Annotated in this window: 101 protein-coding genes, 2 tRNA genes and 2 pseudogenes (2 of these 105 only partly in view); 64 read left to right on the top strand and 41 right to left on the bottom strand. The window is 72.3% G+C overall.

All coding sequences use genetic code 11. From position 1 onward, the window contains the following. The 3 genes from Sdi02f_RS17280 to Sdi02f_RS17270 all read right to left on the bottom strand — a co-directional run. Positions 1-1,272, bottom strand: partial view of a hypothetical protein gene (locus Sdi02f_RS17280; protein ID WP_174843364.1) — the 5' portion only. It extends 15 nt beyond the left edge of the window; the window shows 1,272 of its 1,287 coding nt (coding positions 1-1,272); its start codon is at positions 1,270-1,272; the stop codon falls past the left edge of the window. Positions 1,273-1,499: 227 nt separating this feature from the next. After that, a complete protein-coding gene (locus Sdi02f_RS17275; protein ID WP_030404611.1) occupies positions 1,500-2,198 on the bottom strand; it encodes an ATP-binding protein in 699 nt (232 codons plus the stop codon). Further along, the gene (locus Sdi02f_RS17270; RefSeq protein WP_108933604.1) at positions 2,195-3,127 is read right to left on the bottom strand and encodes a hypothetical protein; all 933 of its coding nucleotides are present in this window, start codon (positions 3,125-3,127) and stop codon (positions 2,195-2,197) included. The genes Sdi02f_RS17275 and Sdi02f_RS17270 overlap by 4 nt, the downstream gene beginning before the upstream one ends. Before the next feature lie 519 nt (positions 3,128-3,646). Here Sdi02f_RS17270 and Sdi02f_RS17265 point away from each other — a divergent pair. From Sdi02f_RS17265 to Sdi02f_RS17230, 8 genes and pseudogenes are all read left to right on the top strand, one after another. Beyond that, the gene (locus Sdi02f_RS17265) at positions 3,647-3,904 is read left to right on the top strand and encodes a helix-turn-helix domain-containing protein (protein ID WP_108933603.1); all 258 of its coding nucleotides are present in this window, start codon (positions 3,647-3,649) and stop codon (positions 3,902-3,904) included. 72 nt (positions 3,905-3,976) lie between these two features. Then, positions 3,977-4,333, top strand: coding sequence for a helix-turn-helix domain-containing protein (locus Sdi02f_RS17260; protein ID WP_100455331.1), 357 nt, complete (start codon positions 3,977-3,979; stop codon positions 4,331-4,333). Positions 4,334-4,384: 51 nt separating this feature from the next. After that, complete coding sequence (locus Sdi02f_RS17255) at positions 4,385-5,902, top strand: LacI family DNA-binding transcriptional regulator (protein WP_108933602.1); 1,518 nt, start codon at positions 4,385-4,387, stop codon at positions 5,900-5,902. A 137-nt stretch (positions 5,903-6,039) separates the two neighbouring features. Continuing rightward, positions 6,040-6,249 (top strand): annotated as a pseudogene (locus Sdi02f_RS37000) (histidine kinase dimerization/phosphoacceptor domain-containing protein); the annotation flags it as partial. Positions 6,250-6,582: 333 nt separating this feature from the next. Then, complete coding sequence (locus tag Sdi02f_RS17245; RefSeq protein ID WP_245962215.1) at positions 6,583-7,713, top strand: macro domain-containing protein; 1,131 nt, start codon at positions 6,583-6,585, stop codon at positions 7,711-7,713. Next, positions 7,704-8,354, top strand: a complete 651-nt coding sequence (locus tag Sdi02f_RS17240; protein ID WP_245962214.1) for a hypothetical protein — start codon at positions 7,704-7,706, stop codon at positions 8,352-8,354. The genes Sdi02f_RS17245 and Sdi02f_RS17240 overlap by 10 nt, the downstream gene beginning before the upstream one ends. A gap of 3 nt (positions 8,355-8,357) precedes the next feature. Then, on the top strand, positions 8,358-9,032 hold the full coding sequence (locus tag Sdi02f_RS17235) for an RES family NAD+ phosphorylase (RefSeq protein ID WP_108933600.1): 675 nt from the start codon (positions 8,358-8,360) through the stop codon (positions 9,030-9,032). A 1-nt stretch (position 9,033) separates the two neighbouring features. Beyond that, the gene (locus Sdi02f_RS17230; protein ID WP_245962213.1) at positions 9,034-11,907 is read left to right on the top strand and encodes a CHAT domain-containing protein; all 2,874 of its coding nucleotides are present in this window, start codon (positions 9,034-9,036) and stop codon (positions 11,905-11,907) included. A gap of 19 nt (positions 11,908-11,926) precedes the next feature. Here the strand turns inward: Sdi02f_RS17230 and Sdi02f_RS17225 are convergent, their stop codons facing one another. Further along, positions 11,927-13,789, bottom strand: coding sequence for a caspase family protein (locus Sdi02f_RS17225; protein ID WP_108933599.1), 1,863 nt, complete (start codon positions 13,787-13,789; stop codon positions 11,927-11,929). 146 nt (positions 13,790-13,935) lie between these two features. On the opposite strand from Sdi02f_RS17225, the gene Sdi02f_RS17220 reads away from it, so the two are divergent. Together Sdi02f_RS17220 and Sdi02f_RS17215 are read left to right on the top strand one after the other, a co-directional pair. After that, positions 13,936-15,012 carry a hypothetical protein gene (locus Sdi02f_RS17220; protein WP_245962212.1) on the top strand — a complete coding sequence of 359 codons (1,077 nt, stop codon included), beginning with the start codon at positions 13,936-13,938 and terminating at the stop codon, positions 15,010-15,012. A 52-nt stretch (positions 15,013-15,064) separates the two neighbouring features. Further along, positions 15,065-15,310: pseudogene (locus Sdi02f_RS17215) on the top strand (response regulator); the annotation flags it as partial. 396 nt (positions 15,311-15,706) lie between these two features. On the opposite strand, the gene Sdi02f_RS17210 reads toward Sdi02f_RS17215, so the two are convergent. The 3 genes from Sdi02f_RS17210 to Sdi02f_RS17200 form a co-directional block, all read right to left on the bottom strand. Next, positions 15,707-15,780 (bottom strand) — tRNA-Pro (locus tag Sdi02f_RS17210). Between the two features lie 34 nt (positions 15,781-15,814). After that, on the bottom strand, positions 15,815-16,600 hold the full coding sequence (locus tag Sdi02f_RS17205) for a Pr6Pr family membrane protein (protein ID WP_053666146.1): 786 nt from the start codon (positions 16,598-16,600) through the stop codon (positions 15,815-15,817). A 188-nt stretch (positions 16,601-16,788) separates the two neighbouring features. Next, complete coding sequence (locus Sdi02f_RS17200; protein ID WP_030404603.1) at positions 16,789-17,718, bottom strand: metallophosphoesterase; 930 nt, start codon at positions 17,716-17,718, stop codon at positions 16,789-16,791. 119 nt (positions 17,719-17,837) lie between these two features. Here Sdi02f_RS17200 and Sdi02f_RS17195 point away from each other — a divergent pair, with 119 nt between their 5' ends. The 4 genes from Sdi02f_RS17195 (at position 17,838) to Sdi02f_RS17175 (ending at position 22,503) form a co-directional block, all read left to right on the top strand. Next, positions 17,838-18,302 (top strand): GatB/YqeY domain-containing protein, encoded by a 465-nt coding sequence (locus Sdi02f_RS17195; protein ID WP_030404602.1) that lies wholly within the window; start codon positions 17,838-17,840, stop codon positions 18,300-18,302. A gap of 721 nt (positions 18,303-19,023) precedes the next feature. Further along, a complete protein-coding gene (locus Sdi02f_RS17185; RefSeq protein WP_030404250.1) occupies positions 19,024-21,264 on the top strand; it encodes a glycoside hydrolase domain-containing protein in 2,241 nt (746 codons plus the stop codon). Positions 21,265-21,269: 5 nt separating this feature from the next. Beyond that, positions 21,270-21,749, top strand: a complete 480-nt coding sequence (locus Sdi02f_RS17180) for a hypothetical protein (protein ID WP_031085681.1) — start codon at positions 21,270-21,272, stop codon at positions 21,747-21,749. Positions 21,750-21,753: 4 nt separating this feature from the next. After that, the gene (locus Sdi02f_RS17175) at positions 21,754-22,503 is read left to right on the top strand and encodes a hypothetical protein (protein ID WP_031085680.1); all 750 of its coding nucleotides are present in this window, start codon (positions 21,754-21,756) and stop codon (positions 22,501-22,503) included. On the opposite strand, the gene Sdi02f_RS36445 is transcribed toward Sdi02f_RS17175, so the two are convergent. From Sdi02f_RS36445 to Sdi02f_RS17160, 3 genes are all read right to left on the bottom strand, one after another. Beyond that, the gene (locus Sdi02f_RS36445; protein ID WP_234319737.1) at positions 22,494-22,754 is read right to left on the bottom strand and encodes a helix-turn-helix domain-containing protein; all 261 of its coding nucleotides are present in this window, start codon (positions 22,752-22,754) and stop codon (positions 22,494-22,496) included. The genes Sdi02f_RS17175 and Sdi02f_RS36445 overlap by 10 nt on opposite strands. A gap of 226 nt (positions 22,755-22,980) precedes the next feature. After that, complete coding sequence (locus tag Sdi02f_RS17165) at positions 22,981-23,487, bottom strand: hypothetical protein (RefSeq protein WP_030404246.1); 507 nt, start codon at positions 23,485-23,487, stop codon at positions 22,981-22,983. 211 nt (positions 23,488-23,698) lie between these two features. Continuing rightward, a complete protein-coding gene (locus tag Sdi02f_RS17160; RefSeq protein ID WP_030404245.1) occupies positions 23,699-25,957 on the bottom strand; it encodes a transglycosylase domain-containing protein in 2,259 nt (752 codons plus the stop codon). Between the two features lie 460 nt (positions 25,958-26,417). Here Sdi02f_RS17160 and wblA point away from each other — a divergent pair, with 460 nt between their 5' ends. After that, complete coding sequence (gene wblA / locus Sdi02f_RS17150; RefSeq protein WP_030404244.1) at positions 26,418-26,756, top strand: transcriptional regulator WblA; 339 nt, start codon at positions 26,418-26,420, stop codon at positions 26,754-26,756. Between the two features lie 69 nt (positions 26,757-26,825). On the opposite strand, the gene bagB is transcribed toward wblA, so the two are convergent. Further along, complete coding sequence (gene bagB / locus Sdi02f_RS17145) at positions 26,826-28,244, bottom strand: ATPase BagB (protein WP_108933598.1); 1,419 nt, start codon at positions 28,242-28,244, stop codon at positions 26,826-26,828. Then, the gene (gene bagA / locus Sdi02f_RS17140) at positions 28,241-29,218 is read right to left on the bottom strand and encodes an ATPase BagA (protein WP_030404242.1); all 978 of its coding nucleotides are present in this window, start codon (positions 29,216-29,218) and stop codon (positions 28,241-28,243) included. Before bagA ends, bagB begins: the two co-directional genes overlap by 4 nt. A 129-nt stretch (positions 29,219-29,347) precedes the next feature. Here bagA and sp36 point away from each other — a divergent pair, with 129 nt between their 5' ends. The 5 genes from sp36 (at position 29,348) to Sdi02f_RS17115 (ending at position 33,017) form a co-directional block, all read left to right on the top strand. Then, positions 29,348-29,509 carry a Sp36 family protein gene (gene sp36 / locus Sdi02f_RS17135; RefSeq protein ID WP_003975360.1) on the top strand — a complete coding sequence of 54 codons (162 nt, stop codon included), beginning with the start codon at positions 29,348-29,350 and terminating at the stop codon, positions 29,507-29,509. Beyond that, a complete protein-coding gene (locus Sdi02f_RS17130) occupies positions 29,506-29,973 on the top strand; it encodes a RidA family protein (protein WP_030404241.1) in 468 nt (155 codons plus the stop codon). Before sp36 ends, Sdi02f_RS17130 begins: the two co-directional genes overlap by 4 nt. 200 nt (positions 29,974-30,173) lie before the next feature. After that, complete coding sequence (locus tag Sdi02f_RS17125) at positions 30,174-31,202, top strand: alpha/beta fold hydrolase (RefSeq protein ID WP_108933597.1); 1,029 nt, start codon at positions 30,174-30,176, stop codon at positions 31,200-31,202. 58 nt (positions 31,203-31,260) lie between these two features. Then, positions 31,261-32,178: an NUDIX hydrolase gene (locus Sdi02f_RS17120; RefSeq protein ID WP_108933596.1), complete on the top strand. Its 918-nt coding sequence runs from the start codon at positions 31,261-31,263 to the stop codon at positions 32,176-32,178. After that, positions 32,175-33,017: an MBL fold metallo-hydrolase gene (locus Sdi02f_RS17115; RefSeq protein ID WP_030404238.1), complete on the top strand. Its 843-nt coding sequence runs from the start codon at positions 32,175-32,177 to the stop codon at positions 33,015-33,017. Before Sdi02f_RS17120 ends, Sdi02f_RS17115 begins: the two co-directional genes overlap by 4 nt. A gap of 27 nt (positions 33,018-33,044) precedes the next feature. Here Sdi02f_RS17115 and Sdi02f_RS17110 read toward each other — a convergent pair whose 3' ends face one another. After that, a complete protein-coding gene (locus tag Sdi02f_RS17110) occupies positions 33,045-33,719 on the bottom strand; it encodes a Crp/Fnr family transcriptional regulator (protein ID WP_003975365.1) in 675 nt (224 codons plus the stop codon). A 369-nt stretch (positions 33,720-34,088) separates the two neighbouring features. On the opposite strand from Sdi02f_RS17110, the gene nth reads away from it, so the two are divergent. From nth to Sdi02f_RS17090, 3 genes are read left to right on the top strand one after another with little or no spacing between them, the layout of a single operon-like run. After that, positions 34,089-35,282, top strand: a complete 1,194-nt coding sequence (gene nth / locus Sdi02f_RS35915) for an endonuclease III (RefSeq protein ID WP_245962211.1) — start codon at positions 34,089-34,091, stop codon at positions 35,280-35,282. Positions 35,283-35,334: 52 nt separating this feature from the next. Then, entirely contained in the window at positions 35,335-36,066 is a 732-nt protein-coding gene (locus Sdi02f_RS17095; protein WP_030404236.1) for an NUDIX hydrolase, read from the top strand. Between the two features lie 45 nt (positions 36,067-36,111). Beyond that, the gene (locus Sdi02f_RS17090; RefSeq protein ID WP_031085672.1) at positions 36,112-37,317 is read left to right on the top strand and encodes a MarP family serine protease; all 1,206 of its coding nucleotides are present in this window, start codon (positions 36,112-36,114) and stop codon (positions 37,315-37,317) included. 42 nt (positions 37,318-37,359) lie between these two features. Here Sdi02f_RS17090 and Sdi02f_RS17085 read toward each other — a convergent pair whose 3' ends face one another. From Sdi02f_RS17085 to Sdi02f_RS17060, 6 genes are all read right to left on the bottom strand, one after another. After that, positions 37,360-37,545, bottom strand: a complete 186-nt coding sequence (locus Sdi02f_RS17085) for a hypothetical protein (RefSeq protein ID WP_078861527.1) — start codon at positions 37,543-37,545, stop codon at positions 37,360-37,362. 149 nt (positions 37,546-37,694) lie between these two features. Continuing rightward, the gene (locus tag Sdi02f_RS17080; protein WP_053637896.1) at positions 37,695-38,663 is read right to left on the bottom strand and encodes an alpha/beta fold hydrolase; all 969 of its coding nucleotides are present in this window, start codon (positions 38,661-38,663) and stop codon (positions 37,695-37,697) included. After that, positions 38,660-39,148, bottom strand: coding sequence for a phage holin family protein (locus Sdi02f_RS17075; protein WP_030404233.1), 489 nt, complete (start codon positions 39,146-39,148; stop codon positions 38,660-38,662). Before Sdi02f_RS17075 ends, Sdi02f_RS17080 begins: the two co-directional genes overlap by 4 nt. A 64-nt stretch (positions 39,149-39,212) precedes the next feature. After that, positions 39,213-40,637: a Na+/H+ antiporter NhaA gene (gene nhaA / locus Sdi02f_RS17070; protein ID WP_030404232.1), complete on the bottom strand. Its 1,425-nt coding sequence runs from the start codon at positions 40,635-40,637 to the stop codon at positions 39,213-39,215. 177 nt (positions 40,638-40,814) lie between these two features. Continuing rightward, positions 40,815-42,770 carry an acetate--CoA ligase gene (acs, locus tag Sdi02f_RS17065; RefSeq protein WP_030404231.1) on the bottom strand — a complete coding sequence of 652 codons (1,956 nt, stop codon included), beginning with the start codon at positions 42,768-42,770 and terminating at the stop codon, positions 40,815-40,817. A gap of 262 nt (positions 42,771-43,032) precedes the next feature. Then, positions 43,033-45,651, bottom strand: coding sequence for a SulP family inorganic anion transporter (locus Sdi02f_RS17060; protein ID WP_108933595.1), 2,619 nt, complete (start codon positions 45,649-45,651; stop codon positions 43,033-43,035). Positions 45,652-45,905: 254 nt separating this feature from the next. Here Sdi02f_RS17060 and Sdi02f_RS17055 point away from each other — a divergent pair, with 254 nt between their 5' ends. Beyond that, entirely contained in the window at positions 45,906-47,201 is a 1,296-nt protein-coding gene (locus tag Sdi02f_RS17055; RefSeq protein WP_053637893.1) for a polysaccharide deacetylase family protein, read from the top strand. Between the two features lie 31 nt (positions 47,202-47,232). Here the strand turns inward: Sdi02f_RS17055 and Sdi02f_RS17050 are convergent, their stop codons facing one another. Then, positions 47,233-48,213 carry an ATP-binding protein gene (locus Sdi02f_RS17050; protein WP_030404228.1) on the bottom strand — a complete coding sequence of 327 codons (981 nt, stop codon included), beginning with the start codon at positions 48,211-48,213 and terminating at the stop codon, positions 47,233-47,235. 111 nt (positions 48,214-48,324) lie between these two features. Between Sdi02f_RS17050 and Sdi02f_RS17045 the strand changes: the two genes are divergently transcribed. After that, the gene (locus Sdi02f_RS17045; RefSeq protein WP_053637891.1) at positions 48,325-49,149 is read left to right on the top strand and encodes a Fic family protein; all 825 of its coding nucleotides are present in this window, start codon (positions 48,325-48,327) and stop codon (positions 49,147-49,149) included. 448 nt (positions 49,150-49,597) lie between these two features. Here Sdi02f_RS17045 and Sdi02f_RS17040 read toward each other — a convergent pair whose 3' ends face one another. Continuing rightward, positions 49,598-50,455: an HAD family hydrolase gene (locus Sdi02f_RS17040; RefSeq protein WP_174843361.1), complete on the bottom strand. Its 858-nt coding sequence runs from the start codon at positions 50,453-50,455 to the stop codon at positions 49,598-49,600. 714 nt (positions 50,456-51,169) lie between these two features. On the opposite strand from Sdi02f_RS17040, the gene ssd reads away from it, so the two are divergent. The 7 genes from ssd to Sdi02f_RS17005 all read left to right on the top strand — a co-directional run bounded on the left by ssd (position 51,170) and on the right by Sdi02f_RS17005 (position 57,042). Continuing rightward, positions 51,170-52,360 (top strand): septum site-determining protein Ssd, encoded by a 1,191-nt coding sequence (ssd, locus tag Sdi02f_RS17035; protein WP_108933593.1) that lies wholly within the window; start codon positions 51,170-51,172, stop codon positions 52,358-52,360. Between the two features lie 413 nt (positions 52,361-52,773). After that, positions 52,774-53,946 (top strand): TadA family conjugal transfer-associated ATPase, encoded by a 1,173-nt coding sequence (locus Sdi02f_RS17030; protein ID WP_167458212.1) that lies wholly within the window; start codon positions 52,774-52,776, stop codon positions 53,944-53,946. A gap of 35 nt (positions 53,947-53,981) precedes the next feature. Then, positions 53,982-54,953, top strand: coding sequence for a type II secretion system F family protein (locus Sdi02f_RS17025; protein ID WP_167458211.1), 972 nt, complete (start codon positions 53,982-53,984; stop codon positions 54,951-54,953). Continuing rightward, positions 54,950-55,747, top strand: a complete 798-nt coding sequence (locus tag Sdi02f_RS17020) for a type II secretion system F family protein (RefSeq protein WP_108933591.1) — start codon at positions 54,950-54,952, stop codon at positions 55,745-55,747. Before Sdi02f_RS17025 ends, Sdi02f_RS17020 begins: the two co-directional genes overlap by 4 nt. A 113-nt stretch (positions 55,748-55,860) precedes the next feature. Next, positions 55,861-56,088 (top strand): DUF4244 domain-containing protein, encoded by a 228-nt coding sequence (locus Sdi02f_RS17015; RefSeq protein ID WP_030404221.1) that lies wholly within the window; start codon positions 55,861-55,863, stop codon positions 56,086-56,088. A gap of 199 nt (positions 56,089-56,287) precedes the next feature. Continuing rightward, positions 56,288-56,632, top strand: a complete 345-nt coding sequence (locus tag Sdi02f_RS17010; protein ID WP_108933760.1) for a TadE family type IV pilus minor pilin — start codon at positions 56,288-56,290, stop codon at positions 56,630-56,632. A gap of 41 nt (positions 56,633-56,673) precedes the next feature. Further along, entirely contained in the window at positions 56,674-57,042 is a 369-nt protein-coding gene (locus tag Sdi02f_RS17005; RefSeq protein ID WP_037798497.1) for an Rv3654c family TadE-like protein, read from the top strand. Here the strand turns inward: Sdi02f_RS17005 and Sdi02f_RS17000 are convergent. Beyond that, on the bottom strand, positions 57,005-59,461 hold the full coding sequence (locus tag Sdi02f_RS17000; protein WP_037798451.1) for a DEAD/DEAH box helicase: 2,457 nt from the start codon (positions 59,459-59,461) through the stop codon (positions 57,005-57,007). The two genes, Sdi02f_RS17005 and Sdi02f_RS17000, sit on opposite strands and share 38 nt — an antisense overlap. Positions 59,462-59,543: 82 nt before the next feature. Here Sdi02f_RS17000 and bldG point away from each other — a divergent pair, with 82 nt between their 5' ends. From bldG to Sdi02f_RS16945, 11 genes are all read left to right on the top strand, one after another. Beyond that, entirely contained in the window at positions 59,544-59,885 is a 342-nt protein-coding gene (gene bldG / locus Sdi02f_RS16995; RefSeq protein WP_003975386.1) for an anti-sigma factor antagonist BldG, read from the top strand. A 108-nt stretch (positions 59,886-59,993) separates the two neighbouring features. After that, a complete protein-coding gene (locus tag Sdi02f_RS16990; RefSeq protein ID WP_030404217.1) occupies positions 59,994-60,425 on the top strand; it encodes an ATP-binding protein in 432 nt (143 codons plus the stop codon). Between the two features lie 311 nt (positions 60,426-60,736). Continuing rightward, the gene (locus Sdi02f_RS16985) at positions 60,737-63,157 is read left to right on the top strand and encodes a sodium-translocating pyrophosphatase (RefSeq protein WP_031184670.1); all 2,421 of its coding nucleotides are present in this window, start codon (positions 60,737-60,739) and stop codon (positions 63,155-63,157) included. 224 nt (positions 63,158-63,381) lie between these two features. Then, complete coding sequence (locus Sdi02f_RS16980) at positions 63,382-63,972, top strand: nucleoside/nucleotide kinase family protein (protein ID WP_030404215.1); 591 nt, start codon at positions 63,382-63,384, stop codon at positions 63,970-63,972. Positions 63,973-64,033: 61 nt separating this feature from the next. Then, complete coding sequence (locus tag Sdi02f_RS16975; protein ID WP_108933590.1) at positions 64,034-65,551, top strand: DUF7059 domain-containing protein; 1,518 nt, start codon at positions 64,034-64,036, stop codon at positions 65,549-65,551. 241 nt (positions 65,552-65,792) lie between these two features. Then, positions 65,793-65,990: a hypothetical protein gene (locus tag Sdi02f_RS16970; RefSeq protein ID WP_030404213.1), complete on the top strand. Its 198-nt coding sequence runs from the start codon at positions 65,793-65,795 to the stop codon at positions 65,988-65,990. Positions 65,991-66,257: 267 nt separating this feature from the next. Next, on the top strand, positions 66,258-69,116 hold the full coding sequence (gene topA / locus Sdi02f_RS16965) for a type I DNA topoisomerase (RefSeq protein WP_031085642.1): 2,859 nt from the start codon (positions 66,258-66,260) through the stop codon (positions 69,114-69,116). Positions 69,117-69,262: 146 nt separating this feature from the next. Then, the gene (gene tmk, locus Sdi02f_RS16960; RefSeq protein ID WP_108933589.1) at positions 69,263-72,586 is read left to right on the top strand and encodes a dTMP kinase; all 3,324 of its coding nucleotides are present in this window, start codon (positions 69,263-69,265) and stop codon (positions 72,584-72,586) included. Between the two features lie 144 nt (positions 72,587-72,730). Further along, on the top strand, positions 72,731-73,936 hold the full coding sequence (locus Sdi02f_RS16955; protein WP_108933588.1) for a DNA polymerase III subunit delta': 1,206 nt from the start codon (positions 72,731-72,733) through the stop codon (positions 73,934-73,936). A gap of 156 nt (positions 73,937-74,092) precedes the next feature. Continuing rightward, positions 74,093-75,712: an alpha/beta hydrolase gene (locus Sdi02f_RS16950; protein WP_053637887.1), complete on the top strand. Its 1,620-nt coding sequence runs from the start codon at positions 74,093-74,095 to the stop codon at positions 75,710-75,712. A 115-nt stretch (positions 75,713-75,827) separates the two neighbouring features. Beyond that, positions 75,828-75,904: transfer RNA gene (locus Sdi02f_RS16945), tRNA-Thr, on the top strand. Between the two features lie 140 nt (positions 75,905-76,044). Here the strand turns inward: Sdi02f_RS16945 and Sdi02f_RS16940 are convergent. Both Sdi02f_RS16940 and Sdi02f_RS16935 read right to left on the bottom strand, forming a co-directional pair. Beyond that, entirely contained in the window at positions 76,045-77,736 is a 1,692-nt protein-coding gene (locus tag Sdi02f_RS16940) for a bifunctional 3'-5' exonuclease/DNA polymerase (RefSeq protein ID WP_030404975.1), read from the bottom strand. Between the two features lie 49 nt (positions 77,737-77,785). Continuing rightward, positions 77,786-78,595, bottom strand: a complete 810-nt coding sequence (locus Sdi02f_RS16935) for a Clp protease N-terminal domain-containing protein (protein WP_051849690.1) — start codon at positions 78,593-78,595, stop codon at positions 77,786-77,788. 86 nt (positions 78,596-78,681) lie between these two features. Between Sdi02f_RS16935 and Sdi02f_RS16930 the strand changes: the two genes are divergently transcribed. After that, the gene (locus Sdi02f_RS16930) at positions 78,682-79,833 is read left to right on the top strand and encodes a DUF2786 domain-containing protein (RefSeq protein WP_108933587.1); all 1,152 of its coding nucleotides are present in this window, start codon (positions 78,682-78,684) and stop codon (positions 79,831-79,833) included. 16 nt (positions 79,834-79,849) lie between these two features. Here Sdi02f_RS16930 and Sdi02f_RS16925 read toward each other — a convergent pair whose 3' ends face one another. The 3 genes from Sdi02f_RS16925 to rpmB form a co-directional block, all read right to left on the bottom strand. Further along, entirely contained in the window at positions 79,850-80,422 is a 573-nt protein-coding gene (locus Sdi02f_RS16925; protein ID WP_167458189.1) for a hypothetical protein, read from the bottom strand. Positions 80,423-80,485: 63 nt separating this feature from the next. After that, positions 80,486-80,791 (bottom strand): 30S ribosomal protein S14, encoded by a 306-nt coding sequence (gene rpsN / locus Sdi02f_RS16920; protein WP_030404979.1) that lies wholly within the window; start codon positions 80,789-80,791, stop codon positions 80,486-80,488. Next, positions 80,791-81,027 (bottom strand): 50S ribosomal protein L28, encoded by a 237-nt coding sequence (gene rpmB, locus Sdi02f_RS16915; protein ID WP_030404980.1) that lies wholly within the window; start codon positions 81,025-81,027, stop codon positions 80,791-80,793. The genes rpsN and rpmB overlap by 1 nt, the downstream gene beginning before the upstream one ends. Positions 81,028-81,099: 72 nt before the next feature. On the opposite strand from rpmB, the gene rpmG reads away from it, so the two are divergent. The 4 genes from rpmG (at position 81,100) to Sdi02f_RS16895 (ending at position 83,303) form a co-directional block, all read left to right on the top strand. Then, entirely contained in the window at positions 81,100-81,264 is a 165-nt protein-coding gene (gene rpmG / locus Sdi02f_RS16910) for a 50S ribosomal protein L33 (protein ID WP_030404981.1), read from the top strand. Positions 81,265-81,270: 6 nt separating this feature from the next. Continuing rightward, complete coding sequence (locus tag Sdi02f_RS16905) at positions 81,271-81,525, top strand: type B 50S ribosomal protein L31 (RefSeq protein ID WP_030404982.1); 255 nt, start codon at positions 81,271-81,273, stop codon at positions 81,523-81,525. Beyond that, positions 81,522-82,718, top strand: coding sequence for a CobW family GTP-binding protein (locus Sdi02f_RS16900; RefSeq protein ID WP_108933585.1), 1,197 nt, complete (start codon positions 81,522-81,524; stop codon positions 82,716-82,718). Before Sdi02f_RS16905 ends, Sdi02f_RS16900 begins: the two co-directional genes overlap by 4 nt. Positions 82,719-83,084: 366 nt before the next feature. Then, positions 83,085-83,303, top strand: coding sequence for a DUF397 domain-containing protein (locus Sdi02f_RS16895; protein WP_167308010.1), 219 nt, complete (start codon positions 83,085-83,087; stop codon positions 83,301-83,303). Positions 83,304-83,328: 25 nt separating this feature from the next. Here Sdi02f_RS16895 and Sdi02f_RS16890 read toward each other — a convergent pair whose 3' ends face one another. Then, positions 83,329-83,793 carry an ATP-binding protein gene (locus Sdi02f_RS16890; RefSeq protein WP_108933584.1) on the bottom strand — a complete coding sequence of 155 codons (465 nt, stop codon included), beginning with the start codon at positions 83,791-83,793 and terminating at the stop codon, positions 83,329-83,331. Positions 83,794-84,159: 366 nt separating this feature from the next. Here Sdi02f_RS16890 and Sdi02f_RS16885 point away from each other — a divergent pair, with 366 nt between their 5' ends. The 5 genes from Sdi02f_RS16885 (at position 84,160) to Sdi02f_RS16865 (ending at position 89,059) form a co-directional block, all read left to right on the top strand. Beyond that, entirely contained in the window at positions 84,160-84,996 is an 837-nt protein-coding gene (locus tag Sdi02f_RS16885; protein ID WP_030404985.1) for a Sco1979 family transcriptional regulator, read from the top strand. A 71-nt stretch (positions 84,997-85,067) separates the two neighbouring features. After that, positions 85,068-86,528 carry an aldehyde dehydrogenase family protein gene (locus tag Sdi02f_RS16880; protein ID WP_030404986.1) on the top strand — a complete coding sequence of 487 codons (1,461 nt, stop codon included), beginning with the start codon at positions 85,068-85,070 and terminating at the stop codon, positions 86,526-86,528. Between the two features lie 62 nt (positions 86,529-86,590). After that, complete coding sequence (locus Sdi02f_RS16875) at positions 86,591-87,232, top strand: PadR family transcriptional regulator (protein ID WP_030404987.1); 642 nt, start codon at positions 86,591-86,593, stop codon at positions 87,230-87,232. Between the two features lie 94 nt (positions 87,233-87,326). Then, positions 87,327-88,268 carry an ATP-binding cassette domain-containing protein gene (locus Sdi02f_RS16870; RefSeq protein WP_167458208.1) on the top strand — a complete coding sequence of 314 codons (942 nt, stop codon included), beginning with the start codon at positions 87,327-87,329 and terminating at the stop codon, positions 88,266-88,268. 62 nt (positions 88,269-88,330) lie between these two features. Continuing rightward, positions 88,331-89,059, top strand: a complete 729-nt coding sequence (locus tag Sdi02f_RS16865) for an ABC transporter permease (protein ID WP_037798491.1) — start codon at positions 88,331-88,333, stop codon at positions 89,057-89,059. A 33-nt stretch (positions 89,060-89,092) separates the two neighbouring features. On the opposite strand, the gene Sdi02f_RS16860 is transcribed toward Sdi02f_RS16865, so the two are convergent. Both Sdi02f_RS16860 and gad read right to left on the bottom strand, forming a co-directional pair. Next, complete coding sequence (locus tag Sdi02f_RS16860) at positions 89,093-89,473, bottom strand: alpha/beta hydrolase fold domain-containing protein (RefSeq protein ID WP_281262866.1); 381 nt, start codon at positions 89,471-89,473, stop codon at positions 89,093-89,095. 242 nt (positions 89,474-89,715) lie between these two features. Then, positions 89,716-91,143 (bottom strand): glutamate decarboxylase, encoded by a 1,428-nt coding sequence (gene gad / locus Sdi02f_RS16855; RefSeq protein WP_108933582.1) that lies wholly within the window; start codon positions 91,141-91,143, stop codon positions 89,716-89,718. Positions 91,144-91,276: 133 nt separating this feature from the next. On the opposite strand from gad, the gene Sdi02f_RS16850 reads away from it, so the two are divergent. After that, positions 91,277-92,038: a MerR family transcriptional regulator gene (locus Sdi02f_RS16850; RefSeq protein WP_030404992.1), complete on the top strand. Its 762-nt coding sequence runs from the start codon at positions 91,277-91,279 to the stop codon at positions 92,036-92,038. Positions 92,039-92,059: 21 nt separating this feature from the next. On the opposite strand, the gene Sdi02f_RS16845 is transcribed toward Sdi02f_RS16850, so the two are convergent. Then, positions 92,060-92,425: a YbjQ family protein gene (locus Sdi02f_RS16845; protein WP_030404993.1), complete on the bottom strand. Its 366-nt coding sequence runs from the start codon at positions 92,423-92,425 to the stop codon at positions 92,060-92,062. 134 nt (positions 92,426-92,559) lie between these two features. Here Sdi02f_RS16845 and Sdi02f_RS16840 point away from each other — a divergent pair, with 134 nt between their 5' ends. Continuing rightward, positions 92,560-93,501 (top strand): DedA family protein, encoded by a 942-nt coding sequence (locus Sdi02f_RS16840; RefSeq protein ID WP_108933581.1) that lies wholly within the window; start codon positions 92,560-92,562, stop codon positions 93,499-93,501. Between the two features lie 7 nt (positions 93,502-93,508). Here Sdi02f_RS16840 and Sdi02f_RS16835 read toward each other — a convergent pair whose 3' ends face one another. Both Sdi02f_RS16835 and Sdi02f_RS16830 read right to left on the bottom strand, forming a co-directional pair. Beyond that, positions 93,509-95,218, bottom strand: a complete 1,710-nt coding sequence (locus tag Sdi02f_RS16835; RefSeq protein WP_030404995.1) for a threonine/serine exporter family protein — start codon at positions 95,216-95,218, stop codon at positions 93,509-93,511. 112 nt (positions 95,219-95,330) lie between these two features. Beyond that, the gene (locus Sdi02f_RS16830) at positions 95,331-95,822 is read right to left on the bottom strand and encodes an inorganic diphosphatase (protein ID WP_030404996.1); all 492 of its coding nucleotides are present in this window, start codon (positions 95,820-95,822) and stop codon (positions 95,331-95,333) included. A gap of 79 nt (positions 95,823-95,901) precedes the next feature. Here Sdi02f_RS16830 and dacB point away from each other — a divergent pair, with 79 nt between their 5' ends. The 6 genes from dacB to folE all read left to right on the top strand — a co-directional run bounded on the left by dacB (position 95,902) and on the right by folE (position 103,521). Continuing rightward, positions 95,902-97,497, top strand: coding sequence for a D-alanyl-D-alanine carboxypeptidase/D-alanyl-D-alanine endopeptidase (dacB, locus tag Sdi02f_RS16825; RefSeq protein ID WP_245962210.1), 1,596 nt, complete (start codon positions 95,902-95,904; stop codon positions 97,495-97,497). A 71-nt stretch (positions 97,498-97,568) separates the two neighbouring features. Continuing rightward, positions 97,569-98,696, top strand: coding sequence for a zinc-dependent metalloprotease (locus tag Sdi02f_RS16820; RefSeq protein ID WP_030404998.1), 1,128 nt, complete (start codon positions 97,569-97,571; stop codon positions 98,694-98,696). Positions 98,697-98,887: 191 nt separating this feature from the next. After that, positions 98,888-99,946, top strand: a complete 1,059-nt coding sequence (gene tilS / locus Sdi02f_RS16815; protein WP_030404999.1) for a tRNA lysidine(34) synthetase TilS — start codon at positions 98,888-98,890, stop codon at positions 99,944-99,946. A gap of 74 nt (positions 99,947-100,020) precedes the next feature. After that, positions 100,021-100,581 (top strand): hypoxanthine phosphoribosyltransferase, encoded by a 561-nt coding sequence (gene hpt / locus Sdi02f_RS16810; RefSeq protein ID WP_007452004.1) that lies wholly within the window; start codon positions 100,021-100,023, stop codon positions 100,579-100,581. Positions 100,582-100,774: 193 nt separating this feature from the next. Beyond that, complete coding sequence (gene ftsH, locus Sdi02f_RS16805; protein ID WP_030405000.1) at positions 100,775-102,805, top strand: ATP-dependent zinc metalloprotease FtsH; 2,031 nt, start codon at positions 100,775-100,777, stop codon at positions 102,803-102,805. A gap of 110 nt (positions 102,806-102,915) precedes the next feature. Beyond that, the gene (gene folE, locus Sdi02f_RS16800) at positions 102,916-103,521 is read left to right on the top strand and encodes a GTP cyclohydrolase I FolE (protein WP_030405001.1); all 606 of its coding nucleotides are present in this window, start codon (positions 102,916-102,918) and stop codon (positions 103,519-103,521) included. 125 nt (positions 103,522-103,646) lie between these two features. On the opposite strand, the gene Sdi02f_RS16795 is transcribed toward folE, so the two are convergent. The 6 genes from Sdi02f_RS16795 to Sdi02f_RS16765 form a co-directional block, all read right to left on the bottom strand. After that, positions 103,647-104,135 (bottom strand): DUF3180 domain-containing protein, encoded by a 489-nt coding sequence (locus Sdi02f_RS16795; RefSeq protein WP_031088272.1) that lies wholly within the window; start codon positions 104,133-104,135, stop codon positions 103,647-103,649. 61 nt (positions 104,136-104,196) lie between these two features. Next, positions 104,197-104,808, bottom strand: coding sequence for a 2-amino-4-hydroxy-6-hydroxymethyldihydropteridine diphosphokinase (folK, locus tag Sdi02f_RS16790; protein ID WP_031088273.1), 612 nt, complete (start codon positions 104,806-104,808; stop codon positions 104,197-104,199). Continuing rightward, positions 104,805-105,164, bottom strand: coding sequence for a dihydroneopterin aldolase (gene folB / locus Sdi02f_RS16785; RefSeq protein WP_030405004.1), 360 nt, complete (start codon positions 105,162-105,164; stop codon positions 104,805-104,807). The genes folK and folB overlap by 4 nt, the downstream gene beginning before the upstream one ends. A 301-nt stretch (positions 105,165-105,465) precedes the next feature. Then, positions 105,466-105,966 carry a nuclear transport factor 2 family protein gene (locus Sdi02f_RS16780; protein ID WP_031088363.1) on the bottom strand — a complete coding sequence of 167 codons (501 nt, stop codon included), beginning with the start codon at positions 105,964-105,966 and terminating at the stop codon, positions 105,466-105,468. Next, positions 105,963-106,826, bottom strand: a complete 864-nt coding sequence (folP, locus tag Sdi02f_RS16775; protein WP_030405313.1) for a dihydropteroate synthase — start codon at positions 106,824-106,826, stop codon at positions 105,963-105,965. Before folP ends, Sdi02f_RS16780 begins: the two co-directional genes overlap by 4 nt. Before the next feature lie 538 nt (positions 106,827-107,364). Beyond that, the gene (locus Sdi02f_RS16765) at positions 107,365-109,161 is read right to left on the bottom strand and encodes a phosphatidylglycerol lysyltransferase domain-containing protein (RefSeq protein WP_030404819.1); all 1,797 of its coding nucleotides are present in this window, start codon (positions 109,159-109,161) and stop codon (positions 107,365-107,367) included. Positions 109,162-109,353: 192 nt separating this feature from the next. On the opposite strand from Sdi02f_RS16765, the gene Sdi02f_RS16760 reads away from it, so the two are divergent. After that, entirely contained in the window at positions 109,354-110,487 is a 1,134-nt protein-coding gene (locus Sdi02f_RS16760) for an alpha/beta hydrolase (RefSeq protein WP_108933580.1), read from the top strand. A 138-nt stretch (positions 110,488-110,625) separates the two neighbouring features. After that, positions 110,626-111,795: a hypothetical protein gene (locus tag Sdi02f_RS16755; protein WP_167458188.1), complete on the top strand. Its 1,170-nt coding sequence runs from the start codon at positions 110,626-110,628 to the stop codon at positions 111,793-111,795. A gap of 9 nt (positions 111,796-111,804) precedes the next feature. Here Sdi02f_RS16755 and Sdi02f_RS16750 read toward each other — a convergent pair whose 3' ends face one another. Continuing rightward, positions 111,805-113,079 carry a PH domain-containing protein gene (locus Sdi02f_RS16750; RefSeq protein ID WP_108933758.1) on the bottom strand — a complete coding sequence of 425 codons (1,275 nt, stop codon included), beginning with the start codon at positions 113,077-113,079 and terminating at the stop codon, positions 111,805-111,807. A 125-nt stretch (positions 113,080-113,204) separates the two neighbouring features. Further along, positions 113,205-113,753 (bottom strand): PH domain-containing protein, encoded by a 549-nt coding sequence (locus tag Sdi02f_RS16745; RefSeq protein ID WP_167458187.1) that lies wholly within the window; start codon positions 113,751-113,753, stop codon positions 113,205-113,207. Positions 113,754-113,784: 31 nt separating this feature from the next. Here Sdi02f_RS16745 and Sdi02f_RS16740 point away from each other — a divergent pair, with 31 nt between their 5' ends. Further along, positions 113,785-114,382 carry the 5' portion of an NADH-quinone oxidoreductase subunit D gene (locus Sdi02f_RS16740; RefSeq protein ID WP_030404814.1) on the top strand. It continues 554 nt past the right edge of the window, so 598 of the gene's 1,152 nt are visible here — the first part of the coding sequence; it begins with the start codon at positions 113,785-113,787; its stop codon lies off the right edge, out of view.

The raw sequence follows: 114,382 nt of genomic DNA, 5'->3' as shown, positions 1-114,382 counted from the left end.
GCCGGCCGTGGCCTTGAGCTGGGCCTTGAACTCGCGGACGACTCGTCCGACGTCGTCGCTGAAGACGGTGTAGCCGACCGCGCGCAGGGCGGCCTCGACCCGGTCGCGTCCGACGCTGCCGGTCTCCTCGTAGATGCGGCGAGCGTGCTTGAGGATGACCTCGTCGGAGGCGCGGGCTTTGCCGGTGTGGCGCTTCTTCCGGGCAGCCGGTTTCCGCTCGCGCCTGCCCGACACGCTGCCCGCGCTGTTGCCCGTAAGCGCCGGGCTGTCTTCGGCTTCTGCCCGTACGGGCAGCCCGGGCACCAGGCGGGCAGGCTCCGAGCGGGCAGCCGGAGGCGCCTCGTCGTCACCCGGGCCTGATGGGTGTGGGCGGGCAGCGTCCTCTGTCCGAGGCAGTGGTGCCGGGCGGGCGGAGCGCGGGCGGCTGTGCCCGCCTTCAAGGTCGGGGGCCGAGGCCGGAGTCTGCCAGCGCGGAGGCAGCGTGATGGAGGCGAGGCCGAGGGCCTGCTTGCGGGTGGCGAGCTTGCGCAGCAGCAGCTCGTCCTGGAGCGGGTCGCCGTCGACGTCGGCCCGCTCCAGCGCCTCGTGCAGGCGTTCCGTCAGGCGTTGTTGCCGCCGCTTGCTGCGCCGGCGGGCGGTCACCGACTCGGCGCGCAGGATCAGGGCGACGGCTTCGCTCAGCGCGCGGTCGCGGATGAGGCGGGCGGCATCGGCGTCCTGGTCGGCGATCCCGAGCCGGGCCAGGAGGCGTTCGCGTGCCTGGCGGACGAGGACGGCGCCCAGACCGCGTGAGGCGGCGTCGGGGGCGCGGTGACGCAGCTCGATGCCCATGGCCAGGTGCCACAACATCGCGGCCATGACCGGGCCGACAAAGGCCCGCACGGTGCCACCGACCAGCCCGGACTCGGCATAGGCGGGCAGGATCTGCACTGCGGTGATGACCCAGGTGAGGGTGCCGGGCAGGCCGGGTGCCTGCTTCGGGCCGTTGAGGTTCTGCCGGGCCATCAGGGCAGTGGCGAACAGGGCCAGCTCGGCGGCGGCGAACATCGCGACACGCTCGGCGGTGCCGCCCATGTCGAGATAGTCGGCGGCGAACCGCCAGCTGGTGTCCGCGCTGTAGGCAGTGCAGCCGAGCGCAGCCACGGCCGCGACCGGCACCGCGGCGGTGCCACGCCAGCGGTTGGTGTGATGCCGGCGGCGGCGCTGCTGGCGGATCAGCCACCCGGCGAGCAGGCCGAGCAGCATGGGCGGGATGAGGAGCGCCGCGGTCATCACCGGGGAGGTGGCCCAGTCAGGGAGGAGCGGTGTGCCGCTGATTCGTATGGCGAGGGGGACGGGGCTGAGAGGAGGCAGGAGGGGGCTCCAAGGCGTCGGGGGTTGAGAGGCGAAGGGTGAATCGACGGCGCACTGAGCGCCCGCCTACGCGAGTGGCTGGCGCGGGCAGGGCTGGGGTGAGCGTGGGCGATGCGGCGGGGCCAGCCTGGAGAGGGCGCTGAGGCTCAGGCGGCGGGCGCTGTGCGTCGTCGGTCGGGGCCGTCGAGGATGACGCGCTCCGTCATCTCGGCGAGGCGGGAGGCGACGCGGTCACCGAGCGTGACGCGCAGATGCTCCATCGGAAGGTTGGTGGTGATGAGGGTGGGGAGCATGTGCTCGTACCGGTGGTTGATGAGCCGGTAGGTCAGCTCCTCGGTCCATTCGCTGGTCTTGGCCGCGCCGAGGTCGTCCAGGAACAGCAGCGGGCAGCGCGCCAGGGTCTGCAGGTCACGTTCGGCGTCGTGGCCGGCTCGGGGGCGCAGGCGCGCGTGGAAGTCGGCGGTGGTGGTCGCTTCCCAGCGCAGACGGACCCCTCGGGCGAGCAGGGTGCGGATGGCGCCGTACGCCTGGTGGGTCTTGCCGGTGCCCGTGGGGCCGGCGATCAGCAGCGACGGGCCTTCGGCGATGCCCGGCCCGCCGGGGCCGGGGCGTCCGGCGTGGGCGATCTCGTCGGCCCAGGCGGTGACCTTCGGGTGGTCGGCCAGGGCTCGGCGGTAGCGGGCGGGGATCCTGGCATCGGCGAGTTCCAGAGCGGTGACGGGCTCGGCGTGCCCGTCCTCGACTGCGGTGGTGGCGAGGTCGATGCCGCGACTGGCAAGGATGCCGTTGAGCCGGTCGGCGAGCGGGCCGACCCGGTGAGGCTCGCGGGTGAGGGTGGCGGTCAGAGGTCACCTCCGTAGGCGGCTTCGACCTCGGCGGGGTTTGTCCACGCCCTGTGGACAACCGGCACGGTGGGGGTCGCGTTCATGGCCTCGTGCACGAGGCTCGGTAGAGTGCTGGGGTGCAGGCCCTTGGCGCGGTGCCGTTCTAGGCCAGCCCGGATGTGGGCGGGGGTGATGTCCTCGCCCAGCAGCTTGCGCACCTCGCGAGCGAGATGGCCCAGGACGTCCTTGGGCGGACGGTGTGTGCAAGCGGCGGCGTACTCGGCGATGAGCTCGTTGGCCGAGACGGCGTGGGGTGCGGGGGCGCTCGCGCCCCCCGAAGGGGTATCTCCTAGATCCATGATCCTAGGTCCTAGATCCGGGCCGTGAGGCGTCACCGCTCCCTCACGGAGCCCTTCCCGCTGCCTCACGGAGGGCTCAATGAAATCGCTCTGACCTGCTGCTTCGTCATCGGTGACCGACTTCACCGCAGGCTCGCGTATTCGCCCGCAGCCCTCACCGAGTGCTCCGTGAGGCTGCGGTGCGGTCTCCGTGATGCCGACCCTCTTAGCCGGCGCGTCAGCGCCGGGCGAGGTGCCAGTCAGCGTGTCGTGGTGCGGGCAGGCGGGGAGGCGGCTCGCGCTGGGACGGTTGATCTTCTGATGCTGCCGCCAGGTGACGATGTGCAGGTAGCGCTTGTCAGCCGGACCCTTGTAGCGGCATATCAGACCGGCGTCGGCAAGCTGGGCGAGGTCCTGTTCGACGTCGCCAGGCGTGTGTTCCGGACGCAGGACCCATAGTTGTCCGGCGATGATCGCGGCGTGGTCGCGGTGGCGGCCCTGGTCGTCAGCCTGGGTGAGCAGGCCGAAGAAGGTGCGCTCGGCGGTCAGAGAGACGGCGGCCAGGGACTCGGAGACGAAGGCTTCCGGCTTGATGGTGCGGATTCGTGCCAAGGGGGCAGGTCCTCACTCGGTGGCCGGTAGGCGGGATGCCCACGGTTCACCGTCGGTCGGGGGCGGTCGGGGGCGGTCGGGCGTGAAGGGGCCTGGAATGTCTGGCCGTTGACGCGGGAGCGTTGATGGCCGCTCGTGCTGTCCGGGGTGTCGTCAACATAGCCACACCCAGGTCGCGCAAGTCCAGCCTTATCCGGCGCAATCTCTCACGGCAGAAATGCCGCTGGAAATCGAGTCGGCAAGGGCGGTGCGAAAACGGTAGGGCACGATCGGCGGTTGACCAAATAGTTGCCCTGCGTCCCGAGCCAGAAGCATCACATCGGCAAGCCGTTGACGTCCCCCGAGTGGCGAAGCTACAACACAACACCCCACGTCAGAGAGGTTCACGAAGGCTGGGACGTGTTCGAGATCCGGCCTTGCGCAGCACCCCGACCGCCTCGCTCACCGATTGAGCGCGGCGCAACATAGCCGACGATCGGCGGTTAACCAAACCGCCGAATGCACGCTACAACTGGAGCTATGGCAGCACGATCTCTGGAAATAGGACCCGCAGGATTGACGGTGGCTCGCATCATCGAAAACCTCCGAATCGAACGCGGCCTTGGGCAGCGCCAACTCGCGGCACGCTGTACCGCCTTGGGCCGCCCTATGTCCAACACGATGCTGTCCCGCATCGAACTCGCCAAGCGGCGATGCGATATCGACGACCTCGTCGCCATCGCCGCAGCCCTGCAGGTGTCACCCGCCGCCCTCTTCCAGGGGCCGGGCGCCGCCTGAGCCGCCCACGCAGCCCCTCCACGACCTCCCGACTAGGAGCCGCTCCCCTTGCACCGATCCACGCCCGCGCCCGTGCTCCACAGGCCGTCTGACGCCCATCCGCCCCGCCTCTACCACCCCGAGGAGATCGCCGACACCCTCGGATGCTCGGCCTGGTGGGTCAAGGACCGCGCGCGAAGGCGCCTGATACCGCACACCCGGGTTGGCCGCGCCTACCGCTTCACCGCCGAGCACCTCGCCGAGATCATCCGCCTCTACGAGCAGCGGCCGGCCCAGCCCGGGCAGACACCCGCACGGGCGACCGAGTCGCTCTCCGAGCCCGGTACGCAGACCGGCTCCGCGGAACGTCGCCGCCCTGTCGTTGCGCCGGCGACCCGCCTGCGGGCCCGCCCGCCGCGTCGACAGCAGCAGTACGGCACTGTCGCGTGACCCGATCCAATCTGCGGTAGCCGAGGAAAAGGAAGAGGGGGACAGCGGAACTTGGGTTTCGCGGAGAAGCGCGGAAACTACTGGCGCGGCCGGTACAAGGTCGCGCTCGGCAAGCACAACACGGTCGTCGACAACAACGGCAAGGCGATCAGGTTCGCCACCAAGGGCGAGGCCCAACGGGCAGCAGCGGAGGCGGAGAACAAATACCGACGCGGCGAATGGCGCGACCCGACCCTCGGCCTGGAGACCTTCGGCGAGTACGCGAACCGCTGGTACGAGGCCCAGGACCTGGCCGCCTCCACCATGCAGAACTACAAGCGCCACATCGAGGAGCACCTCCTCCCCGAGTTCGAGGACAAGGCGCTCGCCGGCATCCTGCGCACGGACGTCGACCTGTGGGAGAAGAAGGAGAAGGCCCTCTACGCCGCCTCCAGCGTCAAGACCTGGCGCTCGACGCTCCACCTGATCTTCGAGGACGCGATCGACGAGGGCCTGATCACGTCCAACCCGGCTGCTCGGCGGCGGGGACGGGGTAAGCGCGCCGGCCGCTCCCGAGACCGTGGTCCGGAGAAGGTGGTCACCGACGCGCTCGGCATCCTGCTGACCGCAGAGCGCGCCGCCCTGCTCTCCGGCCGTGACGACGAGTTCGCCGCCGTGGTCCTCAAGGGGTACACCGGCATGCGCTGGGGCGAGATCGTCGGCCTGGAGACCGCGTTCGTCCGCCCTGGAGCCGTCCGGGTCGAGTGGCAGCTGTACGAGCTCGACACGGGAGAGCTGGTGCGCTGCCCGCCGAAGGACGACAGCTACCGCACCATCGACTCGATGGACTGGCTGTCGGCGCTGGTGGCCAACCACATCGCCCGCACGAAGCCCAAGCCGTGCCCCTGCCACGGCAAGACCTACGTCTTCCGAGGACAGGGCGCGGCCCGCACAGGCGGCCACCAAGGCGCGAGGCTCGTCGACGTCGCCCGCCGTGCCGGCGTCTCGACCGGCACGGTGTCCAACGTCCTCAACCACCCCGAACGCGTCACCGAGGCCACGCGAGAGAAGGTCGAGCAGGCCATCGCGGACCTTCGGTTCGTCCGGGGCGGCGTCGTACCGGAGCATGCCGCCCACTGGCGCAGGAACGGTTTCGCAACCTGGCTGTTCACGCCAGCGGTCTCCGGCTGGTACCCGAAGAAGGCACCACAGGAGCCACGGCCGGTGCCCCTACTCGGCGAGCCGTGGCCCGGTGTCCCGGCACGGGGTCGGGGTGCCAGCGAACGGGCCGACGCCTGCTGGCTCCCGATAGCCAAGGGACTTACGCCCCACGGCCTCCGCCACACCCACCGGACGATCATGGAGGACCTGGGAACCGAGAAGGTGCTCATGGACGAACGCATGGGCCACATCGACGGCTCGGTCTCGGCACGCTACGCCCACGTCACCCCGGGAATGCGGCAGCGCCTCAAACTGGGGCTGACCGAGCAATGGGAGTCGGCCCTCGACGTCCGACTGGCTCTGTGCCCGACGTCGCCAGTGCGCCTGCTCGGCGATCTCCTACGCGCTCGCGCGGTCGCCCTTCGGTAGCTCTATGCTGCCCCGCAGTACGCCTGCGGGGCAGGGCCTTTGCCACTGGAAGCGGCCTTCGGCGCCTGTATCTTAGGAAGCAACTGTTGGCGAGGCACTGGACGGCTCCGGCTGGCGGCGCAGCACGCCGGCCGTCGAGGGCCCGACCGGCCTCCCGCAATTGCGAAGCCATCGTCTGCGAGATGCATGACGTACTCGCCCACCGGCTCAGGCTGCTCAGCGTCGACACGGGCGCCTTGGAGTTTCGCCGGGACGCGCCCTGCGAGGAGATCGCCCGCGCGGCCTGCGTCATCGGGAAATTCGCCCACGAGGCCCTCCAAGACCTACGGCAGACAACCGGCCGCCTGATCGTGAGGTCACGTCCGCCCTCGCCCCCGGCCAGGGCCTGATCGGCCTAACCGAACGGGCCACTCCAACCGGCGGCCGACTGGAGTACGACCTCCAGGAGGACCCAGCGGGTTCGCGGTACGGGCGTGGCTGCCCTGGAGTGAGCCGGACGCACGCCGGTGCTTCCGGCAAGGCACGCCACGGCCGCCGATCCGCGGCCGGCCAGCGACCTCGCCCCGACCGGATGACGACCAGCTGGCGCCCGGCCCGCCGGAGCCGTCGTCCAGTAGCGTGAACGATGCTGCATACGAGTGCACTTGCGGCTCAGGTCGGCTGCCCGCGACCATGGCTGCATGTCGTCCGGTGCCGCGCCCTTCGATGTCGCCTCGGTCCTTCGGGAGGTGAAGATGATCCGGGCGGAAGGACTGGTCCGGATCCGCGACCTCTCCCTCCCTCTGCTGCGCCAGGCGGCTGCCGCGCGCTCCGCGGCCGTCACCGACGCCTGGCCCGTCGAGGTCGAGAACCTCCTGCGCACGGCGCTGTCCGGCTTGGGCGGGGGAGACCTGCAGGAAGCGGCCGGACTAACGCTCGGGCTGGCCGCCGGGATGCGTGACCGGCCGGCTGCGGACCGCCGCCGGCTCGCCGCCAAGGTCTACAGCGTCAGTGTCGAGCGCTTCCGAAAGAGCCATGAGGAGATGGTCCTCGGGCAGATCGCCGAGCAGATCTGCTGGATCGCCGGGACACGCGTTGGCGGTACCGACGCCTTACACGTTCCCCTGCTCGCACCGTACTTGCAGCACCGTGCGCTGAGCGTGGGCCCTGTGTCGCTGACCCTGCACGTGCACCCCGTCGAACTCCTGCGTGACGTCGACGTGATCGTCTCGCCGCTCAACACCCACCTGAGCCTGCCCGAGATGTACAAGGCGTCCGTGCCTGCGGCGCTGCGCCGTGCGGGTGCCCTGCGCGACGCCACCGGCGACGTGATCGCCGACCCCGTCCACGATGAACTGCTTGACTGGCGTGCCGCCAAGGGCCTGCGCGGCCGTCCCGTCTTGCCCGGGACCGTGGCACCGACCGGTCCCGGCGCACTCGCGGCGGGGGGAGTTCGCCGCATCTACCACGCAGCCGTCACCGTCCCCCGGTCCGGCACGAACGACTACGACGTCACCCCGCAGGACGTCACCGCTGCCGCCGCCCGCGCGCTCGCCCTGATGGACGAGGAACGGGACGGCTTCGGACCGCCACTGCGGTCGGTCTGCTTCCCTCTGCTCGGCGCGGGCCGTGGCGGCCTGCCGCCGCAGACCAGCATCAGCGCGCTGTGGGCCGCCCTCGCGGCCGACATCGCCCAGGACCGGGACGTCCACCTGGTCGTCCGCAGGCCGTCGCTCGCCGACCTGGTCACCGACGTGCTCCGCGCGCGCCAACTGCACCGGGCGGGCAACGAGTTACCCGACCACAAGGAGACAAGGCACAGGTGCGTGTGAACCCCTTCAAGGTGCTGGCCGCGTGCGCGGCGCAGTGGAGCAGGTACCGGAGTCTGCTCGACCCCGCCGCGACACGGGTGCTCGGACAGCGGCTGGCCGAGTTGCGCACGGACGGCGGCGACCGGGACGCGGCCGCTGACCGCGCGGCACAGACCCTGCTCGACGCCCTGCCGCCCGACGCTGCTGCCGCACTGCGGGAGGACGGAGCCCAGGCACGGTTCTCGGGATCGCCCTCGGCGGTCCTGCACCAGGGGTACGGCGTGCAGGACCTGTGCATGCTCGTCCTCGACAGCAACCCGATGGTCGGCCCGGTCTACGGCCCCGTACGCGAACGCCTGCTGTCCGAACCGGCGGCGCCGTGGCACGAGGGGGGCGACCCGCTGCTGATCGTGCTCTCCGGCGACGATGGCCGCAGACGCGTCCCGCTGTTCCAGTTCGAGGCCGGGACCATGCCTTGGCAGGTCGTCCTCGACGTCAACTCCGTGCTGCGCGCCGACCTCGACCCGTGGGGCGCGGCGGACTGGTGGCTGTCCGACAGCACCTGGTGGCAGAGCACCCCGGCCTCTCTCCTCGGACAGGGCCGCGACGTCGAACTGTGCGGCGCCGCAGGCGCTCTGGTGAGCATGGACACGGGGGAGTAGCCGATGCCCAAGTATCCGCCCCCCGACACCCTCCCCGGCGAGCCGTCCCGCGTCGTGCTACGCGCCGGCACGCCCCTGTACCGGGTTCACGCCACCCACCGCGATCCGGCCGCGTACAACTCCCGTCCCTCGCATGCCTTCTACTTCGGCGGCCGCTTCGACAGCACCCCGTACGACTGCTACGGCTACCTGTACGTCGGGTTCAGCCCCGGCGCCGCCGTGTGCGAGGTGCTGATGCGCTCGCTGGCCTTCCCCGGTGATGGCAGCCCGCGGCTGCTGCCCCGGAAGGCGTTCGAGCGGCGCAGCCTGTCCTTCCTTCGGCTGGCCGACGACACGAAGGTCGTCTCCTTGATGTCCGCGTCCGACCTGGCGGCGCTCGCACAGGACCCCTGGCTCATCCACGCCGAGGGCGCCGACTACCCGCAGACCCGCGACTGGGGCCACTGGATCCGCACTCGTACCAAGCCCTGGGCGCAGGGCTTCGTCTGGCCCTCCAAACGCGATCCCGCCGACCGGGTCGCCGTTCTCTTCGATGACCGGGGCCGGGCACCGGCGCTGGAACCCACCGGCGCCCCGCCCGTCGACTTCGGCACCGAGGAGGGCGAGCGCTGGCTCAACGGCGTGCTCACGCCGTACCTGGCGCGGACCGCGCCCCGCATGCCCGGAAGGGAGTTCTGACGTGGCGTACCCGCCCTACGACCTGCATGCGCTGATGTACGAGCTGAAGGAGGCGGCCGGCGGGGGGACGGTCGACTCCCGGGACCTGAGCCGGCTGACCGCGCTCGTCCTCGACCGCCTGGGCTGTGCGACGGGCCGTGAGGCCTTCGGCCGCCTGTACGCGGACTGGCGGGAGCTGCCGAGGGGCACCGTGATGTCGGGGCTGCGGGCGGGCCATATCCTTGCCATGCTGCCGATGCTGCGGTTCGACCAGACCATCTCCGACCCGCAGAGGGAGGAGGAACTGCGACGCGAAGCAGCGGAGTTCGGGCCTGCCGAGGACAACTGGCAGGGCATGATCGCCACCATGGGCGCCTCGTCCGGGCTGCAGCACATGGACGACCCGGCCCAGATGGAGGCCGAGATCGCCCGGCTGGAGGAGGCGCGTGCCTTGCTCCCTCCCGGCAGCACGCAGCGCGAGGCCCTCGAGTACCACCACGCCGGGCTGCGTGTTCATCTCGCCCAGCTCACCGGAGGGGAGGACGACTTCGACTCGGCCGTCGAGGACCTGGCCCGGTTGTCCGACTCGTCCCTCTTCAGCGACGAGCAGCGCGTGGCCGCGGCGGGCCAGCTCGCCATGTTCCGTATCCACCAGGCCGCGCGCCGCGAGGACGAGGACGCGCTGGCCGAGCAGATCCGCGTGCTGGAGTCGGTGCTGGACCGGTTCCCGCCCGGCCACATGGACGCCCTGGGCCTCCAGGCCCATCTCGCCAACGCCAGAACAGCGCTGGAGCTTCTCCGCGCCCGCCGCACGGGACGCATGCCGAGCGCGGCCGCGCACCCCGCGCCCGCCTCGCCGGAGGAGGTGCGGCGGCAGATCGCGGCCCTGCCTCGCGACGCCCAGATCGACCGGCTCAGCGCCCTGGGCAACACCCGCGCCAATCAAGCCATGATGGCCAGGGACTATCAGGGCGCCCTGGACGCCCAGCGCATGCTGGAGGACGCCCTAGACCTGCTCGACGACCCCGACGACGTGCGCTGGATCCGCTCCGCCTTCACCCTCGGCACGAGCCACTGCAGCCTCGCCGTCCTGTCCATCGCCCCGCACCGGCACCGGTTCCACCACCTGGACCAGGGCATCTCCTGGCTCCGGCACACCTGGCGGCTGGCCGCCGGGCCGGAGCACCCGAGCTGGGGATACACCGGGTCGATCCTCGCCGACGCCCACCGGTTCCGCGGAGACGCCGCGCACTTGTACGACCCGTCGGCGATGCGCCCCAACCACGACGAGGCCCGGCGCATCGGCCTGGAGTCCCTCAAGTCGGCGGCCTGGACGGTCCTGCTGCAGTCGGGTACGGTGCACGCCGCCGAGACCGCCCGGCGCGCCGGTCAGGAGGCCGTCTCCGTGGCCCGCTGGTGCCTGGCCGACCGAGCCCACACGGACGCCGTCCGCGCCTTGGACTCCGGACGCGGACTAGCCCTGCACGCGGCGACCGTGGCCGCCACCGTGCCCGACATGCTGGCCGCGCTCGGGCAGGACGACCTTGCCCATGAGTGGCGCCAGGCGGGTGTCATGGCAGCCCCCGGGCCGGAGGGCAACCCGGTGGTCGGCGCCCCGCCGCCGCCCGGCGGACCCAACAGTCGGCTGCGCCGCCGGGTACTGCGGGCGCTGGCCGCCTCCCCGCTGCGCCGACGGCTGCTGGACGCCCCGTCGACCGAGGAGATCGCCGACGCTCTGCGCACCCTGGGCGCCACGGCGTTGGTCTACCTGGTGCCCGCCGCTGAGGAGCAGCCCGGCCTGAAGGACCAGGTCTTCTTCGGACGGCGGCCCGAGCCCGGCAGAGCACTCGTCATCACGGCCGACGGTGCCACCCGCGTCGTCGACCTGCCCCGGCTCTCCGTGTCCGCGGGCCCGTTGGCCGCCTACCGGACCGCGGGCACCCCCGGCCGCGACGCCGGCGGACCGCCCCTGCCGGACACTCCCTCCGGCTCCGCGGCTCGCCCGGACGACAGCCGCGCCGCGCTGGAACGCCTGTGCGACTGGGCGGGCGAGGCGGTGATGGAGGAACTGCTCGGTGAGCTTCCCCGCGGGTACGGCCGTGCCCCGTCCGTCGTCCTGGTCCCCATGGCCGAACTGGGGGCCGTGCCGTGGCACGCGGCACGCCTGTCCAAAGGGCGCCGCGCCTGTCAGCTCGCCGACATCTCCTATTTGCCGTCCGCCCGGCTGCTGTGCGAGTTGGCCGCACGGCCCGCCGCCGCGACCCGGCAGGTGCTCGTCATTGGCAACCCCACCCGCGACCTCCACCACGCCGGCGAGGAGGCCGAGGCGATTCACCGCACCTTCCACCCCGACGGCGAACTGCTCGGCCCCGGCGCCGCCACCCCTGCCGCCGTTACCGACTGGCTGGGCCGGCAGCGCGGCGGCCTGCTTCACCTCGCCTGCCACGGAGTGGTACGCCAGGGCGAGCGGCATAGCGCCCATCTCGCCCTGTCCGGCGGCAACCTGGCCGCCGAAGTGCTCACCGAGGGGGTGGCCCGCTACCGCCACCTGAACCTGGTGGTCCTCGCCGCCTGCCGGACCAATGTGTCCGGACACGGCTACGACGAGGCGTACAGCCTGTCCACTGCGTTCCTCGTCGCCGGCGCACGATCGGTCATCGGGTCGTTGTGGCCGGTGCCCGACGAGGCGACCTCTCTGCTGATGTACATGACCCACCACTTCATGCACCGCGACGGACTGCCGCCCGGGCAGGCGCTGCGCAGCGCCCAGTTGTGGATGCTCGACGACCTGCGCACCCCGCCGCCCGGCATGCCCGCCCACCTCAGGGCACGCGTCGGGCGGATCCGCGGCGACGACCTGACGGCCTGGGCCGGGTTCACCCACCTCGGCTGGTGAGCCGGCCCCCGGGGCCGGCTCAGGGCACCTCGGTCCGTACGCGTACCTGGGCCGTACCCCAGAGGCCCGGGCCGTGCGCAGGGCCGCCCGCGTCCCGGCCGCCCGGCGGCGCGGTCAGCCGCAGCAGCCCGTCCGCGGCGGCCCCCTGCGCGCCGCCGGTCCGCGCGCCCGAGGGCGCGACGGGGGACCACGCATCCAGGACGAACGGCGCCGTGTTGAGCTCGGTCTCCGCCACGATCACCTTCAGCCAGTCTTGGGTGAATGCCCCCGGCACCACCGTGCGCCCCGGCGGCAGGTACAGCCACACGGGCTCGCCGCGGCGGGCCCAGCCGGTACGCCCCGCGCCGACGAAGTCGCCGTCGTACAGGCTCGCGGACGAGGCGTGCCTGTCGGTCAGGTCGAGCAGCACACACCACAGGGGACGGTCGGAGTCGTTGTGGATGCCCACCATCACCTGCGGCGGCCGGTGATCGGTGGTGTAGGAGCAGACGATCTCCCCCTCGGTAGAGTGCCGCACAGTGCCCACCCCCGTCGGCTCCACCGTGATCCGCACGAGCGACGACAGCCAGGGATCCGGATTGACGAGGTCGCGCAGATGCTGCCAGCGTGCGAGGTGCGTCAGGCAGTCGGCGACGCGGTCCGCGTCGGCGGGCGACCGCACCGGCAGCGGCGGCAGGTCCCGGCCGGTCCCGCCCGACACCTGCGCCCATCCCGGGCCCGCGTCCACCCGCAGTGGCACGCTGCCCGTGCCGACCGACGGCACGGCCGTGCCGGCCGCGGCCGTCGACAGCATGGGCGCACCGGCGACGGCCGCCTCGATCAGGCGTACGACGCCGGGGTCGCCCGCGAGCGTCACGGCCGCCGGAGGGAAGGCCAGCGCCGACGGCGTCACCCCGAACACCGCGTCCCAGTCGGCGGGTCCCGGAGACCAGCCCACCGGGTCCACCAGAGCCGACTCCGCCCGGACCTCCCGGACGACTACCGCCCTCGGCGTGCCGCCGCCGTCGAGCAGCGCGAACTCCGCTCCCGCCGCGCGCAGGCCGTGTGCCTGGCCGCAGTTGACCTCCCAGCCCGCCGCCGTGTGCCGCAGCAGGAAGGGGGAGCCCGGCACCGGGTCGTCGGACAGGAAGAGCCGGTCCTCGCCGCCGCGCAGCGCGGGGTGCTGCACCGGGCTGAGTCGGCGTACGCGTTCCTCGACGAGCGCGTGCAGGCCGCCGTACGTGGCCGAGGGACCCAGCTTGCCGAGCGCCTCCAGCAGGGCGTGACTGAAGTAGCCGCGGACCTGTCCGTCGAGGACGTCCTCGTGGGCGCGCTCCTGCGGCCGACAGGCGGCGAGCAGGGTGTGCCGGCGAGGCAGCGGCCCCTGGCCCCCGCCGTCCCGTGCCCCGAGCGTCGCCCGCGAGGACCACCAGGGGCGCCAGGCCATGGCACGCACAGCGGCACCGTCCCGGGTGGCGCCGCCCGAGTGGCAGCAGTCGAGCACGGCCACCACATGCGCCCCGCGCGTGGCGATACCGTCCAGCAGCGCACCGAGTTCGGTGTCCCACAGCGGGGGGCGACCGTCGTCGAGACTGTCGTGGCACACCAGGGCCTGCGATCGGCCGGTGCCCTCCCACGGCGCGTCGGTGGGCTCCTCGCTGCCGTGGCCGCTGAACCACAGCAGCGCCGTGTCACCCGGCCCGCTGCGGCCGAGATGCCGCTCGATCCCGGCTCTCACGGCGGTCAGGGTGGCGTCGCCGTCGTGCAACCGCCGGATGTCGGACGCGACATGGCCCTGCCGTCGCAGCCATGCCTCCGCCTCCCGCACGTCGTTCACGCACCCCCGCAGCGGTGCCCCGGGATAGTCGTCGATGCCCACGAACAGGGCGTACAAGGTCCGCATGCGGAGATCCTGCCAGGGCCCACCGGGCGCGCGCGGGGCGGATCCAGGGCGGATGCCGGGCTTCTTGACGCATTCCCATGTCCAGCGAGCCGCGGAGCAGTTGACTTCTCCGGAGCAACACCAACAGCTCAGGAAAGGACAGCAGCGTGAGTTTCGGGGGACACAACCCGTACCAGCCGCCGGGGGCACCGCACGGCAACCCCTACCAGCCGCCGCCGGCGCCGAGCGGCAACCCGTACGCGACACCGCCGGGGACTCCTCCGCAGGTTCCGTACGTCCCGCCGCAGCCCAGCCCGTACGGCCCGTACCCGTACGGCCCGCGTCCGCCGCACACCTCCCTGTGGCGGCGGCTGCGCGAGGACGAGTGGCCGACCCTCGGTGAGGTGCTGCGGGGCGGGCGACAGCGCGTCCACGGTTGTGTGTGGGCACTGCTGCTGATGCCGTGCCTGTGGGGAATGACCCTTCCCCTGCTGGTGTGCTACCCGCTGGCCCGCTCGGCCCGCAGCCGGGCACGGCGGCTCTTCCCCGCGCGTGGTCACCGCCGTGTCGAGGACCCGGAGGTGGCGCGGGTGCAGAAGGCACGCGCCTGGACCGCCGCCGTCATGTCCTTCCTCATCCTGATCGCCTACGGCACGCCGGACGACATGGCCCAGGCCCAGCAGCAATACTGGACGCGGCTGATGATCACGCCGTGGCTGCTGCTGCTCAGCGCGCCCGTGGTGGTGGCGGTGCTGCTGCGCTGGGCCCCGCCGGATGCGCGCGGGGTCATGCGGCACCGCCTGCGCGCCGCCGGGCGGTCGGCGCTGTGGTACTTCGGCGCGTTCAGCCTGGTACCGGTGCTCGCCCTGGCGGGCGGCTGGACGACCGCTCGGCTCACGGAGGGGGCGTCCGTCGGCGCGGCGCAGGTCTTCCTGGCGCCCCTGCTCTTCTTCGGCGCGTTCGTCCCGATGCTCTGGGTACTGCTGTTCGTGGTGTTCGCCTCCGGGCCCGCCGTCCGCAGCGCCTTCAACACTGCGGAGGTGCACGCGGCCCTGCCCGCCCTGCTCACCGGCGTGCTCGTCTGGGAGTTCGCGGCCATCGGCCTGGTCGCGGGCGGGCCTCCGCCCGGACCGCAGGCGATCCAGCTGTTTGCTCTGCTCGGCGGCCCGGCCTCGGTGACGGCGGTGGCCTGGTGGGAGATCCACCGGCTGCGTACCCGGTACGGCGTGGTTCTGCGCGGTTGACCGGCTCGGCGGCCCGCCCCCCATGGACGGCGGCCGTGGTTTCGCAGGGTCCATGGCTGCGATCAGCGTGCTCCTCGTCGACGACGATCCGCTGGTGAGAGCCGAGCTCCCGCTGATGACGGGTGCCGCCGAGGATGTCCGGATCGCCGGGGAAGCCGGCGACGGTCACCCGGTTGAGGCGCTCGCCGACCGCACCCGCCCCGATGTCGTCTGATGGGCATCCTGATGCCGCCGGTGGACAGGCTCGCGGCCACGAAGCGACCTGCGTGGTCATCCGGACGCGCCGCAGGTCGTCATTCAAGGGAGTGGTGCGGGGCGGTGAGCTCGTCTGCGCGCTTTTCCAGCAAGCCACCCCCCCGCCAGCAGGCGCTATAGGGTACGGATCACCTACCGGCACCGGCACCGACCGCGCGTGGTGGTCATCGCCCCCCTGGCTCTGTATCTGCGTGCCACCGCCTTGCCGCATGTCGACTGGTAGCGGCCACGACTGTGCCGTGCCACCGCCCGCTGAGCTCGACGATGGGAGTAGCCGACCGTCGGGCAGCGTGTGCCGACCAGCTCCAGATTTCGAAGAGCGGTCGTCAGGGAGCCACATTCCGAAGTCGGCTCCCAAACGGCTCCCAAAATGACCTCCGGAACCACTCAAGGGCCCGACCCGCTAAGCGGATCAGGCCCCTGACCTGGTACTTCACTGTCGGGGTGGCGGGATTTGAACCCACGACCTCTTCGTCCCGAACGAAGCGCGCTACCAAGCTGCGCCACACCCCGATCGTCGCTGCTCGTCGCGGCGACGTCGTTTACTTTAGCCCACCGGTGGCCGGAGGCGAAATCCGGTTTCACGGGGGCGGCGGCCCGGACCCGGGCGGGTGTGGTCCAGGGCGACCAGGAGGACGGCCAGGGCGTACAGGGCGAGGCCCACGAGGAGGGCGTTGCCGAGGACGATCTTGTAGCCGTGCTGGTCGACGTCGAGGAAGGGGTAGAGGTAGCGCTCCTCAGAGCCGGGGGAGAGCAGCGCGCCCCGGGCCAGGGAGAAGGCGAGGTAGGCCAGGGGGTACAGGAGCCACGTGGGGGCCTGGCGCAGGTGCAGGTGGCCGGGGGCGGTGAAGAGGAGCCAGTCCAGGGCCGCGGCCACCGGCACCGCGGTGTGGAGGATGTGGGTCGCGGCGGTCTGCCAGGCCGGGCCGGCCGCGTCCGGCCCCGCGAACAGCGTCGAGGCGCCCTCGGGGAGCAGGTGCTGGACCAGGCTCGCCGCGACGACGTAGAAGAGGGCCGCTCCCGTGAGGGCGGCCGGCAAGGGGTGGTGGGCGGACCAGGCGCACCGGGCGGAGACGAGCATGACCAGGGCCAGCAGGATGCCGCTCTGGACCGTGAAGTGGCTCAGGGTCGCCGCGGGCGGGCCGTTGCCGACGAGCAGTTCGATCACCACGCCGGTCAGGGCCAGCAGCGCGGTCGCGCCGCGGAAGAGGGCGACCAGGCGACGGCGTGTCGGGATCAGCACGGCGCGGGCCGGTACGACGGAGGGTGGCAGGACGACGTGGCCCGGGATCGGGGGGAGGTCCGGGATGTCCCTGGGTATCGGCGCTGTCATGGCCTCAACGTAGGCAAGCCGGACATAGGGGGCTATGTGGGTGGGCCGTGTGGGTTACCCCACCCCACGCCCCCGCGTGGGGCTCCCCAGGAGCCCTGGCGCTCCCCACGGTTTATTCGGGCCCAGCGTGTTCCGTCCCCTGACCCAGCGGACCCCCGGACCTACCGGGCTCCCCCCGGGGAGGGCCGTCAGTCGTCGCGCCCCACCAGCGTCAGTAGCGTCGCCTCCGGGGGGCAGGCGAAGCGGAACGGGGTGTAGCGGTTCGCGCCGCAGCCGGCCGAGACGTGGAGGTAGGAGGTGCGGCCGCCGGACGTGTGCGTGGACAGGCCCTTCACACGGTCCGTGTCCAGGTCGCAGTTGGTGACCAGGGCGCCGTAGAAGGGGATGCACAGTTGGCCGCCGTGGGTGTGGCCGGCCACGATCAGGGGGTAGCCGTCCGCCGCGTACGCGTCCAGGACGCGCAGGTACGGCGCGTGCACCACTCCCATCGAGAAGTCGGCCGTGCCGGACGGACCGCCGGCCACCTCTGCGTACCGGTCCCGCTTGATGTGCGGGTCGTCCAGTCCCGTCAGCTCGACCGACACGCCCTCGATCTTGAGCGTGCCGCGGGTGTTCGTGAGGTTCTGCCAGCCCGCGGCGTCGAAACCGTCGCGCAGGTCCTCCCACGGGTTGTGGACGGCGCCCACGACAGGAGGGTTGCCGTTCAGGCCGTGGCGGCCCTGGACCTTCTCGAGCAGGTACCGGGCGGGGTTGCGGGGCCGGGGGCCGTAGTAGTCGTTGGAGCCGAAGACGTAGGCGCCCGGGAACTCCATCAGCGGGCCCAGGGCGTCCAGGACCTCGGGGACGCCCTCCGGGTCGGACAGGTTGTCGCCGGTGTTGAGCACGAGGTCGGGGCGCAGTCCGGCCAGCGAGCGCAGCCAGCGCTGCTTCTTGCGCTGACCGCCGACCATGTGAATGTCGGAGACCTGGAGCACCCGCAGGGGGCGCATCCCGGGCGGGAGAACGGGGACCGTCACCCGCCGGAGGCGGAAGGAACGGGGCTCGATCCCCGTCGCGTAGATCAGGCCGGCGGCACCAACCGCCGTGATTCCCAGGGGTACTCCGTATCGCGCGCGCATATGTCCATCGTGTCAGAAGCGGCCGGCGGGCGGCGGCGCGAGGCCGCCCGGGGGAGAGCGCGCCGGGGGCGCGTAAATCAGCGGGCGCCGGTCCTCGCGCACCTGCGACAATCAGGTCCATGACCACGCTCAAGTCGAAGCTGCACGACGACCTCAACTCCGCGATCAAGGAGCGTGACGAGCTGCGCTCCTCGACGCTCCGGCTGACGCTCGCCGCGATCACCAAGGAGGAGGTCGCGGGGAAGGAGAAGCGGGAGCTCTCCGACGACGAGGTGCAGAAGGTGATCACCCGCGAGGCGAAGAAGCGCCGTGAGGCCGCCGAGGCCTTCGCCCAGGGCGGCCGCCCCGAGCAGGCCGAGCGGGAGAAGGCGGAGGGCGAGGTGCTCGCCGCCTACCTGCCGAAGCAGCTCTCCGACGACGAGCTGAACGCGATCGTCGCGCAGGCCGTCGAGGAGGCGAAGGCGGCCGGCGCCGAGGGACCGCGGGCCATGGGCGCCGTGATGAAGATCGTGAACCCGAAGGTGGCCGGGCAGGCCGAGGGCGGCCGGGTCGCCGCCGCGGTCAAGAAGCTCCTGGCCGGCTGAGGACGCACCCCTCCACGACGGACGGCCGTTAGCTCACGGCTCACGGCTCACGGCTCACGGCGCAGGCCCCACGGCCTGCGAACCCACGGCCGATCTCCGACAGCCTCCGACAGCCTGCGACCGACAGCCGACAGCCGACAGCCGACGGCCGACAGCCGACGGCCGACAGCCGACGGCCGACAGCCGCCAGCCGTCGACCGACGGCCGGGACCGGAACCAACACCGTCCCGGCCGTCCGGGGGCGTCCTCCCGCCGAGCCGCCCACCCGCCGAGCCGCCCACCCGCCGAGCCGCCCACCCGTCGAGCCGCCCACCCGTCGAGCCGCCCACCCCCCCCCCAGCGACCGTCCCCCAACGTCCGTCCGTACGAACGAACACCGCATTTCCCCCTCGCGCAAACACCCCCTCTCCCGCGCCCCGCATGAAAAGCGCGAAAGCGCCCCCTTGCGCGCACTTCTCTTCTCCCGAAGCTTTTGCGCCAGTCTGGGCACGGCGAAATCCGGCCTTCATGGTCCCGCTCCGCCCGAGTCCTTTTCGCAGCCGTCCGGATGATCTAGGTTCCTACTGGTCAAGCGCAGCCCGCGGGCTGCTGGGGTGGGAAATGTCGTTCTCCGGGGGGAATCAGGGCATGCCCAACCCCATGAATGCCGCGGCGATGTCGACGCGGTGTGCGCCGGGCTCTTCCACCCCGCCCTCGAATTCCGGCGGCAGGAAGGGATCCCATGGCCGACGAGATGGTGCTCCGCGCCCAGAGATTCATCAACACCACATACGGGAACGGCGCCACCCTCGGAATTTCCAAACTGGAGGAGAACGGTCGCACCGGCTGGACCGTGATGTACGCCCTGACCCGGGCGCTGCAGTACGAGATGGGCATCTCGGCGCTGTCGGACAACTTCGGCCCGACCACGCTCGCCACGCTCGCCGAGAAGTACGGCAAGCTCGACGAGACCACGATCCCGTCGGCGAACTTCTGCCGGATCATCCAGTCGGCGCTCTACTGCAAGGGCTACGACGGCGGCGACATCGACGGGACCTACAACGACCGCGTCAAGGCGGCCGTGGCGAAGCTGAACGCGAACATGGGTGTCGGCGGCACCTACCCCGGCAGTTCCCTGTGGCCGAAGGTGGTCAAGGGGCTGATGAACATGGACGCGTACGTCACCGTCAACGACGGGTCGGAGACCATCCGGTCCATCCAGCAGTGGCTCAACGGCCGGTACGTGCTCCGCAAGGACTTCTACATCATTCCCTGCGACGGGCATCACTCCCGGGACGTCGCCAAGTCGATGCTCTTCGCCATCCAGTACGAGCTGGGCATGGCCGACGGCGTGGCGAACGGGGTCTTCGGCCCCGGGACCCAGAGCGGCCTGAAGAGCCACACGGTGTCCACCGGCTCCTCCGGGGTGTGGGTGCAGCTCTTCACCGGGGCGATGATCCTCAACAAACGCCCGGTGTCCTTCACGAGTTCGTACACGTCCTCGCTGGCCGCCAGTGTCAGTACCTTCCAGTCGTTCATGAAGCTGGCCGTGACCGGCCAGGGCGACTTCGGGACCTGGGCCGCCCTGCTCGTCTCCTACGGCGACCAGAGCCGGGCGGGCGAGGCGTGCGACGGCGTCACGAAGATCACGCCCGCCCGCGCCCAGGCCCTGAAGGCGGCCGGCTACAAGTACGTCGGGCGGTACCTCTACAACCCGTCCACCACGTCGCTCCCGGAGAAGGAGATCCAGCCGGGCGAGCTGGCGACCATCAAGGAGTACGGGCTGCGCTGCTTCCCCATCTACCAGACGTGGGCGCGCTCGGTCGACTACTACAGCCCCGAGCAGGGCGTCACCGACTGCATGACGGCGTCGTACAAGGCGGAGGAGCACGGGTTCAAGCCCGGCGCGCGCATCTACTTCGCCGTCGACTACGACGCGGTGGACGACGAGGTGACGTCGTACATCCTGCCGTACTTCCGCAGTGTCAGGGACGAGATGAACCGGCTGGGAAGTCCCTACAAGATCGGGGTCTACGGGCCGCGCAACGCCTGCTCCCGGATATCCGCGGCGGGCTACGCGGACGCCAGTTTCGTCTCGGACATGTCGTCCGGGTTCTCCGGCAACCTCGGGTACCCGATGCCGGAGAACTGGTCCTTCGACCAGATCGTCACCAAGACCGTCGGCTCGGGCGACGGCCAGATCGAGATCGACAACAACATCGCCTCGGGCCGCGACACCGGGCAGGGCGACTTCTATCCCACGCCCTCGGAGAAGCTCGACATCGGCTTCGACATCGATCTGCTGCCCGCCCTGCTGCAGGAGATCGAGGCGTACATGGCGAGCATCGGCAAGCCCGGCGGTGAGCGCATCTACACCCTGCGGGAGTGCCTCGAAACGATCATCAGCCACGACGCGGCGATCACGTCGGGGGCCCGCAGGTACCGGATGCGCAAGGCGCTCATCCAGACCTCGGCGTTCTGGGAGTTCTGCCACTACAGCATCAAGGACATGACCGAGGACGCCGGTGTGAACCTGTACCACACCGGGATCATCCCCGACTGGGCCAAGGACTTCCCGGTGGTCAACCGGCTGGTCGACAGCAGCACCGGCATCGCCAAGATCTCCGGCCGGACCTGCATCCTGGCGCGCAACAACTCGATCCGCGCGGGCCTGCTGGAGGGCACCCTCCTCGACGCGACCTCCGACGACGACCGCTGGGCCATGTGGCAGAAGGTCAACCAGGACAACGTGTTCAACCTGAGCACCGTGCCGCACATGCACATCTGGGGTGCCGACGGAAAGGCGGGCGACCACGCCGAGACCCCCATCCGCCGCCCCGCGCTCGACTACGACGAGACCGAGATCTACGAGGTGCTGCGCCGGTACCAGGGCTTCGGCACGGAGGCGGAGGCCCACGCGAAGGAACGCATGCCGCTCTACGCGATCTTCGAGAAGTACAACCTCGCCGTCCGCGGGCTCTGACGCACGTGGTCACGGCAGCCGATCCCTGGCAGGGGCACGACACCACCGTGCTCTTCACCGTCCTCCTCGTGGCGACGCCTTCCCTGGTCGCCCTCCTGGCGTACCTGTGCTCGCGGTTCACCGGGCGGGCCCGCCCGCGCCGCACTCCGGCCCGCGTGTGGCGGGACGTCTCCCTGGCGGCGGTCGCGGCGGGTCTCGCCGTCTACCTGTGGGGCCTGTTGGACCTGTTGTTCCTCGGGGACCAGGAGCAGGCACAGGAGTGTGAGCGGCACAAGCCCGACGGGGCGGTCCTGGTGGGCCGCAGGGGGGACTTCGTCCCGCTGCGGCTCGTCTGCGAGGTGGCGGACGGCCGTGACTACTCCGTCGTCGTCCCTGGATACGTCAATCCCACCCTCACCGTCGTGCTGGTGCTCGCGCTCCTCGGTGCCGCGGTCTCCGCGTTCCTGCACCACCGGCAGCGCACGCCGGCACAGAAGAAAGGATGAGCCGTTGCACAACTCCGGTATTCCCCGCCGCACCACCCTGCTCGCCGCCGCCGGTGTCACCGCCGCCGCGAGCCTCACCACCACCGGCCTCCTCGCCTCCCCGGCCGCCGCCGCGCCGCAGCCGGTCGGGAACGACGCGTTGAAGGAGGCGCTGCGCCGCGCGAGAGCGCGTCACCGCCGGCTGCGCACCGGCCGTCCGTCCGTCAACGGGTGGGAGATGCAGAACGCCGCCGACGCCGACGGTGCCGTCGTCACCTGCGCCGTGCCGGGCACGGGGCTGACCGTCCCGCTGCGCATGGGCGACACGGAAACCGTGCTGGTCCACGTGGTCCGCCGCTTCCACTACGAGGTGGACGCCCTGGGCGCGGGCACGGGACCCGGGGCGCTGGCGGGGTGGACGGCGCCGTCGGGGGTGCGTGACGGCGCGCGGCCCGAGTCGAACCTCGCCTCCGGTACCGCCGTCGTCATCAGGCCGGGTACCTATCCGCCGGGTGTGCGGGACGGTTTCACCGGCGCCCAGGTGCTGACGATCCGGGACATCCTCGCCGACACCGAGGGCGTCGTCCGGTGGGGCGGCGACGACCGCCGCCCGTACGAGGGGCTGTTCTACCTCGACGTACCGCCGGGCGACGCGCGGCTGGGGCGCGTCGCCGCGAAGATCCGTTCGTGGAACGAGGCACCGGGCGCGGGTGCGGGCGCGGTGCCCGACGTGTCGGAAGCCTCCCGTCGCCGCCGGGCCGAGCGCTACCGCTGACGGACCGGCCGGCTCCGCACGGGGTGCGGGAGGGCGTCCACCGCGGCGGACGCCCTCCCGGTTCGTACGGCGGACGCGCGGGGCGGAAGCAGGCCCAGTTCCTGGGCCCGTGCCCCCAGGGCCACCCGTCCGTTGGCCCGCAACTGCTCCATGAGCCGCTGGACCCTGCGCTGCACCGTGCGGTGGCCCACGCCGAGCCGCCGGGCGATCGAGGCGTCGCTGAAGCCCGCGTACAAGAGGTTCAGAATCATTCGGTCGTCGTCGCCGAGGGTGGAAAGGTCGGCACAATCTTCCGGTCTGACGGTCAAAAGAACCCCGATGTGATGTGCGGCTGTTGTGCGCGTACCATTTTAAATGATCTCTGCCGTACGGGGAAGACGAACAAATGAAGGATTGAGCGACAAAAGGGCGGAACGATGGAATTCCATCATTCCGCCCGTGGCGGCGGTGCCGTTGTCACGGCGACCGCGGGCCGGCTCAGTACCAGGGGGTGCAGCTGGCGTCGCCCGACGGGTCCTCGACGCAGGCCCGCATCATGTGGGTCGAGGGGTTGTAGTACATCGGGGTGCGCGTCCAGTAGTAGTTCGTCCCGCTCGGGATCTTGGCGGTCCAGCCCGAGGCGCCGCCCTTCTTCAGACCGAGCCGCCAGTAGCACTCGGACTGGTCCTTGGTGCAACGCTGGACGTACACGCTCCAGTTCTGCTCGTTGGAGCCGCTGATGTAGTGCAGCCGGGCCCAGCTGTACTGGTCGCCGTCGGTCTTGCCCCACCGCAGCTCGTACAGGAAGGAGCCGCCGAGGTTGTAGGGCCCGTACGGGCTGACCGGACCGGACTGCCACGTCTGGATGTTGGGGTCGTGGCCGTCGCAGCCGAAGCCGGCGCAGGCCTGGGCTCTCGCCTGAGCCGGGCCGGGAAGCATGAGGACCAGGGCGAGCGCGCTGAGCAGTGCGCCCAGCATCGCGCCGATCCGTGAACGAAGTTTCATTTCCCCTCCATGAGCGACCGCAAGGAAAGGCACCCGGTGGCGGGGCCAGACGCGACTATGTCACGGCATCGGGCGAACGGAATGGCTCTCCGATGGGCTGGCGTAATCACGTCGAATGGGTTTGGAGGTCATTTGGTCCGGAAGAAAACGGTCCCTCCCCCGTTCCGGGAAAGGGACCGTTTCGTCCTGGCCGTGCGCTGCCGGGGGAGGGTCAGTGGCGTCCGCCCGGCCCGTTGCCCCGGCCCTGGATCAGGTTGCCGCCGGGGAAGCCGCCCGGCCCGCCGTCGCCGGTGCCGCCGTCGGACAGGCCGCCGATGAAGCCGGCGTCGTCGCCGTTGTTCCCGTCGTCGGGCTTCTTCTTGTCGCGGCCCTTGTCCTTGTCCTTCTCCTTGTCCTTCTTCTCGTCCGGGATGTCGACGAGGTTGAACGAGGGGGAGTCCTTGCCCGACAGGGCGCCGGTCATGGCGTCCTTCCAGATCGGACCCGGGACCGCGCCACCGAAGACCAGGTCGTGGTACTGCCCGCCGATGGTGATGTTCTTCATCTGCACCTGCTGCGAGGCGCTGCCCACCCAGACGGCGCCCGACAGGTTCGGCGTGTAGCCGACGAACCAGGCGTTCTTGCGCTCGTCGGTCGTACCCGTCTTGCCGGCGTTGTCACGGTCGGTGAGACCGGCCGCCTTGCCGGTACCGGAGTCGACCACGCCCTGCAGCAGGGTGTTCACCGTGTCGGCGGTCTTCTCGCTCATCGCGCGCGAGCACGTCGACTTCGGCACCTCGAGCGGCTTCTGCTTGTTGCCGATCTTCTGGGTGATCGACTCGATCGCGATCGGCGTGCAGTACATGCCCCGGGAGGCGAAGGCGGCGTACGCGCTCGCCATCGTCAGCGGGGCCACACCCCTGGAGCCGAGGGAGACGGCGGGGACCTCCGGGAGCTTCTCGCCGCTGCCCTGCACCACGTGCAGCGAGTCCGTCATCTTCATGACCGGGCACAGACCGATGTCCGCCACCATCTGGACGAAGTAGGTGTTGACCGAGAGGGCCATCGCCTCCTTCAGCCGGTACGGGCCGACCTCCGACTCGCTCTCGTTGGGAACCTTCTCACCGGCCGTGTTGAGCCACGGCTTCCCGCTGCACGTCTGCACCGGCTCGGGGTAGGGCATCTCGTACGGCGACGAGTACTCCTGCGTCGGCGGGCGTCCCTCCTCCAGCGCGGCCGCCGCGACGAACGGCTTGAACGTGGAACCGGTCGGGAAGCCGTAGTTGGAGCCGCCCAGTCCGTGGTCCACCGAGTAGTTGATCTCGGTCTCGTTCTTGCCGTAGCCGTACGGCTTCGACTGGCCCATGGCGAGGACCTTGCCGGTGCCCGGCTCGACCAGCGTGCTCGCGGCGGCCACCGAGTCCGACTGGTTCACGTGGTCCTTGAGCGACTGCTGCACCGACGCCTGCGCCTGCGGGTCGAGCGTCGTGCGGATGGTCAGGCCGCCCTGGTTCCAGACCTTGGCGCGGTCCTTGCGGGTCTTGCCGAAGACCTCGTCGCTCAGGAACACCTCGCGCACGTAGTCGCAGAAGAAGCTGGCGTTCTTCACGGCCGTGATGCAGCCGTTCTTGGGCTTGCTGACCTTCAGCCCGAGCGGTGCCTTCTTCGCCTTCTCCGCCTCGGCCGGCGAGATGTCGCCGACCTGGGCCATGCGGTTCAGGACGACGTTGCGCCGCTTGGTGGCCTCGGCCTCGTCGTTGACCGGGTCGTACCGGCTGGGCGACTGGACGATGCCGGCCAGCAGGGCCGCCTCCTGGACGTTGAGGTCCTTGGCGTGCTTGGAGAAGTACCGCTGGGAGGCGGCCTCGACGCCGTAGGCCTGCTGGCCGAAGAAGGTGATGTTCAGGTAGTTCTCGAGGATCTTCTTCTTGCCCAGCTCCTCCTCGACCTGGATCGCGAGCTTCAGCTCCTGGATCTTGCGGCCGATGGTCTGCTGGGTGGCCTGGGCGACCTTCGTCGGGTCGTCGCCCGCCTCCTCCACGAAGACGTTCTTGACGTACTGCTGCGTGAGCGTGGACGCGCCCTCGGAGACCTCGCCGCTGCGCGCGTTCTTGTTGACGGCGCGCAGGACGCCCTTGAGGTCGATCGCGCCGTGCTCGTAGAACCGCGAGTCCTCGATGGCGACGATCGCCTTCTGCATGTACGGCGAGATGTCCTTGAGGTCGACCACCGTCCGGTCGCGCGAGTAGACCGTGGCGATCGTGCCGCCCTCGGCGTCGAGGATGGTGGTGCGCTGACTCAGCGGGGGAGTCTTCAGGCTGGTCGGGAGGGCGTCGAAGCTCTCCACCGAACCCTTCGCGGCCAGCCCCAGCGCGCCCACGGCGGGCAACGCGATGCCGGCCAGCACTGCTCCCGCGAGCACACTGACACCGAGGAACTTGGCGGCCTGCTGCGTTGGCGACAGACCACCGCCCGAGCGCTTCTTTGGCATGGAGGCAGCCTACGTTCTCATTCGCCGGACACGCGTATATGCCTTGGCCTAAGCTGCACTCAACTGTCACAGCAGTGAGGCCACGTATCAATACGTCCGGCGACCCCGAATCGTTCCGGATCCGCTCGATCTTTCTTCGAGGGGCCCCGCTGGGGGGCGCGTTGGTGCGTGCCGGCGTGTGCCGCGGCGTGTGGGGTGCGTGTCCGAATCCGCCTCGTGTGTCAATCGGTGTCCGTTGTGACGCACCAGAGATGACCTGAATGTCGGGATCGTCGCGCATGTCGCCAGCTCACTCCCCCGGGTGATCTGCCGCTTACCCATAGTCCGTTCGGGCCATTCAAGATTGGGCCCGAAGGGGGTGTTGCGCTGTGCCCACCTTCCGTAACGTCCTCAACTGGCGGCGGTGAATATGCCGCTGCCGCCGTGGGGGAGCCTCGATTCGGGAGAGGACGGCGCCGGTATGGGCTGGGTAACCGACTGGAGTGCGCAGGCCGCCTGCCGCACTACTGATCCGGACGAACTGTTCGTTCAGGGAGCAGCGCAGAACAGGGCCAAGGCGGTGTGCACCGGATGTCCGGTGCGGACCGAGTGCCTGGCCGACGCGCTCGACAACCGCGTCGAGTTCGGCGTGTGGGGAGGCATGACGGAACGGGAGCGCCGCGCACTGCTGCGCAGGCGGCCCACCGTGACCTCCTGGCGCCGGCTCCTGGAGACGGCGCGGACGGAGTACGAGCGAGGGGCCGGCATCGTGCCCCTCGAGGACGACGAGGTGTACGAGGACTACGCGGCCGTGGTCTGAGCCCCGCCGGGGCTCACGAGGTCCGGACCAGGCCCCGCCCGGCCGGACAGGGCCCCGTGGGGGCAGGGATCAGGCGCCCGGCTCGGGCAGCTCGGGCCGGCCGGTCGCCAGGCGTGCCCCGATGTCCCGCAGCCCCGCGAGGTCGTGCACGTCGCCGGGGAGCGCGGCCACCTCGGTGACCGCCACCTCGGGGTGACGCGCGGTGAAGCGGTCACGCGTGCGCTGCTCGCGGGCGAGCAGGTGCATGCGCTCCGCGTGCAGCCGCAGCAGTCCGGCGGCGAGCACGTCGGCGGACCGCTCGGCCGTGTCGGAAGATGCCGTGGCGGAAGCTGCCGTGTCGGCAGCCGTCGTGCCGACAGCCGCCGGTTCGAGGGCCTCGGGAGAGGTGCCGTCGGGGTCCGGGTCGCCGGGGGCGGACTCGGGCGAGGGCGAACTGCCGTGTGGATCGGGAGAGTTGGCGGGGGTGGTACGAACTCCAGCTTTCCCGCCGTCTTGATCCACAATGCGGGACTCTTCAAGATTTTCCGCGGCGGCGAGTGCCCGCTCGGCCGACAGCCGGTCGGCGCCGCTGCCGTGGACGCGGTTGAGCACCAGACCGGCGAGCGGCATGTCCTCGGCGGCCAGCCGCTGCACGAAGTAGGCGGCCTCGCGCAGCGCGTCCCGCTCCGGCGCCGCGACCACCAGGAACGCCGTCCCGGGCGCCTGGAGCAGCTTGTACGTGGCGTCCGCGCGGGTGCGGAACCCGCCGAACATCGAGTCCATCGCGGCCACGAAGGTCTGCACGTCCTTGAGGAACTGCCCGCCCAGCACCTTGCCCAGGACGCCGGTCATCATCGACATGCCGACGTTCAGGAACTTCATCCCGGCCCGGCCGCCGACCTTCGCCGGGGCCAGCAGGACGCGGATCAGCTTGCCGTCCAGGAAGGAACCCAGGCGCTTGGGCGCGTCGAGGAAGTCCAGCGCCGAGCGGGAGGGCGGGGTGTCGACGACGATGAGGTCCCACTCGTCCTTCGCCCGCAACTGCCCCAGCTTCTCCATCGCCATGTACTCCTGCGTGCCCGCGAAGCCCGCCGAGAGCGACTGGTAGAAGGGGTTGCCCAGGATCGCCGCGGCCCGGTCGGGGTCCGCGTGGGACTCGACGATCTCGTCGAAGGTCCGCTTCATGTCCAGCATCATGGCGTGCAGCTCGCCGCCCGCCGCGTCGTCGACGCCCTTCACCCGGCGCGGGGTGTTGTCGAGCGAGTCGATGCCCATGGACTGCGCGAGCCGCCGGGCCGGGTCGATGGTGAGGACGACCACCTTGCGGCCCCGCTCGGCCGCGCGCAGGCCCAGGGCCGCCGCCGTGGTCGTCTTGCCGACCCCGCCGGACCCGCAGCACACGACGATGCGGGTCTGCGGATCCTCCAGCAGGCGGTCGACGTCGAGCACACGCGCGGCCTTCAGGCGTCGCGCGCCCTCCCGCTGACGGGCCGGGTCCTTCGGACTCATGCGATCCCCTGCTTCCGCAGCTCGGTGGCCAGTTCGTACAGGCCCGCCAGGTCCATGCCCTCCGCGAGCAGCGGCAGTTCGTGCGTCGGCAGGCCCAGCTCGCCGAGGACCGCCCGCTGCTCCTGCTCCAGCGCGTACCGCTCGGCGTACTCCCCGGCCTGCGCGAGCAGCGGATCCACCAGCCGCTCGGCGTGCCCGCCGCGCCGCGCCCCGCCGAGCCCGGCCCCGGACAGAGACTTGGCCAGCGCCGTGCGCGGTGTGTCCCGTACGAGCTCCAGGTCGGTGGCGTCCAGGACCTGGGGGCGGACCATGTTGACGACGACCCGGCCCACCGGGAGCCGTGCCGTGCGCAGCTCGGCGATGCCGTCCACGGTCTCCTGGACCGGCATCTCCTCCAGCAGCGTCACCAGGTGCACGGCGGTCTCCCGCGACTTCAGCACCCGCATCACGGCCTGCGCCTGATTGTGTATCGGGCCGACCTTGGCGAGCCCGGCCACCTCGTCGTTGACGTTGAGGAAGCGCGTGATGCGGCCGGTGGGCGGGGCGTCCATGACGACGTAGTCGTAGACGAACCGTCCCTGTCTGTCCTTGCGCCGGACCGCCTCGCACGCCTTGCCGGTCAGCAGGACGTCCCTGACCCCCGGGGCGACGGTCGTCGCGAAGTCGATCGCGCCGAGCTTCTTGAGGGCCCGTCCGGCGCTGCCCAGCTTGTAGAACATCTGGAGGTAGTCCAGAAGGGCCAGTTCGGCGTCGATGGCGAGGGCGTACACCTCCCCACCCCCGGGAGCGACGGCGATCTTCCGCTCCTCATAAGGCAGCGCCTCCGTTTCGAAGAGCTGCGCGATGCCCTGGCGGCCCTCGACCTCGACGAGAAGCGCGCGCTTCCCCTCGGTGGCCAGGGCCAGCGCGAGGGCCGCGGCCACCGTGGTCTTGCCGGTACCGCCCTTGCCACTGACGACCTGGAGCCTGCTCACGTATTCGAGCGTAACCAGTCCGCGCACGGAGTACTCCGGAGGCTGTGGACAACGTCGCCGCGGCCGGCCCGCGCGGGGGCCCGGGCAGCGGTCGCGGGGGCGCCCCGGACAGCGGCTAGAGTCGGCCGCATGACCAAGTGGGAATACGCAACCGTGCCGCTGCTCGTCCATGCCACGAAGCAGATTCTGGACACCTGGGGCGAGGACGGCTGGGAGCTCGTCCAGGTCGTGCCCGGGCCGAACAACCCCGAGCAGCTCGTGGCCTACCTGAAGCGGGAGAAGCAGGCGTGAGCGCCGTGGAGGCGAAGCTCGCCGAGCTGGGCCTGACACTGCCCGAGGTCGTCCCGCCGCTGGCCGCCTACCAGCCGGCCGTGCGGTCCGGACCGTACGTCTACACCTCCGGGCAGCTCCCGATGCTGGACGGCAAGCTGCCGGTCACCGGCAAGGTGGGCGCCGAGGTCACCCCGGACGAGGCCAAGGAGCTGGCCCGCACCTGCGCGCTGAACGCCCTGGCCGCCGTGAAGTCCGTCGCCGGTGACCTGGACCGCGTCGCGCGTGTCGTCAAGGTCGTCGGCTTCGTCGCGTCGGCGGCCGACTTCACCGGCCAGCCCGGCGTGGTCAACGGCGCCAGCGAGCTGCTCGGCGCGGTCCTCGGCGACAAGGGCGTGCATGCCCGCAGCGCCGTCGGCGTGGCGGTCCTCCCGCTGGACGCGCCGGTGGAGGTCGAGATCCAGGTGGAGCTGGTCCAGCCGTAGCGGAGCCGGGCGGGTACCGGGCCGGGCGCGTGGCCTGTTGCGGACCCGTTGCCGGGCCGGCAACAAACCTCGCCCCGGCGGCCCGGGCACCGCAGGATCGGTGCCGGTGCCCCGTACGGCGCGGGAGCCGGCCCCGGCCGGCCGTCCCGGCCCGCCGCGGGGCGTACCGACCGTATGGACCGTATGCGCCAGGAGGAGCCATGCCGCAGCCGCCCGTGACCGACCAGCGGACCGACCGGCCCGACCGACCCGTGCACCGGCTGGTGGCCTCGCCCGCCGGCCGCATCCACCTCGTGGAACAGGGCAGCGGGCCGCTGGTCCTGCTCGTGCACGGCTTCCCCGAGTCCTGGTACTCCTGGCGCCACCAGTTGCCCGCGCTGGCCGCCGCCGGGTTCCGCGCCGTCGCCGTCGACGTGCGCGGCTACGGACGTTCCTCGCGGCCGGACGCCGTCGAGGCGTACCGGATGCTCGACCTGGTGGCGGACAACGTCGCCGTGGTGGAGGCCCTGGGGGAGCGCTCCGCCGTGGTCGTCGGCCACGACTGGGGCGCGAACATCGCCGCGCACTCCGCGCTGCTGCGGCCGGACGTCTTCCGCGCGGTGGGCCTGCTGAGCGTGCCGTACACCCCGCCGGGCGGCCCGCGGCCCACCGAGGCCTTCGCCCGGATGAGTGACCTGGCCGGGCCCTTCGGGGGCCAGGAGTTCTACGTCTCCTACTTCCAGGAGCCCGGCCGCGCGGAGGCGGAGATCGAGCCCGACGTACGCGGCTGGCTCGCCGGCCTCTACGCCGCCCTGTCCGCCGACACCATGCCCGGCCCCGGGGAGCCCGACCCGCACTTCGTCGCCCCCGGCGGCCGGATGCGCGACCGGTTCCCGACCGCCGGACGGCTGCCCTCCTGGCTGTCCGAGGAGGACCTGGACGTCTACGCCGGGGAGTTCGAGCGCACCGGCCTGACCGGCGCCCTCAACCGCTACCGCAACATGGACCGCGACTGGGCCGACCTGGCCGCCCACGCGGGCGCCCCGATCACCCAGCCGTCCCTGTTCCTCGGCGGCGGCCTGGACGCGTCCACGACCTGGCTGTCCGACGCGATCGAGGCGTACCCGGTCACCCTGCCCGGCCTGAGCGCCTCGCACGTCCTCGACGGCTGCGGCCACTGGCTCCAGCAGGAACGCCCCGAGGAGACGAACCGGCTGCTCACCGAGTGGCTGACCGGCCTGCCCGCCTGACGCACACCGGTCCCGGGGGCCACTCGAACATCCGCCCGTCACCGGATAGCCTCCGGCCATGGCGAATGGTCAGGCGAATGGTCAGTGGTACCCACCGGAGTGGCCGGACCGCATCCGCGCGCTGGCGGCCGGCACCCTCACCCCGGTCACCCCGAAGCGCGCGGCCACCGTCATGCTCCTGAAGGACACCGGCGCGGGCCCCTGTGTGCACATGCTGCGCCGCCGCACCTCCATGGCGTTCGCGGGCGGCGCGTACGCCTACCCGGGCGGCGGGGTCGACCCGCGCGACGACGACCGCGCCGTCGGCTGGGCGGGCCCCACGCGCGCGTGGTGGGCGGACCGGCTGGGCGTCGACGAGACGGGCGCCCAGGCGATCGTCTGCGCGGCCGTGCGGGAGACCTACGAGGAGGCCGGTGTCCTGCTCGCGGGGCCGACCGGCGACTCGGTGGTGGGCGACACGACCGGCGCCGACTGGGAGGCCGACCGGGCCGCCCTGGTCGACCGCGAGCTGTCCTTCGCGGAGTTCCTGGACCGCAGGGGTCTCGTCCTGCGCTCCGACCTGCTGGGCGCCTGGGCGCGCTGGATCACCCCGGAGTTCGAGTCCCGGCGCTACGACACGTGGTTCTTCGTGGCCGCGCTCCCGGAGGGCCAGCGCACCCGCAACGCCTCCACGGAGGCCGACCGCACGGTGTGGATCGCTCCGGCGGACGCCATCGCCGGGTACGACCGGGGCGAGCTGCTGATGATGCCGCCGACCGTCGCCACCCTGCGCGGCCTCGCGGGGTGCGGTACGGCGGCCGAGGCGCTGGCGTCGGCTCCCGGCCGCGACCTGACGCCCGTGCTGGCCCGCGCGCGGCTGTCCGGCGACGAGGTGGTGCTGTCCTGGCCGGGGCACGACGAGTTCACCAAGCGCGTCCCGGGCGCGGCACCGGCACCGGCGACGCCTTCCGACCCGACCGGGGGAGCCCCCGCATGACCGACGCAGCAGCACTGCCCGGACAGCCGCGCGGCGGTGTCCTGTCGGGACCGGCCACCGCGCGCGCGGTGAACGTCCTCGCGCCCAACGCGTCGGCGATGACCCTGGACGGCACCAACACCTGGATCCTCGCCGAGCCCGACTCCGACCTGGCCGTCGTCGTCGACCCGGGCCCGTTGGACGACGGCCACCTGCGGCGCGTCATGGACACGGCCGAGCGGGCGGGCAAGCGGGTCGCGCTGACGCTGCTGACGCACGGTCACCCGGACCACGCGGAGGGCGCCGCGCGCTTCGCCGAGCTGACGCGCACCCACGTGCGGGCCCTGGACCCGGCGCTGCGGCTGGGCGACGAGGGGCTGGCCGCCGGGGACGTGATCGGGGTGGGCGGCCTGGAGCTGAGGGTCGTACCGACACCGGGACACACGGCCGACTCGCTGTGCTTCCATCTCCCGGCCGACCGGGCGGTCCTGACGGGCGACACGATCCTGGGCCGCGGCACGACGGTGGTGGCCCATCCCGACGGCCGTCTCGGCGACTACCTGGACTCGCTGCGCAGGCTCAGGTCGCTCACGGCCGACGACGGGGTGCACACGGTGCTTCCGGGGCACGGGCCGGTCCTGGAGGACGCCCAGGGCGTCGTGGAGTACTACCTGGCCCACCGGGCCCACCGCCTCGCCCAGGTCGAGACGGCGGTGGAGGACGGCCACCGCACGCCGGGCGAGGTCGTCGCCCACGTGTACGCGGACGTCGACCGCTCGCTGTGGCCGGCGGCGGAGCTGTCGGTGCGGGCGCAACTGGAGTACCTGGGCGAGCACGGGCTCATCCAGCGGCCCGACTGACGTCCGGCGAGGGGCGTCCGCGGTGCGTCAGCGGGAGCGCTTGGCCAGCCGCTCGACGTCCAGCAGGATCACCGCGCGGGCCTCCAGGCGCAGCCAGCCGCGCTGGGCGAAGTCCGCCAGCGCCTTGTTGACCGTCTCGCGGGACGCGCCGACCAGCTGGGCCAGCTCCTCCTGCGTGAGGTCGTGCACCACGTGGATGCCTTCCTCGGACTGCACGCCGAAGCGGCGGGAGAGGTCCAGCAGGGCGCGGGCGACACGGCCGGGGACGTCCGAGAAGACCAGGTCCGACATGGCGTCGTTGGTCTTGCGCAGGCGGCGGGCGACGGCGCGCAGCAGCGCGGTGGCGACCTCGGGGCGGACGTTCAGCCAGGGCTGGAGGTCGCCGTGCCCGAGGGCGAGCAGCTTGACCTCGGTCAGCGCGGTGCCGGTGGCCGTGCGCGGGCCCGGGTCGAAGAGGGACAGCTCGCCGATCAGCTCGCTGGGGCCGACGACGGCCAGCATGTTCTCGCGCCCGTCGGGGGACGTGCGGTGGAGCTTGACCTTGCCCTCCGTGACCACGTAGAGGCGGTCTCCGGGGTCCCCCTCGTGGAACAGGGTGTCGCCGCGGGCGAGGGTCACCTCACTCATGGAGGCGCGGAGCTCCGCGGATTGCTCGTCGTCGAGCGCCGCGAAGAGCGGGTTGCGCCGCAGAACGTCGTCCACGAGTTCTCTCCTTGTCGACCGGCTCAGAGGATCTTGTTCCCCCGGTGTACCAGGGGTCCGTGGTGCCCATTTTGCCGGACAGTCCAAACAGTGTGATCTGTCACAAGGATGCCGCACCGATGTCCCGGGGTACGCGGCAGGGGTCCAATTGGGCGCCGATCTTCGAGGTCCGGGGCGGATGCGGGCGTCGGGCCGTAGGCTGGCCGGGTGTCCAAATCGCCGGTGAGAGCACAGGCTCAGGGGGCTGCGCGGGTGACGGTACGGCGCGATTCCGCTGTGGGCGAACAGGGCCCCGATGGCGGTAGGAAAGCGGCGAAAGCGACAAAGAAGGCAGTGCCTGCCAAGAGGGTGACTGCGGAGAAGGGTGCCGTGAAGAAGTCCTCCGCGAGCAAGAAGACGGCCGCGAAGACGGAGACAGCCGCGAACACCGAGACCGGCGCGAACACCGAGACCGGCGCGCGCACGGAGACGGCCGCGAACACGGGGAAGGCCGCGAGCGCGGGAGCCGGCTCGGGCGGGAAGGCCGCGGCCAGGAAGACGTCCGCCGCCAAGAAGACGTCCGCCGCCAAGAAGGCCGGCGCCGCCAAGAAGACGCCCGCCGCCACGAAGGCCGCCACGGGCCAGAGGAGCGCCGCGGGCCAGGAGACCGCCAAGAAGACCGCAGCCAAGAAGACCGCGCCCCTCAAACGGCAGGCGCCCGCCAAGAAGCCCGCCGTGGCGCCGAAGAAGGCCACCGTCGCCGTCAAGGGCGTCGCCCCGGCGAAGACCGTCACCCCGGCCTCGCCCCGCGGCGAGTCCCGCACCGCGCTGGTGCGCCGCGCCCGCCGCATCAACCGCGAGCTGGCCGAGGTCTATCCGTACGCCCACCCGGAGCTGGACTTCGAGAACCCGTTCCAGCTCGTCGTGGCGACGGTGCTGTCCGCCCAGACCACCGACCTCAGGGTCAACCAGACGACGCCCGCCCTCTTCGCGAAGTACCCCACCCCCGAGGACCTGGCCGCGGCCGTCCCCGAGGAGGTCGAGGAGATCCTGCGCCCGACCGGCTTCTTCCGGGCCAAGACCAGGTCGGTCATAGGGCTGTCCAAGGCCCTGGTGGAGGACTTCGGCGGCGAGGTCCCCGGCCGCCTCGAAGACCTGGTCAAGCTGCCCGGCGTGGGCCGCAAGACCGCCTTCGTCGTGCTCGGCAACGCCTACGGCCGGCCGGGCATCACCGTGGACACGCACTTCCAGCGCCTGGTGCGCCGCTGGCGGTGGACCGAGGAGACGGACCCGGACAAGATCGAGGCCGCCGTCGGCGCGCTCTTCCCGAAGAGCGACTGGACCGACCTCTCCCACCACGTGATCTGGCACGGCCGCCGCATCTGCCACGCCCGCAAGCCCGCCTGCGGAGCCTGCCCCATCGCCCCGCTGTGCCCGGCCTACGGCGAGGGCGAGACCGACCCGGAGAAGGCGAAGAAGCTGCTCAAGTACGAGAAGGGCGGCTTCCCGGGACAGCGGCTCAAGCCCCCGCAGGCTTACCTGGACGCGGGCGGGAAGCCGGCGCCGCCGCTGGGGGCCGGGTGACGGAACGATCTCGGAGGCGTCGGGCGTTGGAGTCTGCAGGACGGGGGTGGAGATGACACGGGTGAGCGACACGCAGGGACCCACGCGCAACCCCGCCGGGGACGCGATGCTCAGCAAGGAGGGCCTGCCGGGCTGGCTGGACCCTGTGGTGCGGGCGGTCGAGACGGTCCGGCCCACCCAGCTCAGCCGCTTCCTGCCGCCCGCCGACGGCGCCGGCCGCCAGTCCGCCGTCCTGATCCTCTTCGGCGACGGCACCCGAGAGGGCGAGGACGGCCACAGCCCCGAGCTGCTGCTCATGGAGCGGGCCGGTTCCCTGCGCTCCCATCCGGGCCAGCCCGCCTTCCCGGGCGGCGCCCTCGATCCCGAGGACGGTGATCCGCGCGGCGACGGACCGCTGCGGGCCGCCCTGCGCGAGGCCGAGGAGGAGACCGGTCTCGACCCGTCCGGCGTCCAGCTCTTCGGCGTCCTGCCCAAGCTCTACATCCCGGTGAGCGGCTTTGTCGTCACGCCGGTGCTGGCCTGGTGGCGCGAGCCCAGCCCGGTCGGTGTCGTCGACCCGGCCGAGACGGCGCGCGTCTTCAAGGTCCCCGTGTCGGATCTCACGGATCCCGCCAACCGGGTGACCACCGTGCACCCCAGCGGCCACCGAGGTCCGGCATTCCTGGTCGAATCGGCGCTCGTGTGGGGCTTCACGGCCGGCATCATCGACCGGCTGCTGCACTTCGCGGGCTGGGAGCGGCCATGGGACCGCGAGAAGCAGGTCCCGCTGGACTGGCGCGCATGACAGGGTGGCCTGCGTACCGCAGACGACAAGACGAGGCCTGAATCGGTGAACGTGCTGGACATCCTGTTGCTGCTGGCCGCCGTCTGGTTCGCGATCGTCGGCTTCCGGCAGGGCTTCGTCGTCGGCATCCTGTCGGTGATCGGCTTCCTCGGCGGCGGTCTCGTCGCCGTCTACCTGCTGCCGGTGATCTGGGACGCGCTGACCGACAACGCGGAGGTGAGCACGACCGCCGCGGTCGTCGCGGTCGTCGTCGTCATCGTGTGCGCCTCGGTCGGCCAGGCGCTGACGACCCATCTGGGCAACAAGCTGCGCCGCTACATCACGTGGTCCCCGGCCCGCGCCCTGGACGCCACCGGCGGCGCCCTGGTCAACGTCGTCGCGATGCTCCTGGTCGCCTGGCTGCTCGGCTCCGCCCTCGCGCGGACCACGATGCCGACGGTCGGCAAGGAGGTGCGGCAGTCCACGGTGCTGGCGGGCGTGCAGGAGGTCCTGCCCGCGGGCGCCGAGAACTGGTTCGACAACTTCACCTCGGTCCTCGACAAGAACGGCTTCCCGCAGGTCTTCAGCCCGTTCTCCAACGAGACCATCCCCGACACCCCGCCACCGGACCCGGTGCTGGCGAACAGCCCGGTCGCCGTCAGCGCCAAGCGCTCCATCGTCAAGGTCATGGGCACCGCCCCCGACTGCGGCAAGGTCCTGGAGGGCACCGGCTTCGTCTTCTCCGACCGCCGGGTGATGACCAACGCCCACGTCGTGGGCGGTGTCGACGAGCCCACGGTGCAGATAGGCGGCGAGGGCCGGAAGTACGACGCGACGGTCGTCCTCTACGACTGGCGGCGCGACATCGCCGTACTGGACGTGCCCGAACTGAACGCGCCCGCACTGCGGTTCACCGACGACGACGAGGAAGCGCAGCGCAACGACGGCGCGATCGTCGCGGGCTTCCCGGAGAACGGGGCGTACGACGTGCGCGCCGCCCGGGTCCGCGGGCGCATCACGGCCAACGGCCCCGACATCTACCACCGCGACACCGTCCGACGGGACGTCTACTCGCTGTACGCGACCGTCCGTCAGGGCAACTCCGGCGGCCCGCTGCTGACTCCGGAGGGCGAGGTGTACGGCGTGGTGTTCGCCAAGTCCCTCGACGACCCGGACACCGGTTACGCGCTCACGGCGGACGAGATCCGCGACGACATCAGCAAGGGCCGCTCTGCCGACCAGCAGGTGGACAGCGACCGCTGCGCCCTCTAGGTCCGCGGGCGGGTCCGGGCGCCGGTGCGGCGACGCGGAGTCTCAGGTCCGTGGATGGCGCAGGCGTACGGAGACCCAGCGGGCCCGGCGGCGCAGGATGCGCGGAATGCCCACCCGCAGGTCCGCGCCCGCGAGTTGCGGGGTGCCGCCGCGTCGGTGGGTACTGCTCGCGCCGCTCGTGGAGCGGCCGTCGCGTGCTACGTCACTGTAGTCGTGCGTCCAGCCCATACCCGGACGTGTGCCCCCGCCCCAAGGTCGATAACCGTTCCCGGAGCCCTCAATTGGCCTATGCGCCGGGCAAGTGGCCGTTCATGGGACAAGCATTCCGGTTCGGATACCGGGCGCATCCGTTCGGTGACCGATCGCTCGCACCGCGGTCACCGGTCGGGTTCGGGATCCTTCAGCCAGTTGATCAGTTCGGTCGAGAAGGCGACCGGGTCCTCTTCGTGCGGGAAGTGCCCGAGCCCGTCGAACAGCCGCCAGCGGTAGGGCGCTTCGACGTACTGCCCCGACCCGGCCGCGCTCCGCGTCCGCATCACGGGGTCCAGGGAACCGTGCAGATGCAGCGTCGGCACGCGCACCGGCCGCTTCATCCGCCGATAGAACTGGATGCCGTCCGGACGGGCCAGGGAACGCACCAGCCAGCGGTACGGCTCGACCGAGCAGTGCGCCGTGGAGGGGATGCACATGGCCCGGCGGTACGCCGCCACCGCGTCGTCGTCGAGGGGCTGCGGCCCGGACCACTCGTGGAGCAGCCGGCCCACCAGCGCGCCGTCGTCCGCGGTCAGTTGACGCTCCGGCACCCAGGGGCGCTGGAAGCCCCAGACGTAGGAGCCCGCCCGGCTCTGGCGGACGTCCCCGAGCATGGCCGAGCGCCAGCGCCGGGGGTGCGGCATCGAGGACACCGCGAGCCGCCGTACGAGCTTGGGGCGCATCGCGGCGGCCGTCCAGGCCAGGTAGCCGCCGAGGTCGTGACCGACCAGCGCGGCGTCCGGCTCGCCCAGCGAGCGGACCACGCCGGTGATGTCGAGGGCGAGCCCCGCCGGGTCGTAGCCGCGCGGGGTGCGGTCGCTGCCGCCGACGCCGCGCAGGTCCATGGCGACCGCGCGGAAACCGGCGTCGGCGAGCGCCGTCAACTGGTGGCGCCAGGTCCACCAGAACTGCGGGAAGCCGTGCAGCAGCAGCACCAGCGGCCCGTCACCCAGCTCGGCGATGTGGAAGCGGGCGCCGTTGGCCGCGACGTCGCGGTGGGTCACCTCGGGTCCGCCCGGGATGCCGAGCCGGACGACCGACGTGGGGTGCTGCGCCGAGGGGGATTGCCCCGAAGGGGTGGTGGAGCCCGTCATGAGGACGAGCGTGCCACAGCCTCGATCGCCTCGGGGGACCGGTCCGCGGGCAGTTCCGGACGCGGGTGCGGCTTGGCGTTCTGGAGCACGCCGGCCGTCTGCTTCACCGAGGCGGCCACCTTCTGCGGTCCGCGGCCCTTCTTGGCCTTCTTCGCGAAGACGATGCCGATCAGCGCGAGGAGGCCCGCGACCAGCACATTGGCCGCGAAGGACAGCAGGAAGCAGACCGCGAGGTTCCAGTGGCTCCAGGTGCGGATGCCGTAGGCCAGCGCGAAGCTCAGCATCGGCAGCGAGAACAGCAGGACCAGGCCCGCGGCGGACAGGGCGCCACCGCTGGTCACCCCGCGCTTGACGTCGGTCTTGAGCTGCGCCTTCGCCAGCGCGATCTCGTCGTGCACGAGCGCCGACATTTCGGTGGTCGCCGAGGCGAACAGCTCGCCGATGCTGCGTTCGGTGCCGACCGGGCTGCCGTCGGGTGCGCTCATCGCGGTCTCCCTCTTCTGCTGGCTCGTCTGAGTACGGTTCCGTCTTTTGTACCGTCTCGTCAGATCATGCCGGACGGTCGTCCTCCTCGCCTGCCCCGCCCGTCACTTCGGCAAGCCGCGCCGACTGCATCTCCTCGGCGATCCGGCGGTGCTCGGCGGCCTTCTTCTCGTGGACGGCGGCCATGCGCAGGTGGTACGCGGGGTCGTCCTCCTCGTAGACGTCGGGGACACCGCTGAAGTCGTCGTCGCGCTCCTCCTCCGCGACCATCCCCCGGTACTTCGCGTTCCGTACCTTCAGCAGTACCGTCGCCAGCGCCGCCGCGATCAGCGATCCGCACAGGACGGCGGCCTTGACCTCGTCGGTCATCGCCGCGTCGCCGTCGAAGGCCAACTCGCCGATGAGCAGCGAGACGGTGAACCCGATGCCGGCCAGGGTGGCCACCGCGAACACGTCCGCCCAGGCCAGGTCCTCGCTGAGCGACGCCTTGGTGAAGCGGGACGTCAGCCAGGTGCCGCCGAAGATGCCCAGCGTCTTGCCGAGGACGAGTCCGAGCACCACACCGAGGGTCTCCGGCTTGGTGAACACGTCGGCCAGAGCCCCGCCCGAGACGGCCACCCCCGCGCTGAACAGGGCGAACAGCGGCACGGCCAGACCGGCCGACAGGGGACGCACGAGGTGCTCGATGTGCTCGCCGGGGGAGTGGTCCTCGCCCTCGCGCGTGTGGCAGCGCAGCATGAGGCCCATCGCGACACCGGCGATGGTGGCGTGGATGCCGCTGTTGTACATCAGGCCCCAGATCACCAGGCCGAGCGGGACGTACACGTACCAGCCGCGTACGCCCTTGCGCAGCAGCAGCCAGAACACGACGAGGCCGGCGACCGCGCCGCCCAGCGCGGCGAAGTTCAGGGTGTCGGTGAAGAAGACCGCGATGATCAGGATCGCGAACAGGTCGTCGACGACGGCGAGCGTCAGCAGGAAGGCGCGCAGGGCGCTCGGCAGCGACGTGCCGATGACGGCGAGCACGGCGAGCGCGAAAGCGATGTCGGTGGCCGTCGGCACGGCCCAGCCGGACAGGGAACCGCCGCCGACGGTGGCGGTGACGGTGTAGACGACCGCCGGTACGGCCATGCCGCACAGCGCCGCGATCACCGGGAGCGCGGCGGCCTTGGGGTCCTTGAGGTCACCGGCGACCAGTTCGCGTTTGAGTTCGATACCGGCGACGAAGAAGAAGATCGCGAGGAGTCCGTCGGCCGCCCAGTGCGCCACCGACAGGTTGAGGCCGAGTGCCCCGGGGCCGAAGTGGAAGTGGCTGACGCTCTCGTAGCTGTCGTGCAGCGCCGGTATGTTCGCCCAGACCAGGGCGGCGATCGCGGCGAGCAGCAGCAGGACGCCGCCGACGGTTTCGGTGCGCAGCGCGTCCGCGATGTAGGTGCGCTCCGGAAGGGACAGCCGTCCGAAGGCTTTGCGGGGGGTGCGGGGCGCGGTCACGGGGAGAACCTCCGGTCGTTGGGCAGCACGGAACACGTGCCGACCAGACTTCCCGGCGCACCATGAGGATCTTGATGGGTTGCTTGTGTTCTCCCCAGCTTACCCGGGCCCCGGCGCACACACCGGGCGAGGGCACCCGGCACGTGCGCGACGCCGGGTGCCCTCGGTGGCCGTGGCTCAGTCCTCGCTGGGCGCGGCCGGGAGCTTGGACTGGATGAGGTCCATCACCGTGGAGTCCGCCAGCGTCGTGACGTCGCCGACCTGACGGTTCTCCGCGACGTCGCGCAGCAGGCGGCGCATGATCTTGCCGGAGCGGGTCTTCGGCAGCTCCGAGACCGGCAGGATCCGCTTGGGCTTGGCGATCGGGCCGAGGGTGGCACCGACGTGGTCGCGCAGCTCGGCGATCAGGCCGTCGCTCTCCGCGGTGGTGCCGCGCAGGATCACGAAGGCGACGATGGCCTGCCCGGTGGTCTCGTCCGCCGCGCCGACGACGGCCGCCTCGGCGACCGAGGGGTGGGAGACGAGGGCCGACTCGACCTCGGTGGTGGAGATGTTGTGCCCCGAGACGAGCATCACGTCGTCGACGCGGCCGAGGAGCCAGATGTCGCCGTCGTCGTCCTTCTTGGCGCCGTCGCCCGCGAAGTACTTGCCCTCGAAGCGCGACCAGTACGTGTCGATGAACCGCTGGTCGTCGCCCCAGATGGTGCGCAGCATTGACGGCCACGGCTCGGTGAGGACCAGGTAGCCGCCTCCGCCGTTGGGTACCTCGTTGGCCTCGTCGTCGACGACGGTGGCGGAGATGCCGGGCAGCGGGCGCTGGGCGGAGCCCGGCTTGGCGTGGGTGACGCCCGGCAGCGGCGTGATCATCATCGAGCCGGTCTCGGTCTGCCACCAGGTGTCGACGACCGGGGTGGCGTCCGCGCCGATGTTCTTGCGGTACCAGACCCACGCCTCGGGGTTGATCGGCTCGCCGACCGAGCCGAGGACGCGCAGGGACGACAGGTCGAACTTGGCGGGGATGTCGTCGCCCCACTTCATGAACGTCCGGATCGCGGTGGGCGCGGTGTAGAGGATCGTCACGCCGTACTTCTGCACGATCTCCCAGAACCTGCCCTGGTGCGGGGTGTCCGGGGTGCCCTCGTACATGACCTGCGTCGCGCCGTTGGCGAGCGGGCCGTAGACGATGTACGAGTGCCCGGTGACCCAGCCGACGTCGGCGGTGCACCAGAAGACGTCGGTCTCCGGCTTGAGGTCGAAGACGGCCCAGTGCGTGTACGCCGTCTGCGTGAGGTAGCCGCCGGAGGTGTGCAGGATGCCCTTGGGCTTCCCCGTCGTGCCGGACGTGTACAGGATGAACAGCGGGTGCTCGGCGTCGAACGCCTCGGGCGTGTGCTCGGGGGACTGCCCCTCGACGGCCTCGTGCCACCACTTGTCGCGGGAGTCGTCCCAGGCGACGTCCTGGCCGGTGCGGCGGACGACGAGCACGTGCTCGACGATCCCGGCGCGCTCGACGGCCTCGTCGACGGCGGGCTTGAGCGCGGACGGCTTGCCGCGCCGGTACCCGCCGTCGGCGGTGATGACGACGCGGGCGTCGGCGTCCTGGATACGGGTGGCCAGGGCGTCCGAGGAGAAGCCGCCGAAGACGACCGAGTGCGCGGCGCCGATGCGGGCGCAGGCCAGCATCGCGATCGCCGTCTCGGGGATCATCGGCATGTAGACGGCGACCCGGTCGCCCTTCCGCACGCCCAGCTCCAGCAGGGCGTTGGCGGCCTTGGAGACCTCGTCCTTGAGCTGGGCGTAGGTGATGGCGCGGCTGTCGCCCGGCTCGCCCTCGAAGTGGATGGCGACCCGGTCGCCGTGGCCGGCCTCGACGTGGCGGTCCACGCAGTTGTAGGCGACGTTCAGCGTGCCGTCCTTGAACCACTTGGCGAACGGCGGGTTCGACCAGTCGAGCGTTTCGGTCGGCTCCTTCGCCCAGGTCAGGCGACGGGCCTGCTCGGCCCAGAAGCCGAGCCTGTCAGCCTTGGCCCGTTCGTACGCCTCTGCCGTGACGTTGGCGTTCGCGGCCAGGTCGGCGGGGGGTGCGAACCTGCGTTCTTCCTTGAGCAGGTTGGCCAAGGATTCGTTGCTCACGACATCTCCCTTTCTCAGGGTTGTCCGTTGTGTCCCAGGCCACAGCTCATCAGACCCGGGGGGCCGATGACAAGGGTCGACGGGCAAATGGTTTAGACCTGTTGTGGTCGCCGCCTGCCCTGCGGTGTCTCCTCCGTGGCTTCGTGGTCCGTGGTCACCCGTACCCACGGACGCCGACGGCGCGGGGTTCAGCGTGTGTAACGCCGCTCACACCGGCCCGCGCCACGGCTCTGCCGGAATCGTCCGGACGGCGCAGTCGCTCTCAGGCGGTCAGGTCGATCTCCGGCACCAGCTCGAACACGCCCCCTTCCGCGTCCTGCGCCAGCAGGTACGACTGTGCCTCGCCGACGTCGAAGTACATGCCGTGCAGCTCCAGGTCCCCGCTCCGAAGCGCCCGGGCCACCGACGCGTGGGCGCGCAGGTGCTCCAGTTGCTGGACCACGTTGGCCAGGCACAGCTGCTCGGCCGCGTCGGCGATTCCGCGTCCGGCCAGACGGGGGCGGGGACGAGGACGGGACCCGGTGTGATCGGCGGAGCCGGAGCCGGAGCCGGAGCCGGAGCCCGCGTCCGCGTCGGCGTGTACGCGGTCCAGGCTGGGCAGCCCGTGCCGCAGCCACCGCTGGAGGGGAGTGCCCCTGCCCCCCGGCCCGGCGTGCCCGGCGCCGAGCAGGGCCTGCACGGCCCCGCACCCGGAGTGGCCGCACACCGTGAGGGACCGCACCTTCAGCACGTCCACCGCGTACTCGATCGCCGCGGCCACCGAGTCGTCGCCGCTCTCCTCGCCGGGCAACGGGACGAAGTTGCCGACGTTGCGCACGACGAAGAGGTCGCCGGGACCGCTGGAGGTGATCATCGACGTGACCACCCGCGAGTCGGCGCAGGTCAGGAAGAGCTGGGAGGGCTGCTGTCCCTCCCGCGCCAGCCGGGCCAGCTCGCGTCGCATCAGGGGCGCGGTGTTGCGGTGGAACGCGCTGATGCCACGGGCGAGTTCGCCTCCGGCCGGTCTCGCGGACCTGGCGGGCCCGTCGGGGGTGCCAGGTGTGCCAGGTGTGCCGGGTGCACCGGGTGCACCGGGTGCGCCGGGTGCGCTCGGACCGGTGGCCGGGGCGGTCGTCCCGCCGGTGGTCTTGTGGGCCGCGGTCTCGGCCGCTGCTGTGCCGGAAGCCGTGCCGGGGCCTTTGCCGACGGGCCCGCTGCGAGACCTGCCGCGGGGCCCGCCCGCGGTGGCCTGCCGGTCCGTGCCGGGTGGCGGCGCGGCCGGGGGGCGGTCGCACTGGTGGTTGCGCCACGGTGTCCAGGGTCGGCAGCGGCACCCTTCGGTCTCGGCCGGTTCGGAGATGCGGGTGCCGGGCCGACGGCCGCTGATGTCGACCGAGCCGCCCTGCGCGGTGTGCGTCTTCTGCCAGTCCTGCAGCGTCTCGTACGCCGCGTGGTCCATGAACGACCCGTCCAGCTCCACGACCGCGTCCGCTCCCTGGGGCACCTGGTGCAGGAGGCGGCTGAGCCGCGGCACGGCGAGGAACGTCAACTGGCCGCGTACATGTACGTGATGGACTCCTTCCGCTTCGTGGTGGGTGATCCGGGTGCGGGTGAGGCGGTGCAGGGCGACGCCGACGGCGACGGCGATGCCCAGGGCGACGCCCTCCAGGACGCCGAGGAACACCACGCCGCCGGTGGTGACCGCGTAGACCAGCACCTCACGGTGGCGGGTCACCGTGCGAATGTGGTTCAGCGAGACCATCTTGAGGCCGACGGCCATGACCAGGGCGGCGAGAGAGGCGAGCGGGATGAGCTCCAGGGCCGGGACCAGCAGTAGCGCGGCGATCACTACGAGAACGCCGTGCAGCATCGTGGAGTTCCGGCTGACGGCGCCCGCCGCCACGTTCGCGGAACTTCGCACCGCCACCCCGGCGACGGGCAGCCCGCCCAGCGACCCGGAGACGATGTTGGCGGCGCCCTGCCCGAGCAGTTCGCGGTCGAGGTCGGAACGCTTGACGTGGCCGGCCTGGGCGGGCCGGGCGGCGACCAGTTTGTCCACCGCGACCGCGCCGAGCAGGGACTGCACGCTGCACACCAGCGTGGTGGTGAGGACGGCGGCGACCAGGCCGAGTACCGGGCCGTCGGGCAGGGCGGCCAGGGCGTGGCTGCTCCAGGACGGCAGGTCGACCTTGGGCAGGATCAGCCCGGTGAGGGCGGCGACCGCGGTGGCGCCGGCGACGGCGATCAGGGCGGCGGGCAGTCTGCCCAGCACCTGACCGGCCCGGCCGGGGATGCGGGGCCACAGCAGCAGAAGGGTCAGGGTCAGCACGCTCACGGCCAGGTCGGCGGGGTGCAGATTCGCCAACTGGGCGGGCAACGCGACCAGGTTGTCCGGCACGGAGCTCTGCGGGGTGCCGCCGAGGACGATGTGCAGTTGGGCGACGGCGATGGTGACGCCGATGCCGGCGAGCATGCCGTGCACGATGGCCGGGCTCACCGCGAGCGCCGAGCGCGCCACGCGCAGGCAGCCCAGGCCCAGTTGGGCCAGCCCGGCGAGCACGGTGATGGCGCAGGTCGTACGCCACCCGTAGCGCTGGATGAGGTCGGCGGTGACCACGGTGAGTCCGGCGGCGGGGCCGCTGACCTGGAGCGGGCAGCCGCCGATCCGTCCGGCGACGATGCCGCCCACCGCGGCGGCGACGAGGCCGGCCTGGAGGGGCGCGCCGGTGGCCAGGGCGATGCCCAGGGAGAGGGGCAGGGCGATCAGGAAGACCGCGACCGCGGCCGAGACGTCGGCGCCCGCGACGCGGAAGCGCCGGGAACCGCCGGGCGGCGGGCTGTGTGGTGGGTGGACGTGCTTGGTCCGGGCCGAATCGGCGCGGGCGGGGACGCAGGCTGACATGTTCCCGACTCCTGAGGGTCGTTCGATTACAGCGAGTAAATAGAGAGTAATGCAGAGTAAAGAAGAGGCATAGGTTTTTACCGCGAATGGAGTAAGGCCCCGCGTATCCGAGTGAATCGGTTATTTCATCGGCTTGTCGTACTAATTCCTTCTCATTTCCGTGTCACCTTGACGGCGCTGACGCCACGGCCCGGCTCAGCACCCGACATCGCCTCGTCGGCGTTGGCCCGAGAGAAGGAAGAAGGTGGGCGGACATGGCCGCCACCCGCAGGATGGCCTCCCAGAGGATGGCCGCGCGCGCCGTGGTCGCCGCGGTCTGCGCCGCGTCACTCGCCGGTTGCGCGATCGACAGCGGCTCCGGTTCCGGGGAAGGCACGCAAGGTCCGGAGAAGGACAAGGGGAAAGCGGCACCGGCGCCGAAGAACGCGGTCCGGCTGATCGGCGACGGTTCCACCGCGTACACCGGGGCCCAGCCGCACCTGCCCCGGCCCGAACGTCTCAAGCCCGGCCAGAAGCCCCCGCAGTTCGTGGTGTTCTCGTGGGACGGCGCGGGCGAGGACAGTCAGAAGCTGTTCTCCCACTTCCGCGAAGTGGCCAAGGAGAACAACGCCAAGATGACGTTCTTCCTCAGCGGTGTGTACATGCTGCCCACCGAGAAACGGGACTTGTACAGCCCGCCCCAGCACTCCCCGGGCCGCTCCGACATCGGCTTCAACGACGAGCAGGGCATCACCGACACCGTCAAGCAGTTGCGGCTGGCGTGGCAAGAGGGCAACGAGATCGGCACCCACTTCAACGGGCACTTCTGCGGCGCCAACGGCGGGGTCGGCGAGTGGTCCGTCGAGGAGTGGAAGGAAGAGATCAGCCAGGCCAAGCAGTTCGTGAAGACCTGGAAGACCAACACCGGGATGAAGAACGCGGCGCCCCTCCCCTTCGACTACGACAAGGAGCTGATCGGCGCCCGCACCCCGTGCCTGGAGGGCCAGAAGAACTTCACGAAGGCCGCGAGCCAGATGGGCTTCCGCTACGACAGCAGCGGGGTGAACAACCAGGTCTGGCCGTCGAAGAAGGAGGGCCTGTGGGACCTGTCGATGCAGCTCGTGCCGTTCCCCGGCCACTCCTACGAGCAGCTCACCATGGACTACAACTACATGGTCAACCAGTCGGGCAGCGCCACCCAGGGCGACCCCGACAAGCGCGAGTTCTGGGGCGACCAGATGCGTGACAGCCTGCTCAAGGGCTTCGAGCGGGCCTACGACGGCAACCGGGCGCCGCTGATCATCGGCAACCACTTCGAGTCCTGGAACGGCGGCACCTACATGCGCGCCGTCGAGGAGGTCGTCGAGGCGGTGTGCAAGAAGGAGGAGGTGCGCTGCGTCTCCTTCCGGCAGCTCGCGGACTGGCTGGACGCGCAGGACCCGAAGGTGCTGAAGAAGCTGGGCACCCTCGGTGTCGGCCAGGCTCCCGAGAAGGGCTGGGCCTCCTTCCTGTCGGCCGCGCCCGCGCCGGCGCCCAAGGGAGTGCCCGGGGCACCGGCCGCCAAGCAGTAGCACCGCCCCGCCCCCGGGTGGCGCGGGGCGGTCACGCGGGGGCGGTGATCTCCTCGCCGAGCACGAAACCGGGGTCGACCTGCGCCGCCAGGTCGTCCCCGGTGCGCTCGTTGCCCCAACTGCGGGCGTTCTTCAGGTGGAAGTGGACCATCTGCTCCGTGTACCGCGCCCAGTCCCGCAACTCGTACGTCGCGTCGACGGCCGTGTGCAGCGTGCGCAGCGCCCGGTCGTTGGCCTCCTCCAGGAGGTCGAACCGGGGCGGGCGGCCCTTCTCCATGGCACGCACCCAGTCCGAGTGCCCGACGGTGACCAGCAAGTCCTCGCCGACCTGGTCGCGCAGGAAGTCGAGGTCGTCCTGGCCCTGCACCTTGTTGCCGACGACCTTCAGGGTGACGCCGAAGTCGCGCGCGTACTCCTTGTACTGGCGGTAGACGGAGACCCCCTTCCGGGTCGGCTCGGCGACGAGGAACGTGAGGTCGAAGCGGGTGAACATGCCGGAGGCGAACGAGTCCGAGCCGGCGGTCATGTCCACCACGACGTACTCGTCACGGCCGTCGACCAGGTGATTCAGGCACAGTTCCACCGCTCCGGTCTTGGAGTGGTAGCAGGCGACCCCCAGGTCGGCGTCCGTGAAGGGCCCGGTGACCATCAAACGGACGGTCCCGCCGTCGAGTTCCACCGGCCGGGCGCAGGCGTCGTAGACCGGATTGTCCTCGCGCACCCGCAGCAGGCGCGAACCCTCTCCCGGCGGCGTCGTCTTGATCATCTTCTCGGCGGAGGCGATGCGCGGGTTGGTGCCGCGCAGATGGTCCTTGATCAGCGCGAGGTGCTCGCCCAGGGCGGGCAGCGCGGCCGCCTCCGCGTCGTCGAGGCCCAGCGCGGCCCCGAGGTGCTGGTTGATGTCGGCGTCGATCGCGACGACGGGTGCGCCGGTGGCGGCGAGGTGGCGGACGAACAGGGAGGACAGGGTCGTCTTGCCGCTGCCGCCCTTCCCGACGAAAGCAATTTTCATGTTCACCAACGGTAGTGGCCTGATGGCGGTGCGTGGCGACCGGGCACGGTGCGGGGTGAAGAAGACCACTCATTCGTGGGGTGCGGTGCGGGTGTGCGTAGGGTCTTACCCATGAGTACGACAGGCGCGAACGCCGATCCGCTCGCGACCCTGGGTGCCCTGCCCGGGGTGGCCGAGTCCGTGGAGTCCGTCCGCAAGGCCGTCGACCGGGTCTACGGCCACCGGATCATGAGGCGCCGCAGCAACGAGATCACCTCCGAGGCGGCGCTGCGCGGCGCCCGGGGCTCGGCGGCGCTGTCCGGAGCGGACTGGGCCCTGGAGGAGGTGCGCCGGCGCAGCGACTTCAGCGGGGACGACGAGGCGCGCGCGGTGGGCGCCGCGCTCCGGCTCACCGCCGAGGCGGGGCAGTTGCTGTCCATCTGGCGTCAGTCGCCGCTGCGGGTGCTGGCCCGGCTGCACCTGGTGGCGGCCGCGACCCAGGCCGACGAGGTGGGGCGGCCCCGCCAGAAGAGCGAGCCGGTGGACGAACCGCTCGTCGAGCTGCCGCTGCCCGACGCCGAGGAGGCGCACGGCCGCCTGGACGGCCTGGCCGCGCTGATCACCGCGGGCGGTTCCGCGCCCGCGCTGGTGACGGCCGCAGTGGTGCACGGGGAACTCCTGGCGCTGCGCCCGTTCACCTCGCACAACGGGCTGGTCGCGCGCGCGGCCGAGCGCATCGTCCTGGTCGGCAGCGGCCTGGACCCCAAGTCGGTCTGCCCGGCCGAGGTCGGGCACGCCGAGCTGGGGCGCGCGGCCTATCTCGCGGCGCTCGACGGCTACGTCTCCGGGACTCCGGAAGGCATGGCCGCGTGGATCGCCCACTGCGGCAAGGCGGTCGCGCTGGGCGCCCGTGAGTCGACGGCCGTGTGCGAGGCACTCCAGCGCGGGGCGGCGTAGGGCACGCCGGGGCGTCCCGGTCCGCTCTCCCAGGTTTCGGCGTGCCTCGCGCGCGCGAGGCAGAAATGCGGCGGTACGAATACTCGTACCGCCGCTGGCACGACCGCCGGGTTACCAAGCGTCCTCGGTATGTGCCCATCAGGTCGGGAACTTCGCCCGTCACCTGGTGTGGCTGGCCCGTAATCGACGGGTCGACGTCGCGTGGGTGCCCGGTGTCCGTGCTCGGTCCGTGGGGCCAGATGCGTGTTTAAGGTGATCCTTTCGGATGTCCTTGGTCTCGCGGGCCGTTGAGTCCTTTGTACTCCTGGGCCCGAGCAAGCGGAAGACTTCGTCGCACTTCTTTACTTTTGCCCCATGCGCGGGTGAACGCGGGTGAAAGGGTGCAGCGGGCCGTGTCGGCCGTGTGGGCCGTGTGGGCCGTGTGGGCCGTGTGGGCCATGCGGGCCGGTCACGCGGCCGCGGACCGGCGCCGGCTCGCGTACCAGACGAGGCCTGCGGTGGCCGCCGCGGCGCCTATCGCGGCGGCGGCGACGAGCGCGGGCCGCGGGGGGGCGGAGAATCCGCCGAGCCGCTGCTTGAGCCGCACCGGCCGGTGGAAGTCGAGAATCGGCCACTCGCGCGTGAGAGCCTCCCGGCGCAGCGCCCGGTCGGGGTTGACCGCGTGCGGACGGCCGACGGCCTCCAGCATCGGCAGGTCGGTCGCCGAGTCGCTGTAGGCGTAGCAGCGGGCCAGGTCGTATCCCTCGGAGGCGGCCAGTTCCCGGATCGCCTCCGCCTTGGTCGGGCCGTACGCGTAGTACTCCACCTCTCCGGTGAAGCAGCCGTCGTCACCCACGACCATGCGGGTCGCCACCACGCGGTCCGCGCCGAGCAGTTCACCGATCGGCTCGACGACCTCGGCGCCCGACGTGGACACGATCACGACGTCGCGGCCGGCCGTGTGGTGCTCCTCGATGAGGGAGGCCGCCTCGTCGTAGATGATCGGGTCGATCAGGTCGTGCAGGGTCTCGGCGACCAGTTCCTTGACCAACTGGACGTTCCACCCGCGGCACAGCGCGGAGAGGTACTCCCGCATCCGTTCCATCTGGTCGTGGTCGGCTCCGCCGGCGAGGAAGACGAACTGGGCATATGCGGTACGCAACACAGCCCTGCGGTTGATCAGCCCGCCTTGGTAGAACGACTTGCTGAACGTGAGCGTGCTCGACTTCGCAATGACCGTCTTGTCCAGGTCGAAGAAGGCTGCCGTGCGGGGCATGGAGTGGCGCGCGGAGTGCGGCAAGGAGTGGTTTTCCACAAGCCCGAGCATAGGCGCAGCCCATTCGGCGTAAGGTGGGGCGCGTGGGTTTGCCTGAGAAGGCTCTCGGGTACACCATGGAAGTCACGGATCGTTCGCGACCGTGCTAACCCGGTCCGACTCCTCCCCCCCCCCGAGTCGGCCGTGGAGACGACCCCCGCTCTCCCCCCCGGCGGGGGTCGTCGCATGTCCGGGTGGGTTTTTTCGTTCTTCCCCTGATCCGGGCCCAGTGCCGTTGCGCGCGGGGCCTGGGTCTTGTCGCGGAGACGTTTGGCTACCGAGTGTAGTTGTCGGACTCCTCTGCGGGACTCGTACGCGGGATGGAACGGGGAGAGGCGCGGCTCACCGGTTCGAGTGAGTCGATATTCACAGCCATCGAGTTGTCCACAGATTTTGACCAAGATCCACACGATTTTCCGGACCGGTGCACCGTGATTCCCATGCGTTCGGGCCGCGCCGAGTTCTCCGGCCGGATCTGTTTGCCGGACGTGTGATGTCGGCCGCTCGTGCGGGACCGGTTTCCGGTTCCTCACGCGGCTGCGAATCGCGGGGCCGCACGGCTGCGCGAGAGACGACGAACGTCACAGACGCCACGAGACACGACACGGCGACACGACACCACGACGCACGGCCTGCGGCACACGGCGGCACACGGCGCCGCGAGACGCCGCGGACGGCCGGCGCGACCGCCGGAGCCGTGTGGAAGCCGAAGGGGGAAGCCGGACCATGACCGGAACCATCACGCACGACCCGCCGCCCGCCGCCGGAGGGCGGCAGAGCGGGCCCTTGATCGTCACCGAGGATCCGGACCTCCTCGACGACCTGCTGCGCCTGTGCGCGGCCGCGGGCGCCACACCGGAAGTGCACCACTCGGTACCCGCGTCGCCGCCGTCGACGCCGTCGGCGCTCACGGCGACGACCTCCTCGGCGAACCTGTCCCCGCCCGGGTCCGCACGGCCCGCCGGCTGGGAGGCCGCGCCCTTGGTCCTCGTCGGGGATGACGCGGCGCGGCGTGTGCGCGGAGCCGTCCGCAGGCGCGGAGTGGTCCTGGTGGGGCGTGACCAGGACGACTCGGGGGTCTGGCAGCGGGCGGTCGAGATCGGCGCCGACCACGTCCTGATGCTGCCCGACGGCGAGCAGTGGCTCGTCGACCGGATCGCGGACGTCGTCGAGGGCGTCGGCCGTCCAGCCCTCACCGTCGGCGTCATCGGCGGCCGGGGCGGCGCCGGGGCGTCCACGCTGGCCTGCGCCCTCGCCGTCACCTCCGCGCGGGAGGGACTGCGCAGTCTGCTGGTGGACGCCGATCCGATGGGCGGCGGCCTCGACGTCCTCCTCGGCGGGGAGACGGCCGACGGGCTGAGATGGCCGGCGTTCGCGGCCTCTCGCGGGCGGGTCGGCGGCGGCGCCCTGGAGGAGTCGCTGCCCGAGCTGCACTCGCTGCGGGTGCTGAGCTGGGACCGCGGGGACTGCGTCGCGGTACCGCCCCAGGCCGTACGCGCGGTGCTCGCGGCGGCCCGGCGCAGGGGCGGCACGGTCGTCGTGGACCTGCCCCGCCGGATCGACGACGGCGTCGCCGAGATCCTCGCCCAGCTCGACGTCGGCATCCTCGTCGTCCCCGCGGACCTGCGGGCCGTCGCGGCGGCGGGGCGGGTGGCTGCCGCGGTCGGCATGGTCCTGGGCGACCTCCGGGTGGCGGTGCGCGGACCGTACACCTCCGGACTGGACGACCGGGAAGTGGCCCGGCTGCTCGGCCTCCCCCTGGTTGGCGAAGTCCCGGTCGAGTCCGGGCTGTTGCGCGCCACGGAGAGCAGACGGCCTCCGGGCACGCCCTCCCGGGGCCCACTGGCGCGCTTTTGCCGGGGGTTCTGGGAAAGGGCGCTGGCGGACTCGGAGGGGCGGGGCGGGAGTGCCGGATGAGGGAGATGACCGGGGTGGTCGCGAGAGGTGGGAGGCAGGTCGGAGTGGACATGACGGATGCGGGGATGCGGGGCGGGGCGTCGGGGTGGCCCGCGCGGGCTGCCGCGGAGAAGGACACGGGCGGGAGAGGTCCCGGGGCGTCCGGCGGGCTGTCTGCGCCGGTGGCGTGCGAGGAGCCCACGGCCCGGACGGCACCGGGCTGGGCTTCCCGGCAGTCCGGAGGAGCGTCTGCCGACGGGGCCGCACAGCGCATCCCCGGGGCGTCGGCGGGACCGTCGCCCGCTGGACTGCCGGGGACGGTTTCCGGACGGGGAAGGGGGCCGGGACGAGCTCCCGCGCCGCCCTCGGCGACGGCCACGACCGTCTCGCGGAGAGGTCCAGGCCCCGCGCCGGGCGTGTTCGCCGCGCCCGGGATGCTCGACGGTGTGCGGCGTCGGCTCGCCGAGAGCGGTGCGGAGCCGACACCCGCGCGTGTGGCGCAGGCCCTGCGGGAGCAGGGGAGGGTCCTCGGGGACGCCGAGATCCTCGGTGCCGCCGAACAGCTCAGGTCGGAACTCGTCGGCAGTGGACCCCTCGAGTCGCTGCTCGCCGACCCGTCGGTGACGGACGTGCTGGTGTCCGCCCCGGACCGGGTGTGGGTGGACCGCGGCGGCGGCCTGGAGCTGACTCCGGTCGTCTTCCCGGACGCCGCCGCGGTACGGCGGCTCGCGCAGCGCCTCGCCACCGTCGCCGGGCGCCGACTCGACGACGCCCGGCCCTGGGTGGACGCCAGGCTGCCCGACGGCACCCGGCTGCACGCGGTGCTGCCCCCCGTCGCCGTCGACTGCACCTGCCTGTCGCTGCGGGTGGTGCGGCCGCGCGCCTTCACGCTCGACGAGCTGGCGACGGCGGGCACCGCGCCGCCCGGCGGTGACCGCGTGCTGCGCGCCCTGGTGCGGGCACGGCTGTCCTTCCTCGTCAGCGGGGGCACGGGCAGCGGCAAGACGACGCTGCTCAGCGCCCTGCTCGGGCTCGTCGGACCGGACGAGCGCATCGTGCTGGCCGAGGACTCCGCGGAGCTTCGGCCCGACCACGCGCACGTCGTCCGCCTGGAGACCCGGCCGGCCAATCAGGAGGGCGCGGGCCTGGTCACCCTGGAGGACCTGGTCCGGCAGGCACTGCGCATGCGCCCGGACCGGCTGGTGGTGGGCGAGGTGCGCGGACCCGAAGTGGCCCACCTGCTCGCCGCGTTGAACACGGGCCACAGCGGGTGCGGGACCGTGCACGCCAACGCCGCGGCCGACGTCCCGGCGCGGCTGGAGGCGCTCGGCACGGCCGCGGGCCTGGACCGCGCGGCCCTGCACAGCCAGCTGGCGGCGGCCCTCTCGGTCGTCCTCCACCTGGTCCGTGACCGCGCGGGCCGCCGCCGGATCGCCGAGGTGCACGTACTGGAACGCGACCCGTCGGGGCTGGTGCGGACGGTTCCGGCGCTGCGCTGGGGAGCGGATTCCTTCGTGGCTGAACGCGGCTGGCAGCGGCTGCGGGAGCTGCTGCGCGGTGCGGGGCTCGAGGAACGGGCGGCCTCCGGGCGGGAGGCGCGGGGATGACGAGCGTGACGGAGGCGGGCATGACGGGAGCGGACATGACGGGGACGGGCGGGGTGTCGACGGGTGTGGCACTGGTGTGCCTGGGAGCGGCCGCGTGGCTGGCCGGCGGGTGGCACTCCGGGGTACGGCGGGCGCGGCTGGTGCTCGCCGAGGGCCGGGCCGGTCGGGTGGCCGGGGCCGGCGGGGCCGGCGAGATCGGTGGGGCCGGCGGGGCCGGCGAGATCGGTGGGGCCGGCGGGGCGCGCGGTACGGGGCCGCCGTCCCCGGCGCGGCGGGTGACCGACGGGGTGCGGCGCGTCCGTGGTCGGCTGCGGCCCGAGTGGGCCTCCCTGGCCGCCGGGCTGGTGCTGGCGCTCCTGGGTGACTCGGTACTGCCGGTCGTCGCTGGAGCGGCCGGAGTACCGGTGCTGCGGCGGGTACGTCTGGCCGGCCGGGCACGGCGGGCCCGGGAACGCCGACAGGACGCGGTGATCGCGCTGTGCGGGACGCTCGCCGGGGAGGTGCGGTCGGGGCGGCAGCCGGGCGAGGCGCTGCTGTACGCGGTGCGCGATCCCACGGTGCACGGCTCCGGCGGGCTCGGTGACGCGCAGGCGGCGGTGCTGGCGGCGGCGCGGTTCGGAGGGGACGTCCCCGGGGCGCTCGCGGCGGCTGCCGGGCAGCCCGGTGCCGAAGGGCTGCGAGGTCTGGCGGCCTGCTGGCGGGTCGCGGTCGACCAGGGCGCGGGGCTCGCCGCCGGCCTCGACCGGCTGGAGGGCGCGCTGCGCGCCGAGCGGGACCAGCGCAGCGACCTGCGGGCCCAGCTGGCGGGCGCGCGGGCCACGGCCGTGATGCTCGCCGGTCTCCCGGTCCTCGGCCTGCTGCTCGGTGTGGCCCTCGGGTCCGACCCCTTGGGCGTGCTGCTGCACACCGGAGCCGGACTGGGCTGCCTGCTGGCCGGCGGGGTGCTGGAGGGCCTGGGCGTCTGGTGGGTGACGCGGATCGTGCGCGGAGCGGAGGCGGCGTCGTGACCGGCGACCTTGTCCACAGGCTGGGGTCGGTGGTGGGGGCGGCGCTGGCCGTCGGCTGGCTGACGCGGGGCCTCGCAGCCGCGCGACGGGAGCGGGCGCTGCGCAGACGGGCCACGGGCCTGTTGGCACCCGAACCGGTTCGTCGGGCCCCTAGGCACACCCAGGTGCTGAGCACCGTCCGCCCGTGGTTGCCCCTGGTCGGCACGGTGGGCGCGGGCTGGGTCCTGATCGGTGGTGTGACCGGGGTTCTGGTGGGAGGGGTGGGCGCCGGAGCACTGTGGCGTTGGAGCGCCCGCGGCTCGGCCGCCGCAGCGTCGGCGGAGGAGTCCGTCGCCGCGGCCGCCTCCCGCCAACTGCCCTTGGCGGCGGACCTGCTGGCGGCCTGCATCGCGGCGGGCGCCGGACCGGTCACGGCCGCACGGGCGGTCGGCGAGGCCCTGGGCGGTCCGGTCGGAGCCGCGCTGGGACGCGGTGCCGCGGAGGTGCGTCTGGGCGGTGAGCCGGACGGCGCCTGGCGAGGGCTGGCCGCCGTCCCGGGGGCGTCGCCCCTCGCGCGGTTGCTGGAGCGGGCCGAGGTGTCCGGTCTGCCCGCGGCGGCCCCGGTCGCGCGGCTGGCCGCCCAGGCCCGCGCCGACTGGGCCCGCGCCACGACGGCTCGGGCCCGTCGAGCGGCCGTCATGGTGACCGCGCCGGTGGGGCTCTGTTTTCTTCCGGCGTTCATCGCGGTGGGCGTGCTGCCGGTGGTCATCGGGCTGGCGGGAGGGGTGCTGGGACATGAGGGAGGCGGTGGCTGACGGATCGGGACGTACCGGCGGCGGAGCCGGCAGACGGACGTCCGGCGCAACCGCGCCGGACGAGCAAGTGAGCGGAAGAAACGACGGAAGAAACGAGCCTCACGGGGGTTGCGATGTATCAGGTGGTACGGGCACGGCTGTGTGCCCTGGTGTGCGGGACGGTAACGGCGTTCGGGCGGCGGGCCGCGCGACGGGACGCGGGCATGGTCACGTCCGAGTACGCGATGGGGATCGTCGCGGCGGTGGCCTTCGCCGTGGTCCTCTACAAGGTCGTGACGAGCGGCGCGGTCAGCGCGGAGCTCCAGGGCATCGTGAAGCGGGCACTCGATGCGCGGATGTGAGAGGGCGACGAGGACGGAGGCGCGGGTGCGGGACACCCGCGGACGGAGCCGGTGCGGCGCACCGCAGGGCGAAACCGACGGCGACGCGTGCGGCGAACGGCGCAGCAGGCCGCACGGCAGGTCGGACAGCGGGACGGACAGCAGGTCGGACAGCGAGGCGGACGACGGGAAGTCGGGCAGCGGCCCGGACGGTGGCTTCGTGACGGCGGAGACGGCCGTGGTGCTCCCGGTGCTGGTGGTCTTCGCGATGGCGCTCGTGTGGGGCCTGCTCGTGGTGGCCGCTCAGATCCAGTGCGTGGACGCGGCCCGAACGGGTGCCCGCGCGGCGGCCCGGCAGGACCCGGCCGACGCGGTCATGGAAGTCGCCCGCGAGGCGGCACCCCGTGGGGCCCGGGTCACGGTCAGCCGGGAGGCGGGACTGGTCCGTGTGGTCGTGGTGGCCGCCCCACCGGTGCTGCACGGCTTGCCCTTCGAGGTACGGGAGGAGGCCGTGGCTTCGACGGAGCAGACGGCGGGGACGGCACCGCCGGAGGCGCGGTCGTGAGGCGCGACGCAGTGAGGCGCGACGCAGTGAGGCGCGACGCCGTGAGGACCGCGCCCGACCGGGGTTCGGCGACCGTGTGGAGCGTTGCCGCCATCGCCGTTCTGTGTCTGGTGTTCGGCGTCGTCCTCGCACTGGGGCAGGCCGTCGTGGCCCGGCATCGTGCGGCCGGTGGTGCCGACCTGGCGGCGCTCGCGGCGGCGGACCACTGGGCCGAGGGCGGCACGGCGGCGTGCGACAGGGCGGACCGGGTCGCGCGGGCCCAAGGGACGCGGCTGGTGCGGTGCGCGCTCACCGGGCAGGTCTCGGACGTGACGGCGGCGTCGGGCAGGGGGCCGTTCACGGCGGAGATCCGGGCCAGGGCGGGCCCGGCCGCTACTCCGCCTCCGCCGCCCCCCGGAGCAGCACCGTGAGGAGCCGTACCGCTCCCCGTTTGTGCAGTGGGTCGTTGCCGTTGCCGCACTTGGGGGACTGGATGCAGGACGGGCAGCCGGCGTCGCACTCGCAGGAGGCGATGGCCTCCCGCGTGGCCGTCAGCCAGTCGCGGGCCGTGTGGAAGGCGCGCTCGGCGAACCCCGCGCCGCCGGGGTGGCCGTCGTACACGAAGACCGTGGGCAGCAGGGTGTCCGGGTGCAGCGGGACCGACACGCCGCCGATGTCCCAGCGGTCGCAGGTCGCGAACAGGGGCAGCATGCCGATCGAGGCGTGTTCGGCGGCGTGCAGGGCCCCGCCGAGGATCTCCGGGTTGATCCGGGCCGCGTCCAGTTGGTCCTCGGTGACCGTCCACCACACCGCGCGCGTGCGCAGCGTCCGGGGAGGCAGGTCGAGCTTGGTCTCGCCCAGGACCTCGCCGGTGATCAGGCGGCGGCGCAGGAAGGAGACCACTTGGTTGGTGACCTCGACGGAGCCGTAGCACAGGCGTCCCTCGCCCCAGGGGACCTCGACGTCGGTCTCCAGGACCGAGATCGCCGTCGTGTCCCGGGCCACCGTCGAGTACGCGGGCGTGGCCTGCTCGACCAGCGCGACGCCGTCCTCCAGGTCCAGGGAGCGCACGAGGTAGGTGCGCCCCTGGTGGAGGTGGACGGCGCCCTCGTGGACGGTCGTGTGGGCGGCACCGGCGTCCACCGTGCCCAGCAGCCGCCCCGTACCGGCCTCGACGACCTGGACCGGGCGTCCGCCCTCGCCGCGGATGTCCGTGAGGTCGGCGGCCCGCTCACGGCGCGTCCAGTGCCAGGCCCGGGTCCGCCGGCGCAGCAGCTTCGCGGCCTCGAGCTGGGGCAGCAGCTCCTCGCAGGCGGGGCCGAAGAGCTTCAGGTCCTCCTCGGTCAGCGGCAGTTCGGCCGCCGCCGCGCACAGGTGGGGGGCGAGGACGTACGGGTTGTCGGGGTCGAGGACCGTGGACTCCACCGGCTGGTCGAACAGCGCCTCCGGATGGTGGACGAGGAAGGTGTCCAGCGGGTCGTCACGGGCGACCAGTACGGCCAGCGCGCCCTGCCCGGACCGGCCCGCCCGGCCCGCCTGCTGCCACAGCGAGGCCCGCGTGCCCGGGTACCCGGCGATCACCACGGCGTCCAGGCCGGAGATGTCGAGCCCGAGTTCCAGGGCATTAGTCGCGGCGAGGCCGAGGAGGTCTCCGGAGTGCAGGGCGCGTTCCAGGGCGCGGCGCTCCTCGGGGAGGTAGCCGCCGCGGTACGCCGCGACACGCCGGACCAGCGAGCGGTCGACCTCGGCCAGGCGTTCCTGGGCGATCACCGAGATCAGTTCCGCGCCGCGCCGGGAGCGTACGAAGGTGATCGAACGCATGCCCTGCACGGTGAGGTCGGTGAGCAGGTCGGCGGCCTCGGCGGTGGCCGTGCGGCGGACCGGTGCGCCCTTCTCGCCCTCCAGCTCGGTCAGCGGCGGCTCCCACAGGGCGAACACCAGTTCCCCGCGCGGTGACGCGTCGTCGGCGACCTCGACCACCGGCAGTCCGGTGAGCCGGCGGGCCGCCACCGAGGGCTCGGCGGCGGTGGCGGAGGCGAGCAGGAACACGGGCGACGCGCCGTAGCGGGCACAGAGTCTGCGCAGTCTGCGCAGGACCTGGGCGACGTGGGAGCCGAAGACGCCGCGGTAGGTGTGGCACTCGTCGATGACGACGTATTTCAGCGCCTTCAGGAAGGAGGACCAGCGGGGGTGGGAGGGCAGGATGCCGCGGTGCAGCATGTCCGGGTTGGTCAGGACGTACGTGCCGTACTGCCGGATCCACTCGCGTTCCTCGAACGGCGTGTCGCCGTCGTAGACCGCCGTTCGGACGGATGTGCCCAGGGGTTGTGAAAGTTCCTTCACGGACCGGCACTGGTCGGCCGCCAGCGCCTTGGTGGGGGCCAGGTAGAGGGCGGTGGCGCCACGGCCGTTCGGGGCCTCGGAGCCGTCCACGAGGGCCGACAGGACGGGCACCAGATAGGCCAGGGACTTGCCGGACGCGGTGCCCGTGGCGACGACCACCGAATCGCCGTCGAGGGCGTGCTCGGCCACGCGTGCCTGGTGGGCCCAGGGGTGTTCGATGCCCGCGGTCCGCACCGCGGCGAGGACCTCCGGACGAATCCGGTCCGGCCAGACGGCATGACGGCCCGCACGCGGGGGCAGGTGCTCCGTATGAGTGATGCGCGCAGCCCGGCTCGGTCCCGAGGCGAGCCGGTCCAGGAGCATGCCCGGTTCCGGCCGGGAGCCGGGCTCCGCCGGGGATCGATCGGGTCGGTGATTCTTGGCCATCGGCACCGAGTCTGTCACTGGCGTGACGGACAATGGGACCAAGGCGTCGTGCACGCCTGCCGGTAAGTGATTGAATGCCATCGCGGCTGGCGAACCGTCCTGGGGGCTTCAAGCCGAGGTGTCCCGAGGGACGACCGCTCGATAGCAAGGTGCTGGAGGATCCGTGGACCTGTCCCTGTCGACCCGTACCGTCGGCGATCGTACGGTCGTCGAGGTCGGTGGCGAAATTGACGTATACACCGCGCCCAAGCTGCGTGAGCAGTTGGTCGAGCTCGTGAACGACGGGAGTTTCCATCTCGTCGTCGACATGGAGGGCGTGGACTTCCTCGACTCCACAGGGCTCGGCGTGCTGGTCGGTGGACTGAAGCGAGTGCGTGCCCATGAGGGCTCGCTGCGGCTGGTCTGCAACCAGGAGCGCATTCTCAAGATCTTCCGTATCACCGGCCTCACCAAGGTGTTCCCCATTCACACCTCGGTCGAGGAAGCGGTGGCGGCCACCGACTGACGACCGGTTCCGGGTCCCTGGGGCCCGGGACGGCAAGAAGAACGAGGGGGGCCCGGGCTGTCGGCGGCCCGGACCCTCGAAAGCACGCCCGTAGTCCGAGGGGGATGCATGGCCACCGTCGAACTCCGCTTCAGCGCGCTGCCCGAGCACGTCCGCACCGCCCGTCTGGTGGCGGCCGCGGTGGCGCGCAGGGCCGGAGTGGACGAGGCCGTCCTCGACGAGGTCAGGCTCGCCGTCGGCGAGGCCTGCACCCGGGCTGTGGGCCTGCATCAGCACGTCGGCATCACGGCGCCGGTCAAGGTGTCGCTGATCGAGGAGGAGAAGCAGTTCTCCATCGAGGTCGGCGACGAGGCGCCGCACGCGGTCCCCGGGGTCAAGGCCTCGGGGGACGCCGCCGACGGGCTGGAGGCCGAGGAGGACGAGATGGGCCTCGCGGTCATCAGCGGACTCGTCGACGACGTGGAGGTCTCGGCGGGCGAGGACGGCGGGCTGATCCGCATGACCTGGCCCACCGCGCCGGCGGTGCTGCCGCCGATCTGACCGCCCGCGTCGTCACCGTGTCACCCGGAGGGCCCCACTTGGTGGGGCCCTTCGCCATGCGCGGACATAGATTGGTGCCGTGCGGGTGTCAAGAGAATGCATTCACGATCAATCACGCGGCCCACGCGTGGGGAATTGATCAGACAAACGGGGAGCGACATTAATGCCGGAGGGGCATTACTACGTCCAGTACTTCCGGCTCCCTTGTGGTTGACAGGCCAATTCCTTTTGTCGTGCACTGTTTTGATCGGGTTCCGGTCCCTACAATCCCGTCCACATCTTGAGCTCAGCCCAAGCGTCAAGGAGGACGAATGGCGGAGCTTTTCACCTCTCAGCAGTTGGGCCCCCACGAGGTGGGCGATCCCTCCCCTCTGGCGGCCGCCGTGCTGACCGACGGGAACCGCGTCCTGGTCGCCGTCATCGCGGTGGTCGCGCTGGCCGCGCTGGTGCTCGCGGGTGTCCTGGTGCGCCAGGTGCTCGCGGCGGGCGAGGGAACCGATGGCATGAAGAAGATCGCGGCGGCCGTCCAGGAAGGCGCGAAGGCATACCTGGCCCGGCAGTTGCGCACACTCGGCGTATTCGCCGTCGTCGTGTTCTTCCTGCTCATGCTGCTGCCCGCGGACGACTGGAATCAACGGGCCGGACGTTCGATCTTCTTCCTGATCGGCGCTGCATTCTCGGCGGCCACCGGCTATATCGGCATGTGGCTCGCCGTGCGCAGCAATGTGCGCGTCGCCGCTGCGGCGCGGGAAGCGACACCGGCGCCCGGTGAACCGGAAAAGGACCTCACTCTCGTCTCGCACAAGGCGACGAAGATCGCGTTTCGCACGGGCGGCGTCGTCGGCATGTTCACGGTGGGGCTCGGCCTGCTGGGCGCCTGCTGTGTGGTGCTGGTCTACGCGGCCGACGCGCCGAAGGTCCTGGAGGGCTTCGGCCTCGGTGCCGCGCTGATCGCGATGTTCATGAGGGTCGGCGGCGGCATCTTCACCAAGGCCGCCGACGTCGGCGCCGACCTGGTCGGCAAGGTCGAGCAGGGCATCCCGGAGGACGATCCGCGCAATGCCGCGACCATCGCCGACAACGTGGGCGACAACGTCGGAGACTGCGCGGGCATGGCCGCCGACCTCTTCGAGTCGTACGCCGTCACCCTCGTGGCGGCACTGATCCTCGGCAAAGTGGCCTTCGGCGACTCCGGGCTGGCGTTCCCGCTGCTGGTTCCGGCGATCGGTGTGCTCACGGCGATGATCGGCATCTTCGCGGTGGCACCCCGGCGCTCCGACCGCAGCGGCATGAGCGCGATCAACCGGGGCTTCTTCGTCTCCGCGGTGATCTCGCTGGTGCTGGTGGCCGTCGCCGTCTTCGTCTACCTCCCCGGCAGCTACGCCGACCTGGACGGCGTCACCGACGCGGCGATCGCCGGCAAGAGCGGCGACCCGCGGATCCTCGCGCTGGTCGCGGTGGCGATCGGCATCGTGCTCGCCGCCCTGATCCAGCAGCTCACCGGCTACTTCACCGAGACCACGCGGCGCCCGGTCAAGGACATCGGCAAGACCTCGCTCACCGGTCCCGCCACCGTCGTCCTCGCCGGAATCTCCCTCGGCCTCGAATCGGCCGTCTACACCGCGCTGCTGATCGGCCTCGGCGTCTACGGGGCCTTCCTGCTCGGCGGCACGTCGATCATGCTGGCGCTGTTCGCGGTGGCGCTGGCCGGCACCGGTCTGCTCACCACGGTCGGCGTCATCGTCGCCATGGACACCTTCGGGCCGGTCTCCGACAACGCGCAGGGCATCGCCGAGATGTCCGGCGACGTGGAGGGCGCCGGAGCCCAGGTGCTCACCGACCTCGACGCCGTGGGCAACACCACCAAGGCCATCACCAAGGGCATCGCCATCGCCACCGCCGTCCTCGCGGCGGCGGCCCTCTTCGGGTCGTACCGCGACGCCATCACCACCGGCGCGGCGGACGTCGGCGAGAAACTCAGCGGTGCGGGCGCGCCGATGAACCTGATGATGGACATCTCCCAGCCCAACAACCTCGTCGGGCTCATCGCGGGCGCGGCGGTCGTCTTCCTCTTCTCGGGGCTGGCGATCAACGCGGTGTCCCGGTCGGCGGGCGCCGTGGTCTTCGAGGTACGGCGGCAGTTCCGCGAACGGCCCGGGATCATGGACCACACCGAGAAGCCCGAGTACGGCAAGGTCGTCGACATCTGCACCAGGGACGCCCTGCGGGAACTCGCCACGCCCGGCCTGCTCGCCGTGATGGCGCCCATCTTCATCGGGTTCACCCTCGGGGTGGGCGCGCTCGGCGCGTTCCTGGCGGGCGCGATCGGCGCGGGCACGCTGATGGCGGTTTTCCTCGCCAACTCCGGCGGTTCCTGGGACAACGCCAAGAAACTCGTCGAGGACGGCCACCACGGCGGCAAGGGCAGCGAGGCGCACGCCGCGACCGTCATCGGCGACACGGTCGGCGACCCCTTCAAGGACACCGCCGGGCCGGCCATCAACCCGCTGCTGAAGGTCATGAACCTGGTGGCGCTGCTCATCGCTCCCGCGGTCATCAAGTTCTCCTACGGCGCCGACAAGAGCATCGGCGTACGGGTGCTGATCGCGGTCGTCGCGTTCGTCGTCATCGCGGTGGCGGTCTACGTGTCCAAGCGGCGCGGAATCGCCATGGGCGGCGAGGACGACACCGGCGCGCGGCCCAAGCCGGCGGATCCGGCGGCGGTTTCGTAGGCGACCGCCGCGGGGCCGTCGTAGGGCCCGGCCGCAGGCTGGGGCAAAGGGCGGGCGGAAGGCGCGTGTTGGCGTGCCGTCCGCCCGTTTCGCGTGCGTGCGCCCTGCATGCGTGAGCCTTCTCTCCCTTTCTGTCATGGTGCAAATGGCTTCAACCCCGTCATAACGGATGTTCGTCCGGTGGATGTCCCCCATCCGGCGTGTATGTTCCGGGGCCGAGAGCCATGGAAGGGACCAATCCGGTGAACAAGAAGCTCGCGGTCGCACTGTCCGGCGGTGCGGTACTGGTACTGGCGCTGACGGGATGCGGCGGCAGCGACGACAACGAGAAGCTGGACTCCTGGGCCAAGGAGGTCTGCGAGGGCGTGCAGCCGCAGGCCAAGAAGATCGAGGCGGCCAACGCGGCGATCCAGAAGGAGACCTCGGACAGCAGCACGCCGGCCGAGGTCCAGAAGACCGACGCGAAGGCGTTCCAGGACATGTCCGACGCCTACAAGGCGATGGGCGCCACCGTCCAGAAGGCCGGTCCCCCGGACGTCGAGGACGGCGAGAAGAAGCAGAAGGACGCGGTCACCGAGCTGAACGGCCTCTCCTCCTCGTACGCCTCCCTGCGCAAGCAGGTGGAGGAGCTCAACACCAAGGACCAGGCCAAGTTCGCCGACGGCCTCAAGGACATCGCCACCGAACTGAACAAGCTCAGCAAGAGCGGCAGCGACGCGCTCAGGACCCTGGAGGAGGGCGACGTGGGCAAGGCGATGGCCAAGCAGCCGAGCTGCAAGTCGGCCTCGGCGACGCCGTCCGCCGCCAAGGGCTGACCGGGACGGCGTCCGCGCGGGGCACGGGGCGGGGCAGGGGCCCCCGGGCCACAATGGGGGTGTGAGTAACGCCAGCCTGTCCCCCCTGCCCTCCGCCGACCGCCCCGACGTCACCGCCCGGCTGCGGGACGCCCTGCTCGGGGCGTCCTTCACCGCCGACGGACTGCTGGAGCTGCTCGGCGCCCCCGCCTACGCGGCGTTGTCCCGCAGCGAGACCGTGCCCGCGCTCCGGGCCACCCGCGGCGACACGCCGCTCGAACTGCTCGTCCGGCTGTTCCTGCTGCAGCAACCCGTCCCCCGCGCGCGCGTGGCGGACGTGCTGCCCGTCGAGGTCTGCCTGGAGAGCGGATGGCTCGAGCGCGCGGGCGACGACGAGGTGGCGGCCACCGTGGACGTACGGCCCTACGGCGGCCCCGGCGGCGAGGACTGGTTCATCGTCTCCGACCTGGGCTGCGCGGTTGGCGGCGCCGGCGGCATCGGCAACCACGCCGAGGGCGTCGTCCTCGGCGTCGGCGGGGCCTCCACCACCCTGGCGGGCCTCACCGTCCGCACGCCCGTCTCCGCCGCCCTCGACCTCGGCACCGGCTCCGGCATCCAGGCCCTGCACGCCGCCGCGCACGCCACGCGCGTGACCGCCACCGACGTCAACCCGCGCGCGCTGCACATCACCGCGCTCACCCTCGCCCTGTCCGGGGCCCCGGCCGCCGACCTGCGCGAGGGCTCCCTGTACGAGCCGGTCGCCGACGACGAGACGTACGACCTCATCGTCTCCAACCCGCCGTTCGTGATCTCACCGGGCGCCCGGCTCACCTACCGCGACGGCGGCATGGGCGGGGACGATCTGTGCCGCTCGCTCGTTCAGCAGACGGGGGAGCGCCTGAACGAGGGCGGATTCGCGCACTTCCTCGCCAACTGGCAGCACGTGGAGGGGGAGGAGTGGACGGACCGGCTGCGCTCCTGGGTGCCGCGCGGCTGCGACGCCTGGATCGTGCAGCGCGAGGTGCAGGACGTCACCCAGTACGCCGAGCTGTGGCTGCGGGACGCGGGCGACCACCGAGGTGACCCGGCCGACTACCAGGCGCGGTACGACGCGTGGCTGGACGAGTTCGAGGCCCGCAAGGTCAAGGCCGTCGGCTTCGGCTGGATCACGCTGCGCCGGACCGGGGCCGCCGAGCCCTCGGTCGTCGCCGAGGAGTGGCCGCACCCGGTCGAGCAGCCGCTCGGCGAGACCGTGCGCGCCCACTTCGACCGCGTCGACTACCTGCGCGCCCACGACGACGCGGCCCTCCTGGAGGCCCGTTTCACGCTGGCCGGCGAGGTCGTCCAGGAGCAGGTCGGGCTGCCCGGCGCCGAGGACCCGGAGCACGTCGTCCTGCGCCAGAACCGCGGCATGCGCCGGGCCACCCGGGTCGACACGGTCGGCGCCGGATTCGCGGGCGTCTGCGACGGCACCATGAGCGCCGGCCGCATCCTGGACGCCATCGCCCAGCTGGTCGGCGAGGACCCGGTGGCCCTGCGCGACCGCACGCCCGCGCAGATCCGCCTCCTGGTGGAGCAGGGCTTCCTCGAACCGGCGTAGCGGGGCCCGGCCCCCGGGCGTGGGTGCGAGCCCCCATTTCCGTGCCGGCGGCCTTCTGTCCCCAGGCCGTCCGACGCGCCCGGCCCACCGGCGTACGGGAGAAGCGGTCATGGCCGCCGCCCCCCGGGGCCGCCGCCTTGTCGGCTCCCCGTTCACCTCGGGTTCGCCTGCCCGCCGTCCGTGCGTGACAGCCTCCCGGAGGCTGGACACGCGCGGGCTGGAGAAAAGGGGAACGGGGACCATGGAGAGCGGGCCGGCGATCTTCGCGGGATTGGTGTTCGCCCTGTTCGGGGCCGGTCTGCTGGTGTGGACCACGGCACGGGTGCGGCACGGCCGGCCCGTCGCGCTCGATGTGAGCCCCGTCGCATCGGCGACGGTCGCGGGCGTCGCCGCGGTGATCGCGCTGAGCCTCGGGGCATGGTTCCTGACGCGGGCGTGACACGCCGGTCGCCGGTCCCGGCCGGAACACCACCCGGTAACCGGGGGATCGCGCTCCGGATACCCGGGTCGGGGCAGGTGAGCACTCCGGGCGGCAGGAACAGGGTTCGTCGGGTTACCGTTCGAGTGGCCGTTGCGGGCTTTTCCCGTTTGACACGGGGGCGGGAGGTACCGTCACACTCCGCAGCGTCACGATCGAAACACAGAACGACCCGACCCGGGACCACGCCCTGGGGAGGCCCAGCGTCGACCGGAGAGAAGAGCGAAGTTGTCCCCGACCAGCGAGACCGCGAAGGGCGGCCGCCGACTCGTCATCGTCGAGTCGCCTGCCAAGGCGAAGACGATCAAGGGCTATCTCGGCCCTGGCTACGTCGTCGAGGCGAGCGTCGGGCACATTCGCGACCTTCCCAGCGGCGCGGCGGAGGTGCCGGAGAAGTACACCGGCGAGGTCCGCCGCCTCGGTGTGGACGTCGAACACGACTTCCAGCCCATCTACGTGGTCAACGCGGACAAGAAGTCCCAGGTCAAGAAGCTCAAGGACCTGCTGAAGGAGTCCGACGAGCTCTTCCTCGCCACCGATGAGGACCGCGAGGGCGAGGCCATCGCCTGGCACCTCCAGGAAGTCCTCAAGCCGAAGATCCCGGTCAAGCGCATGGTGTTCCACGAGATCACCAAGGACGCGATCCGCGCCGCCGTCGCCAACCCGCGCGAGCTCAACCAGAAGCTCGTCGACGCCCAGGAGACCCGTCGCATCCTCGACCGCCTCTACGGCTACGAGGTCTCGCCGGTCCTGTGGAAGAAGGTCATGCCGCGCCTGTCGGCCGGCCGCGTCCAGTCCGTCGCCACCCGGCTCGTCGTCGAGCGGGAACGCGAGCGCATGGCGTTCCGCTCCGCCGAGTACTGGGACCTCACCGGCACCTTCGCGACCGGCCGCGCGGGAGACGCCTCCGACCCGTCGTCGCTGGTCGCGCGCCTTCAGACCGTCGACGGACGACGTGTCGCACAGGGCCGCGACTTCGACTCCCTGGGACAGCTCAAGAGCGCGAACACCCTCCACCTCGACGAGGCGAACGCCCGCGCGCTCGCCGCCGCGCTGGAGAACACCCGCTTCGCCGTCCGCTCCGTCGAGTCCAAGCCGTACCGCCGCTCGCCGTACGCCCCGTTCCGTACGACGACGCTGCAGCAGGAGGCCAGCCGCAAGCTCGGCTTCGGCGCCAAGGCGACGATGCAGATCGCCCAGAAGCTGTACGAGAACGGCTACATCACCTACATGCGTACGGACTCCACGACCCTGAGCGACACGGCGGTCTCCGCCGCCCGCGCCCAGGTGACGCAGTTGTACGGCGCCGACTACCTGCCGCCCCAGCCGCGCACGTACGCCGGCAAGGTCAAGAACGCGCAGGAGGCGCACGAGGCGATCCGCCCCTCCGGCGACCGCTTCCGCACGCCCGCCGAGACCGGCCTGACAGGCGACCAGTTCAAGCTGTACGAGCTGATCTGGAAGCGGACCGTCGCCTCCCAGATGAAGGACGCGACCGGCAACAGCGTCACCGTGAAGATCGGCGGCGCCGCCTCCGACGGCCGGGACGTCGAGTTCAGCGCCTCCGGCAAGACCATCACCTTCCACGGCTTCCTCAAGGCCTACGTCGAGGGCGCCGACGACCCCAACGCCGAGCTGGACGACCGGGAGCGCCGTCTGCCGCAGGTCGCCGAGGGCGACGCGCTGACGGCCCAGGAGATCACGGTCGACGGCCACGCCACCAAGCCCCCGGCCCGCTACACCGAGGCGTCGCTGGTCAAGGAGCTGGAAGAGCGCGAGATCGGCCGCCCGTCGACGTACGCGTCGATCATCGGCACCATCCTGGACCGCGGCTACGTCTTCAAGAAGGGCACGGCACTCGTCCCGTCCTTCCTCTCCTTCGCCGTGGTCAACCTCCTGGAGAAGCACTTCGGGCGGCTCGTCGACTACGACTTCACCGCCAAGATGGAGGACGACCTCGACGCCATCGCCCGCGGCGAGGCCCAGTCGGTGCCGTGGCTGCGCCGCTTCTACTTCGGCGAGGGCGACGGCACGGGAGGCGGCGGCGCGGCCGACGCGGGCAACGGCGACGGCGACCACCTCGGCGGTCTCAAGGAACTCGTGACCGACCTCGGCGCGATCGACGCCCGCGAGGTCTCCTCCTTCCCCGTCGGCAACGACATCAAGCTGCGCGTCGGCCGCTACGGCCCCTACGTCGAGCGCGGCGAGAAGGACTCCGAGAACCACCAGCGCGCCGACGTCCCCGAGGACCTGGCCCCGGACGAGCTGTCCGTGGAGCTGGCCGAGGAACTGCTCGCCAAGCCGAGCGGCGACTTCGAACTGGGCACGGACCCGGCCACCGGCCACGCCATCGTCGCCAAGGACGGCCGCTACGGCCCGTACGTCACCGAGGTGCTCCCCGAGGGCACCCCGAAGACCGGCAAGAACGCCGTGAAGCCGCGCACCGCCTCGCTCTTCAAGTCGATGTCCCTGGACACGGTGACCCTCGACGACGCCCTCAGGCTCATGTCGCTGCCGCGCGTCGTCGGCACCGACGCGGAGGGCGTCGAGATCACCGCGCAGAACGGCCGCTACGGCCCGTACCTGAAGAAGGGCACCGACTCGCGGTCCCTCCAGACCGAGGAGCAGCTCTTCGACATCACGCTGGAGGAGGCGCTGGCGATCTACGCCCAGCCCAAGCAGCGTGGCCGGGCCGCGGCCAAGCCGCCGCTGAAGGAGCTGGGCACCGACCCGGTCAGCGAGAAGCCGGTCGTGGTCAAGGACGGCCGTTTCGGCCCGTACGTCACCGACGGCGAGACCAACGCGACCCTGCGCTCCGGCGACAGCGTCGAGGAGATCACGCCCGAGCGGGGCTACGAGCTGCTGGCCGAGAAGCGCGCCAAGGGGCCCGCCAAGAAGACGGCGAAGAAGGCCACCAAGAAGACGGCCGCGAAGAAGGCCCCGGCCAAGAAGGCGGCGACGGCCAAGAAGACGGCCGCCGCGAAGACCACGGCGGCCAAGAAGACCGCCGCCAAGAGCACGGCGAAGAAGACGACCGCCAAGACGGCTGCCAAGAAGGCGACCGCGTCGAAGACGACGGAGGACTGAGCCCGGCTCAGAAGGCGCGGGTCCTCCCGCTCTCTTCGTCACAGGCTCTTCGCAAAACGAACGCCCTGGCATCAATTCGGTGTCGGGGCGGACGTACGTGCGGCCGGGCACGCCGGACTGTCGGCGGCGACCGATAGGCTGAACGCATGACGCGAGCCGAGCAGCCAACGGCCTCTCACCCCGCCCCGGACGACGCCCTGGTCGCGGACTCCCGCGAGCGCGCCGTCCGCGCCCTGCTGCGCCGTCCGCAGTTGAGGCGGTTGTGGAGCGCACAGCTCGTGGGGGGTGTCGGCGACATCCTCGCCCTCCTGGTGCTGGTCCTCCTCGTCGTGCAGGCCGCGATCGGCGCGGGCTCCTTCGGCGGGGGCTACCGGGGCGTGGCGTTCGCAGTGGCGACGGTTTTCGGCGTCCGCATCCTGGCGACGCTGCTCTTCGGCGCCGTCCTGCTCGGGCCCCTCACATCACTCACCTCGCAGGACGGCCCGCTCGACCGGCGCTGGACCCTGGTCGGCGCCGACGGGCTGCGGGCCGCGCTGCTGATCGTCGCGCCGCTGTGGATCGACTGGACCCCGGACAACGCGCTCGCCGTCCTCCTGGTGACCGTCTTCCTCACGGGCGTCGCCGAGCGCTTCTGGACGGTGTGCCGGGAGAGCGCGGCCCCCGCGCTGCTGCCCGCCCCGCCCCTGGAGGGCGCGACGGTACGGCCGCTGCCGGACCACATGGACGCGCTGCGCCGCCTGTCGCTGCGCACGAGCTTCGTCGCCATCCCGCTCGCGGCGGTCGTCCTGGTCGTCGCGGGGCTCCTGAACAACCTGCTGGGGGCGGGGGTCGACTGGTTCGCCGAGCACCAGGCGGCGCTCGGCTCGTACGTGGCGGCCGGACTGTTCGCCGCCTCCCTGTCCGTCGTGACCTTCCTGGAGTTGCCCGCGGTGCGCACCCCGCGCGCGCGGTCGCCGCTGGAGGGCATGCGCCGCCCGAAGAACGGCGCCGGCGTCGACAAGGGCCGTACCGGCGTGCTCCCGCTGCTGGTCGTCGCCTGTGCCGCGGTCGCCGCGGTGGTGGCCGCCGCGGTCGCCGTGGCGGTGCTGCACGCCAAGGACCTGGGCGGCGGCCCGGTGCTGTACGGCCTGATGGTGGGCGCGCTGACCGGCGGTGTCGTCGTCGGCATCCGTACCGCCCCCGCCCTGCTGCCCTCCCTGTCCCGACGGCGGCTGCTCGCCCTGGCGATCGCCTTCGCCGGGGTCGCCCTGCTGGCCGCCGGCCTCGTCCCGGACGACACCACCGTGCTGCTGCTCCTCGCGCTGGCCGGGGTCGGCGCGGGCGTGACCGCGAACACCGGGCACGCGCTGCTCGACCAGGAGACCGAGGACCACCGCCGGGGCCGGACCACCGAGCACCTGCACGCGGTCGTCCGGGTCTGCGTCGCGCTGGGCGCGGTCGTCGGGCCCGTGCTGGCCGCGGCGGTCGGACCGCACCGGCTGGAGAACGGCAAGTTCGTCTTCGCCCACGGCGGCGCCGCGTTCGTCCTGATGCTGCTCGGCGCCCTGCTGCTGCCGCTGGCCGCGCTGGTGCTGGCCAAGGTCGACGACCGCTCGGGCGTGCCGCTGCGGCACGACCTGCGGGACGCGCTGCTCGGCGGCGACGACCCGGTGCCCGCGCCCGCGACGAACGGTTTCTTCATCGCCTTGGAGGGTGGTGACGGCGCCGGCAAGTCCACCCAGGCCGAGGCGCTCGCCGAGTGGATCCGCGGCAAGGGCCACGAGGTCGTGCTCACCCGCGAGCCCGGAGCCACCCCGGTCGGCAAGCGGCTGCGCTCCATCCTGCTGGACGTCTCCAGCGCCGGACTGTCGCACCGCGCGGAGGCACTGCTGTACGCCGCCGACCGCGCGGAGCACGTCGACACCGTGGTCCGGCCCGCCCTGGAGCGCGGCGCCGTGGTCATCTCCGACCGCTACATCGACTCCTCGGTCGCCTACCAGGGCGCCGGCCGCGACCTGTCGCCGACCGAGATCGCCCGCATCAACCGCTGGGCCACCAACGGGCTCGTCCCGCACCTGACCGTCCTGCTGGACGTCTCTCCGGAGACCGCGCGCGAGCGGTTCACCGAGGCGCCGGACCGGCTCGAGTCGGAGCCCGCCGAGTTCCACGCGCGCGTGCGCTCCGGTTTCCTCACCCTGGCCGCCGCCGACCCCGGGCGCTACCTGGTGGTGGACGCCGGCCAGGAGCCCGAGGCCGTCACCACCGTCGTACGCCACCGGCTCGACCAGGTGCTGCCGCTGTCCGAGGCCGAGATCAAGGCCCAGGAGGAGGCGCGCCGCAAGGCCGAGGAGGAGGCGCGGCGCAAGGCCGAGGAAGAGGCCGCGCGCAGGGCCGAGGAGGAGCGCCTGGAGCGCGAGCGCCTCGAGGAGGAGGCGCGGGTGCGCGCCGAGGAGGAGGAGCGCAAGCGCCGCGAGCTGGAGGAGGCGCAGCGGCGCGAGGCGGAGCGGCAGGCCGAGGAGGCCAGGCAGCGGGCCGAGGAGGCCCGTCGCAAGGCCGAGGAGGAGCGGGCCCGGCTCCTGGCGGAGGAGAAGGCGCGCGCCGAGGAGGAGGCGCGGCTGCGGGCCGAGGAGGAACGGCGCCGCAAGCAGGCCGAGGAGGAGGAGCGGCTGCGCGCCGAGGCCGAGGCCCGGCGCCTGGAGAAGCAGCGCAAGGCCGAGGAGGCCCTGCTGCGGGCCGAGGCGGCACGCCGGGCGGCGGAGGAGGCGGCGGCAGCGGCCGCGGCCGGTCCGAAGCCGGCGGCCCCCGCCGCGGCGGACGCGCCCCGCCCGAGGCCGGCGGCCTCGTCGCCCTCCGACGCGGTGACCGTGCCGACCCCGGTCGTGACTCCCGCCGACGCCTCGGGCGGTCCGGTGGAGGACACGGCGGTACTGCGGCCGGTGCGGGACACGCCGGACCGGGACCGGGCGGACGAGGCCGGGGACGGCGCCCGGCGCGGGCGCGGCGACGACGGCAGGACGTCCGGCGGGTCCGCCGAGTCCGAGTCCGAGGTGACGACCGAGCTGCCCAAGCCGTCGTTCCCGTCCGGTGCGGCCGACGAGACGGCGGTGCTGCCCGCGGTGGAGCCGCGCGAGGCGGACGAGACGGCGGTCCTGCCGCCCGTGCCGCCGCCGGGGGCCGCCGACGAGACGGCCGTACTGCCGCCCGTGCGCGGCGACGACCCCGCCGACCGGGTGCCGCCGGGCTACTTCCGCGAGGAGGAGCCTGCCGGGGAGGCCCAGGACCGCACGCGCGAGCTGCCCCAGGTCGACCCCGACCAGGCACCTCCCCGCAGGCGCCGCTCCGACTGGGCCGAGGAGACCCCGCTGGACGACCTGCCGACGCTGGCGGACGAACTCCTCGGGCCGCACGACGAGCACGAGGGCGGCCCCGACGACGACGGCCGCGGCGGCCAGGACGGCCGCGGGGGCGGCAGGGGCCGGGGACGGCGCTGACCAGCTGAGGACCGGGACGCCCGGGGCCCCGTGCCCCGGGCGTCCCGCCGTGTTGTCAGTGCCGCCCCGCACAATGGAGGGCGTGCCGCGGATCAGCGCGGCGGTCCAGAAGGCGACCGGTGTGACGGAAGGACGGCGTGACCCATGACCGTGTGGGACGACCTCGTCGGGCAGGAGAAGGTGTGCGAGCCGCTCGCCGCCGCTGCCCGGGACGCCGACGCCTTCGTCACCGCCGCCGCGGCCGACGGCCCGCTCCCGCAGTCGACGAGCATGACGCACGCCTGGCTGTTCACGGGGCCGCCCGGCTCCGGCGTGGCCCAGACGGCGCGGGCCTTCGCCGCCGCCCTGCAGTGCGTCAGCCCCGACCGCGCCCTCGGCGGCGTCCCCGGCTGCGGCTTCTGCGACGGATGCCACACGGCGTTGGTCGGCACCCACGCGGACGTCAGCACTGTGGTGGCCATGGGCGCCGAGATCCGCGCCAGGGACATGCGGGACACCGTCCGCAAGTCGTTCACCTCACCGGCGAACGGCCGCTGGCAGATCATCCTCGTCGAGGAGGCCGAGCGGCTGAACGAGAAGTCGGCCAACGCCGTCCTGAAAGCCGTGGAGGAACCGGCCCCGCGCACGGTCTGGCTGCTGTGCGCCCCCTCCGTCGAGGACGTCCTGCCCACGATCCGCTCCCGCTGCCGCCACCTGAACCTGCGCACCCCGTCGGTCCAGGCCGTCGCCGACATGCTCGTACGGCGCGAGGGCGTCGAGCCCGACGTCGCCGCCGCGGCGGCCCGCGCCACCCAGGGTCACATCGACCGCGCCCGCCGCCTGGCCACGGACCCGTCGGCGCGGGCCCGCAGGCAGGCCGTGCTGAAGCTGCCGCTGCGGGTCGAGGACGTCGGCGGGGCACTCAGGGCGGCCCAGGAGCTGGTCGACGCGGCCGCGGAGGACGCCAAGCAGCTCGCCGAGGAGATGGACACCAAGGAGACCGAGGAGCTGAAGGCGGCGCTGGGCGCGGCCCAGGGCGGCCGGCTCCCCCGGGGCACGGCAGGCGTGATCAAGGAGCTGGAGGCCGACCAGAAGCGCCGCAAGGCACGCACCCAGCGCAACAGCCTCGACCTCGCCCTGAGTGAGCTCACCGGCTTCTACCGCGACGTCCTCGCGCTCCAGCTCGGCTCCCGCGTGGCGATCGCCAACGCCGACGCGGAGGACGCCCTGGAGCGGCTCGCCCGCGGCAGCACCCCCGAGTCCACGCTGCGCCGCATCGAGGCCGTCGCGGCCTGCGGCGAGGCCCTCGACAGCAATGTGCCGCCGCTGCTGGCGGTGGAGGCGATGACGATGGCCCTCAGAGCGGGCTGAGCCCTGCCCGTCCCGACGGGTTCCCGACCGGTTTCCGACCGGTGGGCACCCGGCGGTTGACAGTGACCGTTGACACGGGTGTTGACGCCGTCCCCCGTACGAGGCACGCGGACCACGCACCGCGATGACGTCGTCGCGGAGCGTTACGCTCGACCGATGCACACAAGGCGCACTCACCGCAGGATCCGCACCGGCAGCACCCGTTTCCGAGCCGGGCTGTTCGCCGCCGCACTGCTCGCCACTGCCTGCTCGGCCCAGGGCGCGTCGACGTCCGCCGGGTCCCCCGCGGCCGAGTCGGCCGGCTCCACCGAGGCGGCGACGGCGACGCTGGCCGCGCTGCCGCAGGCCACGCCCTCCGCGCTGGCTCCGTACTACGAGCAGAAGCTCGCCTGGCGCGACTGCGGCGTCCCCGGCTTCCAGTGCGCCACCATGAAGGCACCGCTCGACTACGCCAAGCCCACCGAGGGCGACGTCCGGCTGGCGGTGGCCCGCAAGAAGGCCACGGGGCCCGGCAAGCGGCTCGGCTCGCTGCTGGTCAACCCGGGCGGCCCGGGCGGCTCGGCGATCGGCTACCTCCAGCAGTACGCGGGCGTCGGCTACCCGGCCAAGGTCCGCGCCCAGTACGACATGGTGGCCGTCGACCCCCGGGGCGTGGCCCGCAGCGAGCCCGTCGAGTGCCTCGACGGACGCGAGATGGACACCTTCACGCAGACCGACACCACGCCCGACGACGCGGGCGAGACGGACGCGCTGGTCGACGCCTACAAGAAGTTCGCCGAGGGCTGCGGGGCCGACGCGCCGAAGCTGCTGCGCCACGTCTCCACGGTCGAGGCGGCGCGCGACATGGACGTCCTGCGCGCGGTGCTGGGCGACGAGAAGCTGAACTACGTGGGGGCGTCGTACGGCACGTTCCTGGGCGCGACCTACGCCGGTCTGTTCCCGGACCGGACGGGCCGCCTGGTCCTGGACGGCGCGATGGACCCCTCCCTGCCCGCGCGCCGCATGAACCTGGAGCAGACGGCGGGCTTCGAGACGGCGTTCCAGTCCTTCGCGAAGGACTGCGTGAAGCGGTCGGACTGCCCCCTCGGCGGCAAGGGCACCAGCCCGGAACAGGTCGGCAAGAACCTCACGTCCTTCTTCGACGACCTGGACGCGAAGCCGATCCCCGCGGGAGACGCCGACGGCCGCCGGCTCACCGAGTCCCTCGCCACCACCGGCGTGATCGCGGCGATGTACGACGAGGGTGCCTGGCAGCAACTGCGCGAGTCGCTGACCTCGGCGATGAAGGAGAAGGACGGCGCAGGTCTGCTGATCCTGTCCGACAGCTACTACGAGCGCGGGGCCGACGGCGGCTACAGCAACCTGATGTACGCCAACGCCGCCGTGAACTGCCTCGACCTCCCCGCCGCCTTCTCCTCCCCGGACGAGGTGCGCGACGCCCTCCCCGACTTCGAGAAGGCGTCCCCGGTCTTCGGCGAGGGCCTCGCCTGGGCCTCGCTGAACTGCGCGTACTGGCCGGTCAAGCCCACGGGGGAGCCGCACCGCATCGAGGCGGCCGGTGCCACCCCGATCGTCGTGGTCGGCACCACCCGCGACCCGGCCACCCCCTACCGCTGGGCGCAGGCCCTGGCCGGCCAGCTCTCCTCCGGCCGCCTCCTCACCTACGAGGGCGACGGCCACACCGCCTACGGCCGCGGCAGCGCGTGCATCGACTCGGCGATCAACACGTACCTGCTGACCGGCACCGCCCCCGAGGACGGCAAGCGCTGCTCGTAGCCCCCACCGGCCCGCGCCCCGCCCCGGAACCCACGCCTCCGGGGCGGGTTCGGAGCACCCCGGGAAACTGTGTAGACTAACCGTCGTTGCTGATCGCACCATGGGTGCACAGCGCGCCGCCTTAGCTCAGATGGCCAGAGCAACGCACTCGTAATGCGTAGGTCTCGGGTTCGAATCCCGAAGGCGGCTCCACTTGTGACCAGCGGTTTCCTTCGGGGAGCCGCTGTTCTGCGTTTGGACCGAACCCCGGAGGAGAACGCCGGCCCCGGGCCCTTCCCCGGCGGTCGCGGGCGCGATCGGCCTGGTGGGGCCCGGCCTCGCACCGCCGCCTTTCACTTCGCGTCCGCATAGCACTCGACCACCGCCGTGGTGAACGGAAACCGCACTGGCGTCGGCCCGAAGGTCAGCCGTCCCGCCAGCTCCGCCGCCTCCCGGATCGCCGCGACGACGGCGTCGGCCTCCTCCTCGGGACAGTGCACGATCACCTCGTCGTGCTGGAAGAAGACCAGCTCGGCCGCCATGTCCGCGCAGGCCCGGCGCAGCGCGGCGAGCAGCAGCAGGGCCCAGTCGGCCGCGCTGCCCTGGACGACGAAGTTGCGGGCGAAGCGGCCCCGGGCGCGGGCGTCGGTGGAGGCGTAGCCCGGCACCCACTCCTGCGGGTGGGCCGCGGGGCCGGCGGGGTCGTCCTGCGGCAGGCCGGCCTCGTCCGTGCCGTCGGCCGCGCCGGCCGCGGGCGGGCAGGTGCGGCCCAGCCAGGTGCGCACCAGCCGGCCCTCCTCGCCCGCGCGGGCCGCGTCGTCGACGTACGCCACCGCCCTGGGGAAGCGGCGTCTGAGCGTGGCGAGGTTCTTCAGGCCGTCGCCGGAGGTCTGGCCGTAGACCGCGCCGAGGACGGCCAGCTTGGCGTGGGCGCGGTCGCCGGAGAAGGCGCGGTCGGAGACGGACTGGTAGAGGTCGGTCTCCCGGCCGGCCACCTCCATCAGGCCGGGGTCGCGGGAGATCGCCGCCAGCACGCGCGGCTCCATCTGGTCGGCGTCGGCGACGACCAGCCGCCAGCCCGGGTCGGCGACCGCGGCCCGCCGGATCACCTTGGGGATCTGCAGCGCGCCCCCGCCGTTGGTCACCCAGCGTCCGGTGACGGTGCCGCCGGCCAGGAACTCGGGGCGGAAGCGCCCGTCGCGCACCCAGTCCTGGAGCCAGGACCAGCCGTGGGCGACCCAGATGCGGTACAGCTTCTTGTACGCGAGCAGCGGTTCCACCGCCGGGTGGTCCACCGACTCCAGCTCCCAGCGGCGGGTGGAGCCGACCTTCACGCCCGCCTGCGCGAACGCCTTGACCACGTCCGCGGGCAGGTCGGGCCGCACCCGTCGGCCGAACGCCGCCGACACCTCCCCGGCCAGCTCGGCCAGGCGGCGCGGCTCGCCCCCGCCCGCGTACCGCTCGCCCAGCAGGCCGTGCAGCACCTCGCGGTGCACGTCGGCCCGCCAGGGCAGTCCCGCGTGGTTCATCTCGGCGGCCACCAGCATCCCCGCGGACTCCGCGGCCGTCAGCAGCCGCATCCGCTCCGGGTGCTCGCAGCGCTCGTGCCGGCGCTGCTGCTCGGCGTAGACGGCGAGCAGGTCGGCGAGCGGGAGGTGGACGGACTCGGGCTCGAACAGCGAGGACTGCGCGCCCGGCTCGGCGGAACGCTGCGGCGGGTCGGGCGGCACGGGCCCGCCGCGCAGCCGGGCCAGGGCGGCCGCGGCCGCGTGCGGCTCGCCGTACCGCCCCTCGTGGCCGAGCAGGAGGGTCTCGGCGGCCTCCACGTCGTAGCACCGCTCCACCCGCACCCCCGCGTCGAGCAGGTGCGGTGCGATCTCGGCGGTGGACCGCCACACCCAGCGCGTGACCTCCGGCCTGGCCCGTACGGCCTCGGCGGGGCCGGGCTCCCGGCGCACCGGTCCGGCGGGCAGCCCGTCGGGGCCGAGGGGCGCGACGTCCACGCCACCGCCCTCGGCCACGGCGAGCGCCCACCTGCCGGTCATGCCGCGAGTGTCGCACCCGGGTCTGACAACGGCCCGGGGCCGCCGGGGCTCAGGCTTCCGCGCCGCCCTCCTTGCCCTTGCCCTTGCCCGTTGCGGCCTCCGTGCCCTCTGTGCCCTCTGCGGCTTCCGCGTTGTTCTCGGTCACCCCGATGAACTGCGCCAGCGCCTCGGTGACGTAGCGCTCGACGGCCTCCTTGCCGAGGCCGAGCCCGCTGAGCACGCCCTCGCCGTGCTCGTGCTCCAGCAGGGCGAGCAGGATGTGCTCGGTGCCGATGTAGTTGTGGCCCAGGCGCAGGGCCTCGCGGAAGGTGAGTTCGAGGACCTTCTTGGCGGCGGGGCCGTAGGGCACCAGCTCGGGGACCTCGGAGACGGCGGGCGGGAGGGCGGCGAGCGCCGCCTCGCGGACCGCGTCGAGGGTGACGCCCTGGGCGGCGATCGCCTTGGCGGACAGGCTCTCGTGCTGCGTGAGCAGACCGAGCACGAGGTGCTCGGGCAGACCCTCGGCGTTGCCGGCGGTCCTGGCCGCGTGGTGGGCGGCCAGCACGGCCTCGCGCGCGCGGGGCGTGTAGCGGCTGAAGCCCTGGCTCGCGTCCAGGTCGGCGGACTCCTTGGGCACGAAGCGCTTCTGCGCCGCCTGCCGGGTGACGCCCATGCTCTTGCCGATGTCCGTCCAGGACGCGCCCGAACGCCGGGCCTGGTCCACGAAGTGGCCGATGAGGTGGTCGGCCACCTCGCCGAGGTGCTCGCCGGCGATGACGGCGTCCTGGAGCTGCGCCAGGGGCTCCTGGTGCACCTTCTTGATCGCGGTGATGAGTTCGTCGAGGCGTACGGATGACGTGATGCTCGGGTCGGTCGTCATGTGTCAACCGTAGGTTGCACCCCTGGTGCTGTCAACCGAAGGTTGACAGTCGTCTTCCGGTGTGTGGGTCGTGGCACCATCGCCGGGTGAGTACGCCCCGCACCGTCGACCGCGCCTTCGAGGCCGCCCTGTACGACACCTCCGACGACGCCCTCGACACGGCCGCCTCGCTGCTCGCGGCCGACCCCGCGGCGGACGCGGACCTCCTCGCGCGCGGCGAGGAGTTCGTGGCCACGGCCTGGCGGCGCGGCTGGCAGCCCGCCGACCTGGTGCGGATCGTGCGGCGCGAACTGGACGACGTGCACGTACGGCTGGTGGCCGCGCTGATCCGCTCCCGGGCGCCGCAAGACGGCCCGCGCGGACCGCGCTGGGCCGCCCAGCTCGACGCCGTACCGCACCAGGCGCCGCCCCGCACCGACCGTTTCTCGCACGCCACGGCCGTACTGGAGCTGTACCGCCTGCTGCTGCGACTGCCCGTGCTGGAGCCGCTGGAGCAGCCGGGTGCCCCGCGTCGCGCGGCCCGGCCGGAGTCCCGTGCCCTCGCCCGCATCCGCGCGCTGCTCGCCAAGGCGGAGGCGACGGGATACCCCGAGGAGGCGGAGGCGCTGAGTGCCAAGGCGCAGGAGCTGATGGCCCGGCACAGCGTCGACGAGGCGTTGCTGGCGGCCGGCGCCCCCGCTCCCGACGCGCCGGGGGCCTGCCGGATCGGGGTGGAGACGCCCTACGAGCAGGCCAAGGCGGTGCTGCTGGACGCGGTGGCCGACGCCAACCACTGCAGGGCGGTGTGGAACGAGCCCCTCGGCTTCACCACGGTCATCGGTTTCGAGGCCGACCTGGAGGCGGTCGAACTCCTCTACACCTCCCTGCTGGTGCAGGCGGAGACCGCGATGACGAAGGCGGAGGCCGGCCAGTGGGCCGGGGGGCGCAAGCGCACCAAGACCTTCCGGCAGTCGTTCCTCGCCGCCTACGCCCACCGCGCGGGGACCCGGCTGCGGGCCGCGGCCGAGGCGGCCACCGCCGCGTCCGCGTCCGCGTCCGCGGCCGCCGGCGCGGCGGCGGAGGCGGACCTGCTGCCCGTACTCGCCTCCCGCGAGGCCGCGGTCGCCGACCGCGCGGAGCACATGTTCCCGCAGACGACCACGACCCGGCTGCGCGGCGCCGCCGACGCGGCCGGCTGGACGGAGGGCACCCGCGCGGCGGACGCGGCCCGGGTCGGCCGCCGCCGCCCGTTGGAGTAGCGCCCCCGTCGTCCGCTCAGGAACCGAGGCCGGCCGTCGGCAGGCCCGGCGGCAGGGAACCGCCCTCGGACCTCTGGTACGTCTCCTCGCCGAGGCCGCCCTCCCAGACCACCGTGAGCGAGGTCGGGCCGGCCTCCTCGACCTTCCCGGCCGTGCGCTCGTCGCTGCCGGTGCAGGTGAGGCGGATGGTCCGGGCACCGGAGGCCTCGGCCGTCGTGCCGCTGCACACGGTCCCGCCGGTGGCGAAGAGGGCCGCCTTGCCGCCGTTGACCATCAGCGCGACGGCCTGGCCGTCCTTGGTCGCCAGCCAGCTCCCCTCCAGATCGCCGGCGGCCCCCGCGGACGGTGACCCGCCCGCGTCGCCGTCCGGGCCCGTGCCCGCGGACGCGCCGGGCGCCGCCGAGGACGTGGCGCCGCCGTCCGGGCCGTCGCCGGAGTCGCCGCCGTCCGAGCACGCGGTCAGTGCCACCGCCAGCCCCAGGGCCAGTGCGGCGCCCCGCGTGTACCGTCGCCGTCGGCCGCGGGCCCGCCGGGGCGGGACACCGGCACCGGACGCGCGCGCCGCGCTCGCCGTTCTCTCCGCAGTCACCCAGGTCACCGGAAGCTCCAAGCTGTAGCCGGACGGCCGGTTCGGCCCCGAACAAGCGGCAAGCTACCAGGACGACTTGCGCACCCCGGGCAGATGTCCGGCGTGCGCCTGCTCACGCAGGTTCACCCGGGAGAGCCCGAAGTCCCTGAAGTACCCGCGCGGGCGCCCGTCGATCTGGTCGCGGTTGCGCACCCGGGTGGGACTCGCGTCGCGTGGCTGCCTGCGCAGTTCCCGCTGGGCGGCGAGCCGTTCGGCCTCCGTCGACGAGGGGCGGCGGACGATCTCCTTCAGCTCGGCCCGCCGCGCGGCGTGGCGCGCGACGGTCGCCCGCCGCTGCTCGTTCTTCGCGATCTTGCTCTTCTTCGCCATCAGATCCTCACTCCCCGGGCACGGATGCGCGCCACCGCCGCCTCGACGCCGATCGCGTCGAGCGTCCTGATGCCCTTGGTGCTCAGCCGCAGCCGCACGTGCCGGCGCTCGCCGGGCAGCCAGTAGCGCTTCGTCTGGATGTTGGGGTCGAAGCGGCGCGAGGTGCGCCGGTGGGAGTGGGAGACGCGGTTGCCGAAACCGGGCCGGGCCCCGGTCAGCATGCAGTGGGCGGACACGGTGACGTACCTCTCTTCCGGGCCCGGAGGCCCTAGCTGTTAATGGAATTCATTTTCAGTAAGATAGCAGGCATGGCACGCAACGAACTCCGACCGGTCGTCAGGCTCAGGTCCACGGCCGGGACCGGCTTCACCTACGTCACCCGCAAGAACCGCCGCAACGACCCGGACCGTCTGGTCCTGCGCAAGTACGACCCGAAGGCCGGCCGGCACGTCGACTTCCGAGAGGAGCGCTGAGACGCCGTGCGCAAGGGAATCCACCCCGACTACCGCCCGGTCGTCTTCCGCGACCGCGCCGCGGACTACGCCTTCCTCACCCGCTCGACCATGACCAGTGAGCGCACGGTCGAGTGGGAGGACGGCCGCACCTACCCGGTCGTCGACGTCGAGGTCTCCCACGTCAGCCACCCCTTCTACACCGGCACCGCCCGCGTCCTGGACACCGCCGGGCGCGTGGAGCGCTTCGAGCGCCGGTACGGCAAGGAGGGCGGGGCGTGAGCCGGCCGGAGCCCCGCCACGCGCTGCCGGTGGTGATCGTCGGCGGGCTCCACGCCGACGCCCGCCGGGCGGCCGTGGCGCGGCTGCTGGCCGACGTGCCCGGCAGCGTCGTCCTCCACCACGACCTGGCGACGGCCGCCGCGGGCACGGTCGTACGCACCGTGCGGGACGCCACGGGCATCCTCCACGCGGGCGAGGCGCCCCTGGTCGACGACTGCGCGTGCTGTGCCCTGCGCGAGGACCTCGTCCCGGAGCTGGTGCGGCTCGCGGAGGCCGGGGGCACCCCGCTGGCCGTCGTCGAACTGTGGGACTCCGTCGAGCCCAAGGCGATGGCGGAGGTGGTGACCAACGGCGGCTTCGCCGTGACCGGCGTGATCACCGCCGTCGACCCGGCCCTCGTCCTGCCGTACCTCGGCAACGGCGACGACCTCGCCGAGGGCGGTCTCGCCGCGGCGGCCACCGACCGGCGCACCGTCGCGGACACCTTCGCGCGGCAACTGGAGTACGCCTCCGTCCTCGCCCTCGCCGAGTCCCTCCCCGGCTCGCCGGAGGCCGACGACGAGGACCGCGAGCTGCTCACCCAGCTCCATCCGACCGCCCGCCGGGTCACGGTCGGCCACGGCGGCCCGGCGGGCTCCCCGGAGGCGTCCGCGCCCTCGGAGCTGGCGCGGGCGGCCCTCGCCGGGTTCGACGTGGAGGCCGCGGCGGCCGCACAGCACCCGGCCTGCGCCCTGCTGCCCGCCGAGGCCGACGCGCACGGTGTCGCCACCCTGGTCTGGCACCGCCGCCGCCCCTTCCACCCGGAGCGGCTGTACGCCGCGCTCGAGGACCTGACCTGCGCCGCGGCCCGCAGCCGGGGGCGGTTCTGGCTCGCCGGCAAGGGGGACACGCTGCTGCACTGGGACGCCGCGGGCGGTGCCCTGTGCGTGGAGGGCGCGGGGCCGTGGCTCGCCGCGCTCCCGGACGCGGCCTGGGACCTGGTGCCGCCGGTGCGCCGTGCCGCCGCCGCGCTCGACTGGCACCCCGAGCACGGCGACCGCTGTCAGCACCTGGTCTTCACCTCCCCGGGCCTCGACCGCGACGGCCTGGAACGGCTCCTGGACTCCTGCCTGCTGAGCGACGCCGAGTACGCCGCGGGGCAGGCCTCCTGGGAGCGGCTGCCGCCCGCCTTCGACTCACTCCTGGAGGTCTGAGCGGGAGCGAAACGCGGCGCGCGCGCCGACCGCTCGACCGCACCTGGCGCACCAGTCACCGCACCGGGGCCCGTCCGTACCGGCCGGGTCCCGGTGCTGTCGCATGTTGTTGCATATTCTTCGAATTCGGGGGCACATGCGGGAACGACTTCCCGGGGCCCGGCGTCGTAGAGGGCAGGGCCCGCCAGGGCGGCCGCCACTGCTGTAACCGCGGGAACACCGCGCGTGCACGTGCATTTGCTCATGCATCTGCACGTGAACAGGGTTATGATCCGGATCAGTTGACCACTGCATCAATGGCCACATCAGCCAGTGCACACCGGGGAGCGACCTGTGAACCACGACGTGTACGACGTGTACAACGGCATGGCCGCCACGCAGTTGCACGACGCGGCCTGGCAGAAGAGCCGGCGCAGCAACTCGCAGGGTTCGTGCGTGGAGTTCGCGCGCCTGCCCGACGGAGCGGTGGCGGTGCGCAACTCCCGCTTCCCCGACGGGCCCGCCCTCGTCTACACGCGCGCGGAGATCGAGGCCATGCTGCTGGGTGTCAAGGACGGTGAGTTCGACCACCTGATCGCGAGCTGACCCCGGCCGGCCCGACCGGGCCGCGCTAGATGCGGAACAGCGCCCAGACCACCTTGCCCTGCAGCGTCCCGGCGAGCGGGTGCCAGCCCCAGCCGTCGCTGAAGGAGTCGACGAGGAACAGGCCGCGGCCCGACTCCGCCGAGAAGTCGCCCGTCTCGCGGGCCACCGGGCTCTCGTGGCTGGGGTCGCGCACCGCGCACACCAGCCGCTCCGTCCAGCGCATCAGGTGCAGCCGGACGGGTCCGTGGCGCTCGTCGTGGCGCGGGGTGTCCGCGGGCAGCGCGTGGCGCAGGGCGTTGGTGACGAGTTCCGACACCACCAGGCAGACGTCGTCGAAGCGGTCGCCCGTGTCCCATCCGTCGAGCGTCCTGCGGGTGAACCGCCGGGCCTCGCGCACCGCTTCGTGCCGGGGCGGCAGGGCGCAGGAGGCGGCGTTCGACACGACCGCGGGGTCGAGTGGTGGAAGGCCCTGCCGTAACGGCTCGAGCATGGTCGATCCATTCGTCCCCATGCGAGGCACTCCCGGGAGTTCGCGGTCGTAGCGATGCGGCGCGGTGGTGCGGGGACCATGGTTTCGGATGCGTACCGCAGATGCAAGGGCAGATGCACGTGCACGTGACCGAATTGGACCTGCCCGTACCGCTTGTTGGCCAATTTTTCCGTCATCTTCGCCTCCCTTTCACCTCCTGCGGCGGCTGATTCCGGTCCGGTGCGTGCATGATCCTGCACGCCTCCGTTGGCTCGATTCCGTTTCCGTAACCGGACGAGTACTGCTCGAAGTGTTTTAGTGGCAGACTTCGGCCCCTGAACACGGTTGGGGAGGCTGGCGAACGTGAGCGCGGGAGAGCCCGGATCGGTGGTGCGGCGCATGCTGCTCGGATCACAACTCAGGCGACTGCGTGAGACGCGGGGGATCACGCGCGAGGCGGCGGGCTACTCGATCCGCGCCTCCGAATCGAAGATCAGCCGGATGGAGCTGGGCCGGGTGAGCTTCAAGACCAGGGACGTCGAGGACCTGCTGACGCTGTACGGCATCACGGACGAGCAGGAGCGGGCCTCCCTGCTCTCCCTCGCCAAGGAGGCCAACGTCGCGGGCTGGTGGCACAGTTACTCGGACGTGCTGCCCAGTTGGTTCCCCACCTACGTGGGCCTGGAGGGCGCCGCCTCGCTGATCCGGGTCTACGAGGTGCAGTTCGTGCACGGCCTGCTGCAGACCCCGGAGTACGCCCGCGCGGTCGTCCGGCGCGGCATGAAGGGCGCCGGCGAGGAGGACGTCGAGCGGCGGGTCGCGCTCCGCCTGGAGCGGCAGAAGCACCTGGTCGCGGAGAACGCCCCCGAGTTCCACATCGTGCTCGACGAGGCGGCCCTGCGCCGCCCCTACGGCGACCGCGAGGTGATGCGCGGCCAGCTCCAGCACCTGATCGAGGTGTCCGAGCGTCCCAACGTGCGCCTCCAGGTGATGCCGTTCGGCTTCGGCGGGCACTCCGGCGAGAGCGGCGCGTTCACGATCCTCAGCTTCCCGGAGTCCGACCTCTCGGACGTCGTCTACCTGGAGCAGCTCAGCAGCGCGCTGTACCTGGACAAGCAGGAGGACGTCACCCAGTACGAGCGGGCGCTGAAGGAACTCCAGCAGGACAGCCCGGGCCCCGACGAGAGCCGGGACCTTCTGCGGGGACTCCTCCAACTCTCCTGAAACATCAGTACGATGACGTCCCATCAGGCGGCCCGCGGCGGCTGCGGCAGTTGAGGGGATCGAGGGTTCTCATGTCGTCGTACTTCACCGACCTCGCCCAGCAGTACATCGACGGCGAGTGGCGCCAGGGCAGCGGCTCCTGGGACATCATCGACTTCAATCCGTACGACAACGAGAAGCTGGCCTCGATCACCATAGCCACGGTCGACGAGGTCGACGCCGCCTACCGGGCCGCCGAGCGCGCGCAGAAGCAGTGGGCCGCCACCAACCCGTACGCGCGCCGCGCGGTGTTCGAGAAGGCGCTGCGCCTGGTGGAGGAGCGTGAGGAGGAGATCAGCGAGGCGATCGTCGCCGAGCTGGGCGGCACCCGGCTCAAGGCCGCCTTCGAGCTGCACCTGGCCAAGGAGTTCCTGCGCGAGGCGGTCCACCTGGCGCTGGCCCCCGAGGGCCGGATCATCCCGTCCCCGGCCGACGGCAAGGAGAACCGCGTCTACCGCGTGCCGGTCGGCGTCGTGGGCGTCATCAGCCCCTTCAACTTCCCCTTCCTGCTCTCGCTGAAGTCGGTCGCCCCGGCCCTCGCCCTGGGCAACGCCGTCGTCCTCAAGCCGCACCAGAACACGCCGGTCGTCGGCGGCACGCTGGTCGCGAAGATCCTTCAGGACGCCGGGCTCCCGGGCGGCCTGCTCAACGTCGTGGTCACCGACATCGCGGAGATCGGCGACGCCTTCCTCGAGCACCCGGTGCCGAAGGTGATCTCCTTCACCGGATCCGACAAGGTCGGCCGCCACGTGGCCACGGTCTGCGCCGCCCACTTCAAGCGCGCGGTGCTCGAACTGGGCGGCAACAGCGCCCTGGTGGTCCTCGACGACGCCGACGTGGACTACGCGGTCGACGCCGCCGTCTTCAGCCGCTACGTCCACCAGGGCCAGGTCTGCATGGCCGCCAACCGGGTGCTGGTCGACCGCGCGGTGGCCGACGAGTTCACCGAGAAGTTCGTCGCCAAGGTGAAGAGCCTCAAGGCCGGCGACCCGCGCGACCCGTCGACCGTCATCGGCCCGGTGATCAACTCCTCGCAGGCGGACGCCCTCTCCGGCGTCGTCGAGCAGGCGCTCGCCGAGGGCGCGACCGCCCTGGTGCGCGGCACGGTCACGGACAACCTGGTCGAGCCGTCGGTCCTCACCGGCCTGCCCGCCGACTCCGCGCTGCTGCGCCAGGAGGTCTTCGGCCCGGTCGCCTTCCTCGTCCCCTTCGACGGCGAGGAGGAGGCCGTGCGCCTCGTCAACGACACGCCGTACGGGCTGAGCGGCGCCGTGCACACCGGGGACATCGAGCGCGGCGTCAACTTCGCCAAGCAGATCGACGCCGGCATGTTCCACGTGAACGACGGCACCGTGCACGACGAGCCGATCGTCCCCTTCGGCGGCGAGAAGCACTCCGGAGTGGGCCGCCTCAACGGCGACACCATGCTGGACGCCTTCACCACCCAGAAGTGGATCTCGGTGCAGCACGGGCGCAGCGGGTTCCCGTTCTGAGGATGCCGGGGGTGCCGAGGGTCCCGGCGGGCGGACCGCGGCGCGGGATCTAGGCTGGCCCCATGTCAGCGATCCGTCTCCTCGTGCTCGGCGCGGTCCGCCAGCACGGGCGGGCCCACGGCTACCAGGTGCGCAACGACCTGGAGTACTGGGGCGCGCACGAGTGGTCGAACACCAAGCCCGGTTCGATCTACCACGCGCTGAAGCAGATGGCGAAACAGGGGCTGCTCCTCGCGCACGAGATCGCACCGTCCACGGCGGGCGGTCCGCCGCGGGTGGAGTACGAGATCACCGAGCAGGGCACCGAGGAGTACTTCGCCCTGCTCCGCGCCTACCTCACCGCCTACGACCAGCGGCCGGACGTGCTCACCGCGGCGCTCGGCTTCATGGTCGACCTCCCGCGCGAGGAGGTCCTCGCGCTCCTGGAGGAGCGGGTGCGGAAGATCGAGGAGTGGCGTGCCGCCGTCACGGAGTACTACCTGCCCGCGGAGGGGCCCGGCCAGTACGGGCACATCGGCGAGATCATGAACTACTGGCTCCACTCGGCCGACACGGGCGCCGAGTGGACCCGCGGTCTCGTCGCACGCGTCCGGGGCGGCGCGTACACCTTCGCCGGCGAGGGCGCCCCGTTCGTCGGCGTGCTGGCGGAGGGCGAGGAGAACCCCTTCGCGACGGGGCGGCCGCATGACGGGGACGCGCACTAATCAAGTTTGACTCATCGAAGGTCGGGGCATTACCTTCTGCGGCAGTAGTCAAATTTGGCTAGCTTGGTCCTCGATGGGGAGTGGGGGAGTGACAGTGGCCGACACGGCGATCACCGTCGAAGGCGCACGCAAGAGGTACGGCAGCAAGGACGCACTGGACGGGCTCGACCTGACCGTCACGCGCGGCACGGTGCACGGCGTGCTGGGCCCGAACGGAGCGGGCAAGACGACCCTGGTCCGCATCCTGTCCACCCTGCTGCGGCCCGACGGGGGCCGCGTCGAGGTGGCGGGTCACGACGTCGTCGCCCAGGCGTACGCGGTTCGGCTGCGCATCGGCCTGCTCGGCCAGCACGCGGCGCTCGACGAGGAACTGGACGGCCGGCAGAACCTGGAGATGTTCGGCCGCCTCCACCACCTGGGCGCCCGGCGGGCACGCGCGCGTGCCGACGAACTGCTCGCCCGCTTCGACCTCACCGACACCGGGCGCAAGCCGGTCGGTGCCTACAGCGGCGGCATGCGACGCCGCCTGGACCTGGCCGCGTCCCTCATCACCGAACCGGAGGTGCTCTTCCTGGACGAGCCGACCACCGGCCTCGACCCCCGCGGCCGCGCCGAGGTGTGGGACTCGGTCCGCTCCCTGGTCGGCGGGGGGACGACGGTCCTGCTCACCACCCAGTACCTGGAGGAGGCCGACCAGCTGGCCGACCGCATCTCGGTCGTCGACTCGGGCCGGGTCGTCGCCGACGGCACGGCCGACGAGCTGAAGGCCGCCACCGGCGGCGACCGCGTCGACGTCGTCCTGCGCCACGCCGGCCGGCTGGACGACGCGGTCGCCCTGCTGCCGCTCACCGGCGTCCGCGTCGACGCCGACCGCCGGCTGCTCAGCGCCCCCGTCACCGACCGGATGGCGGCGCTCTCCGGCGTCGTACGGGCGCTGGAGGAGGCCGGCATCGAGGCCGAGGACGTGGCGCTGCGCCGGCCCACCCTGGACGAGGTGTTCCTGCACCTCACCGACCGCACGAAGGAGGCCGCGTGAGCGCGAGCACCACCGTCCCCGCCACCACCCCCCTGTCCCATGCCCTGTCCGACTCCTGGACCATGACCCGCCGCGAGCTGGCCCGCTGGCGGCGTCAGCCGGTGACGGTCGTGGTCAACCTGGTCTTCCCGGTCATGCTGCTGCTGATGTTCGGCTACCTGGTCGGCGGCGGCCGGGGCGTGGGCGGCGAGTACGTCGACTACCTCGTCCCCGGGATGCTCGCGCTCACCATGGCGTTCGGCCTGGAGGGCACGATGATCGCCGTCACCCGGGACCTGGACAAGGGCGTCGTCGACCGGTTCCGCTCCCTGCCGATGGCCAACGGTGCGGTCCTGGTGGGCCGTTCCGCCGCCGACATGCTCCAGTCGGCGCTCGGCCTCGCCGTACTGACGGGCGTCGGGTACGCGCTGGGCTGGCGGGCCCACGGCGGTCCGGGCGCCTTCCTGGGCGCGGTGGGCCTGCTGCTGCTCTTCCGCTTCGCCATGCTGTGGATCGGCATCTTCCTCGCCCTGGTGGCAGGGAAGCCCGAACTGGTGCAGGCGGTGCAGATCCTGGTCTGGCCGGTCGGCTTCCTCTCCAACGCCTTCGCCACGCCCGACTCCATGCCCGGCTGGCTGGGCACGGTCGTCCAGTGGAACCCGATGTCCCAGACCGCCACCGCCGTGCGCGACCTGTTCGGCGGCCCCGGCGGCGAGTCCGGCCACGTCTGGGCGGCCCTCGCCTGGCCGCTGGCCCTGCTCGCCGTGTTCTTCCCGCTCGCGGTGGCGAGGTTCGCGCGGCTCAGCCGCTGAGGGCGGGCGGTACCGCCCCCCACGCCGAGGGCGTCAGCGCACCGGTGCGAGACGGCCGGCGTCAGGGCGCCCGGCGGAGAGGCGGGCGGTGAGGAAGCGGGCGGCGCGGTCGAGTGCGGCGTCCGCCTCCTCGAGCCGGCCGTAGTGGTGCTGGAAGACGTGGGGGAGGCCGGGCCCGACTTCGAGCGTGACCTCGACGCCGTCGGCGCCGGCCCGGCCGGCCGACCGCACCGCGTCGTCGAGCAGCACCTCGTTCGCGCCGACCCGCACGAGCAGCGGGGGCAGCCCGGCGAGGTCGCCGGAGACCGGGCCGGCCAGGGGGAGCGCCCGGTCGCCCGCACCGACGCAGAGATCCGCGTACGCGCGCACGTCTGCCTCGGTGAATATCGGGTCGGCGTCCTCCTTGGAGCGGATGCTGCCGCCGGAGAGGGTGAGGTCGGTCCAGGGCGAGGTCGGTCCAGGGGGAGAAGAGGACCACGGCGGCGGGCTGCGGCAGCCCGGCCGCCCCGGCCGCGAGCAGGGTGGCGATGCTCAGTCCGCCCCCTGCCGAGCCGGCGGCCACCACGACGTCCCGCGGGTCGGAACCCGCCGACAGCAGCTCCCGCGCCCGCCTGGAGGCGGGCCCCCACGGCGGCCCGGGCTGACGCCGTCCGGGGTCAGTGGTGGAAACTCGTCGCCGCGCCCTTGTCCCGGGTCAGCGGGTGCGGCTGCCGGCGCAGCTCGGGCAGCAGCCGCTCCAGGTCGTCCAGGAGCAGGTCCGCCAGGTCCGTCGAGAAGCCATTGCGGCACACCACCCGCAGCACGGAGAGGTCCTCGCGGTGCGGCGGGAAGGTGTACGCCGGCACCAGCCAGCCGCCCTCCCGCAGCCGCCGGGACACGTCGAAGACGTCGTACGCCGTCACGTCGTCGGCCGTCGTGAAGGCGAACACCGGCAGCTGGTCCCCGCGCGTCAGCAGCCGGAAGTCGCCCAGCGCCGCCACCCGCTCCGCGAGCGAGCCCGCGATGTCGCGCGCGTTCTGCTGCACGGCCCGGTAGCCCTCGCGTCCCAGCCGCAGGAACGTGTAGTACTGCGCGACCACCTGCGCGCCCGGCCGGGAGAAGTTCAGCGCGAAGGTCGGCATGTCCCCGCCCAGGTAGTTCACGCGGAACACCAGCTCCTCGGGGAGCGCCTCCGAGTCCCGCCACAGCGCCCAGCCCACGCCCGGGTAGACCAGCCCGTACTTGTGCCCCGAGGTGTTGATCGAGGCGACCCTCGGCAGCCGGAAGTCCCACACCAGGTCCTCGTCGAGGAAGGGCGCGACCATGCCGCCGGAGGCCCCGTCGACGTGCACGGGGACGTCGAGCCCGGTGCGCTCCTGGAGGGCGTCCAGGGCCGCGCACAGGTCGGCGACCGGCTCGTAGGAGCCGTCGAAGGTGGAGCCCATGATGCCGACGACCCCGATGGTGTTCTCGTCGCACAGCTCGGCGGCGGCCTGCGGGTCCAGGTGGAAGCGCTCGCCCTCCATCGGGACCTGCCGGGCCTCCACCTCCCAGAAGGTGCAGAACTTCTCCCAGCAGACCTGGACGTTCACGCCCATCACGAGATTGGGCCGCACGTCCTTCGCCGGGTAGCGGTCGGCGTTGCGCAGCGCCCAGCGCCGCTTCATGGCCATCCCGGCCAGCATGCACGCCTCGCTCGACCCGGTCGTCGAGCAGCCCACGACCGCCTGCGGGTCGGGCGCGTGCCACAGGCCGGCGAGCATCGCCACGCAGCGCCGCTCCAGTTCGGCGGTGCGCGGGTACTCGTCCTTGTCGATCATGTTCTTGTCCCGGCACTCGCTCATCAGCACCCCGGCCTGCGGCTCCATCCAGGTGGTGACGAAGGTGGCCAGGTTCAGCCGCGCGTTGCCGTCCAGCATCAGCTCGTCGTGGACCAGCCGGTACGCGGTCTCCGGGGGCAGGGGGGAGTCGGGCAACTGGTGCGTGGGCGGGGCCTCGGTCATGCCGCCGAGGGGGTCCGCCGTCGCGTAGAACGGGTTCACGGCGAGCCGGCGCCGCTTCCGGTCGTCGTCCTGCGGCGGGTGGGGCCCGTGGTGCAGTGGCATACGACCGACGGTAGGGCGGAGCCCCGGTCCCCGCACCCGGGGCTGTACCGGTCGGGCGGGGCGGCGCCGGCGGGACTTGCACCTCACGTCACGTGAGGAGGCAGCGTGGACGGCGTCACAGAAGGGAGCGGAAGTGAGCTACTCCGTGGGACAGGTGGCCGGCTTCGCCGGGGTGACGGTGCGCACGCTGCACCACTACGACGACATCGGCCTGCTCGCACCCGGCGGGCGCAGCCACGCGGGCCACCGGCGCTACAGCGACGCCGACCTCGACCGGCTGCAGCAGATCCTGTTCTACCGGGAGCTGGGCTTCCCGCTCGACGAGGTCGCCGCCCTGCTCGACGACCCGGCCGCGGACCCGCGCGCGCACCTGCGCCGCCAGCACGAGCTGCTGACCGCCCGGATCGAGAAGCTGCAGAAGATGGCGGCGGCCGTGGAGCACGCCATGGAGGCACGCAGCATGGGCATCAACCTCACGCCCGAGGAGAAGTTCGAGGTCTTCGGCGACTTCGACCCCGATCAGTACGAGGAGGAGGTCAAGGACCGCTGGGGCGACACCGACGCCTACCGCCAGTCCAAGGAGAAGACCGCCTCGTACACCAAGGAGGACTGGCAGCGCCTCCAGGACGAGGCCGACGCGCTCACCCGGCGCTTCGTCGCCCTGATGGACGCGGGTGAGCCCGCCGACTCCGAGGGGGCCATGGACGCCGCCGAGGACCACCGGCGGGGCATCGTCCGCAACCACTACGACTGCGGGTACGAGATGCACACCTGCCTGGGGGAGATGTACGTCGCGGACGAACGTTTCACGCGAAACATCGACGCCGCGCGGCCCGGCCTCGCCGTCTACATGCGGGACGCGATCCTCGCCAACGCCGCCCGGCACACCTCCTGAGCGGCGGTCGTGGCCCGGGTCTCACTCCCGGGCCACGACCACCGCCGTCCCGTACGCGCACACCTCGGTGCCCACGTCCGCCGCCTCCGTCACGTCGAAGCGGAAGGACAGCACCGCGTTGGCCCCCCGCGCGCGTGCCTGTTCGACCAGCCGCTCCATCGCCTGGTTGCGGGTCTCGACCAGCGTCTTCGTCAGCCCGCGCAGCTCACCGCCGACCAGCGACTTCAGCCCGGCGCCGATCTGGCTCCCCAGGTGCCGCGACCGCACGGTCAGTCCGAAGACCTCCCCGATCACCTCCTGCACCCGGTGGCCCGGCAGGTCGTTGGTGGTCACCACGAGCACGTCGGGCTGCGGACCCTGGCCGCCGCCGTATTCTTCAATTCCCATGGTCCTCAGGTTTCCCCGGGGAACGTCACCGTGCACCCCGAGGCACTACGTGGAACCTGGGGCACCGCGGCTGCGTTGTACGTTTGGGCAGCCAGGTCCAGCCCGCCTCCCCCCAGCAGCAGGAGCCACATCCCGTGACCACCCTTGCGCTCGGTCCCGAGTGGATCAGCCCGGACTACCTGATCGAGACGTTCAGTCTGCCCGGCATCCTGCTCATCGTCTTCGCCGAGTCAGGACTCTTCGCGTTTCTGCCCGGCGACTCGCTGCTGTTCACCGCGGGCCTGTTCGTCGCCCAGGGCGAGTTCATCAGCCAGCCGCTGTGGCTGGTGTGCACCCTGATCGTGGCCGCCGCCGTCCTCGGCGACCAGGTCGGCTACATGATCGGCAAGTTCTTCGGGCCCCGGCTCTTCAGCCGCCCCAACTCCAAGCTCTTCAAACAGGAGAATCTGGAGAAGGCGCACGAGTTCATGGACAAGTACGGCCCCAAGGCGATCGTCCTGGCCCGCTTCGTGCCCATCGTGCGCACCTTCGCCCCCATCGTGGCGGGCGCCGGCCGCATGAAGTACCGCACCTTCCTCACGTACAACGTCGTCGGCGGCGTGGCCTGGGGCACCGGCGTCACCCTCGCGGGCTACTGGCTCGGCCAGATCGAGTTCATCCGGAGCAACGTCGAGGCCATCCTCGTCCTGATCGTCGTGGTCTCGGTCGTCCCGATCGCCATCGAGTACCTGCGCGAGCGCAAGAAGAAGCAGCGCGCCGCCGAGGCCGCACCGGCCCCCGCGCCCGCCCAGCAGCAGCACCAGCCGCCGTACCCGGTCATGGACGACGCCACGACCCAGCTCCGCAGGGTGGACCCGTACGACCAGCCGCAGCAGTACCAGCAGCAGCGGCCCCAGCAGTACCAGCAGCCGCAGCAGTACGACCGGCCCCAGCAGTACGACCGGCCCCAGCAGTACGACCGGCCGCAGCAGTACCAGCAGCCCCCGCAGCAGCCGTACGCCCAGCAGTACCCGCAGGGCTACGGCGACCAGCCCCAGCAGTACGGCGACCAGCACCCGTACAACCAGGGCCGCTGACCCCGCGCTAGAAACCCCTCGTCCGCTTGGCGGCCCGGCGTCCCGCCGCACTCGCGGCGCCGGGCACCCTCAGGAACAGCCGCGAGATCTCGCCGCCCAGGTTCACCCCGATCGCGATGGCCATCGCCAGCGCCACCGCGTTGGACAGCGACAGCAGCCCCGCGTCGACCTCGCCCTGCGCGATCCCCAGCAGACCGAAGTACGTCGCCGAACCGGGCAGCAGCGGCCCGATCGCCGCGGTCGTGTACGGCAGCGCCGAGGCGAACCGGTACCGGGACATCAGCTGCCCGAACAGGCCCACGAGCCCCGCCGCGGCGGCCGTGGAGGCCACTGGTGAGATGTCGCCGGCGTAATTCATGGCGCCGTACACGCACCAGGCGATACCGCCGTTCAGGGTCACCGCGAGCACGGTGGCCCGTTCCTGCTGGAGCAGGATCGCGAAGGCCAGCGACAGCAGCATCGAGGCGAAGATCTGCACGAACGGTTCGTCGCCGGTGCCCAGCGCGGCGTCCGGATTGAGCTGGGCGCCCAGCTGGACGCCGAAGTACAGCACCACCAGCACCCCGGCGACGATGCTGACGAAGAAGTACATGACCTCCAGCAGACGCGCGGCGGCGGTGATGTAGAAACCGGTCAGGCCGTCCTGCACCCCCGCGACCAGCGCCCGCCCGGGCAGCAGCGCGAAGAGCCCACCGGTGATGACCGCGGACGCCTTCACGTCGACGTGGGTCACCGTCAGCGCCACGCCCATCGCGGCCGGCGGCATCGCGGCCACCGCGAACTGGTAGAACTCCGGCAGCCCCCGCCCGGCGCACAGCCACGCCAGCCGGTCGCCGAGCATCGAGCCGAACATCGCCGCGAAGAACACGGTCAGCCCGCCACCGACGAGCAGCGAGGCCGCGCCGGCGAGCAGACCGCTCGCCACGGTCAGGACCCAGGTGGGGTACGGGTGCCGGTTGCGGCGGATCTCGGCGAGGCGCCGGTAGGCCTCCTCCAGGGAGATGTTCGTGTCGGGGTCGCTGAGGTCGTCCACCAGATGGAAGACGGCCGCCAGCCGGGTGTAGTCGGTGCCGCGGCGGCGCACCGTCCGCGACGCCGTCACCGGATCGTCGACCAGCGACGGCTGGTGGGAGATCGACAGCAGGGTGAAGGTGACGTTCGGCTCGCAGCGGTCCAGGCCGTAGGAGCGGCAGACGGCGAACATGGCCGCCTCCACGTCCTCGGCGCCCTCACCGCCCGCCAGCAGCAGCTCCCCGATACGCAGCGTCAGGTCGAGCACGCGCGGGACGGCGGGACCGGTCTCGTCGTCGTGCTTCTGCGAGGGCTCGGGCGCGGGCCGCTCGGCCACCGGCATGCGCAGCATGGCGCGCATCCGGTCCTGCCAGGGCACGTCCGCCAGGTTCACCGCCGGGAAGCCGCTCGCCGGGGTGAAGGCCGCCGGGGCGGTCCACGCGCTGTGCGTGCTCGGCATGCTGAATGCCGAGCCCTCGGTGTCCGCCGGAGCGGCCGGGGGCGCCTCCAGGCCCTCGGGAAGCGAGAACTCCGAGGTCGTCTCGGACTCGCCGCCGGTGTGTCGCGGGACGGCGAGTCCCTGCGGGATCTCGAACTCGGACGTCGTCGACGACTCGCCGTCGGCCGACGCCGGGACCCCACCGGGCTGCCGGAAGGCACTGCGGGCCTCGTCCGACTGCGGCTTGGGCTCCTCCGCCTCCGTCACCTGCGCAACGCTCCCTGGTACCGACACACCCTCCTGTTGACCTCAGTATGGTCACTCAAACACGAACGGGCCGCACGCGTGTGCGTGCGGCCCGTTACGGGAAGCCGACTGCTCAGTGGCCGCCCTGGTCCTTGAAGCGCTTGTAGGACCGCTCGATCTCCGCCTCGGCGTCGGCGCGGCCGACCCAGTCGGCGCCCTCGACGGACTTGCCGGGCTCAAGGTCCTTGTAGACCTCGAAGAAGTGCTGGATCTCCAGGCGGTCGAACTCCGACACGTGGTGGATGTCACGCAGGTGCTCCACACGCGGGTCGGTCGACGGCACGCACAGCAGCTTGTCGTCGCCGCCGGCCTCGTCCGTCATCCGGAACATGCCGATCGCGCGGCAGCGGATGAGGCAGCCCGGGAAGGTCGGCTCGTCCAGGATGACCAGGGCGTCCAGCGGGTCGCCGTCCTCGCCGAGGGTGTTCTCGACGAAGCCGTAGTCGGTCGGGTAGGCGGTCGAGGTGAACAGGCGGCGGTCCAGGCGGATACGACCGGTCTCGTGGTCCACCTCGTACTTGTTCCGCGAACCCTTCGGGATCTCGATCGTGACGTCGAACTCCACCGGACGCTCCTCCATGATCAGCACATAGTTCTGGTGGTTAAGTGTCCCTCACGCAGGCGTGTGATCGCGAAAGGGGCTGGTGACAGTGCCAGAGCTGAGACCGTGGCGGACCGCGGCACCGCATCTGGCGCGGGCCGCGCAAGCCGTACGTCCCCGTCTGGCCCGGTTCGCCCGGAGTGCCCGACCGCGGGTCGCGCGCTTCGCACGGGCCACGGCGCCGCAGCTCGCCCGGATCACGCGGCCCAGGACCTGGCAGTACACCGCCGGTGCCGCCACCGCCGGGCTGGCACTGGCCGCCGGTGTGGTGACCGCCGCCGGCCCCTGGGACTCCACGGGTCAGCGTACGGCCGAGCGGGACCGGGCCGTCGCACTGGAGCACACGGGTGGCGCAGATCACGGCCGCGGACCCGGGGCCTCCGGTACGGCGTCCGGTTCGCCCCGTCCTGCGCCCAGCGCCGGGCCCGTCCTGACCGGCCTGGGCGGCGCCACCACCCCGGGCGGCGTCAAGGCCGCACCCGGCACCGAGAACCTCGCGGACCTCCTCGACCCCCTGCTGAAGGACGACCCCGCGCTGGGCGAGCGCCGCGCGGCGGCCGTCGTCGACCTGACCACCGGCAAGCGCCTGTACGGCCTCGACGCCGACGCCGCCCTCGTCCCCGCCTCCACCACCAAGATCGCCACCGCCGTCGCCGCCCTCACCGCCCTCGGCCCCGACCACCGCCTCACCACCCGCACCGCTCTGGAGGCCGACACCGGCGAACTCGTCCTCGTCGGCGGCGGCGACCCCACCCTCACCGCCCGCGAGGACGCCCGGGGACTCGCCGGCCTGCGCACCCTCGCCGAGCAGACCGCCGCCGCCCTGAAGAAACGCGACGTGCGCAAGGTGACGCTCTCGTACGACACGACGCTCTACGCCGGCCCGGAGCTCCACCCGATCGGAGTCAACGAGAACCTCGCCCCCGTCACCGCGCTCATGGCCGACGAGGGCCGCACCGACGACTCCACCAGCGGCCCCGCCCCGCGCGTGCCCGATCCGGCCGCCGATGCCGCCCGCACCTTCGCGGACCTCCTGAAGCAGCACGGCGTCACCGCGTCGCCCCCCGGCCCCTCCAAGGCCACGGGACGGGCCACGACCCTCGCCGCGGTCTCCTCGCCCCCGTTGTCGGCCCTGGTCGAGCGGATGCTGACCAACAGCGACAACGACCTCGCCGAGGCCCTGGCCCGCCACACCGCCGTGGCGACCGGCCGGCGCGCCGACTTCGCCGGGGCCGGCGCGGCCGTCGCCGCCCGCCTCGAACAGCTCGGCCTGCCCGTGCGCGGCGCCCGGTTCCACGACGGGAGCGGCCTGGACCGCACCGACCTGATCACCCCCGGCCTGCTCACCGCCCTGCTGACCGAGGCCGCCGCCCCCGACCGCCCCCAGCTCCGCCCGGTGCTCACCGGCCTGCCCGTCGCCCACTTCACCGGCACCCTGGCCGCCCGTTACACGGACGGCGCAGCGGGCCTCGTCCGCGCCAAGACCGGCACCCTCACCGGCGTCAACACCCTCGCCGGCACGGTCGCCACCCCCGACGGCCGCCTCCTGGCCTTCGCCTTCCTGACCAACGCGACGACGGACGCCTGGGCGGCGCAGTCGGCCCTGGACCGGGCGGCGACCGGCCTGACGTCGCCCTAGCCGCGGGTGCACCCGCCCCGCGGGCACCGCACGGCCTGCCCCGGGCGGCGGCGCTCCCGTACCGTTGACCCATGACGAGCATCGGCGCAAATCCCGGCATGGTCGACTGGAACCTCGCGGTGGCGACCGCGACCCGGCTCGTACGGCCGGGCCCCGAGGTGAGCCGCGACGAGGCCAGGGCCGTCGTCGCGGAACTCCGCCGCCATGCCAAGTCCGCGGAGGAGCACGTCCGTGGTTTCACCCGGATGGGCACCGAGGAGACCCACGACACCCCCCTCCTGGTGGTCGACCGGCCCGGCTGGGTCCGGGCCAACGTCGCCGGCTTCCGGGAACTGCTCAAACCCCTGCTGGAGAAGATGCAGGAGCGGCGCGGCAGCGGGCCGGGCAACGCGGTCCTCGGCGCCGTCGGCGGCAAGGTCACCGGCGTGGAGCTGGGCATGCTGCTGTCGTTCCTGTCCTCCCGCGTCCTCGGCCAGTACGAGACGTTCGCCCCGGCCACCCGCGAACTGCCCGCCGGAGCGAACGGCGGCGGCCGGCTGCTCCTCGTCGCGCCCAACATCGTGCACGTGGAGCGCGAACTCGACGTCCAGCCGCACGACTTCCGCCTGTGGGTGACCCTGCACGAGGAGACCCACCGCACGCAGTTCACCGCCGTGCCCTGGCTGCGCGACCACATCGAGGGCGAAATCCAGTCGTTCCTCGCCGAGACCGACGTCGACCCCATGACCGTGCTCGAACGGATCCGCGAGGCCGCCCAGTCGCTCGCCGGGGGCCGCCCCGACGCGGAGGAGGACGACGGCGGCCGCTCGCTCGTCGAGCTGGTGCAGACCCCGGCCCAGCGCGAGGTGCTCGGCCGCATCACCGCCGTGATGTCCCTCCTGGAGGGCCACGCCGACTACGTGATGGACGGCGTGGGACCGGAGGTCGTGCCGAGCGTCGAGGAGATCCGCGAGAAGTTCCAGCAGCGGCGCGCCAGGGGCGCCTCCCGCCTCGACATGGCGCTGCGCAAGCTGCTCGGCCTCGACGCCAAGCTCCGCCAGTACCGGGACGGCGAACGCTTCGTACGGGCCGTCGTCGACGAGTGCGGCATGGACGGCTTCAACCGCGTCTGGACCTCGCCCAACACGCTCCCCACCAAGTCGGAGATCGCCAAACCGGCGGACTGGATCGCGCGGGTGCACCGCAAGCCGGAGGCGTGAGCCGCGCGGGCGGGGCGTGCACCTTTCCGGCCGACGGCAGACGAACGACCCTCCAATCACCCGTCCGAGGGACCGTGAGCCTTCGGCAGGCGTGCGATGCTCGGGTAACGGCCCGTTTCTGTCACCATCTACACACTCTGCGTGACCGAACCTCGGGCTCACCCCCGACAACTTCATGAAGGGCACCGGACATGGGTCCCCATCCTGCGGTCGCGGCGATACGCCTGGCGGTCCGCCGCGTCCTCCACGACATCCTCACCGAACTGAACACCCCGGCCGGCGTTCCCGCCGCGACGGCCGCCGGACGCCCGCCCGAGGGCGCGTCCGGACTTCCCGACTCCCCGCTCGTCCTCGTGGCGTGCTCCGGCGGCGCCGACTCCATGGCGCTCGCCTCCGCCCTCGCCTTCGAGGCGCCCCGGCTCGGCATCCGCGCCGGCGGCGTCACCGTCGACCACGGCCTGCAGCACGGCTCCGACCTGCGCGCGGAAGAGGTCGTCCTGCGCCTGCGCGCACTCGGCCTCGACCCCGTGGAGGCCACCGCCGTCACCGTCGGCCGCGAGGGCGGCCCGGAAGCCGCCGCCCGCGACGCCCGCTACGCGGCGCTGGACGCGGCCGCCGCCCGGCACGGCGCCGCCGCCGTCCTGCTCGGCCACACCCGCGACGACCAGGCCGAGACCGTCCTGCTGGGCCTCGCCCGCGGCTCCGGCATCCGCTCCCTGTCGGGCATGGCCGCGGTCTCGGGGGCCGGCGGCCGTTACCGGCGCCCCTTCCTCCAGGTCGACCGCCAGACCGCCCGCAAGGCCTGCATGGTCCAGTCCCTCCCCGTCTGGGACGACCCCCACAACGCCGACCCCGCCTACACCCGCTCCCGGCTGCGCCACGAGGGCCTGCCCGCCCTGGAGAAGGCGCTCGGCAAGGGCGTCGTCGAGGCCCTTGCCCGTACGGCCCAACTCTCCCGGGACGACGCCGACGCCCTCGACACCTGGGCCCGTCAGGCCGAGGCCGGCGTCCGCGACGCCACCGGCGGACTGGAGTGCGCCAAGCTGTACGCCCTGCCGCCCGCCGTACGCCGCCGGATCCTGCGCCGCGCCGCCCTGGAGGCCGGCGCCCCCGGCGGCGCCCTGTTCGCCCGGCACATCGAGGAAGTCGACCGGCTGATCACCGGCTGGCGCGGCCAGGGGGCCATCAACCTCCCCGGCAAAGTCGTCGCCCGGCGGCAGGGTGGCAGACTGGTGATCCGGCAAGGCTGAATCCGGACCCTCCCACCGATCCGCGCACGGATCGCCGGGACGTTCCGGAGTGGCCGGTGGGACGACCGAAAGTGATGCGGGTGGACGCGAACGACATGGGTGCCGACCTCGAGAAGGTACTCATCACCAAGGAAGAGATCGACGCGAAGCTGGCCGAGCTGGCCGCGAAGATCGACGCGGAGTACGCGGGCAAGGACCTGCTCATCGTCGGCGTGCTCAAGGGCGCCGTGATGGTCATGGCCGACCTGGCGCGCACGCTGTCCACCCCCGTCACGATGGACTGGATGGCGGTGTCCTCGTACGGCGCGGGCACCCAGTCCTCCGGTGTGGTGCGGATCCTCAAGGACCTCGACACCGACATCAAGGGCCGCCACGTCCTCATCGTCGAGGACATCATCGACTCCGGCCTGACCCTGTCCTGGCTGATCTCCAACCTCGGCTCGCGCGAGCCCGCCTCCCTCAAGGTGTGCACGCTGCTGCGCAAGCCCGACGCCGCGAAGGTCGCCATCGACGTGGAATGGGTCGGCTTCGACATCCCCAACGAATTCGTCGTCGGCTACGGCCTCGACTACGCCGAGAAGTACCGCAACCTCCCGTTCGTCGGTACGCTCGCGCCCCACGTGTACGGCGGCTGACGCGCCCGCAGCGCGTCCGGCGGTGTTTCGGCGGGCCCACCGGGAACCCCTGAGGCCCCCGCGCCGTTGAGGATGCAGACGGGACGTCGGCCCGCCCGTGCGGCTGAGGGCCGCCACGCTGGGGTACCGTCAGAAGAACTGTCTTATCAAACTCACTATGGCAGGAGGGACGGGGCGACACCGCTCCGTGTGGATGGACGTGAAGCGATACTTCCGTGGGCCAATCATGTGGATCGTGCTGGCCGTCCTTGCCGTGGTCGTGTTGATGCAGGTCGTGGGCTCGTCCGGCGGCTACAAGACGGTGGACACCGGCCAGGTCGTCCAGGCGATCAACGACAACAGGGTCGAGTCGGCCAAGCTGACCACCGGTGACGAGCAGAACATCAAGGTTCAGCTCAAGGACGGCCAGAAGGTCGAAGGCAGCTCGAAGATCCAGGCGAGCTACATCGGCGACCAGGGCGTGACCCTCGCCAACACCCTTCAGAACAAGTACCAGGACAAGCAGATCCCCGACGGCTACACGGTCTCGCCGTCGAAGCAGAACCCGTTCGTCGGGCTGCTGATCACCCTGCTTCCCTTCGTCCTCATCGTGGTCATCTTCCTGTTCCTGATGAACCAGATGCAGGGCGGCGGCTCCCGGGTCATGAACTTCGGCAAGTCCAAGGCGAAGCTCATCACCAAGGACACCCCGAAGACCACGTTCGCCGACGTCGCCGGGTCCGAGGAGGCCGTCGAGGAGCTCCACGAGATCAAGGAGTTCCTGCAGGAGCCGGCCAAGTTCCAGGCCGTCGGCGCCAAGATCCCCAAGGGCGTGCTGCTGTACGGCCCGCCCGGCACCGGCAAGACCCTGCTCGCGCGCGCCGTGGCGGGCGAGGCGGGCGTGCCGTTCTACTCGATCTCCGGTTCCGACTTCGTCGAGATGTTCGTCGGTGTCGGTGCCTCCCGAGTGCGCGACCTGTTCGAGCAGGCCAAGGCGAACGCCCCGGCCATCGTCTTCGTCGACGAGATCGACGCGGTCGGCCGTCACCGCGGCGCCGGCCTCGGCGGCGGTCACGACGAGCGCGAGCAGACCCTGAACCAGCTCCTCGTCGAGATGGACGGCTTCGACGTCAAGGGCGGCGTGATCCTCATCGCCGCGACGAACCGCCCCGACATCCTCGACCCCGCGCTGCTGCGTCCCGGCCGCTTCGACCGGCAGATCGCCGTCGACCGCCCCGACATGCAGGGCCGGCTGGAGATCCTCAAGGTCCACCAGAAGGGCAAGCCGGTCGCGCCCGACGTCGACCTGTCGGCCGTCGCCCGCCGCACCCCCGGCATGACCGGTGCCGACCTGGCCAACGTGCTGAACGAGGCCGCGCTGCTGACGGCCCGCAGCGACCAGAAGCTGATCGACAACCACATGCTGGACGAGGCGATCGACCGCGTGGTCGCGGGCCCGCAGAAGCGGACCCGGATCATGTCGGACAAGGAGAAGAAGATCACCGCGTACCACGAGGGCGGACACGCCCTGGTCGCGGCGGCCTCCCCGAACTCCGACCCGGTCCACAAGATCACGATCCTGTCCCGGGGCCGGGCTCTCGGCTACACGATGGTGCTCCCGGACGAGGACAAGTACTCGACCACGCGCAACGAGATGCTCGACCAGCTCGCCTACATGCTGGGCGGACGCGCGGCCGAGGAACTCGTCTTCCACGACCCGACGACGGGCGCGGCCAACGACATCGAGAAGGCCACCGGCCTGGCCCGGGCGATGGTCACCCAGTACGGCATGACCGAGCGCCTCGGCGCGATCAAGTTCGGCGGCGACAACAGCGAGCCGTTCCTCGGGCGTGAGATGGCCCACCAGCGCGACTACTCGGAAGAGGTCGCCGCGCTGGTCGACGAAGAGGTCAAGAAGCTCATCGAGACGGCGCACAACGAGGCCTGGGAGATCCTGGTCGAGAACCGCGACGTCCTCGACAACCTCGTCCTCGCGCTGCTGGAGAAGGAGACGCTGGGCAAGGAGGAGATCGCCGAGATCTTCTCCCAGATCGTCAAGCGCCCCTCCCGGCCCGCCTGGACCGGCTCCTCGCGCCGCACGCCCTCGACCCGTCCGCCGGTCCTCTCCCCGAAGGAGCTGGCCCTGACGAACGGCGCCAACGGCACGGCGGCGGCGATCTCCACCACCAAGAGCCCGGCCGACCCGGCCCCGGAACGCTCCCCGGAGGACCGCCCGGAGAGCTGATCCCGGTCGTTCCCGGCCCGGAATGTATGCCGCGCCCCCCAGGTTCTAGCCTTGGGGGGTGCGGCATTTCGGTATGCCGTTCGCAGGACGGATCAGGAACGAGGCATCAGATGACCGACCCCGTGACGCTGGACGGCGAGGGCCAGATCGGTGAGTTCGACGAGAAGCGGGCCGAGAACGCCGTGCGCGAACTGCTGATCGCGGTCGGCGAGGACCCGGACCGTGAGGGCCTGCGGGAGACGCCGGCACGCGTGGCGCGGGCGTACAAGGAGATATTCGCCGGCCTGTGGCAGGAGCCGGAGGACGTGCTGACGACGACGTTCGACCTCGGGCACGACGAGATGGTCCTCGTGAAGGACATCGAAGTGTTCTCCACCTGTGAACATCATCTGGTGCCGTTCCGGGGGGTTGCGCACGTCGGCTACATCCCGTCCACCAGCGGAAAGATCACCGGCCTGTCCAAGCTGGCCCGGCTCGTGGACGTCTACGCCCGGCGCCCGCAGGTGCAGGAACGTCTCACCACGCAGATCGCGGACTCCCTGATGGAGATCCTCGAGCCGCGCGGTGTGATCGTCGTGGTCGAGTGCGAACACATGTGCATGTCGATGCGGGGCATCCGCAAGCCCGGCGCCAAGACCCTCACCTCGGCCGTGCGGGGCCAACTGCGGGACGTGGCCACGCGCAACGAGGCGATGAGCCTGATCATGGCTCGCTGAGTGGTGTGTTCTGAGACGCGGGGTGTGGTCCAGGACTGAGTGGCGTGGTCTGAGACGTGGGGTTTGGTCCGGGGCTGAGTGGCGTGGTCTGAGACGCGGGGTGTGGTCCGGGGGGGGCGAGTGCGTCACGCCGCTGTTGCCGCGCCCGGGTGGTCGTCGTCCTCGTCGTCCGGGAGCTTGCAGACGCGTTCCATGAAGAGGGCGGCCGCTATGACGGCGATGCCCGCCACGACCGAGGCGCCGGCGTAGATGGCCTGGTCGCGGCGGGCCGGGATGTCGAGATGGCTCAGCAGGAAGACGCCCACGCCGCCGTACATCCCGGCGACGAGGGCGGCCACCAGGGCGCTGGCCTGGCCGAAGACGACCGCGCGGGCCGCCATCATCGGGTCGACGCCCTTGGCGCCGGGGACCCGCTCCCGCTGGGCCTTGAGGCGGGCGCGGATCGAGAGCGCGGTGGCCAGCAGGATCGCCGCGATCAGGGCGAGGACGACGGGGGCCGCCAGGGGGACGCTCGGGAGGGTGCCGACGGAGTCCCACAGGCGGGCCGCGGCCCAGGACAGCACCCCCGCGACGACGAACACGCCGGCCAGCACCCTGATGCGCAGCTCTTTCACGGTGTTCCGGTGTCCCTTCGCTTCCCCTGCGTGACCGTCCTGGCCTCGTCGACCTTAACGACTACTCGGGCAGCCGGAGTTCCAGGTCGGCGCGGGGCGCGACGCCGTCGCGGGTGACGGCGGTCAGGAGATCGGCGACCCTGCCCTGCCCCGGCAGCGCGGCCTCGGGGTCCACGTCCAGCCAGGGGGCCAGGACGAAGGCGCGCTCGTGGGCGCGCGGATGGGGGAGGGTGAGCTGCGGGTCCTCGGAGACGACCTCGGCGTACGCCACGATGTCGACGTCCAGGGTGCGCGGGCCCCAGCGCTCGTCGCGGACCCGGTGGAAGGCCTCCTCGACCGCGTGCGCCCGCTCCAGGAGCGAGGACGGGGGCAGGGTGGTCTTCACGATCACGACCGCGTTGAAGTACGAGGGCTGGCTGCCGGGGTCGACGCCCCACGGCTCCGTCTCGTAGACCGGGGAGACTCCTTTGACGCGCACGCCCGGGGTGTCCTCCAGGGCGTCGATGGCCCCCTGGAGGGTCTCCAGGCGGTTGCCCAGGTTGGCGCCGAGGGCGATCACCGCGCGTTTGGGGTTGGACAGGGTGGTGTCCGCGGCGTCGACCTGCTCGATGACGGAGGCGGGCACGGGCTGTACGGTCGGGTCGCTCGGACCCTCGGTGAAGGGGGCGCTCATACACGGCTCCGGATGATGGTGACGGTCACGTCGTCGAAGGGCACGGTGATCGGTGCGTCCGGCTTGTGGACGCAGACCTCGACCTCCTCGACCCTTTCGTGCTTCAGACAGACCTGGGCGATGCGCTCGGCGAGCGTCTCGACGAGATCGACGGGCTCGCCCTCGACGACGGCCACGACCTCCTCGGCCACGATGCCGTAGTGCACGGTCTTCGCCAGGTCGTCGTCGGCGGCGGCCGGGCGGGTGTCCAGGCCAAGGACGATGTCCACGAGGAAGGTCTGGCCGTCCTCGCGCTCCTTGGGCAGCACACCGTGGTGCCCACGGGCCTTCAGGCCGCGCAGCGCGACACGATCCACGCGAATCACTCCTGCAGTCGTCGGTCTCGGCCGGTCGTTCCACGTGCGGGTGGTACGGCGGCCCCAGTCGAATCTACCTGTGGGGACCGACAGCGCCGGGCCGCGGGGGTGCGGGGCGGGGCGGGAGCAGGGTGGGGGTGGACGGGATTCACCGCGCGTTTTCCCTGGCGGTCTCCGTGGGTCACGGGCTGGTAGCCGCGCCTACCCGCTGGTCGTGATTCCAACCACGTTGCGTGGGGCTGAGGGGTGGGGGCGGGCTGGGAGCGGGGCGGGGCGGGGCGGGGTGGTCAGGGAGGGGTGGTCAGGGCGTGTCCTCGGTGTCCTCGTCGTCGGTTTCCGCGAGTACGGGGGAGGCGTGGTGGGACCAGAGCTTCCAGCCGGCCGGGGTGCGCCGGAAGGTGTTGGTGGCGACCACGAGCTGACCGACGAGCGGGCCGAGTTCCTCGTCGCCGTCGGGGGCGGGGCCGCCGCTGAGGATGTTCTCGGTGCAGGTGACCAGGGCGGTGTCGCCGGTGACGGAGACGTGGACGTCGGTCAGGAAGAACTGGATGTAGTCCGTGTTCGCCATGATCAGGGCGTACGAGCGCAGGACCTCGCCGCGGCCGGTGAGCACCGGCCAGCCCGGGTGCACGCAGGAGACGACGCCGGCGTCGGCCGGGTCGTGGTACGTCTCGTCGATGCCCAGGTCGGAAGGGGTGAGCCAGAACTCGGAGACCTTCTCGAAGTCGCCCTCCTCCAGTGCCTGGTAGTAGGCGGTGTTCGCGGCCTCGACCTGTTCGACGTCGAGGTGCGGCGCGTTCACCGGGCGCCTTCGACGGCGCGGGCGACGCGTACGGCGTCGGCGGTGGCGCGGACCTCGTGGACGCGTACGGCCCAGGCGCCGGCGTGCGCCGCGAGCGCGGAGACCGCGGCGGTGGCGGCGTCGCGCTCCCGCGCGGGGGGCGGAGTGGCCTCGGGGCCGGCGAGGACCCGGCCGAGGAACCGCTTGCGGGAGGCGGCGACGAGGAGGGGGTGGCCCAGGGCGAGGAGGCGGTCGAGGTGGGCGAGGAGGACGAGGTCGTGCTCGGCGTCCTTGGAGAAGCCGAGGCCCGGGTCGACGACGATGCGGTCGGGGGCGATGCCGGCGTCCAGGACGGCCTCCACGCGCGCGTGCAGCTCGTCGACGACCTCGGTGACGACGTCGGCGTAGGTGCCCCTGACGTTGCCGCCCTCCAGGAGGCCGCGCCAGTGCATGACGACGAACGGGGCGCCGGAGTCGGCGACGACGGGGATCATGCGGGGGTCTGCGAGGCCGCCGCTGACGTCGTTGACCAGGGCGGCGCCGGCGGCGAGGGCCTGCTCGGCGACGGAGGCGCGCATGGTGTCGACGGAGATCGTGACGCCCTCGGAGGCGAGACCGCGGACGACCGGGACGACGCGCCTGAGTTCCTCGTCCTCGTCGACGCGGGTCGCTCCGGGGCGGGTGGACTCGCCGCCCACGTCCACCAGGTCGGCGCCCTCCGCGACCAGGTCGAGGCCGTGCTTGATGGCGGCCGTGGTGTCGAAGAAACGGCCGCCGTCGGAGAAGGAGTCGGGGGTCACGTTGACGACGCCCATGACCGCGCAGCGGTCCCAGGCGGTCAGTCCGGCGAGAGGGCGGCGGCGGCCGGTCTGCTTGCTCATGTGTTCAGCGTAGGTGGTGGGTGGGGGGTGGGCGCGGGTGCGGGGGCCTCCGGCGGTGGTGCGGGTGCGTTTGCCTGCGGCGCCTGTGCGGGGTGGGTGGGGTGCGCGTTCTCGTGGTGCGGTGCGTTGTGGGTGGGGTGCGTATGCCTGCGGCGCCTGTGCGGGTGCGGTGGGGGTGCGCGTAGCGCCGTGCGTGGTGGGTGGGTCGGGGCCGCGCCGGGGGGTGTCCGTCCTCGGAACGGCGCGGAATCGGTCGGCCACAGATCTTTGCGGCGTTGACGCGCCAACCGCTGCGGGCGGACACCCCCCGACACGACCCCTTCTCGCCGTACGCGGCTGCCGGCCGTCGCCCCGCCGCTGCGGGCAGTCGCCACGCCCCCAGCTGCGGGCAGTCGTGCCGCTGGGGCGGCACGGGTGGGCGCAGCGGCACCCCGTTAGCGCCGGGCTGCGCTCTCCCCGCGCCCGCACACACCCCGCGGCACCGGTCAACGCCGGGCCCCGTGGCCCACCCCGCACCTGCCCGCGGTGTCGACCGCCCTCACGCCGCCCGTGCGGGCGTCTGGTGGGCGCAAGGGCGTCGTGTCGGCGTACGGCGGCGCAGGAAGCGCGGCAGTGGCACCGTGACGAAGCCCTCTGCCTGCATCGCGGCGAAGCCGATGCGGGGGAGGTCGGCCGAGCGGCGGTAGACGACGAAGCGCGGCTCCCACCGGGGCCGGAACTTCGCGTTGAACTTGTACAGGGACTCGATCTGGAACCAGCGGGACAGGAAGACCAGCAGACCGCGCCACGCGCGCAGGACCGGGCCCGCGCCGATCTTCTCGCCCCGTGCGAGTGCCGCGCGGAACATCGCGAAGTTCAGCGACACCCGCGCGATGCCCAGTTTCGGGGCGGCCTGGAGCGCGGCCACGATCAGGAGTTCGTTCATGCCGGGGTCGGCCGCGCGGTCGCGGCGCATGAGGTCCAGGGACACTCCGTCCGGGCCCCACGGCACGAAGTGCAGGACCGCCTTCAGGTCGCCGAACTCGCCGGGCTCCGTGTCCTGCTTGTGGGCCGTGGCTATCAGGCAGTCGCCGTCGGCCGGGTCGCCGACGCGGCCCAGGGCCATGGAGAAGCCGCGCTCGGTGTCGGTGCCGCGCCACGCGTCGGCGGCGCGGCGGACGCGGTCCAGTTCGGCCTCGGACAGGTCAGCCACGCGCCGTACCCGGGTCTCGTAACCGGCCCGCTCGATGCGCTTGACCATCTGGCGCACGTTGCGCATCGCGCGGCCGGCGAGGGAGAAATCCGCCACGTCCACCACCGCCTCGTCGCCCAGTTCGAGGGCGTCGAGGCCGGTCTCGCGGGTCCAGACCTCGCCACCCGTCTCGGAGCAGCCCATGACGGCGGGCGTCCAGGAATGGGAGCGGGCCTCGTCCATGAAGCGTTCGATGGCGCCGGGCCATGCCTCCACGTCGCCGATCGGGTCGCCGCTGGCCAGCATCACGCCGGAGACGACGCGGTAGGTGACGGCGGCCTTGCCGCTGGGGGAGAAGACGACGGCCTTGTCGCGGCGCAGCGCGAAGTGGCCCAGGGAGTCGCGGCGGCCGTGCCGGGCGAGGAGGGCGCGCAGGCGGGTCTCGTCGTCCTCGGTGAGGCGGGCGGCGGGGTGTTCGGGGCGGAAGGCCAGGTAGATCGTGGTCACGGCGGTCAGCAGGCCGAGGGCGCCCAGGGAGAAGGCGACCGTCCAGGAGGTGTTGCCCCGGTAGTCGACCGGGCCCTCGACACCGAACAGGCCGTACAGGACGTGGGTGATGCGGGCGGCCAGGCTCGGGTCGCCGACCATGCGGTGCGGGTGGGCGTTGACGACGAGCAGGCCGAGGAGGAGGGAACCCGCGGCCATCAGGACGAAGTTGGTCAGGGCCCGCCAGCGGCTGCGCGGGTCGGGCAGGGCGGCGAACTGGTCGCGGTGGCGCAGGAGGGGGGCCAGCAGGGCCAGGGAGATCAGTACGCCGAGGAAGGAATGGCGGTAGGTGAGCTGAGCGACGGCGCCGAGCGGGAGCAGGGCCACGGCCGCCCGCCAGGCCCGGCGCTTGCGGCGCTTGAGGCCGTGGGCGAGCAGGAGGAGCAGGACGCCGGCGCTGAGGGAGAGGGCGGCGGCGAAGGGACCGAAGGAGCCGGGCAGGACCTCGGCCAGGGCGTGCATGCGGCTGTGCCGGAAGCGCGGGAAGACGCCGGCCGCGATGTCCAGCAGGCCGACGAGCACGCAGGCACGTCCGACGAGGAGGGGGACGTTCTCGGGGCGGGGGCCGCGCAGCACGCGGCGTATGCGGGTGGGACTCGTCGGAACCCCGCCCGACATTTCCTCATCTGTCCTGACAGACATCGCACCTGTTAGTTCTGCGAGAGACCGTGGATCCGGGCCCGTTTCGGGCATCCGGCGACATTGCGCCCTCTAGGACGGTGTCTCGGAGGGAGAGGTTCACTCTCCCGGTCACAAAGCCCGGGCGAACGGACGAACGGGCACACGGAAACGCGGGCGGTAGGCAAGGGCATGGGGCTGACGAGCGACAAGGTGCTGGCGCTGGCGGTGGTGGCCGGTGTGCTGCTGTTCGCCGGGACGGTGTGGCTGTGGCCGCGGCTGGCGCGGCGGAGCGTGCGGGCCGTGCTCGCCAGGGTGGGCCTGCTGCTCGCCACCCAGGTGGCGGTCTTCGCCGCGGTGGGGCTGGTGGCCAATCAGTCCTTCGGTTTCTACGGCAGTTGGGCCGACCTGTTCGGCCGGGAGGACGGGCCGGGCGTGGTCGTGGACCACTCGGCCGACGCCGACGGCGGGCCGCTGCGAGTGGTCGGAAAACGGCGGGTCACGCCCGCGGGCGGGACGCGCCCGGAGATCTCGGGGCGGGTCGAGGAGATACAGGTCCTCGGACGCGCGTCACGGATCGCCTCTCCCGCGTTCGTGTACCTGCCGCCGGAGTACTTCCAGGCAGGCCACCGTGACCGTACTTTTCCCGCGGCCGTCGTCCTGACCGGCTATCCCGGAACCGCCGAGGCATTGGTGGAAAAGCTCCATTACCCGCGTACGGCACTGGAGTTGGCGAAGACCGGGCGGATGCGCCCGATGATCCTCGTGATGCTGCGGCCGACGGTGGCGCCGCCGCGCGACACGGAGTGCGTGGACGTACCGGGCGGGCCGCAGACGGAGACGTTCTTCGCCGAGGACCTTCCCCGGGCGGTGAGTGCCCACTACCGGGTGGACAAGGGGCCGCGGAGCTGGGGCGTCGTCGGCAACTCGACCGGCGGCTACTGCGCCCTGAAGCTCGCCGCGCACCACCCGGACGTGTTCGCCGCCGGGGCCGGGCTCTCGCCGTACTACGACGCGCCGAACGACCCCACCACGGGCGATCTCTTCCAGGGCGACAAGGACCGCGAGAACCGGGCCAGCCTGTGGTGGAGCTTCAAGAACCTGCCCGCGCCGGACACTTCGCTGCTCGTCACCAGCAGCCGGAGCGGCGAGACGAACTACAAGGACACGATGAAGTTCATCGAGTTGGTGAAGGGCAAGAAGCCGACGCGGATCTCGTCGATCATCCTGGAAAGCGGCGGGCACAACTTCAATACCTGGCGGCGGGAGATTCCCGCGACGCTGCGGTGGCTGGACGAGCGGCTGGGCGAGAGGCGCGACTCGTAAATGATCATGGAATCCGGGGGTATTGATTCCGCCTTCGCCGGGGTGTGGATTACGCGCGTCCTGTGAACACGGCTGGGACGGTGCTGTTTTTACGGGGCGGGGCGCCAAGATTCGCCTACGCGCGGTAAGTTTCTGGCCATGCCACGTGGACGTCACCGTCATTCCCCGCCTCTGCACAGGCTGCTTCCCCCGTCGGCGATCGCAGGCGTTTCGGTCGTGTGCGCCGTCGGTCCCTGGTTGTTCAGCGAGGCCCTGATCCTGCGCGCACTGGCCGCCGCCGCCGCGGTGACGGCCGTGGTCGGCGCCGTCGTCATGCGGCACTGGGACGCCCAGGCGGGGCGGAAGGTGGCCGACCTCACGCGCGCGCGGGCCAGTGACGAGTGGCGGTTCGAGGAGCGGCTCGCCGAACTGGAGTCCGACCTGGAGGAGTCGCGCGAGCTGCGGCAGAAGCTGGAGCACCGGCTGCGCGCCAAGCGCACCGAACTGGCCGGGCTGCGCAACGAGCACGCCTCGCTGCTGCGGCGCTACGCCACGGCGGAGACCGAGCGCGCCAGCGCGCTGGAGGGCCGCCGCCTGCTGGAGATAGAGGCCGTGCCGCAGGTGCCCGCACTGCCGGCGGCCCGCCCCGCGCCCGTGCGGGAGACGCCGGGGACGGTGGCCGAGGAGAAGCCCGTCGAGGAAGAGGCCGCCGTTCCCCGGGTCTTCTCGCCCGAGGGCTCCGGGCTGTACCTGCGTGCGGACGTCGCGCTGGTCCGCCTGGCCGGCCGGGGCCGTGCTCACCGGACCGACGGCTCGGGCGGTGGCGACGACGACGGGGACGGTGGCGGCGAGGGCGCGGCGGCCGACGCGGGGCCGGAGGCGCCGGAGGGCGGGGCGCAGGGGCGGTCCGAGGCGGCCGACGGGCACGGGCGCACCGCCGCCTCCCCGGCGAGCCCCTCCGACGCGGCGCCCGCGCAGCCCACCCGGCGGGCCGACGGGCACTTCACGGTGCCGACCGCGGTGGCCGTCGTACCGGCGGCTCCCGCGCGGCGCCCGGTGGTCGAGGGCGGCTTCGACTTCTTCGGGACCAAGGCCCCCGAGGGCGCGGTGAACGCGGCAGCCTCCGGCGCCGCCCTGGAGACCGTCCAGAACGAGGACCTCGCCGACGTGGTCGGCCAGGAGGCGCTCGCCCTGCACAAGGCCGAGGCCGAGGTCTCCTTCAAGCCGGCCGGTGAGGAGTCCCGGGAGGTCAGCCAGGTGATCGACCTGACGGCGCACGACGAGACCGAGCAGATCGACGTACAGGGTCTGCGCAGCGCCGTCTCCTGACCGCGGGCCTCAGGCCATCCAGCGGTCCGGCGGGGCGTCCCGGCGGCCGGTCCGGGAGCGTTCCGCCTGCCGGCGCAGCAGCTCCGCGGCCTCGGCGGCGTCGCGCAGGCTCGCGGTCACCGTGTGGTTCGCCCCGGTGTCCACGTGGACGTCGGCCAGCCGCAGGGCACGCCGCACGGGTCCCTGCGTGAGGCGGACGCTCTGCACCTTGGCGTGCGGCACCAGCGCCAGGCTGCGGCGCAGCAGGCCGCGCCGGGCGGCGAAGACGGCGCCGGTGACGGCCAGCCCGTGGCCGCGCCACCACAGCGGGCGGCACCGTCCCGCCCGTCGCGGCGGGCGGGACAGCGCTTCTCCCGTCGGGACGGTCACCCCGGGAAGCACCCGCGCGACGACCGACTCGGCGATCTCGCGCGGGGCGACCGGCAGCAGGAGGGAGTTCGAGGAGCCGGCCACGTCCAGCTCCACCCGCACCCAGCGGCGCCGCCGCCACAGCAGCGGCTCCACGATGCGCACGGTCTGCACCCGGCCCGGCGGCACGGTCTCGTGGGTGCGGTCCAGCAGGCCGTGGTCGATGCGGAGCCCGTCCGGTGACTCGGCCACCCTCCAGTCGTACTCCCCGACGAACCGGCCGGCGCTGCTCGCGCCCGCGGCGCCCACCAGCGGTACGGCGGTCGCCAGCACCGTCCACAGGTTGTGGGTGGCCAGCCACAGCAGCGTCGGTACGACGACGGCGGCGAGCAGCGTGCCCCAGGTGGCGCCGGTCAGCAGCAGGGAGACGGCGAGGACGCCGGGCGGCACCCGCAGCAGCTGCCGCTCGGGGGCCTCGCCGACCTCGTGCGCGGTCTCGGGCGCGAAGCCCGCCGCGCGCGCGAGCAGCTCGGCCCGCAGTGCGCGGGCCTCGCCGGCGCCCAGGAAGGCCAGTTCGTCCTTCTTGCCGGTGCCTATGACGTCGAGCTTGAGCTTGGCGACCCCCGCGACCCGGGCCAGCAGGGGCTGGGTGACGTCGACGGCCTGGATGCGTTCCAGGCGGATGTGCGCGGTGCGGCGGAACAGCAGTCCGGTGCGGATGCGCAGCTCGGTGCCGGTCACCGCGTAGTGGGTGAACCACCAGGTGAGGAAGCCGTACAGGGCGGCGGCCGGGATCAGTACGGCCAGACCGACCAAGAGGTGGGTCGTGGTCAGCCGGGTCAGTTGGCGCTGCGCCTGGTCGGGGTCGTGCACGGCCCACCCGACGAGCACGGCGACCGGCGCCCACGCCCGCCGCAGCGGGGTGACGGGGTGCAGGCGCCGCTCGGTGACCCCGTCGGCGGGCGGGGGCGCGTCGGCGGCACTGCGGGTGGCTTCCGCCGGGGAACCGGCCGGGCCGGCCGCGGGCCCGCCGAGGGCGTCGTACCCCTCTCCGGCCCCGTTCACAGTCCGGCCGATCGGGCCTCGCCCAGTTCGGTGAGCCGGTCGCGCAGGCGTTCCGCCTCGGCCGGGTCGAGGCCGGGGATGGTCGCGTCGGTGGCGGCGGCGGCCGTGTGCAGTTGCACGCTGGCCAGGCCGAAGTGGCGCTCGACCGGCCCGGAGGTCACCTCGACCAGCTGCATGCGCCCGTACGGGACGACGGTCTCCTCCCGCCACAGCACGCCCCGGCTGATCAGCAGGTCGTCGGCGCGCTCGGCGTACCGCCAGGAGCGCCAGTTGCGCGCCAGCATCGGCCAGCCCCAGGCCAGCAGGGCCAGGGGCACGAGGGCCAGGGCGGCCCAGGCGGGGCTGAGCAACAGCGCGGGCAGTACGCCCGCCGCGAGCGCCAGCAGGCCCAGCCACACCACCAGCAACAGCCGTCGCATGTGCAGCAGCCCCGGTGGCAGGCCGGTCCACACCGGCTCCTCCCGTGAGGGGCCCGTCGCATCCGTCGCATCCGCCGCGTCCGTCGCGCCCGCCGTGCCCGTGCCGTCCGGGCTCCCCGTCTCCATGGGGCCAGCGTACGTAGGGGAGACTGGGTTCATGACTCCTACGACGGAGACCACGGTCGGAATCGGCGGTGCCGCGGAGAGCACCGACATGGTGCTCAACATCGGCCCCCAGCACCCGTCCACCCACGGTGTGCTGCGGCTCAGGCTGGTCCTGGACGGCGAGCGCATCACGAGCGCCGAGCCGGTGATCGGCTACATGCACCGCGGCGCGGAGAAGCTGTTCGAGGCCCGTGACTACCGTCAGATCATCATGCTCGCCAACCGCCACGACTGGCTGTCGGCGTTCTCCAACGAGCTGGGCGTCGTCCTCGCCGTCGAGCGGATGCTCGGCATGGAGGTCCCCACGCGCGCGGTGTGGACGCGCACGCTGCTCGCCGAGCTGAACCGGGTGCTCAACCACCTGATGTTCCTGGGGTCGTACCCGCTGGAGCTGGGCGGCATCACCCCGGTCTTCTACGCCTTCCGGGAGCGGGAGGTCCTCCAGAACGTGATGGAGGAGGTCTCCGGCGGGCGCATGCACTACATGTTCAACCGCGTCGGCGGCCTCAAGGAGGACCTCCCGGCGGGCTGGACCACGCGCGCGCGTGCCGCCGTCGCCGCCGTGCGCCCGCGCATGGACGTCTTCGACG

This window comes from Streptomyces ardesiacus (assembly GCF_003112575.1).
In the GTDB taxonomy this organism is placed as follows: domain Bacteria; phylum Actinomycetota; class Actinomycetes; order Streptomycetales; family Streptomycetaceae; genus Streptomyces; species Streptomyces ardesiacus.
The sequence above is the reverse complement of the archived record's forward strand: the minus strand, read 5'-3'. Positions and strand labels throughout refer to the sequence as shown.

Coding starts and splice junctions, on each gene's coding strand:
- Sdi02f_RS17265 (WP_108933603.1), top strand. CDS start 3,647: ATGGCAGCACGATCTCTGGAAATAGGACCCGCAGGATTGACGGTGGCT.
- Sdi02f_RS17245 (WP_245962215.1), top strand. CDS start 6,583: ATGTCGTCCGGTGCCGCGCCCTTCGATGTCGCCTCGGTCCTTCGGGAG.
- Sdi02f_RS17235 (WP_108933600.1), top strand. CDS start 8,358: ATGCCCAAGTATCCGCCCCCCGACACCCTCCCCGGCGAGCCGTCCCGC.
- Sdi02f_RS17225 (WP_108933599.1), bottom strand. CDS start 13,789: ATGCGGACCTTGTACGCCCTGTTCGTGGGCATCGACGACTATCCCGGG.
- Sdi02f_RS17205 (WP_053666146.1), bottom strand. CDS start 16,600: ATGACAGCGCCGATACCCAGGGACATCCCGGACCTCCCCCCGATCCCG.
- Sdi02f_RS17200 (WP_030404603.1), bottom strand. CDS start 17,718: ATGCGCGCGCGATACGGAGTACCCCTGGGAATCACGGCGGTTGGTGCC.
- Sdi02f_RS17195 (WP_030404602.1), top strand. CDS start 17,838: ATGACCACGCTCAAGTCGAAGCTGCACGACGACCTCAACTCCGCGATC.
- Sdi02f_RS17185 (WP_030404250.1), top strand. CDS start 19,024: ATGGCCGACGAGATGGTGCTCCGCGCCCAGAGATTCATCAACACCACA.
- Sdi02f_RS36445 (WP_234319737.1), bottom strand. CDS start 22,754: ATGATTCTGAACCTCTTGTACGCGGGCTTCAGCGACGCCTCGATCGCC.
- Sdi02f_RS17165 (WP_030404246.1), bottom strand. CDS start 23,487: ATGAAACTTCGTTCACGGATCGGCGCGATGCTGGGCGCACTGCTCAGC.
- Sdi02f_RS17160 (WP_030404245.1), bottom strand. CDS start 25,957: ATGCCAAAGAAGCGCTCGGGCGGTGGTCTGTCGCCAACGCAGCAGGCC.
- wblA (WP_030404244.1), top strand. CDS start 26,418: ATGGGCTGGGTAACCGACTGGAGTGCGCAGGCCGCCTGCCGCACTACT.
- bagB (WP_108933598.1), bottom strand. CDS start 28,244: ATGAGTCCGAAGGACCCGGCCCGTCAGCGGGAGGGCGCGCGACGCCTG.
- sp36 (WP_003975360.1), top strand. CDS start 29,348: ATGACCAAGTGGGAATACGCAACCGTGCCGCTGCTCGTCCATGCCACG.
- Sdi02f_RS17125 (WP_108933597.1), top strand. CDS start 30,174: ATGCCGCAGCCGCCCGTGACCGACCAGCGGACCGACCGGCCCGACCGA.
- Sdi02f_RS17120 (WP_108933596.1), top strand. CDS start 31,261: ATGGCGAATGGTCAGGCGAATGGTCAGTGGTACCCACCGGAGTGGCCG.
- Sdi02f_RS17115 (WP_030404238.1), top strand. CDS start 32,175: ATGACCGACGCAGCAGCACTGCCCGGACAGCCGCGCGGCGGTGTCCTG.
- Sdi02f_RS17095 (WP_030404236.1), top strand. CDS start 35,335: ATGACACGGGTGAGCGACACGCAGGGACCCACGCGCAACCCCGCCGGG.
- Sdi02f_RS17085 (WP_078861527.1), bottom strand. CDS start 37,545: ATGGGCTGGACGCACGACTACAGTGACGTAGCACGCGACGGCCGCTCC.
- Sdi02f_RS17080 (WP_053637896.1), bottom strand. CDS start 38,663: ATGACGGGCTCCACCACCCCTTCGGGGCAATCCCCCTCGGCGCAGCAC.
- Sdi02f_RS17075 (WP_030404233.1), bottom strand. CDS start 39,148: ATGAGCGCACCCGACGGCAGCCCGGTCGGCACCGAACGCAGCATCGGC.
- Sdi02f_RS17060 (WP_108933595.1), bottom strand. CDS start 45,651: ATGTCAGCCTGCGTCCCCGCCCGCGCCGATTCGGCCCGGACCAAGCAC.
- Sdi02f_RS17055 (WP_053637893.1), top strand. CDS start 45,906: ATGGCCGCCACCCGCAGGATGGCCTCCCAGAGGATGGCCGCGCGCGCC.
- Sdi02f_RS17050 (WP_030404228.1), bottom strand. CDS start 48,213: ATGAAAATTGCTTTCGTCGGGAAGGGCGGCAGCGGCAAGACGACCCTG.
- Sdi02f_RS17045 (WP_053637891.1), top strand. CDS start 48,325: ATGAGTACGACAGGCGCGAACGCCGATCCGCTCGCGACCCTGGGTGCC.
- Sdi02f_RS17040 (WP_174843361.1), bottom strand. CDS start 50,455: ATGCTCGGGCTTGTGGAAAACCACTCCTTGCCGCACTCCGCGCGCCAC.
- ssd (WP_108933593.1), top strand. CDS start 51,170: ATGACCGGAACCATCACGCACGACCCGCCGCCCGCCGCCGGAGGGCGG.
- Sdi02f_RS17030 (WP_167458212.1), top strand. CDS start 52,774: ATGCTCGACGGTGTGCGGCGTCGGCTCGCCGAGAGCGGTGCGGAGCCG.
- Sdi02f_RS17025 (WP_167458211.1), top strand. CDS start 53,982: ATGACGGGGACGGGCGGGGTGTCGACGGGTGTGGCACTGGTGTGCCTG.
- Sdi02f_RS17015 (WP_030404221.1), top strand. CDS start 55,861: ATGTATCAGGTGGTACGGGCACGGCTGTGTGCCCTGGTGTGCGGGACG.
- Sdi02f_RS17000 (WP_037798451.1), bottom strand. CDS start 59,461: ATGGCATTCAATCACTTACCGGCAGGCGTGCACGACGCCTTGGTCCCA.
- Sdi02f_RS16990 (WP_030404217.1), top strand. CDS start 59,994: ATGGCCACCGTCGAACTCCGCTTCAGCGCGCTGCCCGAGCACGTCCGC.
- Sdi02f_RS16985 (WP_031184670.1), top strand. CDS start 60,737: ATGGCGGAGCTTTTCACCTCTCAGCAGTTGGGCCCCCACGAGGTGGGC.
- Sdi02f_RS16980 (WP_030404215.1), top strand. CDS start 63,382: ATGGAAGGGACCAATCCGGTGAACAAGAAGCTCGCGGTCGCACTGTCC.
- Sdi02f_RS16970 (WP_030404213.1), top strand. CDS start 65,793: ATGGAGAGCGGGCCGGCGATCTTCGCGGGATTGGTGTTCGCCCTGTTC.
- tmk (WP_108933589.1), top strand. CDS start 69,263: ATGACGCGAGCCGAGCAGCCAACGGCCTCTCACCCCGCCCCGGACGAC.
- Sdi02f_RS16955 (WP_108933588.1), top strand. CDS start 72,731: ATGACCGTGTGGGACGACCTCGTCGGGCAGGAGAAGGTGTGCGAGCCG.
- Sdi02f_RS16950 (WP_053637887.1), top strand. CDS start 74,093: ATGCACACAAGGCGCACTCACCGCAGGATCCGCACCGGCAGCACCCGT.
- Sdi02f_RS16940 (WP_030404975.1), bottom strand. CDS start 77,736: ATGACCGGCAGGTGGGCGCTCGCCGTGGCCGAGGGCGGTGGCGTGGAC.
- Sdi02f_RS16935 (WP_051849690.1), bottom strand. CDS start 78,595: ATGACGACCGACCCGAGCATCACGTCATCCGTACGCCTCGACGAACTC.
- rpsN (WP_030404979.1), bottom strand. CDS start 80,791: ATGGCGAAGAAGAGCAAGATCGCGAAGAACGAGCAGCGGCGGGCGACC.
- rpmG (WP_030404981.1), top strand. CDS start 81,100: ATGGCACGCAACGAACTCCGACCGGTCGTCAGGCTCAGGTCCACGGCC.
- Sdi02f_RS16895 (WP_167308010.1), top strand. CDS start 83,085: ATGGCCGCCACGCAGTTGCACGACGCGGCCTGGCAGAAGAGCCGGCGC.
- Sdi02f_RS16890 (WP_108933584.1), bottom strand. CDS start 83,793: ATGCTCGAGCCGTTACGGCAGGGCCTTCCACCACTCGACCCCGCGGTC.
- Sdi02f_RS16880 (WP_030404986.1), top strand. CDS start 85,068: ATGTCGTCGTACTTCACCGACCTCGCCCAGCAGTACATCGACGGCGAG.
- Sdi02f_RS16875 (WP_030404987.1), top strand. CDS start 86,591: ATGTCAGCGATCCGTCTCCTCGTGCTCGGCGCGGTCCGCCAGCACGGG.
- Sdi02f_RS16865 (WP_037798491.1), top strand. CDS start 88,331: ATGACCCGCCGCGAGCTGGCCCGCTGGCGGCGTCAGCCGGTGACGGTC.
- gad (WP_108933582.1), bottom strand. CDS start 91,143: ATGCCACTGCACCACGGGCCCCACCCGCCGCAGGACGACGACCGGAAG.
- Sdi02f_RS16845 (WP_030404993.1), bottom strand. CDS start 92,425: ATGGGAATTGAAGAATACGGCGGCGGCCAGGGTCCGCAGCCCGACGTG.
- Sdi02f_RS16820 (WP_030404998.1), top strand. CDS start 97,569: ATGACGAGCATCGGCGCAAATCCCGGCATGGTCGACTGGAACCTCGCG.
- tilS (WP_030404999.1), top strand. CDS start 98,888: ATGGGTCCCCATCCTGCGGTCGCGGCGATACGCCTGGCGGTCCGCCGC.
- hpt (WP_007452004.1), top strand. CDS start 100,021: ATGCGGGTGGACGCGAACGACATGGGTGCCGACCTCGAGAAGGTACTC.
- ftsH (WP_030405000.1), top strand. CDS start 100,775: ATGGACGTGAAGCGATACTTCCGTGGGCCAATCATGTGGATCGTGCTG.
- folE (WP_030405001.1), top strand. CDS start 102,916: ATGACCGACCCCGTGACGCTGGACGGCGAGGGCCAGATCGGTGAGTTC.
- folK (WP_031088273.1), bottom strand. CDS start 104,808: ATGAGCGCCCCCTTCACCGAGGGTCCGAGCGACCCGACCGTACAGCCC.
- folP (WP_030405313.1), bottom strand. CDS start 106,826: ATGAGCAAGCAGACCGGCCGCCGCCGCCCTCTCGCCGGACTGACCGCC.
- Sdi02f_RS16765 (WP_030404819.1), bottom strand. CDS start 109,161: ATGTCGGGCGGGGTTCCGACGAGTCCCACCCGCATACGCCGCGTGCTG.
- Sdi02f_RS16760 (WP_108933580.1), top strand. CDS start 109,354: ATGGGGCTGACGAGCGACAAGGTGCTGGCGCTGGCGGTGGTGGCCGGT.
- Sdi02f_RS16755 (WP_167458188.1), top strand. CDS start 110,626: ATGCCACGTGGACGTCACCGTCATTCCCCGCCTCTGCACAGGCTGCTT.
- Sdi02f_RS16745 (WP_167458187.1), bottom strand. CDS start 113,753: ATGGAGACGGGGAGCCCGGACGGCACGGGCACGGCGGGCGCGACGGAC.